Origin of the sequence: Colwellia sp. MB3u-45, from assembly GCF_014077005.1 — a bacterium.
Taxonomy (GTDB): Bacteria; Pseudomonadota; Gammaproteobacteria; order Enterobacterales; family Alteromonadaceae; genus Cognaticolwellia.
Genome location: NZ_JACGVC010000041.1, coordinates 1 through 112,620, shown reverse-complemented (window position 1 = coordinate 112,620; position 112,620 = coordinate 1). Strand labels below are relative to the sequence as shown.

Annotated in this window: 95 protein-coding genes and 1 pseudogene; 57 read left to right on the top strand and 39 right to left on the bottom strand. The window is 39.7% G+C overall.

Annotated features, from left to right (window positions below):
- On the bottom strand, nucleotides 1–163 hold a 163-nt coding region (locus H4J41_RS17805; protein WP_182182384.1), incomplete at its 3' end, for a helix-turn-helix domain-containing protein.
- A gap of 291 nt (nucleotides 164–454) precedes the next feature.
- Between H4J41_RS17805 and H4J41_RS04325 the strand changes: the two genes are divergently transcribed.
- From H4J41_RS04325 to H4J41_RS04315, 3 genes are all read left to right on the top strand, one after another.
- Nucleotides 455–1,348 carry a mechanosensitive ion channel family protein gene (locus tag H4J41_RS04325; RefSeq protein WP_182136073.1) on the top strand — a complete coding sequence of 298 codons (894 nt, stop codon included), beginning with the start codon at nucleotides 455–457 and terminating at the stop codon, nucleotides 1,346–1,348.
- Nucleotides 1,349–1,376: 28 nt separating this feature from the next.
- Nucleotides 1,377–2,087, top strand: a complete 711-nt coding sequence (locus H4J41_RS04320) for a pseudouridine synthase (RefSeq protein WP_182136072.1) — start codon at nucleotides 1,377–1,379, stop codon at nucleotides 2,085–2,087.
- Between the two features lie 106 nt (nucleotides 2,088–2,193).
- Complete coding sequence (locus tag H4J41_RS04315) at nucleotides 2,194–2,667, top strand: FKBP-type peptidyl-prolyl cis-trans isomerase (protein WP_182136071.1); 474 nt, start codon at nucleotides 2,194–2,196, stop codon at nucleotides 2,665–2,667.
- A gap of 288 nt (nucleotides 2,668–2,955) precedes the next feature.
- Here H4J41_RS04315 and H4J41_RS04310 read toward each other — a convergent pair whose 3' ends face one another.
- The 3 genes from H4J41_RS04310 to H4J41_RS17710 all read right to left on the bottom strand — a co-directional run bounded on the left by H4J41_RS04310 (nucleotide 2,956) and on the right by H4J41_RS17710 (nucleotide 6,513).
- Nucleotides 2,956–4,329, bottom strand: a complete 1,374-nt coding sequence (locus H4J41_RS04310; protein WP_182136070.1) for a sigma 54-interacting transcriptional regulator — start codon at nucleotides 4,327–4,329, stop codon at nucleotides 2,956–2,958.
- A gap of 103 nt (nucleotides 4,330–4,432) precedes the next feature.
- Complete coding sequence (locus H4J41_RS04305) at nucleotides 4,433–5,005, bottom strand: hypothetical protein (protein ID WP_182136069.1); 573 nt, start codon at nucleotides 5,003–5,005, stop codon at nucleotides 4,433–4,435.
- Nucleotides 5,005–6,513 carry a HAMP domain-containing sensor histidine kinase gene (locus H4J41_RS17710; RefSeq protein WP_182136068.1) on the bottom strand — a complete coding sequence of 503 codons (1,509 nt, stop codon included), beginning with the start codon at nucleotides 6,511–6,513 and terminating at the stop codon, nucleotides 5,005–5,007. The genes H4J41_RS04305 and H4J41_RS17710 overlap by 1 nt, the downstream gene beginning before the upstream one ends.
- 353 nt (nucleotides 6,514–6,866) lie before the next feature.
- On the opposite strand from H4J41_RS17710, the gene H4J41_RS04295 reads away from it, so the two are divergent.
- The 7 genes from H4J41_RS04295 to H4J41_RS04265 all read left to right on the top strand — a co-directional run bounded on the left by H4J41_RS04295 (nucleotide 6,867) and on the right by H4J41_RS04265 (nucleotide 13,914).
- The gene (locus tag H4J41_RS04295) at nucleotides 6,867–7,172 is read left to right on the top strand and encodes a hypothetical protein (protein WP_182136067.1); all 306 of its coding nucleotides are present in this window, start codon (nucleotides 6,867–6,869) and stop codon (nucleotides 7,170–7,172) included.
- 99 nt (nucleotides 7,173–7,271) lie between these two features.
- Nucleotides 7,272–7,622: a hypothetical protein gene (locus H4J41_RS04290; RefSeq protein WP_182136066.1), complete on the top strand. Its 351-nt coding sequence runs from the start codon at nucleotides 7,272–7,274 to the stop codon at nucleotides 7,620–7,622.
- Nucleotides 7,623–7,678: 56 nt separating this feature from the next.
- Complete coding sequence (locus tag H4J41_RS04285; RefSeq protein ID WP_182136065.1) at nucleotides 7,679–8,290, top strand: fumarylacetoacetate hydrolase family protein; 612 nt, start codon at nucleotides 7,679–7,681, stop codon at nucleotides 8,288–8,290.
- 91 nt (nucleotides 8,291–8,381) lie between these two features.
- The gene (locus H4J41_RS04280) at nucleotides 8,382–8,612 is read left to right on the top strand and encodes a glutaredoxin family protein (RefSeq protein ID WP_182136064.1); all 231 of its coding nucleotides are present in this window, start codon (nucleotides 8,382–8,384) and stop codon (nucleotides 8,610–8,612) included.
- 776 nt (nucleotides 8,613–9,388) lie between these two features.
- Nucleotides 9,389–10,492, top strand: coding sequence for a hypothetical protein (locus H4J41_RS04275; RefSeq protein WP_182136063.1), 1,104 nt, complete (start codon nucleotides 9,389–9,391; stop codon nucleotides 10,490–10,492).
- A gap of 55 nt (nucleotides 10,493–10,547) precedes the next feature.
- Nucleotides 10,548–12,656, top strand: coding sequence for a 5-histidylcysteine sulfoxide synthase (gene ovoA / locus H4J41_RS04270; RefSeq protein ID WP_182136062.1), 2,109 nt, complete (start codon nucleotides 10,548–10,550; stop codon nucleotides 12,654–12,656).
- A 58-nt stretch (nucleotides 12,657–12,714) separates the two neighbouring features.
- A complete protein-coding gene (locus H4J41_RS04265) occupies nucleotides 12,715–13,914 on the top strand; it encodes a pyridoxal phosphate-dependent aminotransferase (protein ID WP_182136061.1) in 1,200 nt (399 codons plus the stop codon).
- Nucleotides 13,915–13,970: 56 nt separating this feature from the next.
- On the opposite strand, the gene H4J41_RS04260 is transcribed toward H4J41_RS04265, so the two are convergent.
- Both H4J41_RS04260 and H4J41_RS04255 read right to left on the bottom strand, forming a co-directional pair.
- A complete protein-coding gene (locus H4J41_RS04260; RefSeq protein ID WP_220460951.1) occupies nucleotides 13,971–14,606 on the bottom strand; it encodes a hemolysin III family protein in 636 nt (211 codons plus the stop codon).
- A gap of 553 nt (nucleotides 14,607–15,159) precedes the next feature.
- Complete coding sequence (locus tag H4J41_RS04255) at nucleotides 15,160–15,378, bottom strand: EF-hand domain-containing protein (protein WP_182136059.1); 219 nt, start codon at nucleotides 15,376–15,378, stop codon at nucleotides 15,160–15,162.
- Nucleotides 15,379–15,775: 397 nt separating this feature from the next.
- Between H4J41_RS04255 and H4J41_RS04250 the strand changes: the two genes are divergently transcribed.
- The 11 genes from H4J41_RS04250 to ribBA all read left to right on the top strand — a co-directional run bounded on the left by H4J41_RS04250 (nucleotide 15,776) and on the right by ribBA (nucleotide 27,948).
- Nucleotides 15,776–17,275, top strand: a complete 1,500-nt coding sequence (locus tag H4J41_RS04250) for an alpha/beta fold hydrolase (protein WP_182136058.1) — start codon at nucleotides 15,776–15,778, stop codon at nucleotides 17,273–17,275.
- A gap of 3 nt (nucleotides 17,276–17,278) precedes the next feature.
- Nucleotides 17,279–18,025: an ATP-binding cassette domain-containing protein gene (locus H4J41_RS04245; RefSeq protein WP_182136057.1), complete on the top strand. Its 747-nt coding sequence runs from the start codon at nucleotides 17,279–17,281 to the stop codon at nucleotides 18,023–18,025.
- Nucleotides 18,022–19,185, top strand: coding sequence for an ABC transporter permease (locus H4J41_RS04240; protein WP_182136056.1), 1,164 nt, complete (start codon nucleotides 18,022–18,024; stop codon nucleotides 19,183–19,185). Before H4J41_RS04245 ends, H4J41_RS04240 begins: the two co-directional genes overlap by 4 nt.
- A 738-nt stretch (nucleotides 19,186–19,923) precedes the next feature.
- Nucleotides 19,924–20,709, top strand: coding sequence for a MerR family transcriptional regulator (locus tag H4J41_RS04235; protein WP_182136055.1), 786 nt, complete (start codon nucleotides 19,924–19,926; stop codon nucleotides 20,707–20,709).
- Nucleotides 20,710–20,961, top strand: coding sequence for a superinfection immunity protein (locus H4J41_RS17480; RefSeq protein WP_182136054.1), 252 nt, complete (start codon nucleotides 20,710–20,712; stop codon nucleotides 20,959–20,961).
- 404 nt (nucleotides 20,962–21,365) lie between these two features.
- Nucleotides 21,366–21,842, top strand: a complete 477-nt coding sequence (locus tag H4J41_RS04225; RefSeq protein WP_182136053.1) for a DUF4124 domain-containing protein — start codon at nucleotides 21,366–21,368, stop codon at nucleotides 21,840–21,842.
- Between the two features lie 1,131 nt (nucleotides 21,843–22,973).
- Entirely contained in the window at nucleotides 22,974–24,230 is a 1,257-nt protein-coding gene (gene glyA, locus H4J41_RS04220) for a serine hydroxymethyltransferase (RefSeq protein WP_182136052.1), read from the top strand.
- Between the two features lie 199 nt (nucleotides 24,231–24,429).
- Nucleotides 24,430–24,882 carry a transcriptional regulator NrdR gene (gene nrdR / locus H4J41_RS04215; protein ID WP_182136051.1) on the top strand — a complete coding sequence of 151 codons (453 nt, stop codon included), beginning with the start codon at nucleotides 24,430–24,432 and terminating at the stop codon, nucleotides 24,880–24,882.
- A gap of 60 nt (nucleotides 24,883–24,942) precedes the next feature.
- Nucleotides 24,943–26,070, top strand: coding sequence for a bifunctional diaminohydroxyphosphoribosylaminopyrimidine deaminase/5-amino-6-(5-phosphoribosylamino)uracil reductase RibD (ribD, locus tag H4J41_RS04210; protein ID WP_182136083.1), 1,128 nt, complete (start codon nucleotides 24,943–24,945; stop codon nucleotides 26,068–26,070).
- Nucleotides 26,071–26,168: 98 nt separating this feature from the next.
- Complete coding sequence (locus H4J41_RS04205) at nucleotides 26,169–26,828, top strand: riboflavin synthase (RefSeq protein ID WP_182136050.1); 660 nt, start codon at nucleotides 26,169–26,171, stop codon at nucleotides 26,826–26,828.
- A 10-nt stretch (nucleotides 26,829–26,838) separates the two neighbouring features.
- The gene (gene ribBA, locus H4J41_RS04200; protein ID WP_182136049.1) at nucleotides 26,839–27,948 is read left to right on the top strand and encodes a bifunctional 3,4-dihydroxy-2-butanone-4-phosphate synthase/GTP cyclohydrolase II; all 1,110 of its coding nucleotides are present in this window, start codon (nucleotides 26,839–26,841) and stop codon (nucleotides 27,946–27,948) included.
- A 136-nt stretch (nucleotides 27,949–28,084) separates the two neighbouring features.
- Here the strand turns inward: ribBA and H4J41_RS04195 are convergent, their stop codons facing one another.
- The 4 genes from H4J41_RS04195 to xseB all read right to left on the bottom strand — a co-directional run bounded on the left by H4J41_RS04195 (nucleotide 28,085) and on the right by xseB (nucleotide 32,897).
- Nucleotides 28,085–29,620, bottom strand: coding sequence for an amidase (locus tag H4J41_RS04195; protein ID WP_220460950.1), 1,536 nt, complete (start codon nucleotides 29,618–29,620; stop codon nucleotides 28,085–28,087).
- A gap of 230 nt (nucleotides 29,621–29,850) precedes the next feature.
- On the bottom strand, nucleotides 29,851–31,737 hold the full coding sequence (dxs, locus tag H4J41_RS04190) for a 1-deoxy-D-xylulose-5-phosphate synthase (protein ID WP_182136048.1): 1,887 nt from the start codon (nucleotides 31,735–31,737) through the stop codon (nucleotides 29,851–29,853).
- Between the two features lie 22 nt (nucleotides 31,738–31,759).
- Nucleotides 31,760–32,650 carry a (2E,6E)-farnesyl diphosphate synthase gene (gene ispA / locus H4J41_RS04185; RefSeq protein ID WP_182136047.1) on the bottom strand — a complete coding sequence of 297 codons (891 nt, stop codon included), beginning with the start codon at nucleotides 32,648–32,650 and terminating at the stop codon, nucleotides 31,760–31,762.
- Nucleotides 32,643–32,897 carry an exodeoxyribonuclease VII small subunit gene (gene xseB, locus H4J41_RS04180; protein WP_182136046.1) on the bottom strand — a complete coding sequence of 85 codons (255 nt, stop codon included), beginning with the start codon at nucleotides 32,895–32,897 and terminating at the stop codon, nucleotides 32,643–32,645. Before xseB ends, ispA begins: the two co-directional genes overlap by 8 nt.
- Nucleotides 32,898–33,133: 236 nt before the next feature.
- Here xseB and pomA point away from each other — a divergent pair, with 236 nt between their 5' ends.
- The 3 genes from pomA (at nucleotide 33,134) to thiI (ending at nucleotide 36,691) form a co-directional block, all read left to right on the top strand.
- Nucleotides 33,134–33,898, top strand: a complete 765-nt coding sequence (gene pomA / locus H4J41_RS04175; RefSeq protein ID WP_182136045.1) for a flagellar motor protein PomA — start codon at nucleotides 33,134–33,136, stop codon at nucleotides 33,896–33,898.
- An 11-nt stretch (nucleotides 33,899–33,909) separates the two neighbouring features.
- Nucleotides 33,910–34,845: a flagellar motor protein MotB gene (locus tag H4J41_RS04170; RefSeq protein WP_182136044.1), complete on the top strand. Its 936-nt coding sequence runs from the start codon at nucleotides 33,910–33,912 to the stop codon at nucleotides 34,843–34,845.
- A gap of 391 nt (nucleotides 34,846–35,236) precedes the next feature.
- The gene (gene thiI / locus H4J41_RS04165; RefSeq protein ID WP_182136043.1) at nucleotides 35,237–36,691 is read left to right on the top strand and encodes a tRNA uracil 4-sulfurtransferase ThiI; all 1,455 of its coding nucleotides are present in this window, start codon (nucleotides 35,237–35,239) and stop codon (nucleotides 36,689–36,691) included.
- Nucleotides 36,692–37,020: 329 nt separating this feature from the next.
- On the opposite strand, the gene H4J41_RS04160 is transcribed toward thiI, so the two are convergent.
- Both H4J41_RS04160 and H4J41_RS04155 read right to left on the bottom strand, forming a co-directional pair.
- Nucleotides 37,021–37,917, bottom strand: a complete 897-nt coding sequence (locus H4J41_RS04160; RefSeq protein ID WP_182136042.1) for a ketopantoate reductase family protein — start codon at nucleotides 37,915–37,917, stop codon at nucleotides 37,021–37,023.
- Entirely contained in the window at nucleotides 37,914–38,282 is a 369-nt protein-coding gene (locus tag H4J41_RS04155; protein WP_182136041.1) for a VanZ family protein, read from the bottom strand. Before H4J41_RS04155 ends, H4J41_RS04160 begins: the two co-directional genes overlap by 4 nt.
- A gap of 243 nt (nucleotides 38,283–38,525) precedes the next feature.
- Here H4J41_RS04155 and H4J41_RS04150 point away from each other — a divergent pair, with 243 nt between their 5' ends.
- Entirely contained in the window at nucleotides 38,526–39,008 is a 483-nt protein-coding gene (locus H4J41_RS04150; protein ID WP_182136040.1) for a YajQ family cyclic di-GMP-binding protein, read from the top strand.
- 264 nt (nucleotides 39,009–39,272) lie between these two features.
- A complete protein-coding gene (locus H4J41_RS04145; RefSeq protein WP_182136039.1) occupies nucleotides 39,273–40,619 on the top strand; it encodes a sodium-dependent transporter in 1,347 nt (448 codons plus the stop codon).
- A 93-nt stretch (nucleotides 40,620–40,712) separates the two neighbouring features.
- Here the strand turns inward: H4J41_RS04145 and H4J41_RS04140 are convergent, their stop codons facing one another.
- Together H4J41_RS04140 and H4J41_RS04135 are read right to left on the bottom strand one after the other, a co-directional pair.
- Nucleotides 40,713–41,417 carry a TIGR01621 family pseudouridine synthase gene (locus H4J41_RS04140; protein WP_182136038.1) on the bottom strand — a complete coding sequence of 235 codons (705 nt, stop codon included), beginning with the start codon at nucleotides 41,415–41,417 and terminating at the stop codon, nucleotides 40,713–40,715.
- Nucleotides 41,417–42,775: a Na+/H+ antiporter NhaC family protein gene (locus H4J41_RS04135; RefSeq protein WP_182136037.1), complete on the bottom strand. Its 1,359-nt coding sequence runs from the start codon at nucleotides 42,773–42,775 to the stop codon at nucleotides 41,417–41,419. Before H4J41_RS04135 ends, H4J41_RS04140 begins: the two co-directional genes overlap by 1 nt.
- 388 nt (nucleotides 42,776–43,163) lie before the next feature.
- Between H4J41_RS04135 and gshA the strand changes: the two genes are divergently transcribed.
- The gene (gshA, locus tag H4J41_RS04130; RefSeq protein ID WP_182136036.1) at nucleotides 43,164–44,759 is read left to right on the top strand and encodes a glutamate--cysteine ligase; all 1,596 of its coding nucleotides are present in this window, start codon (nucleotides 43,164–43,166) and stop codon (nucleotides 44,757–44,759) included.
- Between the two features lie 616 nt (nucleotides 44,760–45,375).
- On the top strand, nucleotides 45,376–45,999 hold the full coding sequence (locus H4J41_RS04125) for a hypothetical protein (RefSeq protein WP_182136035.1): 624 nt from the start codon (nucleotides 45,376–45,378) through the stop codon (nucleotides 45,997–45,999).
- Between the two features lie 657 nt (nucleotides 46,000–46,656).
- On the opposite strand, the gene H4J41_RS04120 is transcribed toward H4J41_RS04125, so the two are convergent.
- The 3 genes from H4J41_RS04120 to H4J41_RS04110 form a co-directional block, all read right to left on the bottom strand.
- On the bottom strand, nucleotides 46,657–47,934 hold the full coding sequence (locus H4J41_RS04120) for an HlyC/CorC family transporter (protein ID WP_182136034.1): 1,278 nt from the start codon (nucleotides 47,932–47,934) through the stop codon (nucleotides 46,657–46,659).
- A gap of 86 nt (nucleotides 47,935–48,020) precedes the next feature.
- Entirely contained in the window at nucleotides 48,021–48,821 is an 801-nt protein-coding gene (locus H4J41_RS04115; RefSeq protein ID WP_182136033.1) for a cytochrome c biogenesis protein CcsA, read from the bottom strand.
- 112 nt (nucleotides 48,822–48,933) lie between these two features.
- Nucleotides 48,934–50,088: an SO_0444 family Cu/Zn efflux transporter gene (locus H4J41_RS04110; RefSeq protein WP_310649795.1), complete on the bottom strand. Its 1,155-nt coding sequence runs from the start codon at nucleotides 50,086–50,088 to the stop codon at nucleotides 48,934–48,936.
- A 202-nt stretch (nucleotides 50,089–50,290) separates the two neighbouring features.
- Between H4J41_RS04110 and ffh the strand changes: the two genes are divergently transcribed.
- On the top strand, nucleotides 50,291–51,673 hold the full coding sequence (gene ffh / locus H4J41_RS04105; RefSeq protein ID WP_182136032.1) for a signal recognition particle protein: 1,383 nt from the start codon (nucleotides 50,291–50,293) through the stop codon (nucleotides 51,671–51,673).
- Nucleotides 51,674–51,846: 173 nt separating this feature from the next.
- Here the strand turns inward: ffh and H4J41_RS04100 are convergent, their stop codons facing one another.
- On the bottom strand, nucleotides 51,847–52,827 hold the full coding sequence (locus H4J41_RS04100; protein WP_182136031.1) for a DMT family transporter: 981 nt from the start codon (nucleotides 52,825–52,827) through the stop codon (nucleotides 51,847–51,849).
- A gap of 240 nt (nucleotides 52,828–53,067) precedes the next feature.
- Between H4J41_RS04100 and rpsP the strand changes: the two genes are divergently transcribed.
- The 9 genes from rpsP (at nucleotide 53,068) to H4J41_RS04055 (ending at nucleotide 60,624) form a co-directional block, all read left to right on the top strand.
- A complete protein-coding gene (rpsP, locus tag H4J41_RS04095; RefSeq protein WP_146879194.1) occupies nucleotides 53,068–53,316 on the top strand; it encodes a 30S ribosomal protein S16 in 249 nt (82 codons plus the stop codon).
- Nucleotides 53,317–53,344: 28 nt separating this feature from the next.
- A complete protein-coding gene (gene rimM / locus H4J41_RS04090) occupies nucleotides 53,345–53,875 on the top strand; it encodes a ribosome maturation factor RimM (protein WP_404842448.1) in 531 nt (176 codons plus the stop codon).
- Between the two features lie 43 nt (nucleotides 53,876–53,918).
- On the top strand, nucleotides 53,919–54,728 hold the full coding sequence (trmD, locus tag H4J41_RS04085; protein WP_182136079.1) for a tRNA (guanosine(37)-N1)-methyltransferase TrmD: 810 nt from the start codon (nucleotides 53,919–53,921) through the stop codon (nucleotides 54,726–54,728).
- A 12-nt stretch (nucleotides 54,729–54,740) separates the two neighbouring features.
- Entirely contained in the window at nucleotides 54,741–55,094 is a 354-nt protein-coding gene (gene rplS / locus H4J41_RS04080) for a 50S ribosomal protein L19 (RefSeq protein WP_182136030.1), read from the top strand.
- The gene (locus H4J41_RS17800; protein ID WP_404842449.1) at nucleotides 55,012–55,338 is read left to right on the top strand and encodes a PEP-CTERM sorting domain-containing protein; all 327 of its coding nucleotides are present in this window, start codon (nucleotides 55,012–55,014) and stop codon (nucleotides 55,336–55,338) included. The genes rplS and H4J41_RS17800 overlap by 83 nt, the downstream gene beginning before the upstream one ends.
- A gap of 275 nt (nucleotides 55,339–55,613) precedes the next feature.
- Nucleotides 55,614–57,557, top strand: coding sequence for an acetate--CoA ligase (acs, locus tag H4J41_RS04070; protein ID WP_182136028.1), 1,944 nt, complete (start codon nucleotides 55,614–55,616; stop codon nucleotides 57,555–57,557).
- Nucleotides 57,558–57,855: 298 nt separating this feature from the next.
- Nucleotides 57,856–58,980: a 3-deoxy-7-phosphoheptulonate synthase gene (locus tag H4J41_RS04065; protein ID WP_220460948.1), complete on the top strand. Its 1,125-nt coding sequence runs from the start codon at nucleotides 57,856–57,858 to the stop codon at nucleotides 58,978–58,980.
- A 15-nt stretch (nucleotides 58,981–58,995) separates the two neighbouring features.
- The gene (tyrA, locus tag H4J41_RS04060; RefSeq protein ID WP_182136027.1) at nucleotides 58,996–60,138 is read left to right on the top strand and encodes a bifunctional chorismate mutase/prephenate dehydrogenase; all 1,143 of its coding nucleotides are present in this window, start codon (nucleotides 58,996–58,998) and stop codon (nucleotides 60,136–60,138) included.
- A gap of 12 nt (nucleotides 60,139–60,150) precedes the next feature.
- A complete protein-coding gene (locus tag H4J41_RS04055; protein WP_182136026.1) occupies nucleotides 60,151–60,624 on the top strand; it encodes a thioredoxin family protein in 474 nt (157 codons plus the stop codon).
- A 455-nt stretch (nucleotides 60,625–61,079) separates the two neighbouring features.
- Here the strand turns inward: H4J41_RS04055 and H4J41_RS04050 are convergent, their stop codons facing one another.
- Nucleotides 61,080–61,676 carry a hypothetical protein gene (locus tag H4J41_RS04050; protein ID WP_182136025.1) on the bottom strand — a complete coding sequence of 199 codons (597 nt, stop codon included), beginning with the start codon at nucleotides 61,674–61,676 and terminating at the stop codon, nucleotides 61,080–61,082.
- Between the two features lie 122 nt (nucleotides 61,677–61,798).
- Nucleotides 61,799–62,545 (bottom strand): hypothetical protein, encoded by a 747-nt coding sequence (locus H4J41_RS04045; protein ID WP_182136024.1) that lies wholly within the window; start codon nucleotides 62,543–62,545, stop codon nucleotides 61,799–61,801.
- 221 nt (nucleotides 62,546–62,766) lie between these two features.
- Here H4J41_RS04045 and H4J41_RS04040 point away from each other — a divergent pair, with 221 nt between their 5' ends.
- The 3 genes from H4J41_RS04040 (at nucleotide 62,767) to H4J41_RS04030 (ending at nucleotide 67,764) form a co-directional block, all read left to right on the top strand.
- Nucleotides 62,767–63,825, top strand: coding sequence for an efflux RND transporter periplasmic adaptor subunit (locus H4J41_RS04040; RefSeq protein WP_182136023.1), 1,059 nt, complete (start codon nucleotides 62,767–62,769; stop codon nucleotides 63,823–63,825).
- Complete coding sequence (locus H4J41_RS04035; protein WP_182136022.1) at nucleotides 63,822–66,923, top strand: efflux RND transporter permease subunit; 3,102 nt, start codon at nucleotides 63,822–63,824, stop codon at nucleotides 66,921–66,923. The genes H4J41_RS04040 and H4J41_RS04035 overlap by 4 nt, the downstream gene beginning before the upstream one ends.
- Nucleotides 66,924–67,362: 439 nt before the next feature.
- Nucleotides 67,363–67,764, top strand: a complete 402-nt coding sequence (locus H4J41_RS04030) for a hypothetical protein (RefSeq protein ID WP_182136021.1) — start codon at nucleotides 67,363–67,365, stop codon at nucleotides 67,762–67,764.
- Nucleotides 67,765–67,924: 160 nt separating this feature from the next.
- On the opposite strand, the pseudogene pheA reads toward H4J41_RS04030, so the two are convergent.
- The 3 genes and pseudogenes from pheA to H4J41_RS04015 all read right to left on the bottom strand — a co-directional run.
- A pseudogene (gene pheA / locus H4J41_RS04025) lies at nucleotides 67,925–69,100 on the bottom strand (prephenate dehydratase); the annotation flags it as partial.
- A gap of 367 nt (nucleotides 69,101–69,467) precedes the next feature.
- Nucleotides 69,468–69,851, bottom strand: coding sequence for an MAPEG family protein (locus H4J41_RS04020; protein ID WP_182136019.1), 384 nt, complete (start codon nucleotides 69,849–69,851; stop codon nucleotides 69,468–69,470).
- A 53-nt stretch (nucleotides 69,852–69,904) separates the two neighbouring features.
- A complete protein-coding gene (locus H4J41_RS04015) occupies nucleotides 69,905–72,340 on the bottom strand; it encodes a penicillin acylase family protein (RefSeq protein ID WP_182136018.1) in 2,436 nt (811 codons plus the stop codon).
- A gap of 271 nt (nucleotides 72,341–72,611) precedes the next feature.
- On the opposite strand from H4J41_RS04015, the gene H4J41_RS04010 reads away from it, so the two are divergent.
- The 7 genes from H4J41_RS04010 (at nucleotide 72,612) to msrQ (ending at nucleotide 78,984) form a co-directional block, all read left to right on the top strand.
- Nucleotides 72,612–73,244 (top strand): NTP transferase domain-containing protein, encoded by a 633-nt coding sequence (locus H4J41_RS04010; protein WP_182136017.1) that lies wholly within the window; start codon nucleotides 72,612–72,614, stop codon nucleotides 73,242–73,244.
- Between the two features lie 78 nt (nucleotides 73,245–73,322).
- Nucleotides 73,323–73,799: a (2Fe-2S)-binding protein gene (locus H4J41_RS04005; protein WP_182136016.1), complete on the top strand. Its 477-nt coding sequence runs from the start codon at nucleotides 73,323–73,325 to the stop codon at nucleotides 73,797–73,799.
- Nucleotides 73,796–76,051, top strand: a complete 2,256-nt coding sequence (locus H4J41_RS04000) for a xanthine dehydrogenase family protein molybdopterin-binding subunit (RefSeq protein ID WP_182136015.1) — start codon at nucleotides 73,796–73,798, stop codon at nucleotides 76,049–76,051. Before H4J41_RS04005 ends, H4J41_RS04000 begins: the two co-directional genes overlap by 4 nt.
- A 182-nt stretch (nucleotides 76,052–76,233) precedes the next feature.
- Nucleotides 76,234–76,785, top strand: coding sequence for a DUF2058 domain-containing protein (locus H4J41_RS03995; RefSeq protein WP_182136014.1), 552 nt, complete (start codon nucleotides 76,234–76,236; stop codon nucleotides 76,783–76,785).
- 55 nt (nucleotides 76,786–76,840) lie between these two features.
- The gene (locus H4J41_RS03990) at nucleotides 76,841–77,203 is read left to right on the top strand and encodes a glutaredoxin (protein ID WP_182136013.1); all 363 of its coding nucleotides are present in this window, start codon (nucleotides 76,841–76,843) and stop codon (nucleotides 77,201–77,203) included.
- A 129-nt stretch (nucleotides 77,204–77,332) separates the two neighbouring features.
- Entirely contained in the window at nucleotides 77,333–78,340 is a 1,008-nt protein-coding gene (gene msrP / locus H4J41_RS03985; RefSeq protein ID WP_182136012.1) for a protein-methionine-sulfoxide reductase catalytic subunit MsrP, read from the top strand.
- Complete coding sequence (gene msrQ, locus H4J41_RS03980) at nucleotides 78,340–78,984, top strand: protein-methionine-sulfoxide reductase heme-binding subunit MsrQ (RefSeq protein WP_310649794.1); 645 nt, start codon at nucleotides 78,340–78,342, stop codon at nucleotides 78,982–78,984. The genes msrP and msrQ overlap by 1 nt, the downstream gene beginning before the upstream one ends.
- Before the next feature lie 87 nt (nucleotides 78,985–79,071).
- Here msrQ and H4J41_RS03975 read toward each other — a convergent pair whose 3' ends face one another.
- The 7 genes from H4J41_RS03975 to H4J41_RS03945 form a co-directional block, all read right to left on the bottom strand.
- Nucleotides 79,072–79,371, bottom strand: coding sequence for a peptidylprolyl isomerase (locus H4J41_RS03975; RefSeq protein WP_182136011.1), 300 nt, complete (start codon nucleotides 79,369–79,371; stop codon nucleotides 79,072–79,074).
- 436 nt (nucleotides 79,372–79,807) lie between these two features.
- Nucleotides 79,808–79,999, bottom strand: a complete 192-nt coding sequence (locus H4J41_RS03970; RefSeq protein ID WP_182136010.1) for a DUF2892 domain-containing protein — start codon at nucleotides 79,997–79,999, stop codon at nucleotides 79,808–79,810.
- A gap of 350 nt (nucleotides 80,000–80,349) precedes the next feature.
- Complete coding sequence (locus H4J41_RS03965; protein ID WP_182136009.1) at nucleotides 80,350–80,928, bottom strand: hypothetical protein; 579 nt, start codon at nucleotides 80,926–80,928, stop codon at nucleotides 80,350–80,352.
- Between the two features lie 383 nt (nucleotides 80,929–81,311).
- Entirely contained in the window at nucleotides 81,312–83,486 is a 2,175-nt protein-coding gene (locus H4J41_RS03960) for a malate synthase G (protein WP_182136008.1), read from the bottom strand.
- 582 nt (nucleotides 83,487–84,068) lie between these two features.
- Nucleotides 84,069–84,794 (bottom strand): LrgB family protein, encoded by a 726-nt coding sequence (locus H4J41_RS03955; RefSeq protein WP_182136007.1) that lies wholly within the window; start codon nucleotides 84,792–84,794, stop codon nucleotides 84,069–84,071.
- A gap of 5 nt (nucleotides 84,795–84,799) precedes the next feature.
- Nucleotides 84,800–85,168, bottom strand: coding sequence for a CidA/LrgA family protein (locus H4J41_RS03950; RefSeq protein ID WP_310649793.1), 369 nt, complete (start codon nucleotides 85,166–85,168; stop codon nucleotides 84,800–84,802).
- 23 nt (nucleotides 85,169–85,191) lie between these two features.
- Nucleotides 85,192–86,127, bottom strand: coding sequence for a LysR family transcriptional regulator (locus tag H4J41_RS03945; protein WP_182136006.1), 936 nt, complete (start codon nucleotides 86,125–86,127; stop codon nucleotides 85,192–85,194).
- A 343-nt stretch (nucleotides 86,128–86,470) separates the two neighbouring features.
- Here H4J41_RS03945 and H4J41_RS03940 point away from each other — a divergent pair, with 343 nt between their 5' ends.
- The gene (locus H4J41_RS03940; RefSeq protein ID WP_182136005.1) at nucleotides 86,471–88,054 is read left to right on the top strand and encodes an isocitrate lyase; all 1,584 of its coding nucleotides are present in this window, start codon (nucleotides 86,471–86,473) and stop codon (nucleotides 88,052–88,054) included.
- Nucleotides 88,055–88,821: 767 nt separating this feature from the next.
- Nucleotides 88,822–91,443: a TonB-dependent siderophore receptor gene (locus H4J41_RS03935; RefSeq protein ID WP_182136004.1), complete on the top strand. Its 2,622-nt coding sequence runs from the start codon at nucleotides 88,822–88,824 to the stop codon at nucleotides 91,441–91,443.
- A gap of 430 nt (nucleotides 91,444–91,873) precedes the next feature.
- Here the strand turns inward: H4J41_RS03935 and H4J41_RS03930 are convergent, their stop codons facing one another.
- On the bottom strand, nucleotides 91,874–92,725 hold the full coding sequence (locus tag H4J41_RS03930) for an AraC family transcriptional regulator (RefSeq protein WP_182136003.1): 852 nt from the start codon (nucleotides 92,723–92,725) through the stop codon (nucleotides 91,874–91,876).
- 193 nt (nucleotides 92,726–92,918) lie between these two features.
- Here H4J41_RS03930 and H4J41_RS03925 point away from each other — a divergent pair, with 193 nt between their 5' ends.
- From H4J41_RS03925 to H4J41_RS03910, 4 genes are all read left to right on the top strand, one after another.
- On the top strand, nucleotides 92,919–93,587 hold the full coding sequence (locus H4J41_RS03925) for a glutathione S-transferase family protein (RefSeq protein WP_182136002.1): 669 nt from the start codon (nucleotides 92,919–92,921) through the stop codon (nucleotides 93,585–93,587).
- 255 nt (nucleotides 93,588–93,842) lie between these two features.
- Nucleotides 93,843–94,337: a (2Fe-2S)-binding protein gene (locus tag H4J41_RS03920; RefSeq protein WP_182136001.1), complete on the top strand. Its 495-nt coding sequence runs from the start codon at nucleotides 93,843–93,845 to the stop codon at nucleotides 94,335–94,337.
- Between the two features lie 6 nt (nucleotides 94,338–94,343).
- Entirely contained in the window at nucleotides 94,344–96,629 is a 2,286-nt protein-coding gene (locus H4J41_RS03915; RefSeq protein WP_182136000.1) for a xanthine dehydrogenase family protein molybdopterin-binding subunit, read from the top strand.
- A 794-nt stretch (nucleotides 96,630–97,423) separates the two neighbouring features.
- Nucleotides 97,424–98,188: an ice-binding family protein gene (locus H4J41_RS03910; protein ID WP_259364513.1), complete on the top strand. Its 765-nt coding sequence runs from the start codon at nucleotides 97,424–97,426 to the stop codon at nucleotides 98,186–98,188.
- Between the two features lie 210 nt (nucleotides 98,189–98,398).
- Here H4J41_RS03910 and H4J41_RS03905 read toward each other — a convergent pair whose 3' ends face one another.
- From H4J41_RS03905 to cynS, 3 genes are all read right to left on the bottom strand, one after another.
- On the bottom strand, nucleotides 98,399–100,102 hold the full coding sequence (locus H4J41_RS03905) for a bifunctional protein-serine/threonine kinase/phosphatase (RefSeq protein WP_182135999.1): 1,704 nt from the start codon (nucleotides 100,100–100,102) through the stop codon (nucleotides 98,399–98,401).
- 328 nt (nucleotides 100,103–100,430) lie between these two features.
- Complete coding sequence (locus tag H4J41_RS03900) at nucleotides 100,431–101,243, bottom strand: formate/nitrite transporter family protein (RefSeq protein ID WP_182135998.1); 813 nt, start codon at nucleotides 101,241–101,243, stop codon at nucleotides 100,431–100,433.
- Nucleotides 101,244–101,421: 178 nt separating this feature from the next.
- Nucleotides 101,422–101,862: a cyanase gene (gene cynS / locus H4J41_RS03895; RefSeq protein WP_182135997.1), complete on the bottom strand. Its 441-nt coding sequence runs from the start codon at nucleotides 101,860–101,862 to the stop codon at nucleotides 101,422–101,424.
- A gap of 338 nt (nucleotides 101,863–102,200) precedes the next feature.
- Here cynS and H4J41_RS03890 point away from each other — a divergent pair, with 338 nt between their 5' ends.
- Nucleotides 102,201–104,072, top strand: coding sequence for a sigma-54-dependent Fis family transcriptional regulator (locus H4J41_RS03890; RefSeq protein WP_182135996.1), 1,872 nt, complete (start codon nucleotides 102,201–102,203; stop codon nucleotides 104,070–104,072).
- Between the two features lie 187 nt (nucleotides 104,073–104,259).
- On the opposite strand, the gene H4J41_RS03885 is transcribed toward H4J41_RS03890, so the two are convergent.
- Together H4J41_RS03885 and H4J41_RS03880 are read right to left on the bottom strand one after the other, a co-directional pair.
- Nucleotides 104,260–107,211, bottom strand: coding sequence for an EAL domain-containing protein (locus H4J41_RS03885; protein ID WP_182135995.1), 2,952 nt, complete (start codon nucleotides 107,209–107,211; stop codon nucleotides 104,260–104,262).
- Nucleotides 107,212–107,527: 316 nt separating this feature from the next.
- Nucleotides 107,528–107,968 carry a MarR family winged helix-turn-helix transcriptional regulator gene (locus H4J41_RS03880; protein WP_182135994.1) on the bottom strand — a complete coding sequence of 147 codons (441 nt, stop codon included), beginning with the start codon at nucleotides 107,966–107,968 and terminating at the stop codon, nucleotides 107,528–107,530.
- Between the two features lie 125 nt (nucleotides 107,969–108,093).
- On the opposite strand from H4J41_RS03880, the gene H4J41_RS03875 reads away from it, so the two are divergent.
- Entirely contained in the window at nucleotides 108,094–108,522 is a 429-nt protein-coding gene (locus H4J41_RS03875; protein ID WP_182135993.1) for an organic hydroperoxide resistance protein, read from the top strand.
- Between the two features lie 246 nt (nucleotides 108,523–108,768).
- On the opposite strand, the gene H4J41_RS03870 is transcribed toward H4J41_RS03875, so the two are convergent.
- The 3 genes from H4J41_RS03870 to H4J41_RS03860 are packed head-to-tail and all read right to left on the bottom strand — an operon-like array spanning nucleotide 108,769 to nucleotide 111,884.
- Nucleotides 108,769–110,298: an ABC transporter permease gene (locus H4J41_RS03870; RefSeq protein ID WP_182135992.1), complete on the bottom strand. Its 1,530-nt coding sequence runs from the start codon at nucleotides 110,296–110,298 to the stop codon at nucleotides 108,769–108,771.
- A 9-nt stretch (nucleotides 110,299–110,307) separates the two neighbouring features.
- Complete coding sequence (locus tag H4J41_RS03865) at nucleotides 110,308–111,018, bottom strand: ATP-binding cassette domain-containing protein (RefSeq protein ID WP_182135991.1); 711 nt, start codon at nucleotides 111,016–111,018, stop codon at nucleotides 110,308–110,310.
- A complete protein-coding gene (locus H4J41_RS03860; RefSeq protein WP_182135990.1) occupies nucleotides 111,018–111,884 on the bottom strand; it encodes a putative selenate ABC transporter substrate-binding protein in 867 nt (288 codons plus the stop codon). The genes H4J41_RS03865 and H4J41_RS03860 overlap by 1 nt, the downstream gene beginning before the upstream one ends.
- A 573-nt stretch (nucleotides 111,885–112,457) precedes the next feature.
- Between H4J41_RS03860 and H4J41_RS17795 the strand changes: the two genes are divergently transcribed.
- Nucleotides 112,458–112,620 (top strand): helix-turn-helix domain-containing protein (locus tag H4J41_RS17795; RefSeq protein ID WP_182135989.1); only part of this gene is annotated, 163 nt, incomplete at its 3' end.

The following is a 112,620-nucleotide window of genomic DNA, read 5'->3' as shown; positions in this document are numbered from 1 at the left end:
GTCGTCCAGAGCGAGGTTTTTCTTTTAAACCATCAAGACCTTGTTCATAAAACCTTTTAACCCAGTCATTAACAATACGACGGCTAATATGAAGGTTTCTTGCGGTTTGTGAATTATTAGCCCCTCCTTTTATATGAGAAAGCGCCATCAAACGAACCCGCATTCGCCCATTAGTTTCTTTTGCTATAAGGGATTAAAAATCAATGGATTCAAGTGTGATCATAACTACTGATATTAATGTATGAAAAATAAAACTAATTAGATCACAAATTTAATCAAAATGGTATAAGCAGTACGAAGGTTTGGGGTGGTGAGTACCGATTTAAATGTTCAGGTTAGCAAAAGTCAGTACAAGGTTTAAATTCACGGTTTAATTCCTAATAATAATGCAAATGTAGCGGTAAATTGTCGTAATATAGACAAACTGAGTAACGTAACTATATGGAATTAATTTATGGCTGAATCTAGCAGCTCAAGCGCAACAGAGCAGATAAGTAAAACCTTAGACCCCGTCAATTTACTTAAAGATGAAATTGATCAAGTGGGTCGTATTTACAATATCATTGTTGAGTTTTTCACCAATTACAGTTTTCAATTAATTGGTGCGTTTATCATCTTCATTATTGGTTACATTTTTGCAGGTAAAATAGCGACTGTCGTGCTGAAATTATGTGAGCGACATAAGCTTGATGTCACCCTGAGTCGCTTTTTAGCGAACACCAGTAAAATGTTAATTGTAGTGATGATAACCATCATTTCTTTAGGGAAATTAGGCATTAGTGTTACGCCATTTATTGCCGCTATAGGTGCTATTTCATTAGGTGCTGGTTTAGCTCTGCAAGGCTTGCTAGCTAACTATGCGGCCGGTTTTAATATTATTATTATTCGTCCTTTTGTGGTGGGTGATACGATTACGGTGCGTGGTGTTACTGGGCTAGTTAAAGAAGTTTTACTGGCATACACGATTTTGTCAGATGAAGACAATGTTGAAATTACCATTCCGAATAAACATATCGTGGGTGAAATATTACATAATTCAAGCCATGACTCTTTGTTAGAGTTAAGTGTTGGCATTGATTATAGCGAAAACCCGTTAGCGGTGGTGGCGTTGCTTGAAGAGGTGATTGGACAGTTAGATATTGTCAGTAAAGCCCGTAAGCCTTTGATTGGTATAGATGCTTTTGCTGATAGTGCTATTAACATCGCGGTGCGCTTGTGGACCCCAACGGAAAATTTATACAGTGCTAAATATGAAGCGAATAAAGAAATTTATTTAGCGTTAGATAAAGCCAATATTAAAATTCCATTCCCGCAACGCGATGTTCATCTTATTAAGGATGTAGTGTGATTATGATGCCGTTTATACCGGCTTTATTATGGCGTTAAATAAGGCTAGGCTGGATCGATTTTTGGCACAATATTGTCAGGTTAATCGCAAAAGTGTGCGACTAATATTGGCGCAAAAGAGAGTATTGGTCAATGATATAGTCGCTCATGATATTGATGAAATTATTGATACTTTTAGCCATATCACCTTGGACGGTAAAGTGATCCAAGCTAATTGCGCCTATTATATTATGCTGAATAAGCCTGTGGGGGTTGTCAGTGCAACCCGCGATACAAAGCATAAAACAGTGCTTGATTTACTTGACTATCCGTTTAAAAATGAACTGCATATTGTCGGCCGACTTGATCTTAATACTTCTGGTTTGCTGTTAATGACCAATGATAGCCGTTGGTCAGAACGCTTAACTTTGCCTGAGAAAAAAATAACTAAACGTTATATAGTAACCTTGCAAAATAAACTTACCGCCGAATATATAGCCGCTTTTGCCGAAGGTATGTATTTTGCGTTTGAGGACATTATGACTCAGCCTGCAAAATTAACTATTATATCCGACTATCGGGCACAAGTTGAGATTATTGAAGGACGTTACCATCAAATTAAGCGCATGTTTGGTCGTTTTCGTAACCCAGTGATGGCTTTGCACCGGTGCTCAATTGGCAATTTGCAACTTGATCAGCACTTAGCTGTTGGGCTAAGCAGAAAGCTAACCGCGCTCGAGGTTAATAATATTAATAAATAAAACGCTTTTTAATGCCTAAATATTAAGGCGGAAAATCACTACAACAATCACAACAATCACAACAAACAATGCAAAAAACCATAAAAAATAATAATAAGGAATAAGAATGTTTAAGTATATTATGCTAATTATTGTACTGGCCTTAATCGTCAGTTTCTTTGTACGCAATAATGCTAATCGTGAAGTGGCAAAAGTTAATGCTGTGCTAGCGGCAGAGTTTTTAGAAAATAATAAACAAGTCACCGGTGTGATTGAAACAGCTTCTGGCTTGCAGTATCAGGTATTAACCTCAGGACAGGGTGACCTTCATCCCATGGCAAGCACAAAAGTAAAAGTGCATTATCACGGCACTTTACTTGATGGCACAGTTTTCGACAGTTCAGTTGAAAGAAATGAACCGATTAGTTTTGGCTTAAATCAAGTGATTAAAGGCTGGACAGAAGGTTTACAGCTAATGGTAGTGGGTGAGAAAACCCGTTTATTTATACCGGCAGAGCTAGGTTATGGTAATAGTGCGGCAGGTAAAATTCCGCCTGGCTCATTATTGATTTTCGATGTTGAATTACTGGCTATTGAGTAGAACACTTAACTCCCGCCTGATTCAATGACTGATATTAAATAACAAAAACAGTTTTAACAGCTTGTTAAGACTGTTGCCAACGCGCTACTAAAATAATGGTTATTGGCTTGAGTTAGTCCTTGCTTAACGCTTAACTTGATAGCATACCTACCAGCCACGGCTTGTCATGGCGCTTTATTTTACCTCACTCTTGGTTTTGCTTTGGCTTAAGGTTTTATAGCAAACGCCTACATCTAGCTATCCAAACTACTTCATAGCAGCGAATGCTGTATTCTCAAATGGCTTACTCTATTCTTCCCTAAAGGCCTCTGCTGAAAGATGGTGGCGATTAAGCAATTTGTAAAATTCGGTGCGATTTCTTTGTGCTATTTTTGCTGCTTTTGAAACATTCCCGGCCGTAATTTTTAACAGCTTGGCAAGGTAATCGCGTTCAAATTTATCTCTGGCTTGGACAAATGACGGTAAAATCGTGGTGTTATCGCGCAGTGCATTCTTTACCAACATTTCGCTGATTAATGGTTCAGTAGACAACGCAAGTGTTTGCTCAACAACATTTTGTAATTGTCTGATATTGCCTGGCCATGTTGCGCTGATCAACACTTCCATGGCTTCTTGCGAAAAACCAGTAATATTAATGTGTGACTGGTCTGCAGACTGACTTAAAAAATATTGTGCAAGTAATGGGATATCTTCTCGACGTTCAGACAAAGGTGGCAACTCTAACTCAACGACATTGAGTCGGTAATACAAGTCTTCACGAAATGTTTTGTCAATAATGGCTTGCTGTAAATTTTTATGGGTTGCTGAAATAATCCTAACATCAACTTTAATCGCTTGTGTGCTACCCACGGGGCGTATTTCTCGTTCTTGCAAGGTACGTAGTAGTTTTACCTGAAAACTCATGGGCATATCACCAATTTCATCCAAAAAGAGTGTACCGCCATCTGCTGCTTGAAATAAGCCAATATGATTTTTTTCCGCGCCGGTAAATGCGCCTTTGATATGACCAAATAATTCAGATTCTAGCAGCTGCTCTGGAATAGCAGCGCAGTTAATAGCGGTAAATGTTTGTTGGTGTCGAGGGCTTGCCAAATGAATCGCTTTTGCCAACAGCTCTTTGCCTGTGCCACTTTGGCTTTGAATAAGTAAACTAAAATCACTTCTTGCCACTTGCTTACTTTGCTGTAGAAGCGACTCCATAATAGTACTACGACTAATAATTTTATCACGCCATTGGTTATCAGCCTGGTTGTGGTTGAGTTCTGCCGGTTGCAGACGAATGGCTTGTTGTACTATTTCCAGTAGTTCTTTACTTTCAAAAGGCTTGGTGAGAAAACTAAAAACCCCTTGTTTAGTGGCATTGATTGCATCAGGAATAGTGCCGTGGGCAGTCATGATAATAACCGGAATATGGGGGTGCTTAGCTCTTATTTGTTCAAATAGTGCCATGCCGTCCATGCCTTCCATTTTAAGATCGCTGATCACTAATTGTGGATGAAAACTCTCGAGACGGCCTAGGGCTATTTTGGCATTTTTTGCTGACTCAACTTCATAGCCTGCTGCAGCCAAACGTATAGCAAGTAGTCGCAGCAAGCTAGGATCGTCATCAACGATTAGAATTTTATTGTCTGTTTTAACGGCAGCTGAATTAAGATTGGTCATGGGTTATTCTCGGTGCTTATCTATGGCTAAAATATATGGCTAAAAATAGAACTTAAATTGATCAATAATCGCTAGTGCACTTAATAGTGCCTTTAACTAGCAATTATTGATCTCTTTTATCAATAGCTTGTTCAATATTTTTTAATTGTTTAATGGTTTGTTCTAATAACTTCACTTGTTCGATTAAGGTTTCTTGCTGTTTTATTGCCTGCTGTCGTTGTGCTTGTTGAAGCTCTTGTTGCTGGGCGAGCAAGCGACTTCTCATCAGTAAACATTGATTTAATTGATCGCGTAATAAGGAAATAAAAGCCTGATCGCTTGGGTTGATATTAGCGAGTGCGGCATTTTCATCCTCACTGTTCAATTCATTTAACAATACTTTAGCGTTGAAAACATTGTAAATAGGTGACGTAGGTAGACTATAAAGTAGCAGGAGTTTTATTTGTGCGTCATAGTGCATCTGGCTGTTTTTTTTTGTTGGTTTTTCAAGTGTTTTTTGTTGCTTACTAACCTCATTGGTTAGTTGTTGTTGGTTAAGTTGTTGTAATATTAGGTAATACTCACCATAACTTGTGCTGCTATTATCGTGTTTGGTCATGAGTTGACAACCAGATAACAACAGTAACCCTATGCTTAGTACTTTCATTGCGGATGAAAATCGCTGTAAATGAGCCATTAAACGGATTCCTCTTGGCGAAAAGCGCGTGGTAAGGTGATTTTTACTTTAGTCCCTTGTTGGTCACTTTTTGCAGCCAAAAATTCAATATCGCCATTAAGGCGCAGTATGAGTTCTTTAACTATGGTGAGGCCGAGACCACTACCTTTGATTAAATTTTGCTCAGGTGGCGGACCTTGATAAAAAGCATCAAATATTTTGTCTTTATTTCCCTCAGCAATCCCCATGCCTTGATCGCTAATAAAGAGCTGCAAGTGGCCATCTACTAGTGCCGACGAAATATCTATCACGCCTTCATCCGGTGAATATTTTATCGCGTTGGACAAAATATTGTCGATAATAACCGCTACTTGTTTACGGTTACTAAAAAGAGCGATATCACTCAGCTTATTATTAAGGATAAGTTTTTTACGTTTTATAGCTAATTTTTGCTCTGCAATCACTTGATAGACTACCTCATTAATTTGTATCAATTTGGAATCTTGTAAACTGGTTGAGTCGAGGACAATATTGAAATCGAGTAAGTCTTCAATATGCTTTTGTAAGCGAAAGACGCTGTCTTTAATAATGTGAGAAATTTCTTGTTGCTCGGCATTGAGTTCACCAACACTATTATCATATAACAGCTCTGTGCCTTCTCTAATGGCTGCTAGGGGGGTTTTTAATTCATGTGATATATGGCGAATAAAGCTCGATTTTTGTAACTCTAATGCTTGTAAACGTGTACGCATGCTTTCCAGGGCTAGTGCTATTTCTTGAATTTCTGGCGAGCCTGTTACTTTGATCTCATGATCAAAATGCCCTTGTTGTAATTGAAAAATACTCTGGGTAAGCACTTTAAGTGGGCTAGTGATTAAGAAAATAAATACAGCCGCAATAAGTAGGCTAATAGGAATAATAACTAAACTCTGGATCATAATATCGCGAACAGCTTGCGCGGCCTGTTTAATATTTGTGATATGCAAGGTGTTAAGTTCACCACTTCGCTGAGTAATTTGCTCATAGGTCATATTTAGGGCACTAAATTTGACCTGTATTGGCTTGATGATTGTGCTGTCAGTAGGCGATTTTTGTACAGCTTCTGGCATGGTCTGTTCAATCAGTGCCGTAACAGTTTGGGCATATTCAGCGACCAATAGTTGTAATTTTTGGTCTTGGCTTGCCGCAATTAATTGTTGAGCTAAGTGTAATATTTGCTTGCACTGCTCATTATAACTGTTTGCTAAAGCTGGATCTCGCAGTACTAAATATTGCGCAGCACTGCGCTCTAGTTTGATTTGACTACTTTTCAGTAATTGTTGCTGATCCAATATCTCCGTAATACCGGTAATTGCACTGGCACTTTTTTTAGCAAGCGTATTGACTTGTGAGGCACCAAAAATTAAAGCAATGACCAGAGGTAAAGCGACTAAACCAAAGCCTAATAAGGTTAATGACTTTATTGATAAGCTTTTTATCGACAAATTTCTATTATGCGCTTTACTGGCGAGTGTGGTTGAATTGCTCACAATGTGTGCTTGGGCCTTTTTTCCTTATAAACATTTATATAGTGTTAGCTAAAAACGCAAAAAAAACAATGCTGTCTCAATACGGAGACAATAGTACTGACAGCTTTTTATTTTTTTAAACTCTTGTTTTTTATGTGTATTTTATAATTTAGCCAGTGCCATTCACTATATATAAATTATGGTGCAGACAAGTTGTTGCTAATTGGAGACATTGACTAGTTAAGCAGGTTATTTAAATATATAAAAATCAATGACCTATGTTTTGGCATGAGATGTGCTAAGTATCTATTGTAAGTGGCACGGGCCATGGTCGGCATATTTCTTGATGTGCTATTAATTAAAAGGATTCAGATATGAATAATATGAGCTTAAAAAAACTGTCTATCACTGTTGTTGTCGCATCACTGGCATCAAACCTTGCTTTTGCTAACAATGATGTTACTAAAACAACGCTTAAAGTGGCAGAGCCTACAGCCACTTTTTCTCAATTAGTCACAGATTATGATGTCGATAATAGTAATAGCTTAAGTGCAAATGAATTAGCTAAAAATGAGACATTAACAAAAGTTTTTGTTCAGCTCGATATTAATGGTGATACAGAAATTAATGAAGAAGAATTTAACCAATACCTAGCTAAGATGAAAAAGCATTTATTATAAAAAATAATTTTTGTCTGTTAATAGCTTTTTTTTTCGACTGTTAGTGTTTTCTTTAACCAAACAGTCGATCATTTTTACTGACTTTAAGGATTTCCCCACATGAAAAACCAGTCTTCTGAAGATAGTTTGTCCCGTTATGTTAAAATTGATAAATGGATTTTTGAAGTGAAATCGGTACGCGCAATACGCGTTGAGGATTTTGGTAAACCTTACACTGCTGTTGCCAATATTGCCTTAAATGGTGACAGCGCATATATTGATGGTCTGCTGACTCGTGAAGATGATGACTTCACACGTGAAGACTATCAAACCTTTGGGAAAATGAGTCAGCAATTAGGACTTGAAACCGTAAGTTTTGACCGTTTTAAGCAACAACGAAAATCTTCAGATACAGTTAAAGTGCCACCAATAAATTGTGTTAAACCCGAGTTAAAATTAGTTATAGTATAGTTATTGGCACTGATTGCGCTTAGCATGGTGCGTTAACATATATTAAAGGCTGTCTAATGAATTCGGTTAAAGTTAATAATACTTATATTACACCATCTAAAATTATTTGTGTTGGTCGAAATTATGCTCTACATATTAGCGAACTAGGTAATGAAGTTCCTGATGATATGGTGTTATTTATGAAACCTAATGCGGCTATTGGTGAGCAACTTTGCTCTTACCATCAAGAAACCTTGCATTATGAAGCTGAGCTTTGTTTTTTATATCAACAAGGTAAATTTTCTGCCCTTGCTATAGGTTTAGATTTGACTAAAAGAGCCTTGCAAACTCAGTTAAAAGCTAAAGGTTTGCCATGGGAGCGCGCTAAAGCCTTTACAGGTTCTGCACTATTTAGCGATTTTGTGACGATAGATGTTATTGATGAATGCCTATCGTTAGCGCTTTTGATCAATGGTGAATGCCGACAATCTGCTTCAATAGCGATGATGTTACATTCACCGCAAGCCATATTGGATGAAATTCGTTCTTTTATTACCCTAGAAGACGGCGATATTGTGATGACAGGCACACCTGCCGGTGTCGGTGAAGTGGTATCGGGTGATGTTTTTGAAGGGCGAATACTGCATCAAGATAAGGTCTTAGTGACTAAACAATGGCAAGCAACTTAGCTTGTAACCAATAATAATATCTCACGGGAATGAGTGTTTTAGGCTCATTCTATGCGATAATTGAGTAAATTAACTGTTTAAAACTCACTTTATGCAACGTATCACGCTTTATACCATGACTAATTGCCCACATTGCCAGACGGCAAAACGTTACCTTGAAGAAAAAAATATTGCGTTTCGTTTGTGCAATGTAAAGACGCCAGCAGGCCAGAAAGAGTTTGCCAAATTAAACTTACGTGGTGTGCCGGTATTAAAAGTCGGCAATCAAGTTCTTAAAGGCTTTAACGTTAAAAGCTTCAATGAGCTCTATCAAGGTAATTAATCCCCAACAGACCCATACTGAAACCACAAAAAGTACCTTTATTATCGTATTCTTAATCGACATTCTTAATCGACATTGAAAATAATCAAAAACATATCATCACTATGGCTCGCCCATTAGTGATGATGTTATTGAGAAGTTTGGAAAATTTTTTTGAGCATTTCTTCGCCAAAGTGATATTTTTGCTAGTATTAGCGTAGCCGTGTCTCTGTGTGCTACCCAGAAAAAATATTGTTGCAAGTACGAGTTTAACGTCAAAAGTCAGAGTTAAACAAAATCACAGTCAAACAAGGTCACAGTCAAACATTGTTGAGCAACTTATGGTCAACTCCTCACTCAAAAAATAGATAAATAACATTAATACCAATCTCACTAATTATCTGATCATTTTTACTGGTTAAAACAACCAACTACTGCGTTATTTATTTAATAATTAGAACAACTAGTTATTAAAATAAATGCCTTATATTTGGTCATTTTCCCTGCGTATAAAGTAGACCACCTAATTAATGAAATTGGTATAAGCTATTGTGACTGCTAGTCTCAAGATTGCGACATTTTTTTGTCTTGTCGTCCCAACCTGAAAATACTGCTCAGTTTTACCTCAATACTGGCCAAGCTTTATATCGAGCAAAATACCAGAATAACAATCAAGTTAAAGTTTTTTAATCCTAAATCATCATTACTACGTATAACTAAATTATTAGTCACTTAGCTATAATTTTTCCTATTATCCAAGTATATTCAAAATATCAACGTTCAAGTATTTATCCATTATGAATAGTTTAAATAGGCTCGCAGAAGCCATAATTTCTGGTCTGCAAGAATACATCAATAAACGCGGCTTTCGCGCATTAATACACTTTGAACTGGAAGGGTGTTATCAAAAGCCAAAAGATAAGCATATAGATTATAGGCAGGTGAATAGAAATTTATTAGCACTGGGTATTGATGGTGAAGTGGTTGCTGAGTATTGGAGTAATCAATGGGAGTATGTGTCGATTTTTAATGGTCAAAGTCCATTAAAAGAAGCACAAAACCTTAGTCGCGCTATTGAAATATTGCCGAAACTGTTCGCTGTTCAAGGCGCGACAAAAACACTTATTAAGCCTGTTATTTGGGCGGGTGACCATGGCAAGTTGGCTGCTGGTTGTGAAAGTATTTTTAGTGGCGATAACCGTGCGGTACATATCCCTAATGCGGTACAAATTAATGTTAGCGTACAAGATGTAAGTGGAAGAAACTTGCTGGTTTCTGGTGATTTTGGTGAATGTTTACAGCAACATTTTTTGCGTACAAGTTTAGCCTGCTGCTTAATTTATTTGCCAGAAGAAGAAGCTTTTGAGCGATTAGTATTAAAATCGAAATATGGCTTAGCACAAGAGCTGTGCTCCCCTGTTGATATTTCTGGCGGGCATCAAGGCAGTATTGCCTTGTACAGAGACATTGGTAAACACAATCAAAAAATGGGTGTTGAGCCACTATTATATGATGATAAAAACAAGGTCATCGTGAGTCAGAATAATTGGCATAAAACCGCAAGGATTGAACACAGGCTAGGTGCATCGAGTGAGCAGTACAATCCCTATTTGAATGTGATTTTTGCTTTGTTAAATGTTATTGAAGCTATTGATGATATGAAAAATGGTTACCCAGTGCAGAGTGAAACGTATGGCCAATTACCAAGTTCGTTACATGATCAAGCCAACAGTGTTGGAGCTATTACCTTATTTGCCAATAATGATTGGTTTAACCAAAGCATAGACAAAGCGCTCAGCGGCACAGGCAGTTATGGCGAAAAAACAACAGAGTTAAGTATGGGGCAATTATTGCAACATGGTTATTTAAAACAATTTCAACCGCCAAGTATCATTATTTAAAGCATAAGCTTTGAAATACTACGTCGGACTACAAACATATTTAGCGAAGAATTAAATGATAAAACAATTAAATACCCCAACACTTGATGGCAACTCGACAGCAGAAAAGCGACAAGAGTTAACGGCATACTTTAAAAATACTTGGTCGACATATGAGTCATTATTCTCACTTATCAATCACGACCATGCCTATTTTTTAAGGCCAGAACGGTTACGCCACCCGTTAATTTTTTATTTTGGCCATACCGCAACTTTTTATGTCAATAAGCTGATACTGGGTAAATATATTAAACAGCGAGTCAATAGTCGTTTAGAAGCTATTTGCGCGGTCGGTGTTGATGAAATGAGTTGGGACGATCTTAATAGCGAACACTATGACTGGCCAAGTGTTGATGAAGTTCGAACTTATCGCCAGCAAGTTTACGATTTAGTACTCGATTTGATTGATAATATGGAGTTGAGTTTACCTATTACGCAAGACTCGTTAGCCTGGATGATATTGATGGGCTGCGAGCACGAACGTATTCATCTTGAAACGTCATCAGTGATTATGCGTATGTTGCCATTAAAGTGGTTAACAAGCCAAGAGCAATGGCAGCCGTGTTTACATTCATCAGTGGCACCTGAAAACCAATTAATACCGGTTAAGTCTCAACACTTGTCGTTAGGAAAAAAAGCAGATGACAAAACCTTTGGCTGGGATAATGAATATGGTCATCAAGACGTCGATGTTGAAAACTTCAGTGCCGCTAAATTTTTAGTATCCAATGATGAATTCATGGCCTTTGTTGTCGCCGGTGGCTATCGCTCAGAGCAGTTTTGGTGCGAAGAAGGACAAGCATGGCTGGAATTTACTCAAGCTGAAATGCCGAGGTTTTGGCGTTATAGCAATGGCGAATATGCTCAGCGTAACTTAACAAGTGAAATGCCTTTGCCATTAGATTGGCCAGTAGAAGTTAATTACTTAGAAGCAAAAGCGTTTTGCCAGTGGCGACAGAAAACGACCACAGGTTTTATTCGTTTACCTACGGAAGCCCAGTGGTATTGTCTTCGTGAGCATGTTGCTGGTGACCAACACCAGTGGCCCGAGGTGCCAGGTAATATTGATTTAGCTTATCAAGCCTCATCATGCCCAGTTAACCGACATCAGCAGGGTGAATTTTTTGATGTTATTGGTAATACTTGGCAGTGGACTGAATCAGCCATTGACGGCTTTGCTGGCTTTAATGTTCACCCTTTATACGACGACTTTTCGACACCGACTTTCGACGGCAAGCATAACTTAATTAAAGGCGGGTCTTGGATCTCTACGGGCAATGAAACTTTAGCCTCTTCACGCTATGCCTTTCGTCGACATTTTTATCAGCATGCAGGCTTTCGCTATGTGGTTAGTGAGCATGCAGAAAAACCACCGGCAGCGGTGAATAAATATGAAACAAGTAAAGATATTTGCCAGCAGCTTGAATGTTATTTCGGCGCTAATGTGCTTGGCCATGAAAATTATGGTCAACAAATAGCACAACAGGTAGAGCGTTTTATCGCCGCTGAAAATATTGCGACTGAGCGTTTACTTAACTTAGGCTGTAGTGTTGGGCGAGTAGCCTTTGAACTGAGTCGATCTTTTCAACATATTGATGCGGTAGACTTCTCTGCGCGCACCATTCAATATGGTGTGCAATTACAAACCGGTGCTAGTGTCCGTTATACCCATACGATTGAAGGAGATATCTGCGAGTATAATGAAATTACCCTAGCGGAAAAGGTCAAACAGGCTAATAATGATCGGATATTGTTCAGTCAGGCAGACGGTTGTAATCTCAAAGATAACTTTAAGCACTATGATGTTATTTTGATTCAAAATGCTTTGGAGCAGAGTTACGATCCTAAGCGTTTATTGGCTAATGCCGTAAGCCGTTTAAACCCTTCAGGGTTACTGATTATTATTTCGGATTACCATTATCAGTTACAGACAACAGATAAAGCTAAATGGCTAAGTGGCGTGAAAGTTAATGGTGAAAACTTATCAGGTATTGATGCCTTAACCAGTGAGCTCAATGATGAGTTTGACCTTGTAGCGACCAAAGAATTGCCGCGCGTTGTCGCAGACTCTGCGCGTAATTTCAATGTATCTCACTGTCAGCTCAGCGTTTGGCGAGCAAAATAGCTTGCTTATTTATAGCCGTATTTACATAAGCATTTACATAAAGAAGAATAGCTAACCTATGCCAACTTACTCACTGCCTAAACATATTGCTTATAGTCAAAGTCTTGCGGGTTATATACAGCATAATTTAAGTGATTCAACCGCACAGGCTTTGACATTAGCTCAGTTGTGTCAGCTTGGCACTGCAGGTTTAGGCGCTAGCAGTTTAGGTACTGATAATCTAACTATAAGCGCTGTTGAAACAGACCCTATTGGCGCAACACTTTTAAGCTACTCGCCTGTTCAAGGTGATGAGGTGTTGCGGCAAGAAATCGTTAAGTTTCACCAAGGTTTAAACTGCCATAGCCGATTAATAACGGCCGATAGCGCAGTGACATTTTGCGGCGCGCAGGAAGCCCTTTCAGCCATTTATCAAGCTGTGTTAAGTGCCGGTGATGAAATAGTTGTCATGACACCCAGTTATCCGTCTTTGGTCAGTATGGCCAAGTCGATGGGCGTTATCGTTAGAGAAATAGCACTTTGCGCTGACAACCATTGGCAAGCCAATATTGACGATTTTAAGCAAGTGATGAATAAAAAAACCCAGCTTATTGTGCTGAATTCACCACATAACCCAACGGGTAGTGTTATCGACAGTGAACTTGCTGAGCAAATACTGCAACTGGCGCAGCATTATCAGTGTTACTTGTTAAGTGATGATGTTTCACAAGCTAGCAATTACTATGATTTAGCTCTAGCTCATGGTTATTTAGACTACCCAAAAAGTATTGTGGTGGGTGTGATGTCTAAAAGCTTAGGATTGGCTGGCGTTCGTATTGGTTGGGCGGTAACGCCTGATAAGACATTACTGCAAAGTTTAATGGCAATTAAAGCTGTTCATTCTATTTGCTGCTCGAAAATTGATGAAAAATTAGCGCTGCTGGCATTGCAAAATAGCCAAGAAATTTTAACCCGCAATAATCAGCTTATTGCCGACAATATAGCGCTTTTTTCGGCACTTGTTGCCCGACACCCAGAAAAATTACATTGGCATCAGCCTCAGGCAGGTATCCTCACACTAGTTGAGGTTAAAAATATCGACTCAATAATATCCTGGTCACATAAACTTGCCAAGCAAAGCGGTATATTAGCGCTGCCAAGTGAGCTTTTTGGACTTTCAGGTAATTATTTTCGCTTAGGTTTAGGCCAAAAGAGCTTAGCTAACACACTAGAAATATTTGAAGATTATTTACTAACAACAAGTATCGATAGCGCTTAACAGCTAACAGCTAACAGCTAACAGCTTATAACTGTCAGCTGTTACTTTTTAGTTCGTTAAAGTACGTAAAAAAACATCATAAAAAAGTGGCACAAAGCGGCTAAAAATACAAAAACATGCCAAATAGCATGACTATATTGCTTGTCTTTTCTGACGTAAAAAATAGTACCCAAGCCATAAATAATACCACCCAAAGCCAGTAAAATCATACCTTCATAGGCAAGTTTAGCATTGAGTTTATGTATAAAGGTTAGGGAAATTAAACCCAAACCTAAATAGGTTGATAGCGATAACTTTTTATATTTGTTACCAAACTTAATTTTAAAAGCGATACCTAAAATGGCTAACCCCCAAATAATAGCCAACATTAGCGGGCCAATGTCATCAGCTAATGTAACTAGCATCAGCGGGGTATATGTGCCGGCAATCAATAAATAAATCGCACAATGATCGAGTAGCTTAAAAACTCTTTTTGCCTTTTCATGTAATAGCGCATGATAAAGTGTTGAGGCACTAAACAGTAAAACCAGACTAGCGCCATAAATACTAAAACTGAAGACTTTAACCATGTCAGTTTGTATCCAGGCTAAGGTGACTAAAAGTGTTAAGCCGGCCACACTAAGCAATGCTGCCAGTCCGTGACTAACTGCATTGACAATTTCTTCCACTAAGCCGTAATCTTGAGTTTGCACGTTATAATATATTCCCATTTCAGTGTACACGCGTACGCTGATTATAATAGCAAAGCACGGATCTAAATACTAGAGGTCTGACCTTTAAGCTTATGCACATGTACAAAAGCTCACATGGTTTCATCATTGTTGAGTAATACCACTTTCATTAAATTTGTGATCTTGTTGTGCGCAGAGAAAATGCATCTGGGCAAGACGTTTGATTGAGCAATAGCTGGCTATTGTGATTGAGAGCACCGTAGCCTTGGTGTATTTTAACCAGCACAAGTGGGCAATAACTTAATGAAATTGGTATAATAAAGGCGGAGAAAAGTGACTTGAAAAAGGTGGCTAAGAAAGCGCGTTTGAATAATTTTTTTTAGAAAAAAATTGTGTCAATAACAGCACAAGCACTATCCATAAACGGGTAGCAAAGGGTTGAAAATTCAGTACTATGTTTTAAAGATAAGTTATATTTTTTATTTATATCTTTAAAATCAATAGGTTAAAGGTTAGTCGTCAAGACGATAAAAGTGCGCTTATATAGCGAGCGATATACAAGCGCAAATAAGCACTATAGTGCTAGATCGATAACCATTTCACGTAACTCATCTTTGGAAATTGAGTTGTCATGATTTTTATCAAAGCGATTGAATATGGTTTCACACATACGAATGCCTTTATCTTGTAGCAAGCAGTCAATTAATTCGACAAACTCACTTCGATTGATAACACCGTCTTTATCTTCATCAAACAATTCAAATAATTCATCTACCCACTGATTTAATTCCATCAGTCATCCTCTTATCTGGCGAATAATACTTACAATAGACTTTATCGTTATTTTAGGACTATGTGAATGATTAATTCTGTTATTTCGTGCAATCGTGTGTTTTTGCCACATAAGGCTATTTTTATAGAGCAAAGGGCATTGCTGATATCGAATAGCATGATGATCGCTCTTTAGCATGATAAATATCACAGCAAGTCATGTTACTTTTCAATTAACTATTTTTACTTTATTTAGCGCTTAGCAACTTGGTTATGTGTTAACTTCTTAGCGGCTCTATCTCGCGGTAGTCGGTCGTGTTAGCCATTAAACATAGTTTGAATGAAATTTTTAAAAAAAAAGATGTAATAGAATCGCCAATGATAAGACTATGCAGTCAAGGTTTTAAAGGGAAGATAAAATGAAAATAAATTGGAAAGGTTTATTGAGTGCAAGTTTACTCATTGCAATAACCAACAGCAGTTGGGCTGAGAATAATGTAAAACAGCCATTAACATTAACAAGCTGTTATATAGAGGGTATTAGACAACAAGTACAGTGCGGCACTTTAGTTACACCAGAGAATTATGAAAAACCAGATGGCGTAAAAATTGATATAAATTTTGTGCTGTTACCGGCAATAGATAATAGTCAAGAAAAACACCCGCTAATGTTTCTGGCCGGTGGCCCGGGTCAAGCCGCAACTGAGCTGGCTAGCCATATTTTTCGCGGCTTTAACGAGATTAGAAAAACCCGCGATTTAATTCTTATTGACCAACGCGGCACAGGCCAGTCACACCCTCTGCAATGTACAGACTCACTAGAGCTTGATCCCTACACCAGTATACCTGAAGATTTTGCCCTTACTGATATTGAGCAATGTCTAGCGCAGCTTACGGGAGATTTAAGCCAATATAACTCAGAAAATTCGATTCGAGATTTTGAGGCGGTGCGAGCGGCGTTAGGTCATCAACAAGTACATATTTACGGTGGCTCTTATGGCACCCGTGCCGGTTTGGTTTATATGCGTATGTTCCCAAATTCGTTAAAAAGTGTGGTACTTGACAGTGTTGGCCCAATCGAAGTGCCTATTGGCTTATTTGGTAAAAGCGCAGAGCAGTCCTTTATTAAGCTGGTTGAAAACTGTCAGAACGAACTAAGTTGTGCGGCACAATACCCAGAATTGGCAAATGAGTTTGCCGCCATCACCAATAAATTATCGCAAGCACAGGTGACGGTAGAAATTGACCATCCAAGATTAGGTACTAATACCGCCTTTATCATTAGTAATGATAAATTCATTTCAACCATACAAATGCAACTTTACTCGATGGAAACACGCAGCCTAGTGCCGCTGTTAATTCATCAAGCCTATTTAGGTAACTATAAGCCATTGGCGGGTGTTATTGCTCAAAGTGAAGGTGGCATGGGTATTTATATAGCTTTGCATTTTAATATTGTTTGCAATGAAGACTATCCCAGAATATCTGCCGGTATGAAAGCTGACGATGCCGACAATAGTTTCGCTAAAGGCATGAGCTTAACTATGATTGGAAAAGTGTGTGCTGTTTGGCCAAGCTATCAACCGAGCGACGATTTTTATCAAACGGTTAGTGCGGATATTCCAACCCTGATCATGTCAGGTGCATTAGACCCGGTCACGCCGGCCAGTAATGGCGAAAAGTCTGACGCGCATTTACCCAATAGTCATCATATTATTGCCAAAAACAACGCGCATATCGTTGCCTCAACAGCTTGTGGTATTAAAATCGTTAATCAATTTTTAGAGCAACAAACGCCAAAGGAACTTGATGAGTCATGTCTTGAAGAAATTCCTGATGAGTCATTTATGGTCGGGCTAAACGGTGGTGGTGTACCTCAAGTAACCTCTAACGCTATGCCAACAAAAGCAAAGGAATAAATCATGATTGAAGTTAATAATTTACATAAAAGTTTTGTCAGCAAGAAAAATACCGTTAAAGCGCTAGACGGCCTATCATTTATCGCAAAAGATGGTGAAATTACCGGCATATTAGGCCCTAACGGAGCGGGCAAAACTACCTGTTTACGTACGCTTTATGGTTTACTTCGTGCCGATGAAGGTTATGCGACCATTGATGGTATTAAAGTAACAGAAGAGCCAATTAAAGCTAGAAAACTATTAGGCATATTTCCCGATAAATTTGGCTTGTATGAGCGCTTAACCGCTTATGAACAAATTGATTATTTTGCCAGTATTCATGGCATGCAAGGCGCAAAAAAGCATGCCGCCATTGAGCAAATTCTATCTGATTTAGAAATGAGTGAATTAGCGCATCGTAAAACGGTGGGGTTTTCACAAGGTCAGCGCATGAAAGTGACCTTGGCTCAGGCGTTAGTTCATCAACCAAAAAATTTTGTACTTGATGAACCCACCCGTGGTTTAGATGTGATGAGTACGCGCGTGTTGCGTAACCACTTAGCTAAATTCAAAGCCAAAGGTCACTGCATTTTATTCTCCTCACATGTTATGCAAGAAGTTGCTGCCTTATGCGATCGCGTGATCATTGTTTCAAACGGTAAGTTAGCGGCCCAAGGTACACCACAAGAGTTGTGTGATTTAGCCGGAGAAAGTTTATTGGAAGAAGCCTTCGTGAAACTCATAGGCTCTGATGAAGGAGTCGCCGCATGATGCAATTAAAAGCCTTAATGGTAAAAGAATTTAAAGAAGCTTTTCGCGACCGGCGCGCATTAATGGTCGCGATGAGCATGGCTTTATTGATGCCGGTCATGATCATGGTCATGTTAAAAGTCGCGATTAAAGAAGCGGTCGACAACCCGCCAGTTTATGTAAAATATAGTGGCGAGCAGCATGCACCAAAACTGATTAACGCCCTAAAAGACGAGAATATTTTATCTTTTGCTGATGTACCTGCAGATGAAGAGCGTAATTGGAATGAGCGTAATATTGAACTCAGCATTCCTGAGACATTCATTGCGGATATGGCAGCAGGTAAGCCGATTGAATTAACTTTGCGCGCTGATTATAACGAGAAATCGTTAACGTCACCTATTCGCCGAATTAAAGCCGTTATTAGCGAACACTCGTTAACTATTGGTTACAAACGGCTATTAGTGCGCGGTATAGACACTAAATTATTGCAACCCATTAAACTGCTTGAGCAAGACACCTCACTGCCGAGTAGCAATGCGGTGATGATCTCACTTATTTTAGGGGTTTATTTAATGATGGCGGCGTTTATGTCGGGTTTACCCGTGGCGATTGATTCGAGCGCAGGTGAACGAGAGCGTAATGTTTTAGAAATGCTGCTGTGTCAGCCGGTAAGTACCTTGAAAATAGTGCTGGCGAAGTTGAGTTGTGCCAGCTCTATTTCAATTATCTCCATTATATTAATGCTGGTGTTGACCTCAGTGGCGATGAACTTTGTTGACCTAACTAAAATAGGGGCAACCTTTAGTATTGACGCCAGTACCTTTGTTATATTGTTGTTGTTATTGGTACCTATTTGCTTTCTCGCCGCGGCACTACAGCTATTATTCGCCTTTCAGGCCAAGAGCTTTAAAGAAGCACAATCAACCGTGACCATGTTGATTATGGTGCCTAGTTTTATTCCTTTTGCTTTAATGATGATGGACGATAAGCCTGCTTGGATCGATTGGATGCCAATCTCTGGTCAGTCATTGTTGATGGAAGATGTGTTTAAAGGCTTAGCTATTGATTGGAGTGCCTTGCTATTTACCAGTGCAGCCACTATCGCGTTAACGGTAGTCTTGGTGTTAATTTTGGCGAAACGATTGACCTCTGAAAAAGTGGTGATGTCGTTAAGTTAGTCACAATAAGTTAGTAACAGATAGAGCCGTTCCATAACAAGATAAAGCTCGAAGTGGAACGGCTATGGTTAAGCGGGTATAAAAAGCATCAGGTAAGTGGCATTAGTTAGCAAATAAAAGCCAGTGTAAAGTGGCTAAATAAAAGGGCTGTCCACTTAGCCCGACCAACCACTACATGTTGTGGTTCCTTTCTTTTGTCCTTTAGGTTTTGTTTGTGCGCAAAGAAGAAGTTAGGATTTAGAATTGTGAGTGTTTGCATAGGTCAACATTACACTCGTTAGTTGACCTAAGCAGGTCGATAGCCAACCTAATAATAATTCGCATAGTGGACGTTACCAAAATCGGTTTGAGACTCACTTCATGATCAAAAAAGCAAAATACAGTTAGAGAATTAGAACAAAATCTATGACTGCTGCAAGCTCATTGCTGCCGGTGAGATTTCATATTTGAAAGCGAGCTATTACCACAAAAAGATCTTTGTTCTTTGGAATATCCAACTTACCACATGCTTGCTAAGATACAAATATTAGCATTTTAGACATTCAATATTAATGTAGTCTGGGCGGTTCAATTAATCTATTACTACCTCCGGCTTTTAAGGGCGTGTTATTGCCTTACGTTTGGATTGTTACATTTAATACAATAAATACTGGTTGACTCTCACCCTAGGTCATAGTTGAACATTGGCAATGTAGGACGAAGTTACAAAACATCACAACTTTAATGGGTAGAAATAATATGGTTGATGCCAAAATATATAGTGTAAGTCAGTTAAGCAAGTTGGCTGATGTTAGCGTAAAAACCTTACATTATTATGATCATAAGGGGTTGCTGGTACCAATGCGTCAACCTGATAACGGCTATCGAACATATGGTCAAAAGCACTTAGTTATTTTACAGCAAATTTTAATCTACCGTGCCTTGGACTTTAGTATTGAAGACATTAAGAATTTACTCAACGCTAAAGGTCAAGACTTACATCAAGTCCTATCTGAACAAAGAGTGATGTTAGTAGAACGTCAACAATCAATTTCTTTAATGATTAACAGTATTGAGGCGACTATGAATAATTTACAAGCGAAGAAAAATTTGGATATCTTTTTTCAAGACATCCCTAAAGATAAAGTAGAGCGATGGGATGCTATGACTCGCTCTCGGGTAGGGGAAGAAAAGGTTCAAGAAAGTGTACAAAATTTTGCTAAATTAAGTGAGGAGGATGCACAGGAACTACAAGAAGAGAGTCTTGAAATCACAAAAGCTTTTGCAAAGACAATCGGTCAACCGATAGATAGTAAAGAAGTGCAAGAGTTGACTGACAAACACTATAAAAGTATCAATCATATGTCGAGCCTTATAGTTGAAGATTTTACGGGCATTAGTTTTGACAGCTATATACAAATGGCCAACAGTGTGGATATGTCAGAAATGAACGAACTTTGTGAGCATTATGGGGAAGGTTATGCTGAACATGCCCGTGCAGCAATGATTTATTATGCGGAACGTAATTTAAAGGGAAATAAGTAGGTGGATATATTAAACAAAGTATTAATAAGTGAAAACTATGCCTTTATAGCGCTTGTGTTAGTCGGAGTATTTATTCTTTGGTTTCTCCCTGCGATGCTTGCATTAATCTTTAATCGGAAGCAATTTAAGCTGATAGTGTTGGCCTGTATTCCAGCAGGTTTATCTTTCATTGCTTGGGGAGGCGTTTTGGTATGGGCAATAAGTGGTAAAACCATTGCTAAATATACTTCCAAAGTGGAAGCTGAAAATTAAAAAATAGCGAAATGTCCCGCTGTGGATTGCAAGTATTAAAGCGTCAACTATCACCACAAAATTTTAATAAAGTTAAACTGCTCTTTTTTAGCTCTTGAAGTTAGGTTTATTCAACATACAGTGTGCTTATTTTCCTGATTGTGGATCAGCCTGATTATGGGGGGTGATAGCAAAAATATCTATTTATTGGATATGAGCAGAAGTATTGATTTTGTTAGTACTAAATGATGAACGACCGCTGTGGTGGCTCAGGAGCCAGTCAAAGTGGTTTGGTTGCTATGGCTCACAGCTCACAGCAGACGGTAGCCTGTGAGTTACTAACGGTGATTTTTCGCCTAAATGATTTGTGTTTAATATTGTAAGTGCTATCTTATTTAATATTAAAAATTGACAGGGATATAGTCATGATCAAGGTGGTTTTATTTATATTATCAATGATATTGGTTAATAAAACGTTAGCGGGAACAGTATATAAATGTACTGTTGATGGGGTAATTAAATATAGCCAAATGCCTTGCGGCGATGGCGAACCTGAGAAGGTAATAATATTAGATGTAATGTCTAATTCTATCAAGTCACCCCAAAAGCAACCTCAATCCACTACCAGTAATAATGACTACATTATCAAATCACATATTATCAGCAATAAGATAAAACGCTCTGAAGCTAATATTAAGAAATACCAAAAGAAAATGGTAAGAGAATTAAATGTGCTTAAGGCTCGCACTTACAGTGCTAACAATAACTTAGCTGGAGCTATTTACCAAGATGCCTTGAGTACTGAGATGCTTGCGGTAACAAATAAATATCAGTCATTAATAGATACTTCAACTACCAATATCAATAAATTAAAGTCAAAAATAAATGATTTAAAAAAATAATTATTATCTTATTTTAACATTTACTAGCGCTGTTATTGAGATTGAAAATACAACACCAAAAAATATATATGACCGCTATGGTGGCTTAGTTCGCATTCAGACTTAACGGGGTATTGGCAAAAAGTTATCATCAAGAAACGGATTTTTTCATCTATGGAGAACGTACGCTATCAGGAAGTTGCTAGCGTAATGGTTTTATTCATCCATGTCCGCTGCAGATCAAAACATACAAAAATTTTCAGTATAAATTCTCAAATGTGGCCAGCCTGTGTGAAAACTATTTCGAACTTGCGTAATTGGATAATATCAACGTAAAAAGGCTCCATAGATTAAATTTTGTAGTACGTTTGAGGTAAAGCCAGCTGTTAATTCATGTAGCATCGCATAAAAATCTTACTCTGAGAGTTTTCACACAGCCTGTGGCATAAGTGATCGACGAGGTTAAATCTAGTAAACACAATATGTAGTGGTCAGTTGGGCTAAGTGGATAACCCTTCTAAAGAGCCATTGAGTTATTTATTTAGTAAGCAAGCAAGGCATATTGATTCATTGTCTTGGTAGGGTTAACCAGCATTAAAGACGGCTACATCCTATGAGCAATAGCTTTGAAACCAACTCTGCGATTCAAAACAAGCCGCTTCAATAAATCGTGTTAACTATACGCGCGCATTACTCAGCTTTTGCGCCAACTCAAGGGGTAACGCTTTATTGGCCTTAAATGTTTGAGTCATGCTTGCGTTTATTATTCGAGTTTGGGCTTAGGTGGATAATAGCGCCTTGCCACCAGGGTAAGCGCAGGGTCGAGTTAACACAACTAAGTATTGTTAATGTCGAATAATTTACAAGTTATTTTTATTTATTTGTATTTAATTCGGGTATAGCCATGGATTAGTGAATTAAATTTATTGTTTTTGCACTTTTAAAGCAGTATATTAGTTTCAACTATTTGTTGATGTTAGTACTAAAAACTTTTACAGCTAACTGCAAAGTATATTCGATTGCAAAATGAACTAAGAGAGCACGGTTTTATCGTGTACAAGCTCAGCAAGTTCAGGCAAAATATGCCGCAATTAATTTAGAACTAAAGCCAACCCCCAGTATTGCCAATGGCAGACTATTTGAGGATATAACATGTTTACACGTGATATGAATATTGCTGATTTTGATCCAGAACTTTATCAAGCAATGAGTAACGAAGTTGTTCGTCAAGAAGAACACATTGAACTCATCGCTTCGGAAAACTACTGTAGTCCACGTGTACTCGAAGCTCAAGGTTCACAACTGACGAATAAATACGCCGAAGGTTACCCAGGTAAGCGTTATTACGGTGGTTGTGAGTATGTTGATATTGCCGAGCAACTGGCTATTGATCGCGCAAAAGAATTATTTGGCGCCACTTATGCTAACGTGCAGCCACATGCCGGTTCACAAGCAAACGCTGCTGTTTTCCAAGCCTTAGTTTCTCCAGGTGGCAAAGTATTAGGTATGAGTTTAGCGCATGGCGGTCACTTAACGCATGGTTCACACGTAAACTTTTCGGGTAAGTCATATGAAGCTTTTCAATACGGTTTGCACCCTGAAACCGGTGATATTGATTATGTTGAATTAGAACGTTTAGCACTAGAGCATAAACCAGAGATGATCATTGGTGGTTTCTCAGCCTTTTCTGGTGTGGTTGATTGGGCTCGTATGCGTGAAATCGCCGATAAAGTCGGTGCTTACTTTTTCGTTGATATGGCTCACGTTGCCGGTTTAGTTGCTGCGGGTTTATACCCTAACCCAGTGCCACATGCCCATGTTGTAACGACAACAACTCACAAAACATTAGCAGGCCCACGTGGCGGCTTAATTGTTTCGGGTTGTGATGACGAAGCAGTTTATAAAAAATTGAACAGCGCGGTATTTCCTGGTGGTCAAGGTGGACCATTAATGCATGTTATTGCCGCAAAAGCCGTAGCATTTAAAGAAGCATTAGCGCCAGAGTTTAAAGTCTATCAGCAAAACGTGTTAGATAATGCTAAAGCTATGGTGGCGGTATTACAAGAACGTGGTTATAAAGTTGTCTCTAATGGCACAGATAACCATTTATTATTGCTTGATTTAATTGATAAAGATATTACGGGTAAAGATGCTGATGCCGCATTAGGTCGTGCTCATATCACAGTGAATAAAAACTCTGTACCTAATGATCCACGTTCACCTTTTGTGACTTCTGGCCTACGTTTAGGTACACCAGCTATTACTCGTCGTGGTTTTGGCGTTGAAGAAACCAAAACAACTACAGGTTGGATTTGTGATATTTTAGATGATATCAACAACGAAGCCGTGATCGCTAAAGTTCAAGCCGGCGTTAGTGAGCTTTGTGCTCGCTTCCCGGTTTATAAGTAATTATATTTAGCTTTTAAATAATCGTGTTATTTCCTGATTACACTTAAAATGGCCACCTTAGTGGCCATTTTTTTTAACTGTTTTTTATTGGGCTAGTACTCGTTTGCCATTAATCGCAAACTATTTGGCTTAATGCAGTGTTTTCAATTAACATACCAAGATTAAATTGCTCATGACCTGTTAACTTTGGAACTCATCCATGTATTGCCCCTTTTGTTCAGCCAACGAGACTAAAGTTATCGATTCACGTTTAGTGTCAGATGGTCACCAAGTCCGTCGTCGTCGTGAATGTTTAGCGTGCCATGAAAGATATACCACCTTTGAAAGTGCTGAGTTAGTGATGCCACGCATTATTAAGCGTGATGGTTCTCGCGAACCTTTTAACGAAGATAAAATGCGTAACGGTTTATTACGTGCATTAGAAAAAAGGCCGGTCAGCACCGAACAAATAGAGTTGTCGATTAATAAACTCAAATCACAACTTAGAGCAACAGGCGAGCGCGAAGTGTCAAGTGAAATGCTGGGTACCATTATTATGGAACAGCTAAAGGTGTTAGATAAAGTTGCTTATATTCGCTTTGCTTCAGTGTATCGCTCGTTTGAAGATATTAAAGAGTTTGGTGAAGAAATTGCCCGTTTAGGTGATGAATAAATAATTAGTTCGATCGGCATATAGCTTAAGCGCCATCATAGTTTAATTTTGAGTCCAGTAATGAGCCATTTTTCGTTAAAAGATCATCAATTTATGCAGCGCGCCATTAGCTTGGCAAAGCGTGGCCATTTTACCACCTCGCCTAATCCTCGTGTGGGTTGTGTCATTGTGTTGAAGGGCGAAGTGGTTGGTGAAGGTTTTCATCAAAAAGCAGGGCAAGGGCATGCTGAAGTTTATGCACTAAAACAGGCGGGAAGCAAAGCCAAAGGTGCCACTGCTTATGTCACGCTAGAGCCGTGTAGTCATTTTGGTTTAACACCGCCTTGTGCACAAGCGCTGATTAAAGCACAAGTGAGCCATGTTATTGCCGCTATGGTGGACCCGGATCCAAGAGTTTCGGGTCGTGGCCTTGAGTTGTTAACTGAGGCAGGAATAACCACACAGTTTGGTTTGCTTGAACAAGATGCTCGGGCATTAAACCCTGGTTTTATTCACTTAATGACCACCCAATTACCTTATGTTCGTTGTAAATTAGCGGCAAGCTTGGACGGAAAAACGGCTATGGCCAGTGGTGAAAGCCAGTGGATAACCTCAAGTGAAGCCCGCACTGATGTCCAGCGACTCAGAGCACAAAGTTGTGGCATTATTTGTGGCGCCGATTCTGTTATTTTTGACAATGCTAAAATGAATGTCCGTTGGCATGCATTAGGTGAGCTAAAGCAGCGTTATGCAAAAGCAGATATTAGGCAGCCAGTTCGTATTATTATTGATGGTAAAAATCGCTTAACACCGGATCTTGCTGTTTTTAAAACCAGCAGTAAAATAATATTAATTCGACAAACTATTGAAAATAGCCATACTTGGCCACATTTTGTAGAACAAGTGATTATTTCTAAAGCGGTCGATAGTGAATATATCGATCTCAGTTTATTATTAGCTTACTTGGCTCAACAAGGCTTGAATGACATTTTAATTGAGTCAGGCGCTAAGCTAGCGGGCGCTTTTATTAGCGCAAACTTAGTTGATGAACTGGTACTTTACCAAGCACCAAAACTTATCGGTAGTGAGGGTAAAAGCCTACTTAATATGCCCGCAATATTGCAGCTATCAGCGGCTAAAAACCTTGATATAAATGATATTCGTATGGTGGGTAAAGATATTAGGATAACGGCAAAGTTTAGTCGTTAACGTGAAGGCTTTGATTGGCCAAACTAGGCTCAGGCCAAATAGGGTCAGCGGTAATAATAAATAATAAATAATAAGCTATACAGGCGACGAGACATAATATGTTTACAGGCATTATAGAAGCCGTAGGGCATTTAAAAGCAATTAATAGCTCAGGCGATGGCGCGCGCGTCACCATTAATACGGCAAAATTAGACTTATCAGATGTTAAATTAGGCGACTCAATTGCAACCAATGGTATTTGTTTAACCGTTGTTGCCTTGGATAGCACCAGCTTTAGCGCTGATGTATCTAGCGAGACCTTAACACGTACTGGTTTCGCACATTATAAAATGGGTGCTAGCGTTAATCTTGAAAAAGCTATGCTACCTACCACACGATTCGGTGGCCACATGGTGTCGGGTCACGTTGATGCGGTGAGTGAAATTAGCGCCATTGAACATAAGGGCAATAGCATAGATTATTGGTTAACTATGCCGGCAGAACTATCAGCCTATATTGCAGAAAAAGGCTCAGTGACTATTGATGGTACTAGCTTAACGGTCAATAGTTTAAGCGCCGATCAATTTCGCTTAACGATTGTTCCACATACCACAGGTCAAACAATTATCAGTACATACCAAGTGGGCACTAAAGTTAATCTAGAAGTTGATTTAATTGCCCGCTACCTAGAAAGATTACTTACCAAGCAAACAACTGGCAAGCAAGAGTCGTCAGGTGTTACGCATGCGTTATTAGCGCGTAATGGTTTTATTAAATAAAGAGGTTGTCATGAATTTACATACGCCACAAGAGATTATCGACGATATAGCTCAAGGTAAAATGGTCATCTTAATGGATGATGAAGATCGCGAAAATGAAGGTGACTTCATTATGGCGGCAGAAAAAGTAACGCCTGAAGCGATAAACTTTATGGCAACACATGGTCGTGGTCTTATTTGTATGCCAATGTCGGCAGCGCGTTGCGAGTTGTTAAAATTACCGTTAATGGTCGATAAAAACGACGCCCAGTTCACCACTAATTTCACTGTCTCTATTGAAGCGGCTGAAGGCGTAACTACCGGTATTTCTGCCGCTGATCGTGCCACAACCGTTTTAGCGGCGGTTGGTAAAGACGCTGATCATAACTCGATTGTGCAGCCCGGCCATATTTTTCCACTGATTGCCAAAGATGGTGGCGTGTTAAACCGTGCGGGTCATACCGAAGCCGGTGTTGATTTAGCGCGTTTAGCTGGCTTTGAAGCTGCAGCGGTTATTGTTGAAATATTAAATGAAGATGGCACCATGGCGCGTCGTCCAGACCTAGAAATTATTGCTGAAAAACATGGCATAAAAATGGGGACTATTGCCGATTTAATTGAATATCGTAATGCCAATGAAACTACGATTGAACGGATTTCAAAGTGTAAATTACCGACCGAATTTGGTGATTTTGATTTAACCGTATTTAAAGACACTATTGATGGTCAAGCACACTTTGCCTTAACCAAAGGTGAAATTAAGCCTGAAGAGCCAACATTAGTGCGTGTGCACTTAGAAAATACCTTTAAAGACTTATTATTGAGTCAACGTGAAAGTGTCGCTAAATGGCCAATGTCGAGTGCGCTGGAAAAAATTGGCAAAGAAGGTGGTGTATTAGTCTTATTAGGCAAGCACGAGTCACCTATGGAGCTTATTGCCCAAGTACAGAAATACGCTAAGCTTGACGCGGGTGAAACCGTGAAAGAAGTGCAACGTCATGTCGGTTCACGTAACGTTGGTGTTGGATCGCAAATTTTAGCTAATCTAGGTGTCAGTAAAATGCGCTTATTAAGTTCACAAACGAAATATCACTCGCTTTCAGGCTTTGGCTTAGAAGTCGTGGAATATATTGCTGAGTAAACAATTTTGTAGTGAATCGTGTTACTACTTCACTGCCAAGTGAGTGCGATGTCGCTAATGTGCGACAAGTAAAAAAGCGATTTGAAGTCATTCAAATCGCTTTTTTGATGCCATATGAAACTCAGGTCAACAATATTTAAAGCTCTGGCGATCTTCTATGTAACGTTGATTGCTCATAATCATAGGCAACTTCAATCAATTTACCTTCTTGTAATTTACCTGAAAACATTGATAAACCAACAGGTAAGCCATGAACATAGCCCATAGGCACTGTAATATGGGGATAACCAGAAATGGCCGCAGCAGAAGACGCTGCGCCTAAATAATGGTCACCGTTTATCCAATCAGTTTTCCAAGCCGGCCCTGTTGTTGGTGCAATTATCAGATCAAGCTGGTGTTCAGCCAAGAGGGCATCAATACCTTCATCTTGCGTTGATTTTTTTGCGAGCCGTAAGGCTGCACGGTAACGCTCATCAGTTAATGGTCCTTTAGCTTGTGCCATCTCAAATATTTCTTGTTTAAAATAAAGCATTTCTTTATCTTCGTGTGCAAGATTAAAGGCAATTAAGGCTGCAAGTGACTTAGGGATATTATCACCTGTGTCTGCAAGATAAGCATTTAAACCATGCTTAAACTCGTACAGCAGCACTTCAAACTCTGCGTCACCCCAAGCATCAGTATTGGTGAAATTAGTTGCATCAACAATAATTCCGCCTTGAGCTTGTAAGTCGGCAATAGCTTGTTCAAAGACCGCATCAAGTTGGCCATGATAACCCATAAGGTTTCGGGCAACCCCGATGCGTTTGCCTTTAATGCCGCCTATTTTTAAATGACTAATATAATCAGTGGTAGTCGATAGTGCACCATGGTCACTGTTGTCGACCGCAGTTAATGCGTCAAGCAAAAGCACAGCGTCAGTGACTGTGCGCGCCATTGGGCCAGCAGTATCTTGGCTATGGGCGATAGGGATAATGCCATCTCGACTTATGGTACCTAAAGTAGGCTTGATACCGACAATACCGTTTATTGCCGATGGACAGGTTACAGAGCCGTCTGTTTCTGTGCCTACAGCCAATAATGCCAGATCTGCTGCAATGGCTACACCAGAGCCTGCACTCGACCCACATGGGCTTGTAGTTAAGTCGTATGGGTTTTTACTTTGCCCCCATAGGCCACTCCAACCACTTGACGACGAGGTTGAACGAAAGTTTGCCCACTCACTTAAATTTGTTTTTCCTAAAATAATCGCACCAGCATTTTTAAGTTGCTGAACCAAAAAAGCATCATTTTTAGGATAGTGGTTTTGTAACGCCCAAGAGCCTGCAGTATTGGCCATACCGTCAATAGTATCGATATTATCTTTTAATAAAACAGGAATGCCGTGTAATGGTCCTACTTTGCCTGATTTTTTATAAATCGCATCAAGCTCTTTCGCTCTTTTAAGCGCATTTTTATTTAGCTGAACTACAGCGTTTAGTTGTGGCCCTTGGTCATCAATTTTGGTTATTCGGTCTAAGTAGTAGTTGACCAATTCTTCACTTGTGAGCTGTTTATTTTCCATCATGCGGTGAACTTTAGTCACCGTTAATTCGTGATGATTTATGTTTGTTTTTGAACAAGCTGATAAAGTGCAGAGCATGAGCGCGGCTATAATGCTAATAAAACTTCGCATAGTACTTCCTTTTATTATTATTTGTACGCTTATATAACGTTAAAAAAAGCCACTTGTCTAGCCTTAAAGGTAAGCGTGATTAAACGTGATAGTGAGGTTTAGCATGAGAGGTAAAAATTTTTGACGAAGTGTGTTTGTGCTGTATTTGTACTGTGTTTAGTGTCGAATAAGGAAGTACGCCATTTGCTTTGTCAAATGGCGTGTTTGTTACTAGCGGTGAATTAAGACTTTTATAGTTGCATAAATTGTCTGATCTTCTCGATTATCCCTTGGCTATCTAAGCCTAATTCTTGATGAATTTCAGCTTGTGTACCGTGCTTAATAAAACTATCGGGTAAGCCTATATTGAGAATTTTTTTCGCAATACCTTGGCTTAAAATAAATTCGTTAACACCAGAGCCGGCGCCACCAGCAATGGCATTGTCTTCGACGGTGACAATACAATCGTGACTGGCACATAGTGTTTTGATTAGCGCTTGATCTAAGGGTTTAACAAAGCGCATATCAACTAAGGTGGCGTTAAGAGTTTCTGCCGCAATTTTCGCTTGCGTTAATAGGGTACCGAAGTTAAGCACAGCCAATTTACTTTGCAGCTGGGTGTTATCGTCTATTGCACGAATAACATTAGCTTTGCCGATCTCAAGTGTTTCTGATATTGCCGGTAGTGTTGCACCATTGCCACTGCCACGAGGGTAGCGCACGGCGGCAGGGGTATTTAACTGATAACCGGTATTGAGCATTAGCTGACATTCGCGTTCATCAGAGGGTGTCATGATAGTGAGGTTTGGAATGCAACGCATAAAACTTAAATCAAATGCCCCTTGATGCGTCGCACCATCAGCGCCGACAATACCGGCTCTGTCAATGGCAAATAATACCGGTAAATTTTGAATCGCCACGTCATGAATAAATTGATCATAACCGCGTTGTAAAAAGCTCGAATAAATAGCTACCACAGGCTTTTGTCCGCCAATAGCTAGGCCGGCAGCAAAAGTGACCGCATGTTGTTCAGCAATAGCCACATCATAATACTGCTTGGGAAAACGTTGGCTAAACTCCACCATACCTGAGCCTTCACGCATGGCTGGCGTAATGGCGGCAAGCTGACTATCTTGCTCAGCCACTTTACATAACCAATCACCAAATATGGCTGAATAAGTGGGCAAGCTTGGTGCGCTTTTAGGTAGGCTTGTTTCTGTGTGATCAAATTTAGGTACGGCATGATACTTGATTGGATCTTGTTCTGCCTGTTGATAACCCTTACCTTTTTTAGTGGCAATATGCAGTAATTGTGGGCCTTTGAGGTTACGCATATTAGAAATAGTCGCCACTAAGCCATTAACGTCATGTCCATCAATCGGACCAATGTAGTTAAAACCCAGCTCTTCAAATAAGGAGCTTGGCACAACCATACCTTTTAAATGCTCTTCAGCACGACTGGCTAATTCTTTAATCGGTGGAATGTTTTCAAGTATGCGTTTACTCCCTTCACGGATACCGGTATATATGCTGCCAGAAAGTAATTTTGCTAGATGATTATTCAACGCACCGACATTTTCTGATATCGACATTTCGTTATCGTTTAAGATAACTAGCATGTTTTTATTGATATCACCGGCATGATTTAAAGCTTCAAAAGCCATGCCTGCTGTCATGGCGCCGTCACCAATGACCGAAACCACCTTACGATTTTTTGCTTCTTGCTCAGCCGCAACGGCTAAGCCTAATGCCGCAGAAATTGAGGTGCTTGAGTGACCGACACTAAGTACGTCATATTCACTTTCTTCACGCCATGGAAAGGGGTGCAAGCCGTCTTTTTGTCGAATAGTGTGGAGTTGATCACGTCGGCCAGTGAGTATTTTGTGTGGGTATGCTTGGTGTCCAACATCCCAAAGTAAATGGTCAAATGGCGTGTTATAAACATAATGTAAGGCAACGGTTAATTCAATGGTACCTAAGCCCGAGGCAAAGTGACCGCTACTTTTACTGACAGAATTTAAAAGATAACGTCTTAGCTCTTCACTGACTTTTGTTAATTGCTTTTGCTCTAATTTTCGCAAATCAGCCGGGAAATTGATCTTGGCCAATAAAGGATATTCAGTTAAGTTTATAGTCATATGATTCTATTAAATTTAAAAATTAATGTTTGCGGCTGACAATGAAAGTCGCAAAGTCGGACAAGCTCTGGGTATTGTAGGGCAAAGTGGCTAAAGCTTGAAGCGCTTGTTGATATAAGTTTTCGGCTTTTTCTTGTGCGCCCTGTAAACCTAACAATGCGGGATAGGTACTTTTATTGGCGGCAAGGTCAGAACCCGTGGGTTTGCCCAGCTCTTCTTCTGTTGATGTTATATCGATAATGTCATCACGTACTTGGTAAGCCAAGCCAACAAGCTTAGCATAAAGGGCTAATTGTTCTTTGTCATACAGGGTGGCTTTATTGCTGCATTCTGCGGCCATTTTTACCGAAGCTTCAAGTAAAGCGCCGGTTTTTAACGAGTGTAAATTTTCTAATGCGGCCAGTGAAATGGCTTTATCAGTGGCGGCTAAATCTAATGCTTGGCCACCACACATGCCTTGATAACCCGCGGCATTAACAAGGTGGCGTAATAAATTAATGCGCTTAGTGTCTACAGCCTCAGAAAATTCATGGTTGGCAATAATATCAAACGCTAGCGTTTGCAAGCTATCACCAGCGAGAATAGCGGTCGCTTCATCAAAGGCTTTATGACAAGTGGGTTGGCCGCGACGCAAATCGTCGTCGTCCATTGCCGGTAAATCGTCATGCAACAGTGAATAAGCATGAATGCACTCTATGGCAGCGGCTACACCGTCAATATCACTTTGCGTGGCGTCTAATGTTGCCCCGGTAATATAAGCTAAATATGGCCGCATACGCTTACCCCCAATGAGTAAGCCGTAGCGCATAGCGGCTAATAACTTTTCATCGTTAAGGGTTAAGCTTGCAAGCTTTTTGCTGAGATAATCATTAATGCGCGTTTGCACATCATCAATATGGGCGAGTTTAGTCACGGATGTTAGTCTCGTCGGTATTAAATTTTTCTAATGGCGCTTGGCCGTTTTTTTCCAGCAAAATATTAATTTGCTGTTCGGCACCTTTAAGTTTTTCTTGATTATGCTGGCTCAGGTGTAGGCCACGTTCAAATAAGGTCATTGAGTCTTCAAGATTAAGATCACCTTGTTCTAAATTTTTCACAATGGTTTCTAATTCAACTAATGATTCTTCAAAGCTTAAGTTTTCAATTTTTTTTCTGGCCATGGACTTTTTTTTTGCGTGATATGAACTCTAGGCGCAAACTTACCTTAGCTAGGGCGCGGGGTCAATTAATGATGAATTGATGTTGATAAAGATAATATTGATATTAGCTTGTTAAGTTATTGACAATATGGACGATAACAAAGGTATAACGAAAAATATAAGTATTCGCGTCAGACCTATTCATCAGGTATTATCAGCCTAATGAGTATATCTAAGAAAATTTATCGGAGGCATTTGTGGATTTAGCAACATTAATAGGCATAGTCGGTGCAATAGGCTTACTGATTATGGCGATGTTACTCGCTGGGGACATTAGCATGTTTTTAGATACTCAGTCGGTGATTATTGTCTTTGGTGGTTCGATTTTTGTTGTGTTAGCCAATTATAATTTAGGCCAGTTTTTTGGTATCGGAAAAATTATTGGTAAATCCTTCATGTTTAAATTGGAGACACCTGAAGAGTTAATTGAAAAATCAGTAGAAATGGCTGATGCAGCTCGTAAAGGCGGTTTTTTAGCCCTAGAGGAAGCTGAGATTTCTAATGCTTTTATGCAAAAAGGTGTTGATATGTTGGTTGATGGTCATGATGCTGATGTTGTGCGAACCACGATGCAAAAAGATATCGATCTCACGACCGAACGTCATGAAACTGGCTCAAACATGATGATGGCCCTAGCCGATATTGCACCCGCTATGGGCATGATAGGCACCTTGATTGGTTTGGTTGCTATGTTATCGAATATGGATGACCCAAAGGCAATTGGTCCGGCCATGGCGGTAGCATTGCTAACAACCTTATACGGTGCATTTTTGGCGAATGTTATTGCCATACCTATCGCGTCTAAATTAAAATTACGTTTAGCAGAAGAGAAAATGAATCAAGAACTCGTGCTTGATGCCGTTTTAGGTATTCAAGATGGTCAAAATCCACGTGTTATTGAAGGCCTGCTAAAGAGCTACCTTGCTGAAAGTAAGCGAGCTGTTGATACAACTGAAGAGTAGGGGAGTTAATTATGGCAGATAAATGTAAATGCCCACCCCCAGGATTACCACCATGGATGGGCACATTTGCCGACTTAATGGCGCTATTGATGTGTTTTTTCGTCTTACTTTTATCATTTTCTGAAATGGACGTATTAAAGTTTAAGCAAATTGCGGGCTCAATGAAGTTTGCCTTCGGTGTACAAAATAAAATAGAAGTAAAAGACATCCCTAAAGGCACCAGTATTATTGCTCAGGAATTTCGCCCCGGTAAACCTGAGCCAACCCCGATTGAAGTTATTCAGCAACAAACCATGGAAATGACCCAACAAATGTTGGAATTTCAAGCCGGAGATGAAACCTCCGCGGGTGGTCGACAAGAGCAACGCGGCACCCAACGCGGTGGTCAATCACAAAGCACTGCAGATACCGTCTCAACAGCGGCACCACAAAAAGCTAGAGATGAGCTAGAACAAGCGTCACAAGATCAAGTTAATGACCTAGTGAAAAAAATAGCCCAGCAATTAGAACAACAAATTCAAGACGGCGCTATTGAGTTAGAGTCATTGGGGCAGCAAGTTATTATTCGTATTCGTGAAAACGGCTCATTTCCATCAGGCTCAGCATTCTTACAACCTCAATTTAAACCTATAATGCGAGAAATTGGTTTGTTATTAAATACTGTGCCCGGTGAGATCATGATCTCTGGCAACACAGATAACCAAGGCATAAGTTCTGAATTGTTTACCTCTAATTGGGACTTATCAAGTAAACGCGCTGTGGCTATTGCGCATGAAATTATTAAAGTGCCTGATTTTGACCAATCTCGTTTACTGGTTGTTGGCCATGCCGACACACGGCCATTAGTGCCTAATACTAATCGCTTAAACCGTCGTCGAAATCGTCGGGTTGAAATTGCTATTAACCAAGGTAAAGCGAAAGAAACAGCGCCAATCTCCATTCAGTGATGATAAAAATTTATCTCACTTAAAGGCTAGTTATACAAGGAGTACAAATCAGGTACTCCTTTTTTATGGCTGAGCTTAAAGCTAGTCTATCGCCTCTGCTTTTAAATAGGCAGATTTTTGCACGTTAAGCACATGCCATTACCTTGATTATTTTGTTGTGCACACAGATATACGCCAACTATTGTGCAATAACAGGTGTTGAAGATAAATAACTTTCCTAATTTAACCGCGCTTTATCGCTAAAACGCTTTGGTATTATTTCACTGTTAATGTTTATAACCTAGCAGATAAGGCGTTATCAGTTTACCTTAGAGTGCTTAGCGCTGAAATTGCATATTAGAGGAGAACAGGTATATAATGCGCGCCATTCTAAATAAGGGCATTATTGTTGATGAGATTCATTGTTAAGTTACAGGCTGAAATAACCATTAAAAGCCGTCCAGTGCGTAAGCGTTTTACTAAGATTTTAGAATCAAGTATAAAAAATGTGCTGCGTCGTGTTGATGAACAAGTGACAACACAAATGCACTGGGACAACATTGAAGTTAATACGTCCAATAATAGCCCCGAAAACCGTTTAAAATTAATAGAGACCTTAAAATCCACGCCAGGCATTCCGACGTTTCTCGAAGTGCAACAAGCCAGCTTTACTGACCTTAATGATATTTGTGAAAAAACCTTAGCGGTTCATGCTAAGAATATCGAAAACAAAACATTTTCTGTCAGAGTAAAGCGTTCAGGTAAGCACGACTTTAATTCCATGGACGTCGAAAAATATGTCGGCAGTGGACTAAACTTGCACGTTGAATCTGCTAGCGTTAAATTGACAAAACCTGATGTTACTGTGTATTTAGAAATTAAAAATACACATTTATATATTGTTACCAAGCGTCACAAAGGTATGGGTGGTTTTCCCATTGCCACACAAGAAGATGTGCTATCGCTAATGTCGGGTGGTTTTGATTCAGGTGTTGCTAGTTATCAAATGATTAAAAAAGGTGCACGAACGCATTATTGTTTTTTTAATTTAGGCGGTGCGGCGCACGAAGTCGGTGTTAAGCAAGTCAGTTACTATTTATGGAATAAATACGGCGCGTCACATCGAGTGAAGTTTTTCGCGGTAGATTTTGAACCTGTAGTTGCAGAAATACTAGAAAACATTGAAAACGGTCTAATGGGTGTCGTGCTTAAGCGTATGATGATGCGAGCGGCAACCACAATAGCCGACAAAATGGGTATTCAAGCTTTAGTTACCGGTGAAGCAATAGGCCAGGTATCTAGTCAAACCTTAACTAACTTAAACGTTATTAATCGGGTGACAGACACCTTGATTTTACGACCATTAGCCACCTACGATAAACAAGATATTATTGATATTGCGCGTAAAATTGGTACAGAAGATTTTGCTAAAACCATTCCTGAATATTGTGGTGTTATTTCTAAAAAGCCAACGGTAAAAGCGGTATTGTCTAAAGTTGAGGCAGAAGAAGCAAACTTTGATTTCTCAATTCTTGACAAGGTGGTTGATGAAACGCGCATATTTGATATTCGTGATATTGGCAAAGAAAGTGAAGCAGAAATTCATGCGGTTGATACCTTAGATAACATTCCAGCCAATGCAGTCGTGCTCGACATTCGTAGTCCAGACGAAGAAGATGACAATCCATTAGCGTTAGAAGGTGTAGAGGTTATACATTTACCTTTTTACAAGCTAACCAGTCAATTTGGCGACTTAGATAAGTCTAAAGATTACTTACTTTATTGTGACCAAGGTGTGATGAGTAAATTACAGGCGCTCTATTTATTAGGCGCAGGCTTTACCAATGTGAAAGTGTATCGGCCATAAGTAACCACTCTGTTTCAGCACAATGTTGTTCGTTGATGGAGTCTAGCCTAAATGGAGCCTAGGGGATAATAGCGTGTTGGGCCATTTTTTCTAGGTCGAATTTCAGTCCGGCAAGCGTTAAATAGGCAATTAATCTGATGGGGAAAATATGCATAGGCTATTTATACATAGCCTAGTTATGAATAGCTCAGTTAATTTTATTTGAGACGACAAAAATCAACGACAACTGCAGCTAAATAACGCTATGGATGCAACGCCTTTATTTAACATTAAAAACCCTCAAATAATTCATTGTTTAAGGGTTTTTTAATGTTAGGTATTACAGAGTACTAAACTTCTAACGCTCTAACTTGCTGTATTATTTCTTCATTTTGGGGTACACCAAGACCTGCCTTTCTAGCCACATTGACAATGTAGCCATTGATATAATCAATCTCAGTTTTTCGTTGCTGTAGAATATCACTACGCATTGAAGAGCAATTTTTAGCGGTATTTGTTGCGACCTGCAGTATGGTTGCTTGCAGCTCGTTAAAGTCAAAGTTAATGTTTTCATAAGCCGCTACAGCGATGATTTCATGAATTAATTTAGTGATGAGTGACTTGAATTTATCATCAAGTAGCTGACCATTATCGATGTTTTCTATCGCGGTTATCGGGTTAATAACACAATTTATCGCTAATTTAAGCCACTGCTTGTCCTTAATAGCCTCTGTAAAGCTCAATGTTGGCAAAGCTTGGGCTAATGTGGCGGTGAGTTCATCACGTATTGTTGAGCTAATATCACCAGCGATCAGGCCTAAGTCATGGTGACCTAAACCCGTGTGCTGAGCATAAAAAGGGCGGGTTATTTTACAGCCATGGGTGGTTAATAACGCTAAACAAGGTTGCGGAAGTTTGGCTAAGTCCTGGTATGCGCCCATGCCGTTATGACAAAAAACAATGATGGCTTGAGTTGATATTTTATTGGTTAAAGCTGCTATGGCGGCTTTAACCTGATAAGACTTTACGCAGAGCAATATCAAGTCTGCATTGGCCAAGGTCGTGTTATTGGCGAGGGTTAATAAACCCTGTTCGCTGTGGTTGTTAAGGTCAGTAAAGTGGTAATGTTTAGGCACAGAGCTTGCGCTTGCTGAGCAGGATAAACTGACTGAGTTTTTCTGCGCTTTAGTTAAATGATGATACCAGAGCAGTCCGATAGCGCCTTGGCCAATAACCACAATATTCATGATATTGACTTATTACTCGAGCGATTACGGTAGATCAAAATTGCCCATCTAATAAGGCCAAATAATGCTATGCCGATTAAATCAGAAATAAAATCGCTTACTTGCGCACTGCGAAAGCCTAAATAATACTGTCCTAACTCGGTGAGTATGCCGTAAAAAGCGACGGTTAACATTGTATTAAATAACGGCAATTTTAATATGCTGTGTAGTACCCAAGTTAAGCAAAAAAAACTGATAATATGGCCAATAGAGTCGATTTCTGTGCTACGAAAAACCATGCGCCTCAAGTCTTCAGAACTAAAATAAAAGCAAAAAAATAGCATAACAATAATGGCGAGAATAGATAAGTGATAGCGACTTTTCATTGCGGTGTAGGTCATTGTGCTTAATAAAATCAGATGTTATTAATCATATCAGTGCTAAGCAACGAAAACTATCATTGTTGTTTTGAACTAAAGGCTTTATTGCCATTAACATAAATAATCGATCGCTGAGTTAATTCAACGGGTATTATTCCTAGTCAAAGCCATAATTTGTTATCTTGTGCATTGGTATTAATTGCATATATTGATAATATATGCCTAATTATTGTTAGATAGAGAATCATCATGCCTTCAATGGATATTGTTTCCGAAATTAATTTGGAAGAAGTTAGAAACGCAACTGAAAATGCTAACCGTGAGTTATCGACTCGATTCGACTTTCGAGGTGCAGACGCAAGCTTTACTTGGAAAACGCCAACAGTAACGATGAAAGGTGATGCTGACTTTCAACTTAAGCAAATGGCGGATGTACTAAGAAGCCAATTAGTCAAACGCAATATTGACGCCAAAGCGCTGACACTGAGTAACACAGAGCACACAGGGAAAAACTTTAGCCAAGAGGCGACTTTTAAAGAAGGCATCGAACAATTGGTGGCCAAGAAAGTGGTTAAATTGATCAAAGACAGCAAGTTAAAAGTGCAGGCTTCAATTCAAGGTGAACAAGTGCGGGTTACCGGTAAAAAGCGTGACGATTTACAAGCGGTAATGCAATTACTCAGAGAAAATGAGTTTGAACAATCATTTCAATATAATAACTTTAGAGATTAATGCGCTAGTCATAGCGTTATTTTCTATTGGTTAGTGTCTGATTTTTAAAAAGAGGCTTTGGCCTCTTTTTTTTGCTTTAATCTTTTTTAAAGCTATAGGTAGCAATAAAAACACGACTGACTGTAATTTAGCTAGTAATGAAATGTTTACGCGAAAAACAGCGATTAAAAGCACTTTCATGACCTTTTTTACCAATAAACGCTGTTTTTTTCTTAATATTTTAAGTAAATTAACTTATTCAAATAATAATAATGATGGTTTTAAATGGCTGCTTCTAGAGGTGCGTTCAGTTCTCGTTTTGGTTTTATCATGGCGGCGGCGGGTTCTGCGGTAGGGTTAGGTAATATATGGGGTTTTCCAACCCAAACGGCAAGTAATGGCGGCGCTGCATTTGTGCTAGTTTATTTAGTGCTTGCCTTTTGTTTAGCGTATCCCGCTTTTATGGCGGAGTTACTGATAGGGCGATATGGCCAAGCCAATGCGGTGACGTCACTACAAAAAATATCACGTAATATTTTTCACAAACGTTTTGCTTTTGTCGTTGGCTTTGGCGGTATTGTTTGTGCGGCATTAATTTTAAGCTTTTATGGCATTTTAGCGGGTTGGATGATGTCATTCGCGATTGAGCCGATGACGACTTTGTTAGGCTTTAATGAAGCGTCAAACTGGCTAACCTCACAATCTATAGCGCGTAATTTAATTTTCTCTGCGTTATTTATGATGCTGACTATCGCGATTATTCGCCGAGGTGTTGAGCAGGGTATTGAAAAATGGTCTAAGCGCTTAATGCCTATGCTAATAGGTTTGCTGATTTTATTGATCTTCTATGTCTTTACGTTAGAAGGGGCAAAAGAAGGCTTCGCGGCGTATTTAAATCCTGATATTTCTCGTTTATTTGAGCCCGACTTACTGATCAGCGCATTGGGGCAAGCTTTCTTTTCTTTGTCACTAGGGACTAGTGTGATGGTGATTTATGGCTCATATATATCTAAAAGTGAAAACTTAGTATCGCTTGGTGCGCAAGTGACCTTAATTGATGTCTCGATTGCCTTCTTGGCCGGTTTGCTTATTATTCCATCCATGTATGTTGCTCAGGCACAAGGTGTCGCCATCTTTAGTGCAGATGGTAGTTTAATTTCTGGTCCTAATTTGGTTTTTGATGTCTTACCGACGTTATTCGACGGTATGGGGGCTATTGGTTTATTTGTTGGCTTTGGTTTTTTTGTTTTAATGTCAATTGCCGCGTTAACATCGAGTATTTCAATGTTAGAAGGGCCGGTTTCTTTTGTGGTAGAACGCCATAATATTGAACGGAAAAAAGCCACTACCTTTATTGGCCTGGGTATATTTATGTTAAGTACCTTAATCGTCTTTAATTTTGATGTGCTTTTTGGTTTAGTTATTTCGATGTCTACCGTTTATGGTCAACCACTGATTGCTATGTTGTGCTGTGTGTTTGTTGGTTGGATTTGGTTTCGTAACGATATTTTAAATGAGCTTAAGCAAGGTAATGATATGGTTGAACATTCGTTGTTTTGGAAAATTTGGCCTTGGTACACTAAGTTTGTTTGTCCCACCGCAATCGGTATTGTTTTCTGGCATTCATTGTAATAAAGCCACTTTAAAATTTAGTGATTAAAAAGGGAGCTATTTTAGCTCCCTTTTCTTATGCTATTTTTTGCCATAATGGTGGTTAAGTATAGATTATAATGCCGGCCATGATTGTTGCCATGGTGGTGTCAGTTGCTTTATAACCGCAAGCGTTGAAGTGTGGTTGAAAACAGCCCCCGTGCTTGGCGGCAGGCAGTACTGATATTGTTTATTGTGCAAACTAAAGCTTAAGGCAAAGGCGTGTAGATAACCTCGGTCAGTATTGAGTTCACTGTTGTATAGCGGATCACCGAGTATGGGTACACCTATGCTATTTAGCGCCACTCTAATTTGATGCGTTTTACCCGAATGAGGCTTGATTAAATAGAGCCGTTGTTTGGGGGCGATAGTGAAAGACAAGAATTGGCTGATGGCCGGATTATCCATAGTGCGGAGCAACTTCCACATACCTCTGCGGCTTTTCTCCATATCACCTTTAATTAAGCCTTGTTTTTTTTTCGGCTTACCCTCCGCTATTGCCAAGTAATATTTTTGCACTTGGTGTTGCTCAAATTGTTGTTGAAACGCTCTTGCGGTCGCACTATTTTTAGCCACTATAATCAGCCCCGAGGTCATCTTATCTAATCGATGAACAGGATAAAGCCCAGTGAGGGAAAACTGGTTTTTTAGCTGCGCTTTTATTTGGGAAAATAAACCGCTGCCCAGGGTATCTTCATCATGAAAACTCAGCCCTTGGGGTTTATCAATGACGACAAAGTCAGCTTGGTGATCAATCACAGTTAATGTTTGCTCAGTCATTAAAAGCTCAGCCCTATGATGATATAAATAATCAGTGTGAGTACCGCGCCCACTAAGGCATAAGGTAATTGGGTTTTAACGTGCTCAAAGTGATCACAGCCACTGGCAATTGAGGCGACAATGGTGGTGTCGGAAATAGGTGATGCATGATCGCCAAATATACCGCCACCGAGCACGGCAGCCACCAAAAATTCAATAGGCAAACCGCTTTGTTGCGCGATAGGTACAGCAATGGGGATCAGTATTGCAAAGGTGCCCCATGATGTGCCGGTTGCAAAGGCCATTATAGCGGCGGCAATAAATAAAATGGGAGCCATTAAAAATAACGGCACTTCAACATTAATTAATTGGCTGACATAAACCCCGGTACCAAGCGCTTTAATAGCGTCGCCAAAAGCAAACGACAAGACTAAAATGGCGACAACAGGTGACATATATTTAATACCGGTAACAATGGTTTTAACGATAGTCGACCATGACATGAGCTTGTGGCCGATAATTAAGAGCACTAAGAATACTAGCGCAGCAACCACAGACCAAAACACAGAGAAAGCACCAGAGCCTCGACGTATATCACCGTCACCGGTAAACCAAAGCAGTATAAAAGTGCCCATTAATAGCGTTAGCATCGGGAACCACATAATATAGGCGGGGGCAACATCATCAACCGTGGTTTTTTGTTGTGCTTGAACTACTGATTCAGCACGCTTTAAGGGTCCAAAAACTCGGCCACTAAATGCGGTGTAATAAGCTAAAGCAACCGCAATAATGGCGTAAAAATTATAGCCAATGGTAGCAATTAAAATACCGACCGGATCCTTAAATGAATAACCATCAAGTAAGCCTAAAACATAAGCTCCCCAGCCATTAATCAAAAATAAAATACTGATGGGCGCACAGGTTGAATCAACCAAGTAAGCAAGCCTAGCTCGGCTAAGCTTGTGCTGATCGAATAGCTTTTGACTCGCCATGCCGGCAGTAAACATGCTGAGATTAGTATCAGTAAAAATGGTGGTACCGATCACTGTGGGTAACATGCTAGCTTGTCGGCTGTTTTTCACTAAGTTTAATGAGGCGAGGTGGTTAATAAAGCCGTTTACCGCGCCCGATTGATTCATCAAGGTGACTAACGCGCCAATTAATAAGCTGAAACTGACAATATATACGTTACCTAAAGAATAAAATACTTGCGCAATACCAAGTGTAGTGCCAGTTAAACCGTCAATAGGATTGCCATTTGCTATCATGACATAACAAAGCATTACACCACATAAAAGTGCAAAAAGTGCTTTTTTTCGCCATATGGCAATGATGATAGCAACAAGCGGGGGAAGTAAGCTAAAAACACTGTCTTGCATAGTAAACCTTTATTATTATTTTATGTTGGGGGGAACTTGTCGCTATAACTTAAAAATTTATAGCAGCTAACTTTACCGTAAGCTCATGCAATAAGAAACTGTATGCTTGCAGACCTGAGGATAAAAAATTTTAAAAAAAGAAACATACTTTCACTGAATTGCTGCAATATCTGAGTTAGATAAAGATAAGTTCAGCAATATAGCGTATATTTTACCAGAGTAAGGTGGTGATTTTAAAGTTAGAGAGCAAGTTTTTACCGTTTTGTTGGTGCTTTATTTACTTGACCTACTCATATTTAAAGAATAATAAATCATTGTAGCCATTGAAAAATTCACATTTCACCCTTAAATAACAGTCACTCACTGGCGTAACGCATCAGGAACTATTTTGACACTATCATTAAACGAATATATCACGGCTTTTACTCAAGAAAAGCATCAAACTTCTTTGAGCCAATTTGGTCGAGGTATAGAACGTGAAGCACTTCGGGTGCTACCACAAGGCGGGTTGTCTGAACGCCCGCACAGTGAACGATTAGGCTCGGCGTTAACCCATCCTAATATTACCACCGACTACTCAGAAACCTTGATGGAATTTATCACCCCGGTCAGTTATAAACCTGAAACGGTTATTGCCCAACTTGAAGATGTGCAAAAGTTTACTTTAAGCCAACTTGATGGTGAGCTATTATGGCCAATGAGTATGCCGTGCTTTGTTGATGATGACGATAAAATACCCTTGGCTCAGTTTGGTAAATCTAACATAGGTAGAATGAAAACTGTTTATCGCCAAGGCTTAAAAAATCGCTATGGCAGCATGATGCAGGTTATCTCTGGTATACACTTTAACTTTTCCTTTCCAAAAAGTTTTTTTCAATCGCTGCAGACCATCGAAAAAAATACTGATGACATTGATGATTATACTTCTGATAAATATTTTGCACTGTTAAGAAACTACAAACGTTTTTGCTGGCTGATCCCATATTTATATGGCAGTTCACCGGCTATTTGTGGCTCCTTTTTAAAAAATAAACCTACTGATTTACCGTTTAAAAAAACCGAAAAAGGTTATTTGTATCTTGAGTATGCCACGTCGTTACGTATGAGCGATTTAGGTTATACCAACAGTGAACAGTCATCACTGCAAATTTGCTATAACAACTTGTCAGGCTACTTAGACGGGGTGAAAAACGCGATTAACTTACCGTCGAAAAAATTTGAGAAAATTGGTATTAAAGTGGATGGTAAGTACCAACAGCTCAATAGCAATGTTTTGCAAATAGAAAACGAATTATACGCGCCAGTGCGACCAAAGTGTGTTGCTAAAGCCGGCGAAAAGCCATCAGAAGCTTTAAACAATAGGGGCGTTGAATATATTGAAGTTAGAGCACTTGATGTTAACCCCTTTTCTGCCACGGGCATTACGGTTGAACAAGTGCGATTTTTAGACATTTTCCTGACTTTTTGTATGCTGGAAACGAGTCCAATACTTGACTGCAAAGCACAGGCAACCAGTGAAGAAAATATGGATGCTGTGGTAGTAAGAGGTCGTGATCCAAGCTTATTATTACGAGATATTACAACAGGTAGTGCAGAAGAAAACAGCGCAGAAGAAAAGTCTGTACAGCAATGGGGTGGCGAAATTTTCGCTCAAATGGCCGGTGTCGCCACGTTATTAGATCAAGCTAATGACAGTAAGCTATACAGCCAAGTACTGGCGGCGGAAGCGGCTAAAATTAACGACGCGAGTTTAACGCCATCAGCACAAATTTTAGCGGCAGTGGTGGATGAAAATCAATCATTAACGAAAATGGCACTTACTAAGGCTGTTGATTATCGGCAAAAGCTTTTAGCTAATGATTATCAAGAGTTTAACGAAGAATATTTTATTGAAAGCGTCACCGATTCATTGCGAAAAAATGCCGCTATTGAAGCAAGTGATAAAGTAGATTTTGATTCGTTTTTACAGGATTACTTTTCCTGAGTAACCCTAAGCTAAATCGTTAGCAAAGCTTTCAGCAAAAAAAAGCGCGTTAAGGTAACGCGCTGTAAATAATAAGAAAGCAGTCCAGGAAGGTTTTACTTTCACGTATTATGACTGGCTATTGTTTTGGTGGTTCATTTTTTATACGGTTTATTTGTCCTTCCTCTTATTTCCTTCCTTAATGAGCACTCAGCAGAAGCTTGCTTGCATGACATTGACTTTTTTTCCCTGTTTTATAGTCTGCATGATTCACCAATAAGGCTATCAAAGTCAGATTAATAGTTAAAATAAGTTTAAAGTAAAAAAGCCCCCTAATAATTTAGCTTCAAACAATGAATGTGCTGCGAAATATATAAAGTTACTGACTAATACGCGCTTATTGGCGCAGCATAACGAACATTCCTAAAAAGATAATAAGTGCCTAAACCTAGGTGAATTTTATCTAGTATCTAGCGCCTATTTGAATATGAGGTTATTACGGTGTTTTTATTTTATGCATCAGAATAGAGCTTTCCAAGCGAGCACTAGAAAAAAGTGTCATATATGGCGACTTTAATCTGAAAATTCGACAATATTCTGGCATGATATTATCATTCAAAACTAAGTAACTGCATTCATGGCCTTTTTTAAAACACTTATTATTTCTGCGTTAGCTTGCTTAACGTTATCAAGTTGCGCGACTAGCCCACCCAAAAATCCTGAAAATTTATGCGAAATATTCCGTGAACATAGAGATTGGTACTTTATTGCAAAAGAAGTGCGCGAACGTTGGGGCGTACCTATTCATGTGCCGATGAGTATGATGTATCAAGAAAGCTCATTTAAAGCCGGTGCATTGCCTCCTAGGGACTACCTGCTAGGGTTCATTCCTTGGGGTAGAGTTAGCAGCGCTTATGGCTATTCACAAGCAAAAACTATGACTTGGGCAGACTACGTGAGAGAAACTGACAATTCGGGTGCTGATCGTGATGACTTTGAAGATGCTATCGATTTTATGGGGTGGTTTATTTTTAAAACTCAAAAAATTAATAGGGTCTCTAAATGGGATGGCTACAACCAGTATTTAAATTATCATGAAGGTTGGGGCGGCTTTAAACATAAAAGTTATAAGAAAAAACCTTGGTTAAGTAAGGTGGCCCGAAAAGTCGATCGTCGTGGTAAGCGTTATTCAAGTCAGCTTAAAAGCTGTGAAGAAGAACTTAATCATGGTTGGTTATGGCGTTTATTTTTTGGTGATTAATTCATTTATTATGACAGAGGTTAACAAGTCTTTAGCCTCTCGTTATTTTTGTCGCTTTATTACTAGTAACATTACTAGCAATAGTACTAGCCATTATTTAACCAAGGGCAAGCTTTTACCCCTCTTAAAATTACCCGTGTCTTACACTGTTTTACTGCACCGTTTTATTCGTTAGTTCCATAGCATAGTTCTTGCCAAAGTTGATAAAAATAGTATTATTTTTTAACAACTCAGTGTGAATCAGGGCTAGAAAATAAACGCAGTGATTTTTAAAAAAAACTTCATTTTATTTCGAAAAATCGATTGCAAAATTCAAAGGCTATTTGTTAGAGGGCTCGCATTTGTTATCCACAGAAATTGTGGAAAAATCGTCTTCAGATCTAGAGCTGTGCATAACCTTGTTAGTAAGTCTCGGTGGCGAACGTTCTATCCACAAAAATATCTAAAATGAGCCAGGAATATTTTGGGGTCAATGTCATTCACTGATCGGCATCATAAGATGAAATGAATAACTGAGGACGGTAGTTGGCTACTAAAGCTAACTTATTAAAGCTTAGTTACTAAAGCTTAGCTGTCGAAGAAGTCATAAGAAAAAGGCACCGTTGACTTAGGTTCAACGGTGCCTTTGCGCGAAAAGCTAGTTTAGCCTTTACAGCGCTAAGATTTAATACCATCATAAAAATCAGGTAAAATTCTAACTGTTTTGATCATATTGTCTTTTACTTCGATAATTTCCAGTGGGTAGCCTGATATTCTAACGCTTAAGTTTGCTTCTGGAATATCTTCAAGGTATTCCAAAATTAAGCCATTGATAGTTTTTGGGCCATCAGTAGGGAAATTCCAGGCCATTTCTTTATTCACGTCACGTACAGTGGCACTGCCATCGACTAAATAGCTACCGTCGGGTTGAATATTAACTTCATCGCTAGTGGTTGGCGTCATCGTTGTAGTGAAATCACCGACAATTTCTTCAAGAATATCTTCTAAGGTGACTAAACCTTGAATATCACCATATTCATCAACCACTAAGCCTATGCGCTCTTTTGCATGTTGAAACTTTAACAGTTGAACATTGAGGGGAGTACCTTCAGGAATAAAATAAATTTCTCGCACAGCACGTAACAAGGTTGCTTTGGTGAATTGTTCTTTTGAGACTAATCGCAAGGCATCACGCATGTGAACATAACCTACTACATCGTCAATATTGTCACGATATAATAATACCCGGGTATGGTTTGACTGGGTAAGTTGTTTTTGGATGCGTTTCCACTCGTTATTGATATCGATGCCAACCAGTTCATTACGCGGGATCATAATATCTTCAACGGTGACATTTTCTAAATCGAGGATACCCACCAGCATGTCTTGATCTTGAGATTTCAATAAGGCACCTGATTCATTTACCACGGTGCGTAATTCTTCAGAACTTAAACTGTGTTGTTCACGTTGTTCTGAACTAATGCCTAATATGGCTAATATACCATTGGTGATCCAATTGACTGCAATAACGAAAGGGTAGAGTAGCTTTAAAAGTAAAACTAGGATTAATGAACTCGGAAACGCGACTTTTTCTGGGTACAGTGCGGCTAAGGTTTTTGGCGTTATTTCAGCAAAAATCAAAATAACTAAGGTCAGCAACAAACCTGAATAAAACACGCCTGCGTCGCCGTACAATCGTTGCGCTATGATGCCGGTAATTAGGGTGGCAAAAATATTGACTAAGTTATTGCCAATCAGGATCAGGCCAATTAATTTATCTGGTTTTGCCAGTAATTTACTCACCCTTTTTGCGCCACTATGATTTTGTTTTTCTAAGTGTTTTAACCGATACCGGTTAATCGACATCATGCCCGTTTCAGAACCAGAGAAATAGGCTGATATAAATATGAGAATGCCAAGTACGACAAACAGCATATCGGTAGAGATGTTATCCAAAAGGGATCCTATTGATGCGTTATTTATAAGCAGTATTACCAGACCAAAGTGGAAAAGTAATACAAAGTTAACTTATACCCTAAAAATTATAATAAGAGAAATTCTTTCACAAATCGGCTACCAAAATAAGCCAAAGTCAGTATGAAGGTGGCAATTACGGTTAATATGAGTACCCGTTGGCCACGCCAACCTTGTTTAAAATGTCCCCATAACGTTAAGAAGTAAATGCTGCAGGCGATCAGCGATAAAATAGTTTTATGCGCATTTACTTTTGAGATCATGCCGTCAAGAAACAAAAAGCCTAATGCTTGGCTGAGTAATAGGCAGATGCTACCTAACAGTAAAATAATATATAACTGACGTTCAACTTGCATTAAAGGCGGTAAATGATGCACGGCTTGAATATTTTTACTTTTTAATTTTTTATTGATATAGGCAACTTGGAAGGCATACAAAGTGGCGATAACTAAAATACAATAGGCAATAAGGGCTAAAGTAATGTGGCTTAACATGGCAAGCTTATCGCTAACAATTTCCATATTACCTATCGGTGAAATGAAAATCATACTGAGTTGCCAAAGGCCAGCAAAACCATAAATCACGGGTAATAATAAATTCACCTTGAAGCGTAAAGCGACCGTAGAAATAACTAAGGTAATAATTAAACTGACCAGTGAAACCACATTAGGTAGCGAGAAATTAAGGTGGTTATGGGTAAATAAAAATTGTGAGCTACTTAAGACATGAAAAACAATCGCCAAACAGGCAAAAATCAAGGTAATGATTAAGTTTGGTCCTTTCGGATGAAATAAACGCGATAAAATTGATACCGTCGCCACGCTGTAGCATACAAACGCAGTAAATGAACTGATACTTGAAAATTCCACAAAGAGCTCCAAAAAAATTAAAAATTGTCCACAAGGTAAATAATACTGCTAGTTAATATTTACTATAGCGATTCTAGCAGAACCGCTAGCAGACTCCATACTATTGTTTATTTTATATCAAGAGTTTACGCAAAGGTTTAATGGCTAAGAATGTTAATACGCCAAGACAAGTTAAGCCAAACCAAAAAGGTATTAACTGATGACTGTGTTGCATTTGCTGACTAATATCAATGTTAAAATAAACTAGCCCCCAGTCCAATAATAAACCAAAACTAATGGCAGAAATGCTAATGCCTAAAAGGTACTTTATTAATACGCTACTACCCATTTCATTTTTGATCACGCCCAAGGTTGAAATGTTAGTGGCCGGCCCTGCCATCATAAAGACTAATGCAGTACCTGGAGAAATGCCTGCCATAATAAAGCCAGCGGCAATAGGTGTTGAGGCAGTCGCGCATATATACATAGGAATCGACAGTGCAATCATTACCAACATAGCGCCTAAGCCACTGCCATAGCTTAATAAAAATGATGTAGGTACAAATGTTCTTACCGCAGTGGCAAACAATAAGCCTAACAATAGCCAGCGCACTAAGTCATCAATTAATTGTGTTGCGCTATAGCGAATGCCGGCCAATGTTTTCGCTATTACTGAATGGCTAAGTACTGAATGGCTAAGTACTGAATGGCTAAGTACTGAATGGTTAAGTACCGAATGGCTAGGCTTTGTTGGCTTGCTTGCACAGCACGAATTGGATGGCTCGGCTGCTTCAGCTTCAGCTTTAGCAGCGGCTGTTGTTTTTGCACAACAAGTTGTTAATTCACTATGCGTGTTGTGGCTTTTTACTCGGGTAAAGCTCTCTTTGGATGTTGCAACTATCATACCGGTAAAAATTGCTGATAATATTGCCGTTACGGGGCGATAAATGGCGAGAACAGGCCCTAACAAAGCATAGGAAACCGACACCGAATCTACGCCGGTTTCAGGTGTTGCGACTAAAAACGCTGCAGTGGCAGGAGCTGAAGCGCCTGAGCGTCGTAGTTCAGTCGCCACAGGGATCACGCCACATGAACATAGCGGTAATGGTGCACCAATAAATGCCGCTTTAATAATGGCTTTATTACCATGACCTAAATGCTGGCTTAAAATTTTGGTGGGTACCCAAGCTTTCATCAGACCGGCAATAAGTAAACCGAGCAATAGCCATGGGCTAGCTTCTAGGCTGAGCTGTAATAAATTGTCAAAAAATAAAATAAAGGTATTCACACTTGGTCCAAAAGTGAGGTAATTAATGAGAGTTTATCATAAATTTTTTCACTGTTATTGATCTATAACTAGGCTTTTTTGTCTACATATCGTGAGATTAAATCTCATCATTAGCTTAAAAACATAACTTCTACTTTCGCTAATTAATTGTACGGGTATAATAGAGGTAATTTTTTGCGCAAAGTTAATATTTGAGTCATTTATGTTTGAAAATCTTTCCGATCGTTTAACGAAAACACTAAAAAATATCAGTGGCCGTGGTCGCTTAACAGAAGACAATATAAAAGACACTTTACGTGAAGTACGGATGGCCTTATTAGAAGCTGATGTCGCTTTACCGGTTATTCGCGATTTTATTGCCAAAGTAAAAGAAAGTGCTGTTGGGCAAGATGTTTCTAAAAGCTTAACGCCAGGTCAGGTTTTTGTAAAAATTGTTCGCACTGAACTTGAAATGGCGATGGGTGAAGTTAATGAAGCCCTTAACCTAAAAACAGCGCCGCCAGCTGTTGTGTTAATGGCCGGCTTACAAGGTGCCGGTAAAACGACCTCTGTTGCTAAGTTAGCTAAATTTTTAACTGAGCGTGAAAAGAAAAAAGTGCTTGTGGTGAGTGCTGATGTTTATCGCCCCGCAGCGATTAAACAACTGGAAATGTTAGCCACTGAAATTAATGTTGGCTTTTTCCCAAGTGACATTAACCAAAAGCCTATTGATATTGCCAACGGTGCGATTGACCACGCGAAGAAAAACTTTTTTGATGTCGTTATTGTGGATACCGCCGGGCGTTTGCATATCGACGGCGAAATGATGGCTGAGATCCAACAGTTACACGCCGCCATTAACCCCATTGAAACCTTGTTCACGGTTGACGCCATGACAGGTCAAGATGCGGCTAATACCGCTAAAGCCTTTAATGATGCTTTACCATTAACCGGTATTATCTTAACCAAAACTGACGGTGATGCCCGTGGTGGTGCGGCGTTATCTATTCGCCATATTACCGGTAAACCCATCAAGTTTATGGGGGTTGGCGAAAAAATTGAAGCCTTAGAGCCTTTTCATCCAGACAGAATTGCTTCTCGTATACTGGGTATGGGCGATGTACTTTCTTTAATTGAAGAAGTAGAGCAAAAGGTTGATCGCAAACAAGCTGAAAAATTAGCGAAAAAAGTAAAAAGTGGCAAAGGTTTTGATTTAGAAGACTTTCGTGACCAACTTGTGCAAATGAAAAGCATGGGTGGCATGATGGGCATGATGGATAAATTACCCGGTATGGGTAATATGTCGGAACAAGTTAAAGGCCAAATGGATGACAAAGTGACCATTCGCATGGAAGCTATGATTAACTCGATGACCAAAGCCGAACGACAACGCCCTGACGTTATTAAAGGTTCACGCAAGCGTCGTATTGCTGCCGGTTCGGGTACGCAAATACAAGACGTCAATAAATTGCTTAAACAATTTACTCAAATGCAAAAAATGATGAAAAAAATGTCGGGTAAAGGCGGCATGCAAAAAATGATGCGCTCAATGAAAGGCATGATGCCTCCAGGTGGTGGCATGGGCGGCGGTATGCCGGGTCGCTAACCTGTTAAGCTAAATCATATTTTGAAACCAAAAAAGGTAGCATATTGCTACCTTTTTTGGTTTCTACACTTTTCTTTTCTATTCTATTCTAGAATTGCATGACAGGAATTTGTTATAAACCACTGCTCTAATCTATGATTTTTCTTTACTCAATGTGGGTCATAGCGGCTAAATCAAGCGCTTTTATTTTTAAATCTTAAGTACGCTTTAACCGCATTGATATTTTTTCTATTAAGTATTCTATTACCGAGGGCCGTTAGCATTGAGCCTAACACCACAATGCTGGCTCCGATATAAGCGAGTGCATTCAACTGTTGTGCTTGGAATGTTGTTGGCCAAATTTGCTCAGCGATAGTGGCAAACAACACGGTAAGTAAGGGTGTTATCGCCAAGGTTGCACTCACTTTGGCGGTTGACAAATATTCTAATGACTTGGCAAAAGTGCCATAGGCAATGAGGGTGTTAGCGCAGCAAAAAAGTAACAAAAGTAATGCGCTATCATCTAAAGACTTTATTTTTTCCGGGCTTGCCAAGGGTAAGAAAAACAGGGCACTTAATAAGTAAATACACCACATTATTTGGTTTGAGCTGTAATAACGTAACATTTGTTTTTGCATGATCGCATAGGCCGCCCAAGTTATTGCCGCCCCAAACATAATGATAAAGCCAAGTAAAAAATCATGGCTATCAATGCCACTGCTATTAATAAATTGTTGATTAAAAAACAATAACAAACCTGAGATAAGTACCAAAGAGCCGACCATTTGACCACGACTAAAGTGTTCCTTCATTACAACAACACTGCCAACTAACATGAAAAAGGGCGCCATTTGAATAAGCATTTGTGCAGTTTCTACTGGTATATAGTGCAATGAAACCAGATACAGTATGTAGTTAAAACTCAACAGAATAGCAGCAAGCAATAGTCGTTTCATGACGCTAGTTTGCTGCAGTGCTGAGTTAGGTATTTTTCTGGTTGCTGATAAAAATAGGGTCACAAAAAATGCAGCGAACACGAAGCGATACCAAGTAATAGTATAAGCGTCCATTAGTACTAAAACAGATTTTAGCGCTAATGGCAGTAATCCCCACATAATAGCCGTGGTCATCGCTAGCATTAATCCTTTTATACTGGTGTTTGCGAGCTGAGTCATAGTTTTCGCCGGCTAGAAAGAGTGAATTAAAGCGCGGGTATATGGCGCTTGGTTTTGCAGACGTGGATTATATCGTTATATTGCTAACACGGGTAACTAATTTGCGAAATAATTCATCCAAGGCTAGCTTTAGGTTGCTTTGTCAACAGAAAAGCGTAATATACGCGAGCTTTTCTGTTGCTTAGTCGACGGAAATGTCTGGGAAATTCGTTTTAACACTTAAATTATATAGAGGACGATATGGTTACCATTCGTTTAGCTCGTGCCGGCGCAAAGAAGCGTCCATTCTATCAGGTTGTTGTTGCAGATAGCCGTAACTCTCGCGATGGTCGTTTCATCGAGAAAGTTGGTTTTTTCAACCCTACAGCGCAAGGTCAAGCGGAAAAATTACGTTTAGACTTAGACCGTGTCAACCATTGGGTTGGTCAAGGTGCAACTGTATCTGATCGTGTGGCCAAATTAATTAAAGATGCTAACAAAGCAGCTTAATTTAATTGGTAGGTTTTAGGAGTTTGTTGTGGAAGTTATTGGTAAAGATGTCACTTTAGGTAAAGTAGGCGCAGTCTACGGTATCAAGGGTTGGTTGAAAATTCATTCATTCACAGATGACCAAGAAGCCATTCTAGACTATTTTCCTTGGTCTTTAAAATTAGGGGATAAGATTCAATCAGTAGATATTACCGATTGGCGCAAACATAACAATGGTCTTGTGGTTAAAGTTGCAGGTATTGATGATCGCGATGTAGCACAAAAGCTCGTGGGTTCAGAGATATTTGTCAGCGAAGAGGCGTTATCAGACTTACCTGAAGGTGAGTTTTATTGGCGTGATCTAATCGGCATGGCAGTAGTTACTGACAAAGGTTACGACCTAGGTCGGGTTTCCGACATAATGGAAACGGGCGCTAACGACGTACTGGTTGTTAAAGCTAATCTGAAAGATGGCTTTGGTAAAAAAGAAAGGTTAATACCTTACTTAATGGACCAAGTTATACTTTCGATAAGCGCTGAAGATAAACAAATTTGTGTTGACTGGGACCCAGGTTTCTAACTTGAGTAAGAGTGTATTAACAAACATGCTTAGTGATAAGAAAATGTGGATTGGGGTGATAAGCCTTTTTCCCGAAATGTTTGACGCAATTACTGAGTATGGGGTGACAGGCCGAGCGATACGTAATGGTCTAATTGAGTTTCATAAGTGGAACCCAAGAGATTTTACTCATGATAAACATCGCACTGTGGACGACCGACCTTACGGTGGCGGCCCAGGGATGCTTATGATGGTTCAACCATTACGTGATGCTATACAAGCTGCAAGAAAAGCTGCAGATGAAGATAGCAGCCCTGATCTTATTAAAGAAAAGGGTAGAGCGAAGGTTATTTATTTGTCGCCGCAAGGACGGAAATTGGACCAAGCTGGTGTACGTGAATTAGCACAACATGACCGACTGATATTTATAGCAGGACGTTATGAAGGTATAGACGAGCGACTAATAGAGTCTGAAATTGACGAAGAATGGTCGGTCGGCGATTATGTATTAAGTGGTGGGGAATTACCTGCTATGAACATAATCGATGCCGTAGCACGCTTTGTGCCTGGAGTATTAGGACATCAACAATCAGCTGAGCAGGATTCATTTTCTGACGGTTTATTGGATTGTCCACATTACACTCGGCCAGAGGTTATGGACGTTTCGGTAAACGAAGCAAAGTCTGTTCCTAAAGTGCTATTAAGTGGTAATCACGAGCATATAAGGCAATGGCGCCAATATCAGTCGTTAGAAAGAACTTGGACTAGAAGACCGGAACTTTTAACTAACCTAGCTCTGACAGCAGAGCAGCAAAAAATGTTAATTGCCATTAAGGCTGATAATAAAAATGCTGCTGATGACTGTGAAACCTAGGAAGAAGGTATTATGAGTAATATTATTAAGCAGCTCGAAGCCGAGCAAATGAGAACAGATGCACCAGACTACCGCCCAGGCGATACAGTTGTGGTACAAGTAAAAGTTACAGAAGGTGAAAAATCACGTCTTCAAGCATTTGAAGGTGTTGTAATTGCTATTAAAAACCGCGGCATCAATTCTGCATTCACTGTTCGTAAAACTTCGAACGGTGTTGGTGTAGAGCGTGTATTCCAGACACATAGCCCAATCGTTGACTCAATTGCAGTCAAACGTCGCGGCGATGTACGTCAAGCTAAGCTATACTATTTACGCGAGCTATCTGGTCGTAAAGCACGTATTAAAGAGAAATTGGGAAAAAGATAATTCCCCTTTAATACGCGTATTGTTAGTTAGTTTGAGAAAAGCCTGTTTGGGAAACCAAATAGGCTTTTTTGTGTGTTTTTTTTACTTATCGAGCAGCTGTAACGTTAGCAAAAGCTACAATAAAAGCAGGGAATACCTAGCCATAGCCGTGCCTGAGCCAGCGACTCTAGGTTTATTTTCGTTGTTATTGTGTTTTATGTGCTTAGGCAAGTACAGAAAACAGTCAACACTGGTTTTATTTTAACGCCTCAACACTTTCTAGGCTTTATTCTATCTTCTTGATTTAAATGTCTTGTTTATTTTTAAAACGTTATTATGCCGTATTTTAAACCTTCCTATTAGACTTATTCCATCTCAAACTTATATAAATAATTCATGAATATTCGACTTAAGTGGTGTGTCCCATCGCGAAAAGTTAGGCTATTATGTTGGTAAGTTAAAAAGTTGATCGATAGTTGAATGAGGTTTTGCTTCGACGTCTCAACAAGCCATTAAATAACAAGATTTCAAGGATTAAGCATGCAAAAACTAAAAAGCCATTTTCCCGTATTAGCGCAAGCAAAAGCCCACACCTATATTGATGCAGCGAAATACGACGCAATGTACAAGCAGTCGATTGAACAACCTGATGTTTTCTGGGCTGAGCAAGCTGAACAGTTCCTTGATTGGTATAAGCCTTGGGACAGTGTTTCAGATGTTGACCTTAAATCTGCTGATATCAAATGGTTTTCTGGTGGTAAATTAAATGTTAGTTACAACTGTATCGATCGTCATCTAGTCAGCAAAGCTGATGATATCGCTATTATTTGGGAAGGTGATGACCCTAGCGAAGATAAAAAAATAACCTATCAAGAGCTGCATGATCATGTCTGTCGTTTTGCTAACTTACTAAAAGCACGTGGCGTGAAAAAAGGCGATCGTGTCTGTATTTATATGCCAATGATCCCAGAAATTGGCTATGCCATGTTAGCTTGTGCCCGCATAGGTGCCGTGCATTCAGTGGTATTTGGTGGTTTCTCTACTGAAGCTATTCGTTCACGTATCGCTGATGCTGACTGTAAAGTCGTTGTGACCTCGGATGAAAGTCTTCGAGGTGGTCGCGTCATTCCATTGAAAGTCAATGTTGATGCAGCCGTTGCTGAATGTCCAAATGTTCACTCAGTTATTGTTGTGCAACGCACAGGTGGTGATGTGGCGTGGAATGATAAAATTGATGTGAATTACCAAGAAGAAGTCGCTAAACTTCCTGCAGTTTGTGATCCGGAAGTGATGGACGCTGAAGACCCACTCTTTATTTTATATACCTCTGGTTCAACAGGCACACCTAAAGGTGTGTTACATACTTGTGGTGGCTATCTACTTTACGCCGCTATGACCCATAAATATGTTTTTGATTACAAAGACGGTGAAATTTATTGGTGTACGGCAGACGCAGGCTGGATCACTGGCCATTCGTATATCTTTTACGGACCGTTAGCCAATGGCGCAACCACACTGGTTTTTGAAGGTGTGCCGACTTATCCTGATGCGAGTCGTTTTTGGCAGGTGTGCGATAAGCACCAAGTCAATATTTTTTATACCGCACCAACCGCTATTCGCGCCTTGATGAGTGTTGGTGATAGCTTTGTTGAAAAAGCGGATTTATCATCGTTACGCCTTTTAGGTACGGTAGGTGAACCGATTAACCCAGAAGCATGGCATTGGTATTATGAGGTTGTGGGTAAAAGTAATTGTCCTATTGTTGATACATGGTGGCAAACAGAAACGGGTGGCATTTTAATTACCTCTTTGCCAGGAGCGGTTGATATGAAACCAGGGGCAGCAGGTAAACCGTTTTTTGGTGTTAAACCCGCACTTTTTGACAAAGATGGAAATACCCTTGAAGGCGCAAACCAAGGCTTATTAATGATGACAGGCAGTTGGCCTGGTCAATTACGCAGTGTTTATGGCGATCATGATCGCTTCTATCAAACCTACTTTAGCCAATATCCAGGTAATTACTTTACCGGTGATGGTGCTAAGCGTGATGAAGACGGTTTTTATTGGATCACCGGTCGTGTTGATGATGTGTTGAATGTTTCTGGTCACCGACTAGGTACGGCTGAAATTGAGAGTGCTTTGGTATTGCACCCTGCAGTTGCTGAAGCCGCTGTTGTGGGTTATCCACATGAAATTAAAGGTCAAGGTGTTTATGCTTATGTCACTTTAATGAGTAATGCGACAGAGTCAGATGAGTTATTGCGTGAGTTAACCGAGTTTGTGGCGAAAGAATTAGGCCGTTTTGCGAAACCTGACTACATTCAATACGCGCCAGGACTGCCTAAAACCCGTTCAGGTAAAATTATGCGTCGTATTTTACGCAAAATTGCTGAGAATGATGTAGATACCTTAGGTGATACCTCTACCTTGGCTGATCCCGCGGTTGTCGAGAACCTAGTTAAAAATCGTATTGTGCATAAATAAAATTGTCTATATAAAAAATTAAGAAAAAAGCGCCATTTGGCGCTTTTTTTATGTCATATATTTGATAATAGGGCTGTACGTGAGTAAATTATAGTGTAATATAAATGATACAAAAAAAGTAAACTTTATTTTACAGCAAGAAGGGCGTAAAGAATGTACAATCTGCAGTATCGATATTATTACCTCCCATACTTTAACTAGTTGCTCTTCTCGTCGCATTACTATTGGTAGAAATAGTGGTTAGCCAAAATACTTTACTTAACACTCACAATTATTGTTCCATATTTAGGAAAGAATCATGTCAAAAAATACCTTAACGGCGTCAGACGCCAACCAAATACCTAAAAGCAGGTTGAACGATATTCACGTCAATGCGGAAGATGTCTTAATTACCCCTAATGCTTTACGAGAAGAGTTACCGCTGCCAGAAGCCGGACGTGTTTTTGTTAAAAATGCTCGCCAAATTATTGCTAATATTATTCACAAAAAAGATCATCGCTTATTAGTCATTGCCGGCCCCTGTTCTGTACATGATCTTGAAGGTGCTAAAGCTTATGCAAGACAACTGAAAGAATTACACGATAAATATCAAGACAGTTTATACATTGTTATGCGAGTTTACTTTGAAAAACCGCGCACTACGGTCGGCTGGAAAGGTCTGATTAATGATCCGCATATGGATGGTTCATTTGATGTGGAAACTGGCCTTCGCAAGGCTCGTGCATTATTGATTTACTTAACCGAGTTAGGTTTGCCGTTGGCGACTGAAGCACTAGATCCAATTAGCCCACAATATTTAGCTGAGCTATTTAGTTGGTCGGCTATTGGTGCACGCACCACAGAGTCACAAACGCACCGTGAAATGGCCAGTGGCTTGTCGATGCCGATTGGCTTTAAAAATGGTACCAGTGGTGGTCTTGGTGTTGCTATTAATGCTTTGCAGTCAGCAGCCTCTTCACATCGTTTCATGGGTATCAATCGCTTAGGGCAAGTGGCACTGATTAAAACTTCTGGCAATCCTGACGGTCATGTCATTTTGCGTGGCGGCAAAAAGCCTAACTACGATGCGGTTAATGTCGCTTTATGTGAAGAAGAACTGGCCAAACAAAATTTAGAGCCGGGTATCGTGATCGATTGTTCGCACGGGAATTCTAATAAAGACTACCGTCGTCAACCTTTAGTGGCTGATAATGTTTTTGATCAAATCTGTGCCGGCAATAAGACTATTATTGGTATTATGTTAGAGAGTAATATAAATGCGGGTAATCAAAGTTCAGAGTTACCCATTGACCAGCTGAAATATGGCGTTTCTGTGACAGATGCTTGTATCGATTTTGAAACTACAGAGCAGCTTATTTCAGCGGCGAGTGCTAAACTTGAAGTGGTTTTAAAACAGCGGATTAATTCAACCGTTAGTGAATAGGAATAAGCAGCTACAATGAACAACGAACTTACATTTGAGCAAAGTTTAGGTGTGTTACGCGATGAAATTGACGATATTGACGGTCAATTAGTGGCATTATTGGCAAAGCGTCGCCTTGTTACCACCAAAGTGGGTTTATTAAAAAGCGCCGCGGGTATGCCAATTTTTGCCCCTGAGCGTGAAGCAAGCTTATTAAAGGTGCGTCGACAGCAAGCCATAGATGCTGGTTTGTCGCCAGAATTAATTGAAGATATTCTGCACCGCTTGATGCAAGATTCATATGTCAGCCAAGATGCTAGTGGCTATCGTTGTGTCAATCCTGATTGCAAAAAAGTCATTGTCATTGGTGGTAAGGGGCAATTGGGACGCATTTTTGTTGATTTATTTACTCGTTCTGGCTATCAAGTACAGGCTTTAGAGCAAGCTGACTGGCCAAATAGTGCTGATATTTTAGCCGAGGCGAGTTTGGTCATTGTTGCTGTGCCGATTCGATTAACGACTTTGGTTATCCAAAAATTAGGCTCTTTGCCTGAAGACTGTATTTTGGCAGACGTTACCAGTATTAAAGAAGCGCCAATATATGAAATGATGAAAGTACATGCTGGCCCCGTGGTTGGATTACATCCGATGTTTGGTCCTGATGTCACCGGTTTAGTTAAGCAAACTATTATTGCTTGCGAAGGACGCTTTCCACAACAGTATCATTGGCTACTAGAGCAATTTAATGTTTGGGGGGCAAAAATCCATCCGGTTGAAGCACACACACATGATCAAGCCATGTCTATGGTGCAAGTCATGCGACATTTCTCAACCATAGCTTATGGTTACCACTTAATGACTGAAGGCGCTGATATAGCGCAATTGGTGGAGATGAGTTCACCTATTTATCGTTTGGAGTTGATCATGGTCGGGCGTTTGTTTGCTCAAAACCCTGAACTTTATACTGATATTATTTTCGCTAATCAAGACAATATTGCTATGATGAAGCGCTTTGCCTATCGATTTTTAGCATTACTTGAAGATGTGCAATCAAATGATAAAGCCGCTTTTACTGAGACGTTTTCACAGGTCGCTGATTACTTTGGTGATTATGCTGATATTTTTATGCAGGAAAGTAAAGTGATGTTGGCAAAAGCAGACCAACTAAAAAAATACTAATCAAGGAATGAGATGAGAAAATTTGTGGTAACGCTATCCAGTATTATGCTTGTTGTTGTTTCTGGCTGCGCCAATAGTCAGGCAGAAAAAGCGCCGATGACCCTTGGTGAAATTAGCCAACAGCAACTGATGGCGAATCATAAATTTTTCCAGCAAGGTTATCAGGCATCGCAACTGTCTGCGCTTGAAATTACTGAAATTAACCGTTGGCCAAAAAATTTACACGTAGACGTTTACTTTGGCTCTTGGTGCCATGACAGCGTGCGTGAAGTGCCTAGGTTTTTAAAAATAGTGGCTCAAAGCCCAACGCTTTCAAATCGCTTAATTGCCCTCGATTATGCAAAGTCAGAGCCAAGCGGCTCAGCTAAAAACCAGGATATAAAATATACTCCCACTTTTATTGTTTATCAAAACGATAAAGAAATTGGTCGTATTATTGAACGTCCGAAAGTGTCATTAACCGCTGATATCTCAGCGATGTTATAGCTTAGTTTACAATGTAAGTATGAGTATATAGAGAAAAAATCGCCGATGAATTATATTCTCTGCGATTTTTTTGATCATGGCTTACTTTTTTGATAATAGCTTAATTGGTCATAGCTTAATTGGTCATAGTTTAATTGGTCATAGTTTAAGTAGTAATAGCTGAATGGATAAGTAGGCTTTATAGCTTGTCGTTTGATTATCCCCGTTTACTCATTAAAGCAAAAAATACCGTTATGATTACACGACTATAAGGTATAGCTGTGCCGGCTTAGCAGAGGGTGAGTTAAAATATTACAATAGGTATGGATCCATTGCATGGCAATGAAAGTAAGTGATTGAAATTTTAGATGTTTTTGACGAAGCTGTTGCTTTTTACACTGTTATATATTGCGAAGAGTAACAGCTTCAAGTTAAGAACAGGCGCATGTTGGCCAGTGACTTAAGGGTTTATCAAGCTAAAATTTGATGGCGATTCCGACCGCAATTGAACTATCTATCCAGAGCGAATCGCTAAAGTTTGCGCTACAAATATCCTGCTGGCAAAACATGGCGTCATCCTCATCAATTAAGGTGGCATAGGCGCGTAGTTCGGTCACTAAGGCCACTTGCTGAGAGACTTCATAGCGAGTACCAACGGCGACACTGGCAGAAGGATACAGTTCTTCACTACCCTGTTCGGCATCGAAATAAGCACCACCTAGCCCTAAACTCAAAGTCGTTACATAGTTTTGCTGACGGTACAAAGCGATGCCATTAAAATGTGCATAAGTGATATCTAGCTCATTATTAGCTTGATTTTCGCCAATAAAATCATGACTAACACGGTTCAAAAGTATCTGGCCTTGGCCATTAACATTTGCTTGCCACGCTATACCAACAGCCATGTTATTGCCAGAGTCAATATTGATATCGCTATTGTCACTGGTAACCAAGTCAGGACCGTATATTTTACCGAACATAACGCTGAGCTCTAATGGCTTTGCTATAGCGGCATGTGATGACAACAAAATGCAAAGCATTGCTAGTAGGGTTAATCGGCTATTTACTTTCATTACAAGGTGTCCTGTGATTTGTTGTTTTTTGTAAACTCAGCCAAATGTAGTGGCTAATTCTGACTAATTTTGGCTAGTTTTGACCAATTTTGGCTGAGTTTTAAGACCACTAAAAATTAAGACTAACCAAATAAGTCAGTCAGTTTTTTCTTAGCTTTTTCTTCCAGCTTCTCTTTCAATTTCTCTTTAGCACTGTCGGTTAACTTTTTCTTTTGCGTGGCTTTTGCTTGTTGCCAAATTTGAGATAATGCTTGTTTAACAATCTCGGCACCGAGTTGGCTTGCAGGCAAACCAGTTTCACCACCGACATTATTTAATGTGATATCTGGTAACGTGGCACTATGTGCTTTATTACCAAAAGCACTTAAATCAAGTGTTAGCGCCGTGCCAGCAAGGATAATTTTACTGACTTTTATTTTAGGCTCTTCACCCGTATTAGTGTCGGCAGCACTTGCCTCAGCTTCAGGGGTATTACGCTTGATAGCATCGAGAATATCTTTAATATTAGAGCCACCGGTTTGGGTGAACTGGACAAATGCTTGCGGTGATTTGATGATGATCGCATCAATAATAATAGGTGATGAGGCTAAACTTTCTAAATTAATATCAAGCGTTACTTCCTCTAAAGCGAAAGCGTTTGGTTGGCTATAAGTTTTAGGGTTGGCTAAATTAATACCTAAAATACTACCTGCGCCGCTAGCAAGCTTAATATCTACGGTTTTTACGGTAACCGTTTGTTCAGTGACTTTGCTGCCCACCGTTTCAATTTGACCTTTAATGTAGCCATTAAGTGAGCTTCCTGCTAAAAACCAAAGAGCACCACCACTAAGTAATAACAAAACAATAATAATTGAGGCTATAATTTTCACGAGTTCAATCCTTAAAATGTAAAAATGAAGCATCGCGCATACTCGCTATACTTCATTTGGTTTATGTCTTATTAAATTATATCTTAATAAGTACAAAGTTAAATATTTTTTCTAATTTGCGACCAAAGCCTTAAATCCTAGGCTAAGTTGTCTCCAGTGCTGTCAGTATCTAAGTTATAATAATGTTACTGTAATTTACTCAATTTTAGAGAGTTTTGTTTATGTCTACTGCCATTGGTCGTCGCTTACCTTTGTTATTACTGGTTGGAATGTTAATTGCCTTAGTTGTTTATTTACAATGGCCTGAAAAGACCTCCAACAACGAAAAGTATCAACGTGTTGTCGCAGTAAAAACGGCTAAAATCGATCTCGTTGATTTTAATGATTCCGTCGAGGCCATTGGTACGACACGAGCGAATGAGCAGGTGTACATTACCAGTAAATATTCAGATGTTGTTGCTGAAGTTCTATTTCAAGATGGCGAAACGGTTAAAAAAGATGACATTTTAGTACGGCTAAATAGCGAAGAGGAAGCGGCTAAAGTCGAAGAACTTCAGGCTAATCTTGCCGAGTCTGTCGCGCAACTCAATCGTTTTCAAGATTTGTACAAACAAAAAGCCACCGCTAAGTCGCTGGTTGATCAACAAGAAGCAAAAACTAAGGCCATTTCAGCACAACTACTCAGTGCCAGAATAAAGCTAGCGGAACTTACTATTACAGCGCCATTTTCAGGCATCTTAGGCTTTCGCGAAATTAGTCTCGGTGCGTTAATTAATGTTGGCGATGTGATCACCAGTTTAGATGATCTGAGTATTATTAAAGTTGATTTTTCAATTCCAGAGCGTTACTTAACTACCGTAGCGATTGGTCAGCGCATAGAAGCGAACAATATAGCTTATAAAGACAAAGTATTTGTTGGCAAAGTCACCTCGATAGACTCTCGCATCGACAGTGTCACACGAACCTTAAAAGTACGTGCAAAAATTAACAATGCTGATAATCAGTTACGTGCGGGCATGTTGTTAAATTTGCATGTGGTACGCAAAGTTGAGCAAATATTACAGATACCCGAAAGTGCCATTATTCCGATTGAAGACCAGCATTTTGTTTTTGTTGTTGAAGCGGGTAAAGCCATTAAGAAATCGTTAGATATTGGTCGTCGCTACCGTGGTTTTGTTGAGGTTATTGGTGGTCTAGAAGTGGGCACAGAAGTGGTTGTCGAAGGCGCCTTAAAATTACGTGATGGTACTAGTGTCAATACCATAGGGAATAAATCGTGATTTTATCTGACCTGTCAGTTAAGCGCCCTGTCTTTGCCACAGTAATTAATTTACTCTTGATCACTTTTGGTATTGTCGCTTTTTTAACCCTACCCCTTCGAGAGTATCCTGATATCGACCCACCGGTAGTGAGTATTAATACCTCTTATCCTGGCGCGTCTGCAGCCATTGTCGAAAGTAAAATCACGCAAATACTGGAAGATCGAATTAGCGGTATTGAAGGGGTTAAATCCATCAACTCTTCTAGCCGAGTGGGCCGTTCTAATATTTCAATTGAATTTGAACTAGACCGTGATATTGACGCCGCGACAAATGATGTGCGTGACAGAATTTCGCGCGCGTTAAACAACCTACCAGAACAAGCTGAACCGCCTGAAGTTTCTAAGGCAAATGATGATGAAAGTGCCATTGTTTGGTTTGTTTTACAAAGCGAGGTAATGAGCACATTACAGCTAACTGATTACGCCGAACGTTATATTGTTGACAGGTTTTCTGTGGTTGATGGTGTAGCACGCGTGCAAGTTGGTGGCGGTAGAACCTATGCGATGAATGTGGTGTTAAACCGAAAGGCAATGGCCGCTAGAGGTATCACTGTTAATGATATAGAACAAACCCTACGTGCTGAAAATGTTGAATTACCGGCGGGAGAAGTGGAATCAATCGACCGAGATTTTTCGATTCGTGTTGAACGTAGTTATCTAACCGAAGATGACTTTGCCACTATGGTGGTCGCGCGTAATGATGATAAATCATTGGTCTATCTGGGTGATGTGGCTAAAATTGATTTAGCGGCGGAAGATGAAGAAAACATGTTTCGTGGTAATGGCAAAAATATGGTGGGTTTGGGCATCATTAAACAGTCAAAAGCCAATACCCTCGAAGTAGTTAAAGCGGCGCGAAAAGAGATGATGTCGATTCGTGGTGGCTTGCCAATAGGTACCACGATCACTAATAGCTATGACTCATCAGTGTTTATTCAAGGCTCAATTGACGAAGTGTATAGCACACTAGCTATTGCCATGATCATGGTGGTATTAGTTATATTTTTATTTTTGGGTAACGTTAGAGCAACACTTATTCCAGCCGTTACCGTACCTGTGGCGCTAATTGGTTCCATGATGGTGCTATCGTGGTTTGGTTTTTCAATAAACTTATTGACCCTACTGGCCATGGTGCTAGCCATTGGCTTGGTTGTTGATGATGCCATTGTGGTACTGGAAAATATTTACCGCCGTATTGAGCGCGGGCAAACCCCGTTGCTCGCGGCATACGAAGGCGGGCGAGAAGTAGCGTTTGCGGTTATTGCGACCACCTTAGTGCTAGTTGCGGTGTTTGTGCCGTTAATCTTTTTATCAGGTAATGTCGGACGATTATTCACCGAGTTTGCTATTGCGATTGCGGCAGCGGTTATTTTTTCTAGCTTAACGGCATTATCGTTAACACCAATGATGTGTTCAAAAATGTTAAAACATAAGGAACGTAGCTCATCGTTTGGTCAAAAGTTGGATCGAGGTTTTGCTAAGTTTGAAGCGGCTTATGGGCGTTCGTTAAAAGCCAGTATCCATCAACCCCTGATGATATGTATTGTGATTATTTTGTCGCTATTTGCGGTCTACAGTTTATTTAATCAATTACCTTCAGAGTACACACCAAAAGAAGATCGCGGAAACTTCTTCGTCATGATGAGTGGTGCAGAAGGGGCAAGTTATGAAAATAACGTTAAAAATATGCAGCAAATAGAAGAAGCATTACTCGTGCACCAACAAAGTGGCGAGCTTGACCGAGTGCTTGTACGTGTGCCAGGTTTTGGTGGTTCGGGTGGCATTGCTATTGTGGGTATGCCCGCTTGGAAAGATCGCATTACAGATACCTTTGAATTTATTAATAAAATAAATGGTGAACTCGCTAAAGTAACCGATGTTAGAGCGTTTGCTATGATGCGCCGAGGCTTAAGTGGCGGCGGGTCTTCATCACCGGTTGAATTTGTCTTGCAAGGTAACACCTATGAAGAGTTAGCAAAGTGGCGTGATATTATTATTGCTAAAGCGCAAGAAAACCCCAATCTGCACAGTATTGATAGTGACTACAAAGAAACCTATCCACAATTACTGGTTAATATTAATCACAACAGAGCCTTCGACTTAGGCGTGTCGGTGGGCGATATTGGCCGCACCCTTGAAACTATGTTGGGTCAACGCCGCGTGACTAACTTCGTTGAGCGCGGTGAAGAGTATTATGTGGTGGTTAAAGGCGAGAAAAATGATTTTTCAAACCCTAAAGACATTGATAATATTTTTGTTCGCTCCACGGTCAGTAATAAATTGGTGCCCTTATCAAACTTGATCACGATAGAAGAGAGTGCCACATCGTCGCAACTCAATCGTTTCAATCGCCTGCGCAGTGTCACTATTAGTGCTAACTTAGCCACAGGCTATGCCTTGGGTGATGCCTTAGCGTTTTTAAATACCGCGGTTGCTGAACATTTGCCTGAACAAGCGCAAGTGGCCTACAAAGGCCAGTCGCAATTATTACAAGAATCAGGTAACTCTATCGCCTTTATTTTTGTTTTGGCCTTAGTGATAACCTACCTAGTATTGTCAGCCCAATTTGAGAGCTTCATTCATCCTTTTGTGATTATGTTAACTGTGCCATTAGCTTTAGTTGGCGCTTTAGCCGGCCTGAAACTGATGGGAATGAGTCTGAATATATACAGTCAAATTGGTATTGTGATGTTAATTGGTTTGGCGGCAAAAAATGGTATTTTAATTGTTGAATTTGCCAATCAGTTACGTGATAAAGGCATCGCCTTTGAAGAAGCATTGATCACTGCCGCCACGCAACGCTTAAGACCTATTGTGATGACCACATTCACCACAGTCACCAGTGCTATCCCATTAGTGCTTGCGGTGGGGCCTGGCGCTGAAAGTAGAATGGTGATCGGCGTGGTGATCTTCGCGGGTGTATCATTGGCCAGTATTTTTACTTTATTTGTTGTACCTGGGGCTTATTATTGGCTGTGCCGCAATACCGGCTCACCACAAGTGATCACTAAAGAAATTGAGCACCAGCAAGCTCAAGCTGCTATAGAGAAAATGTAGTTATATCAGTTGAATTAAAGCAGTGAGCCATGATAAGTAAAGACAAATAGTTAAGAGTCAGGCGCTTGATTAAGCAATCACTGGCTATTGTGATGGTAAGCAAGATAGTGCTTGCCTGTTTAGGCTATCTTAAACGATCGATTATTTATTTCAATTGCTACTCAATAGCGCCAGTCTCAAAAAGTCCCTATAGCAGTAATGTTATAGGGACTTTTCTACATTTAAAGCAGAGTAAACTTAATCATACCAATCTCACTAATTATCTGATCATTTTTACTGCGTATAAAGTAGACCACCTAATTAATGAAATTGGTATAACCCAAACACTGAGGCTAAATTGCTGCTGACTATTTTTTGTATAAAAACCAGACGTCTTGATTAAAAACTATACTTGGGATATAAGTAGGGAAAATAATAATAATAAATTTGGGAAATATTGATGTTTAAGGTTAATAAAAAACTTTGGTCTTTTAATTTTGGTTGCCTAATTGCGGGTTCATTAATTTGGTTGGTTCAAATCGGTAATTGGGCGCCAGTACCCAGCATACTTCACCCTCATACTGATTTTATGCTTGATTATTACCCTGGTGCAGTGACGGCTATTACCGCAAGTATCGTCAGTATATTGTTACTGTTTTTTATGCATAAAGGTTTTAAATTATGTGCCAGTGAACACACTTTTTGGCTATTATTACCAACAATGTGCTTTATTAGCTTAACCTTGTTAATGGGGCAGTTTATGTTTTCAGCCCTTATGTTCGCCGCTATGCCAATATTATTTATCTTAGTGTTTAGTGCTATTATTTTTCGACTAAAAAATCGCAAACTACTAGTTATCTAAACTGAACTGAGATTAAGCGGTAGAGTGTGATAAGCATTGAGAGGCAAGCATTTAGAACTAGGCATTTAGAACTAAGTATTGAGAACTAGGCATTTATAAAGTAGATGTATTAATCAAGGGCAGTTTATCTGCCCTTGATTATGTTAAGCATTAGCGCTTATATGAGTGCGCTACTTGGGACACTGGTTGGGCTAATGTGTTCGATAGGGTAACAACCTAGAATTTTAATGAAATTTGTTTGTTCAGTGATTTGACTAATCGCCTCTTGTAAAGCTAAGTGCTTCAAATTGGCTTCTACATCGACATAAAACATTTCTTCCCAAGGTCGCCCTTGAATTGGGCGAGACTCAAGTTTGCACATGTTAATGCCTTTGTTTTTCAGTACCAGTAGGCACTCGACTAATGCACCAGGCTTTTGGCCAGTGGCAATAATTAAGGTGGTTTTTGCTGGAATTTGCTCTGCAACCTCAATAGGTTTACGCGCCACTAAAATGAAGCGACTGTGGTTTTCAATTTGGTTGGCTATCTGTTTTTCCAACGCCTGAAGTTGGTATAAGTTACCGCCTTCTTCGCTACCAATAACCGCAACACTCTCGTCTTGCAATTGATAGACTTTAGCCATGGCGTCAGCCGTACTCTCACAGTATTCAATGCGAATATCACTTTGTTTATCTAAAAAGTTACTACATTGCGCAAATGGCTGACCATGGGCATAAATGGTTTTGATTTTATTAAGTTTGGTATTTACGGCGGTCAGTAGGCAGTGCTCAATAGGTTGAGTTATTTCGCCAACAATCGACAAGTTGGTATGTTGCAGTACGTCATAAACTTCATTAATGCTGCCTGAACTGGTGTTTTCTATTGGCAACATGCCATAGTCAACCGAGCCAGATTCAACTTGCTGCATAATCTCAGCAAAACTCTGGCAACCGCTTTCAATAATTTTTGCTGCACGGCGAGAAAAATAACGATGGCTTGCTAAGTAACTGTAAGAACCTTTATCACCAAGAAAAGCGACACTAACTGACGGCTCTTGTATATTTGGATTGGCTAAGGTTTGCAGGTAAGCCTGCTGATTAAGCACGGAATCTTCAATAATGGTTTGAAACACACTGGTCACGTAATGCGCATCTAAGCCTAGTTTTTTACCTTGGGTGATCAAGCGGATCAGTAACTCTTGTTCGCGCTGTTGGTCTCTTACTGGACGAATGAGATGAGCTTTGCTTTTCGCAACATTTAAAGTAAGGGCGCGGCGTTCAGCAAATAATGCCAGTAGTTGCTGATCGAGTTGGGTAATTTTTTCACGTATTTTATTTAAATCTAATGCTTCGTTCACCGCGTTTTCCTAATAGGTAGTTATGAGTTTATTCGCTTTTATTATCATATTCTGCGAGTTATTTATTACTGTTACTTGTTGCGACCACTAAAACTAAAAAACCTCCATTAGGAGGTTTTTAGTGAATGCCAAAACCTAAAGCGCGCTCAGAGAACTGAGAGAAAGAAAGTGTTAAAGAAAAAGGCTAGTTTTGTCATTTGCATAGCTTTACTTTAGCCACCATCACACCAGAGTACAACCGTTTCTTTATGCCAATTTTTATCTAAAGGGATAAAAAAGGCTTATCAGCAAGAATTTTGACCAAGACACCGCGAATAACTGATGTCTAATAACTTAAACGTGATAGCTAATCACTGTTATCTGTCAGTTAAATACATTGATAGATAATAGTGAAAGAACTCACGATGCCAACCCCCCATATTAATGAACGTATGACGCCGATATTCATTAAATAGGCAATATTGTAAAGCACTCTGGCAACAATATGGGTAATAGCGAGTTGCTGGATAACAACGCCAGTGTTTTGTGTCGCTATGGCTAACAAGACGGCAGGGGCGAAGATAAGCAGCGATTCAAAGGCATTTTGATGTGCGGCAAAAGCTCTAGCGCCAAAGCCGGTTAGGTTAGCTTGTTGAGCACGAGGGTGATTGTTGTTGTAACCGCCCATCTTATGCATGGCAATTGCCACCGGAATTTTGGCAATAAAAGGTAATAGGGCGGCGATAAATAAACAAATAATTAAGGTGGTCATTATTGTTCCTTGGTATGTTGATAGTTTGGGTTACTTTGCTTGGCTTCACTTCACTAATAACTGAGTAAAGTCAGTGTGTACTTGCTTGGGCCGGGTAAAAAGCTAGAGGCTTGACCTTTTATCCAACGCTCATGTCCTAAACCATAATATGGACTCCAAGGATGACCTGATTGACTGGTGGGCATATGAAAAATGCCACTTTCTTCGTGTCCAGGAGAAACCACCATGCGCTGCGAGGCACCAAATGATTGTCCTTGTACTCTTGGCATGTAGCTATCACCGGGTAATTCTACTTCAGGCATATCAAGCCATTGGCCAATAAATGGCACAGCACGACTTAATGGGTGCTGAATTTTGCTGATATTTTGTTTACCCCAAGTGGCGTTCGCCAGTGTACTTGATTCGGTCATTTGACTGAGTGTTGTCTCAAGGCTAGCTTCAAATAAGGCCGGCCAAGTTTCATGACTACGCCAGAGAAAGTTCTCGGGTTGCTGATTGATTAACTGCCATAATGGCGTTTCTATTTGGTGACGTATACTATGAAAACTGTAACTTTTATCAAGCTTGGTCATATTTTCATTGAAAATTGTAAACACTTGCTCTCTGACGGCTAAGCGAAAATTTCTGATCAGGCGATAGGCAACAGAATCTGTGCTTGCTGACAAATGTTCAACGTCGATAATTTTCTTCACTTTATACCAGTCATGATGCTTAGCCAACATGGCGTCAGTAAGTACATCAGACAAGATAAATCTTTGCCAACGTAATAAAAATTTAGCGTGGTTATCAAGGGCAATATCGAGTAAAGCTTTTTCATCAAACGATGCTTTAGCCTCAAGATTTTGTTTTATTTGTGAAGACCGCGCACCGATGGCATAGCCGCCATTACCGACTTTGTTCAACATATCGCCACCAATAACCCGTGAATTTGCTGTCCATAAGCGCGAATTATCTGGGTTGATGACTTTGGGATACGCTTCAGCTGGCAAAAGTCCTAACCATTTATTTTCGCCATTGGCCCAAGATGTCGGTGTTTCACCAAAATTTGCGCTGCGTTGTGGGATCGGCCCCATTATGGTCCAGCCAATATTACCTTGCTTATCGCCCACCATTAAGTTTTGTGCTGGTAAGCCGGCACGAGCCGCAATAGCAAAGGCCTGCTCTACATTGGTAGCGGTTTCAAATTCAACAATAGCCATGTTAACCGCGGCTTTGTCGTGAGCAATCCAACGATAGGCAAGTAAATCGCCTTGAGCATTTTCACCGATCACAGGTCCCCAAATGGTATCAGTTACCGTTATGTCGACCGCTTCTTGATCTTTTACCGCGATAATTTGTTTACGTTTGATAAAGTTCTGGTAGCCATCAGGCGTTAAGTATTGGCTTTTATCGGCATTGGTTTCAAGAATGATGACATCGCTCCAGTCGCCATAACTGTTGGTAAAGCCCCAAGCAATATGACCGTTGCTGCCAATAATAATGTTGGGTGTGCCAGGCAATGTTGCGCCAGTGACTTTTACGGCCGTATTATCGACACTTTGATATTCAAAAGAGGCTCTAAACCAAGTGTTTGGGACCCGAATGCCCAAATGCATATCGTTGGCAACCATAGCGCTGCCAGTTGAACTGATATTACCGGCAATAGCCCAATTATTTGAACCTGGGAACTCTTCATTTAAAGCTGCTTTTTCTCTGGCCAGTGGTGAGGAAAACCCGTCAGCTATCAGCGGGTCTAGCGCTTGATGCTTTAGCAAAGCCGCCATACCTTCACTCGAAGCAGAAGGCCACGCTGCTTTTGGTAATGGCGATGCAGGAAACTCAGTGCCATCTATAGCCGCATCCCAACGACTGCCTTTAGGGTTAAGAAAAGCATACACTTCAGTGCTTAAGAGCGAATGCATTAAGCCTAGGGTTCGTTCGCGCTTTCCGTCTTGATACTGTAAGTCGATATACATACTGAGTACGGTTAAAATGGTATCTTCTTCTTGCCATTCGACGGGTGCTTGGCGTAGTAGTAAATATTCAAATGGTGGCGCTTTAAGGTATTTTAAGCCCTGATTTACCCCGCGGGTGTAGGCTTTTAGTAGGTCTAAATCTGCGGTTGATAATTGTGACACTATGTTAGTAGCGCGTTCACGAAAACGATGGCGGCGAATGTCACTGTCATAGGCTATTGCGGCGTCACCAAATAGGCTGGCAAGTTCGCCAGCTGAATTTCGGCGTAATAAATCCATTTGAAAAAAGCGTTCTTGAGCATGAACAAAGCCTGTGGCGATGGCGATGTCTAAGCGATTATCTGCTTTGATGGTGACAATACCTTGCGAGTCTCGCTCTACAATAGTACTGGCAGATAAGCCATAAAGTGTTTGCTTACCGTCTAATTGTGGTAAGGCACTGTCGATTTGACTGTATATCCAAGTACTCAAAGTCGCGATAACTAAGAAGAGAATAAATAGTATGCCGATCAGCGTATTTTTTAAATGTTTCATTAGGCTTAGCAAAGTAAACAATTTCGATAGCGTAGAGTACCTTAAAACAAATGAAGTTTGAATCTTGATGATTCGCTAAATTCATCCTAACCATAGATTACAGTTACATAAAGAGATACACATATATACATTTGGTAAAATCCGATGCTTGGCTGAAATTGCCTTGCTGATTTTATTTGATGTTACACTCATGCTATTGGTATTCAGATGTATGGGTATTCAGATGGTTTACCAACAAAAGGGTTAGGATGATGGTAGAGATGAAATTAAAATGACGAGTTGCGCAAATAATAATTTTGCCATCATAGTGTTGGCAGCAGGGCAGTCGTCTCGTTTAGGTCAGATGAAGCAATTAATTAATATCCACGAACAAAGCTTAGTTGAATGGCAATTAGCGCAAGCTTTAAAGGTGACAAGTCAGGTCTATTGCGTTTTAGGTTTTAATGCCAGGCAAGTTCAAGCGCGTATTGACCATCTCCCCATCAAGACTATTATTAATAGCAAGTTCTCAGACGGCATGGCGTCATCGATTGCTGTTGGTGTTGCAGGACTAGCTGCTGATATAAAAGCGGTTATGATCGTATTAGTTGACCAATGGCAGTTAACTTCAGCTGATTTGATTCGTCATCAAGGTTATTGGCAAGCTAATCCTCATGCTATTGTTGTTGCACAAGACTTAAGGGCAGTTGCGTCAAACGAAAAAGAAAACATTGGCCCGCCGGTGATATTTTCTCAAGACTATTTTACTGAATTAACCCAGTTAACAGGTCAGCAAGGGGCAAAGCCGCTGCTAGCGCAATACCAAAATAAATTATTAAAAGTACCACTCGCGCATGCGTTTATTGATATAGATACACCAGAGCAATTAAAATACATGGTTAAAAAGCTTGGTATTAATACATAACATCACTAGCTAACGCTAGGCTTAATCAAAGCAAGATTAACCAAAACAAGGTTCAACAAACTTAAAGGAAATGATTGTATGATCACCTTAACGGTCAATGGTAAAGAACATCAATTTAATGATGATGGCGATATGCCCTTGTTGTGGGCATTAAGAGATATTTTAAAATATACCGGCACCAAGTATGGTTGTGGTAAAGGCTTATGTGGCGCTTGTACGGTCCATGTTGATGGCCAACCTGTTCGCTCATGTGTTATGCCAGTGTCGGCTATTGCGCAGCAAAAAATCACCACTATTGAAGGACTTTCTGAGCATGGAGAACACCCGGTTCAACAAGCGTGGCAAGCATTAAATGTGGCACAGTGCGGTTATTGTCAGTCAGGACAGATGATGTCAGCGGTGGCATTGTTAGACCGTAAACCTACACCAAACGATGAAGATATTGAACTCGCCATGAGTGGTAATATTTGTCGCTGTGGTACTTATCAACGCATCAAACAAGCGATTCACCTTGCCGCTGACCTGGGCACTGAAGTAAAAGGAAGCGGATCATGAAACATATTGAAAATGTTAGCCGTCGCAGCTTCTTAAAAAAACTCGGTATCAGTTCTACGGCTTTGGTGCTTGGGGTGCAATTACCGTCCATGCTGACTATGCCAAAAGCCTTGGCAGGTGTTATAGCCGCTGATAAATTTTCACCCAATGTTTATGTCCAAATAGGTAGCGACAATATAGTCAGTATTGTGGTGCATAGGTCAGAAATGGGTCAAGGGATCAGAACCAGCATTCCGATGATTGTCGCCGACGAACTCGGCGCTGATTGGCAACAAATAACCGTTGTACAAGGTTTAGGTGATAAAAAATATGGTAGCCAAAATACTGATGGCTCACGCTCGGTAAGACGTTTTTATCAACCCCTGCGAGAAGCTGGCGCAGCGGCACGTATGATGCTGCAACAGGCGGCAGCCAAGCAATGGCAAGTTGATGTGAGTGAAACCGCAGCGCTAAATAGCACTATTGTCCATAAAGAAACGGGTCGAACATTATCTTTTGGCAGCTTAGTTGCCATAGCAAGCACGCTAGCCTTGCCTGCACAATCGGCCTTGATATTAAAAGATAAGAAAGATTTTAATCTTATTGGCAAATCGGATGTGGCTTTAGTTGACGGTGAAAAAATCGCAACAGGTGCTACTACTTACGGTTTTGATGTTGAATTAGACCAGATGCAATATGCTGTTATTGCTCGACCACCGGTACTTGGGGCAAAGGTTAAATCATTTAATAGCGCGGCGGCAAAGGCCATTGTGGGTGTTATTGATGTAGTGCAACTACCTGATTTAGAAGAGCCCGCGGTATTTAAACCTTTAGGGGGCGTTGCTGTTATTGCTAAAAATACTTGGGCGGCAATGAAAGGTCGGGAAGCATTAGCAATGCAATGGCATGAAAGTGCACATCAAAGTTACAACAGCGATGACTATAAACAAGCATTAGCAAACAGTTGTGATAACCCAAGCAAAGTGTTGCGCAGTAAAGGTGATGTAGGCAAAGCATTAATTGCAGCTAAACAAGTGATAACAGCATCTTATTATGTGCCGGAATTAATTCATGTCCCTATGGAGCCACCAGCCGCTGCAGCACATTTTCATGACGGTATTTTTGATATTTGGGCTTGTACTCAAACACCGCAGTCAGCGCAAAGTACCGTGGCACAAATTACCGGTGTTGCGCCAGAAAACGTCAATATTAATGTCACTTTGTTAGGGGGTGGCTTTGGTCGAAAATCTAAGCCCGACTTTATTGTGGAAGCCGCGATACTCTCTAAACAGTTAAATGTGCCCATTAAAGTGATGTGGACTCGTGAAGATGAAATTCAAAATGGTTATTATCATGCGGTTAGTTATCAAAAACTTGCGGCCGGTATTGATGAAAATGGCACGGTGACTGCGTGGCAACATCATGTGGCAGAGCCGCCTATTGGCTCAACGTTCAGCCAAGGTGAAGACTTAATTGGCTCAGAAGCTGATTTAGGCTTAATTGATATGCCCTATGATATTGCTAATGTCAGTTGTGCTGCCGGCAAAGCGCCAGCCCACACTCGTATCGGCTGGATGCGTTCAGTCACTAATATCAACCATGTTTTTGCAGTAAGTTCATTTGTGGATGAGCTGGCCCAAGCAAAAGGTTTGGACAGCAAAGACAACTTAATCGCTATGTTGGGCGCAGATCGTAAAATTGACTTCTCTAAAGAGCAGGCTAAATACGGAAATTATGGTGAAACACTAGAGAAATTCCCTGTTGACACTGCACGTATGAAAGCCGTAATAGAAAAAGCCAGTACCATGGCAAAGTGGGGCAGAAAGCTACCTAAAGGCCATGGCCTAGGTATTGCCATGCATCGAAGCTTCGTCAGTTATGTGGCTTGTATTGTTGAAGTATCAGAAAACAGTGACGGGAAAATTAAAGTTAATGACGTTTGGATGGCGGTAGATTGTGGTTTAGCGGTAAACCCTGAACGCATTCGCTCGCAAATGGAAGGCGCGGCTATTTTTGCTTTATCATTAACCTTTTTTAGTGAACTAACCGCGAAAGATGGGGCCATTGAGCAAAATAATTTTGACAGTTATCAAGTAGCTCGAATTGCAGATACCCCAACCACACATGTAGAAATAATTGACAGTGACGCGCCTCCAGGCGGTGTCGGTGAACCGGGTGTTCCGCCTATTGCCCCTGCTATTTGTAATGCTATTTTTAATGCCACAGGTAAGCGTTATCGAGAATTGCCATTAAAAAAACATGGTATAGTGTAAATACGCATGGTTAGCTAGCTGCAGCGGTTTTAGGCTGTGCTAGCGGCCAATCTAATTTGGTAAATTAACCAGAAAAAAGCAGCAAATTATGCTGCTTTTTTATTGAATGCTGTAAAATGGTAAACGAACTGATAAAATAGTAAAAATCGATATTCAATTGGTATTCTACCATAGGAAAATAGATGGCCTCATTACAAGACCAGTTGCTTAAAGCAGGTTTAACCACCAAGCAAAAAGCACGACAAGCAAATAGTGATAAACGCAAAACAGGCAAACAAAAGCGCAGTGGCGTCAAGGTTGATACCAGCTTACAAGAGCAAGTTAAACAAGAGCTTGAGCTGGCGAAAAAAGACAAGCTAGCCCATGATATCGCCTTGAATAATGAAAGAAAACAAACCTTAGCAGCAAAAGAGCAACAGCAGAGAATTTTACAAATTTTGCAACATCATCAAGTGAGCAATGTTAAAGGCGAAGCAGAATATAATTACACTTTTAATAGTAAAATTAAGAAGTTATTTGTTGATGCTGTCACCCATAAAGCCTTAGTTAATGGCCGTTTAGCCTTATGTGGTGTCAATGATACAACTTATATCGTTACCACCGAAACGGCAGAAAAAGTAGCGAGTTTAGATAAAACAGTTATTTTGGTGCAAAACACCAAGGTGGCTGATGAAGTTATTGCTGAAGATGACCCTTACGCAGAATTTCAAATTCCTGATGATATGATGTGGTAATAAAATCATGTCATTCTTTTAGTTTATTTACTTAACAGTGAGCACAAACCCTACTATGTTTTTAATTCGTTGGCCGATTGGCCGTTTAATTTTGTTATTAAATTTTATATTTTCTCCCAGTGCGCCAAAACGCTCGCCACAACTACAAAAAGAAGTGGATGCTAGTACGGCACATTTAAGCTTGTATCAATTACCGGCTTGTCCATTTTGTGTGAAAACCCGTCGCGCTATGAAGCGATTAGGCTTAAATATTGAATTACGTAATATAAACCAGCATGAGCAATACCGTGAAGAGTTGATCCGAGAAGGTGGTAAAAGAACCGTACCTTGTTTAAAAATTATCAATGCAGATCAATCAATTACTTGGATGTATGAATCAGGTGAGATTATTAACTATTTAGAGAAGTTTTCTCGTTAAGCACTATATTTAATTAAACATGACTTTTAATTAAATATTGAGCTTTTATTAAGAATTTTTTCACCTCTTTATGGGTCTGTATATTGCAAGTTAATCAGATGGCTATAACTAGATCGATCAGAGGTGAAAATGTTAATTAACACGAAAAAAAACCATCAACTGTCCGAGCAGCAAGTAACAGACGAGTCAGTTTATTATGGTCGACGTGAGCTGTTAAAGAAGCTTGGTTACCTAGGTGCGGGTAGTTTATTAGCACAATCTGCCAGTACGAATGCTGGCGCACTAGACTTTTTCAGTAGTAAAGAAGCCGAGGTGTTTAAGCGTCAAGCCTTAAAGTTTGCGCCAGCAGGCGAGTCTTTACAAATACTCACCCCTGAAGCTAAAATTTCCAGCCATAATAATTTTTATGAATTTGGTACGGGTAAGAGCGATCCCGTTGAAAATGCGCAAGGATTTAAGGTTAACCCTTGGCAACTAAGCATTTCTGGTGAAGTCGATAAACCTTATACCTTAGGTTACGATGATTTATTTAAACACTTTCCCTTAGAAGAACGTATCTATCGTTTACGCTGTGTTGAAGCATGGTCAATGGTTATTCCATGGGTAGGTTTTGGCTTAGCAGAGTTAATTAAAAAAGCAGCACCTAATTCACGAGCAAAATATGTCGCCTTTGAAACTTTATATGATCCAGAGCAGATGCCAGGACAAAAAAGTCGAATGGGCGGTGGTGTACAATACCCCTACGTAGAAGGTTTACGTATTGATGAAGCCATGAATCCGCTAACGTTTATGAGCGTAGGTTTATACGGTAAAACCCTACCCGCGCAAAATGGTGCGCCTATTCGACTAGTTGTGCCGTGGAAGTATGGTTTTAAAAGTATTAAATCCATTGTCGGTATAAAATTAGTTGAGCATAAACCACCCACAACCTGGAATATACTCGCTGACAGGGAATACGGCTTTTATGCCAATGTTAATCCAGCTGTAGATCATCCGCGTTGGAGTCAGGCAAGTGAGAGACGTATAACCACTGGCGGCTTATTTGCCCGTAATCGTATTGCGACCTTACCATTCAATGGCTATGGTGAGGAGGTTGCTCACTTGTATAAAAATATGGATTTAAGGAAGCACTATTAGTGCAAACTAGGGCAACTGGGGTGAGTAAAGAGGCTTTAAAAGCCGTACTTTTACGCAATAGAGTGATGTTACTTAAAATTGCGATTCACTTGCTGGCTTTTTTACCCTTATTTGTCCTGTATTTTTTAGCCTTTACCGAGCAGCTTGGTGCAGACCCTGTAGAAGAGGTTATTCACTTTACCGGTATGGGCGCCTTTAATTTATTACTGATTTCTCTGCTGGTAACACCGGTTGCGAAAAAATATCGCCAAGGCTATTTATTACAAATAAGACGATTAGTTGGCTTGTATAGCTTCACCTATGCGATGTTTCATTTATTGAATTTTTTAGCTTTTGAAGTGCAATTTGATCTTACGCTATTTTTTGACGAGATTATTGACAGACCTTACATTACTGTCGGTATGGCAGCGTTAATGATACTTTTTTCTTTAGCAATCACTTCAATAACCGCACTAAGGCGCAAAATGGGTACAAAGTGGCAAAAGTTACACAACGGGGTTTATCTCGCGGTATTACTGATTGCACTACACTTTTTTTGGTCAGTAAAATCTGACATTGTTGAACCCATGATATATTTTACTATGGCCGTATTGCTATTAATTTTACGCAAAGACAAAATTAAGCGCTGGTTTAAGTCATCGTGATTGGTTTTTTAGTCAAAAAAAAACGAAGGTATTAGCCTTCGTTTTCTATTTTAGATGCGATAGCTAAGGGTATTAAATCCTTTGGTCTTAGTCGTCTCGAGCAGTAACTTCAAGCAAGTGATAACCAAATTGAGTCTTAACAGGCCCTTGTACTTCATTCAATGGCGCTGTAAATACAACTTCATCAAACTCTGGCACCATTTGGCCGCGACCGAAAGAGCCTAATGCTCCACCTTGCGCTTTAGAAGGACAGTTTGAATGCGCTTGTGCGATGGCCGTAAAATCTTCACCGGCGACTATTTGTTGCTTTAATGTTAGACATTGCTCTTCAGTATCTACCAATATATGACGTGCTGATGCTTTTGACATTGTGTCTCTCTTATTCATTACTTTAAAATTTATCGGTGGACTTTAACGTATTTTTTTTGAGAATAGAATAGCCAAAAAGATAAATTATATTACTTAAGGTAAAGGGGGGTATAACCGACAAACTAAATAACCTGATAAATTGAGCGTATATCTCTTGATAATGTAATTGATTATCAACTTCATAGATTTTGTTACAGGGGAAATTATCTGGGTATTGGGTTAAATAGCTAGTGATTGTTTCTGCATTTGAGCTAGTTATGACTATATTTATTTCAAATTATGCTTAATAAAACCTGAGTTAAAAATAGTATTGATGGTGCTTATTGCATCTAGGATGATATTTCATATAATAATTTATGTCATCCTAGTTATTATAGTAACTCAAGTCATAGATCATAATAGTGACTGGATTAAAGCTTGCTGCATATGACACTCTTTGGTGTTGCTCACCTTATTAAGTATCTTTTAAGCCAATTTTTTTTAAAAAAGTCATCATTAAACACCACTTTGTGAATGATGATTGTAATAAATTAAGGCCAATAAAAGCGGTAAACCATAACCAATTTTGTGAATAGGTTACGGCTAAATAAAGTGAAATTAAAATCATAATACCTGCAACTAGACGAAGTGCTTCATTAAGTGTCATGAGGATATCCTTTTAAGTTAAGTTTAAGTTAAAGTCAAAATATGTACTTTATTAGATACATTAGTAAAGTCTAATGTAATTATATTAGGTTTTGCTAATGTAAAAAGCAAGGGTGATGAAAATTAATTTTGATCCGTAAGTTGCATCAAGAGCCAAATTAATGAGCGCTAAAGCTAGGTGATTAAGTTGAGCGACTCTTTTTAGTGACTATGTTCAGTGGTTATGCACAGTGGCTATGGTTTGGTAGGATTTTTTAGTGATTAGGTTTAAGTGAAACACCGGCATTAAAAAACCGCTAAAGGGCGGTTTTTTTACTATCATCAATCAGATTAAGTGCCCTTAACTAGTACTCAGTATAAATTGCTCTGAACTTTACTGACCCTAGCATTGGCCTGTAATGCTTTCTTGCTATTTTTAGCAATCAAGCTAGATTTTTTCTTGGAATCTTTTTCGCTAATATTTTTGTTTTTACTGTCGGTGCTGGTGGATGAAAAGTCAAAATAGGCGAGTACTTGTTGCAGCTTGTCATTAAATTTAGCCGCAAACTCAAAGAGAGAATTTTTTTTAGCAAACTTATGTGGTGCTAAGTTTGCAAAATCAGTGACTTTAATCCCCAACGATGGTTGTTGAGATATTTGAGAAGTTGACTGTATAGTGATTTGACTGTATTGATTGAATACTTCGCTGGTAATACTGGGGTAAGCGTAGTTATTAACAAGCTTATTTGTTGGTGATTTTACCTCGCTAACAACCTTGTTTATGATTAAAACAACTTTAGCTTGGTTTTTCACTTTAGGTGCTGCTTGAGGTGCTGCTTGAGTTGCTGAGCAGTATAAGCCTAATAAACCAATCATAAGCAATATAGCGCCACTTAAGTTAGGTTTCTTTGGTGCTGTCTTTTTAGGTCCTGTCTTTTTAATTATTCTCATTAAATTGTTACCCCGTATCCTTCCTTGGTGTAACGATTGTACCATTGTGTTACAAATTAATATAGATAGGGCTTGTGTTTACGCGATAACAATATGTTGATCTGGGTGTTTTGTCAGGCCAATAACCTGATTTAGTTTATAATTGGCTTATTATAATTTGCCTAATTTACTGATAGAGCCATTAGTCCAGTAAGCTAGTCCAGTAAATCAGTCCAGTAAATCAGCTCAGTAAATTTTGGCTCTATGCAGACTGCGATGTTGAATAAATCACACCAGATCAGCTGTTTTTTAACCATAAAAAAAGGCCGGTGCTGATAAATACTATGATTTATTAGCACCGGCCTTTATTTAGTACCAAGCTTTAGGTGGTTTCAGCTATAGTCTTATTTGGCTTGAGCTTTAAATAACAGTCTATTGTTATGTAATAAAGGCTCAGTATAACCGTTAGGTTGTTTGTCGCCTTGAAGCACTAATGCTAGTGCCGTTTGAAAAGCTATGCTGTTGTCAAAGTCATTCGACATAGCGTGATATTGACTATCACCTTGGTTTTGTTGATCAACAATGGTGGCCATTTTTTTCAAGCTGGCTAGCACTTGTTCTGGTGTGCAAATGTTATGTTGTAACCAATTAGCCATATGCTGACTTGATATTCTTAAAGTCGCGCGATCTTCCATTAAGCCAACATTATTAATGTCAGGCACTTTTGAACAACCAACGCCTTGATCAATCCAGCGTACAACATAGCCTAAAATTCCTTGTGAATTGTTGTCTAACTCATCTGAAATCTCTTGTGCTGACCACTGGGTATTTTCTGCTAAAGGTATAGTTAAAATATCATCGACGTTTGCCGGTACACGGTTCTTCAGTTGCTGCTGCAATTGCAATACATTCACTTTATGGTAATGCAAAGCGTGCAAGGTTGCTGCGGTTGGCGAGGGTACCCATGCGGTATTGGCGCCCGCTTTCACATGATTAATTTTTGTGGCTAACATATTGGCCATTTGATCAGGTATTGGCCACATGCCTTTGCCTATTTGTGCCTTGCCACTAAAACCACAAGCTAAGCCAACATCGACATTATTATCTTCATAAGCAGAAATCCATTTAGTTAATTTGATATCTGCTTTTCTGGCCATAACGCCGGCAGCCATTGAGGTATGAATTTCATCACCGGTTCGGTCAAGAAAGCCAGTATTGATAAATACCACGCGCTCTTTTGCCTGATAAATACAGGCTTTTAAGTTAACACTAGTGCGGCGTTCTTCATCCATAATACCCATTTTTACCGTATGACGAGGTAGAACTAATAGGTCTTCAACTCGGTCAAATAATTCATTGGCAAAAGCAACTTCTTCAGGACCATGCATTTTAGGTTTAACAATATAAACTGAACCTGCGTCACTGTTGCGTAAAGTGTTTTTTTGATTAACGTCGTATGTCGATATTAATGAGGTAATAACAGCATCCATGATGCCCTCAGGTACTTCATTGTTGTGCTGGTCAATAATGGCATTGTTGGTCATCAAGTGGCCAACGTTACGGACAAACATTAAGCTGCGAGCTTTTAGTTTGCCTTCTGTACCATCAAGCTTTTGAAAACATTTATCAGGATGCATCAAACGGGTTTGTTGTTTACCTGATTTTTCAAAAGTTTCAGATAAAGTGCCTTGATTTAAACCAAGCCAATTTTTATAGGCAATCACTTTATCTTCAGCGTCAACTGCGGCAACCGAATCTTCACAATCCATGATAGTGGTTAATGCTGACTCCATTGAAATATCACTAACACCCGCTGTATCGCTTTTTGCAATCGTGCTGTTTTGATCAAATTCAACGATAAAGTGTAAATCGTGGTGTTTAAAAACCAACTCATTGGGCGACGTTTGCTCACCGGTAAAACCAATAAATAATGCAGGCTCAGCTAAGTAGGTGCTTTCATCATTACTGAGTGTAACAACAAGGCCATGGTTAATTATTTGATAACTTTTAACATCTGTGTGAGAGCCATTAACCAAAGGAATAGTTTGGTCTAAAAAGTCGCGAGCAAAGGCGACAACTTTAGCCCCACGTGCAGGGTTATAAGCTTTGGTTTTTTCAGCGCCATCTGCTTCAGAGATCACATCTGAGCCATATAAGGCGTCGTATAAGCTCCCCCAGCGAGCATTGACCGCATTTAAGGCAAAGCGAGCATTCATTACCGGCACAACCAGTTGTGGTCCTGCGATAGTGGCTAATTCAGCATCGACATTTTTTGTTGATATGGTGAAGTCAGCCACAGGGGGAACGAGGTAGCCAATAGCGGTTAAAAAGCTTTTATATGCTTTAAAATTAAATTTTTCAGCTTGATGTGCATGATGATAAGCCGTTATTTGCGCTTGCAATGACGTGCGTTTTACCAATAGGGCTTTATTTTTTGGTGCTAAATCGGCGATGAGTTTTGCAAAGCCAGACCAGAAAGTATCTGAAGCTAGTGTTGTACCTGGCAGCACTTGCTGGTTAACAAAATTATATAATTCTTCTGCTACCTGCAAATTTGCGATTGAAATTCTTTTTGTCATAGGGCACCTATTTTGAATAGTTTGAAAGTTTGGAAGAAAGTTTTATTATTTAATACATTGACGAAAAACTACTATCAGCAATCTAGAAATATTGTCTATCTGATGCCATAGCTGCTGGTTAACAATAGGTCTTACTTTAGCCCAGTGTTTTGTTTTTAAACATGCTCATAAAGTTAATTTATTATTAATTATGATCAGCAGCAGGTCGCTTTCATTTTAGTATACCTGTATTGGCATTATTGTTTGTGGTTATCCTTGTTATCCTTAATATTCATGCGGCGAATGAATCATCAATAAAAACGTTGAATAAATTTTTAGTTAGGCAAGTGAAAATCTTAAGATAAATCAGACTGTTTTATTTTTTTAGCCTATATGACAAAGTATTAAAGGCAAAGTTTTGCCATGAAAAATTAGACCAAGCTCACTGACGTTGTGAGTATTTTAGCGCGTTAAAATAATCTGTTATTGGGTTATTTAATCATTGCACCAGGAGTGATTAAAATAGTGGCCTTATATTTGGCCACTATTGGTGTCTATAAACTAGCTCAGCTAACCAATAAAACGAGTATGAGGTTAATCAGGCTAAAAAAGCGTTGCCAAAAAAGTGATAATAAATGGGCTAGTGAGGGCAGTAATAACAGCAGAAACAATTAAAGCCAATGAGCTATAAGCCGCGTGTTGGTAACTAATATTACTGACCGTTGCGGTGCCAATAGCATGACTGGCAGCGCCAATAGCTAAGCCTTGTGCTTTAGGTGATTTAACTTTAATAAACCGTAACCAAGGCGGGCCAACTAAAGCGCCAAAAAAGCCGGCGAGAATAATGGCAAAGGCGGTAATAGCGGTATTACCGTCTAATGGACCGGCAATGGCAATAGCAATAGGTGTAGTCACTGACTTGAGTGAAAGTGCCACGGCAATGGTGTAATCCCCGATTAACAGCATGGTAATAATAAAACTGCTAACAATGGCAATGAAGGCGCCAAGCAATAACACTAAAACAATACTCTTCCACTCTTTAGTAATGGTTTCTAAGTGCTGATACAGTGGAAAGCCTAAAGCTACAACGGCGGGTTCAAGCAAAGCATTAAGTAGCCAAGCATTTGAAAAATAACTCTCAAAGCTAATATCTTGCCAAAGTAAGATAGCAATAATGGCTAAAATACACATCAGCATAGGTTGCATCCAAATAGCGTTGAGTTTACGTTGAAAAACCGCAGTAAACTGAAACAGTGCAATTGTGCCAGCGACAGTAAAAATCGAAGACAGTAAATGGTTGTGTAATAACTCAGTGATCATTGTCATCATCAAGGTTACTCAGCATCGACAGCGTAGCGCTGATAATGTAAACCGACAACCGTCAGTAATAGAAAGGTCGTTAGAAAGGTAATAGCGACTATGGCGATGCCAAATTGTTGGATCAATTCAAAGTGGTTCATAATACCAACACCGGCAGGCACAAAACACACCGCCATATGCTTTAAACACCACACGACAGTGCTTTTAATATAATCAGCATTAAAGAGACGAAAATGTAGTGTCAGGGTGAAAATAATCAAGCCATATAAACTACTCGGTAATATCGGCGCAAAATACCCACATAACTTACCTAGGGCAAGGCAACTAAAAATAGCAAAGATGCTATACAAAGCATTGAATGTTTTTTGCTTAAACGTGATCACACTGACTAAACCTTATTGCTGTACTAGCCTTCATTGGCGGCTTCAATAACCAACTGTCTAAACCATATATGACTAGCGTCATGGTGCAACAGTGGGCTCCAAATCATTTTAAGTTCAATATCAGGAATATCGAATGGTGGCTTAAGTACCGTATAGTTAGCATCGTTTTTATGAATTAATGCGGCCCGTGTTGGTAAGGTGGCGACTAATTCATCTTCTAGTGCAAGCTGCATTGCCACGTGGTAATTTCGCGTAAAGACTTTAATATTACGTTGTTTACCTAAGCGCGCTAGGGCTTCGTCAACCCAGCCTAATTTTTGCACATCTTTTGGATCCATACCAACACCGACTCCAAAGCCGGTTTTAGATACCCAAACATGTTTAGCACTGAGGTAAGTGTTGAGGTTAAACTTTGACACTATCGGATTATTCGCACTTAACAGGCACGAAAAAGAATCTCGCCAAATAGTTTTTTGATGAAAAGATTGTGGTAACTCATCAAAACGGTTAATGGCCATATCAATTTTACCTGCCTCCACATCATGAAAATTAACATCACTGGGTGTCATGATGTCAATGGTCACGTTAGGCGCTATTTGATTGATCCGCTTCAATAATTTGGGTAGTAATGTCGAAGCCGCATAGTCACTGGCCATCAGACGAAAAACCCGCTGACTACTAAGTTCGTTAAATTCTTCTTCACCTTGCAGTGCTTCTTCTAGCTCTAATAAAATTTTACGAATAGCAGGGGCTAAAGCCCGAGCACGTTCGGTCGGCACCATACCATCGGATGTTCTGACTAAAATAGGATCGTTAAAAAGTGTACGTAATCTTTTTAAACCATTGCTCATTGCCGGTTGGGTAATATTTAATTGACCCGCTGCGCGTGTAACATTTTTCTCTCTAAGTAAAACATCAAGATAAATTAGCAGGTTTAAATCAATTTTTGAGATATTCATAACATTAATAATCTAGAACAAAAGTATAACTTAGATATATGTCATGGCTTATAGTGATAATCAAGTTAATTCAATGGAAAACATAAATTAAACTTATCCTTATTATCGGGTGTTTTTCATTGGCTGGGTGGCTTAGTATTTGAATTTATTGAGTTATTGACTTGTATTATTTAGAGTTAATACACCATTATTTACTTTGTGAATGGTAAGGATGCTAATTATATATTTTGTTTATTAACAGCGACTGGTTTAGTATTTGTGTTGTCCGGTGTGACAACTTACATGAGAAGTTACACCATCAATAATTATAAATACTGTCAGTTAAAATTTTGGAGCAAGTCATATGTCTAATTATCAAAGTGCAATCGAAGCAGTTCAAGCAATTAAAGAAAAAGCTGGCAGTTCATGGAATGCCATTAATCCTGAATCAGTAGCCCGTATGCGAGCGCAGAACAAATTTAAAACAGGTTTAGACATTGCTCAGTATACTGCAAACATTATGCGTGCTGATATGGCAGCTTACGACGCTGATAGTTCTAAGTACACCCAATCTTTAGGTTGTTGGCATGGTTTTATTGGCCAACAGAAAATGATTTCTATCAAGAAACATTTTGCGGGTAAAACAGACCGTCGTTACTTATATCTTTCGGGTTGGATGGTTGCTGCACTTCGCAGTGAATTTGGTCCTCTTCCTGATCAATCTATGCACGAAAAAACTTCAGTAGCTGCTTTAGTTGCAGAGCTTTACACTTTTTTACGTCAAGCTGATGCCCGTGAACTAGGCGGTCTTTTCCGTGACCTAGACGCAGCAAGCGAAGGCGACAAAGCGGCTATCCAAGACCAAATTGATAACCACGTAACACATGTTGTGCCAATTATTGCTGATATCGATGCAGGTTTTGGTAACGCTGAAGCGACTTACATCATGGCTAAGCAAATGATCGAAGCTGGTGCATGTGCACTTCAAATTGAAAACCAAGTGGCTGATGAAAAGCAATGTGGACATCAAGACGGTAAAGTAACGGTTCCTCATGCAGATTTTCATTCTAAAATTCGTGCATTACGTCATGCTTTCCTAGAACTAGGTATAGACAACGGTATTATCGTTTCACGTACAGACTCTGAAGGTGCTGGCCTGACTAAAGAAATCGCCGTTGTTAAAGAGCCTGGCGATCAAGGTGACATATATAACTCTTTCCTAGACGTTGAAGAAATTGACGTAAGCGATATGGCTGAAGGTGATGTATGTTTCAACCGTAACGGTAAGCTAGTTCGTCCTAAGCGTTTACCTTCTGGTTTATACCAGTTTCGTCAAGGTACCGGTGAAGAGCGTTGTGTATTTGACAGCATCGAAGCGATTAAAGCGGGCGCTGACTTACTTTGGATTGAAACGGCAACACCAAACGTTGCTGACATCACGGCAATGATGAACGAAGTACGCAAAGAAATTCCAAATGCTAAGCTGGTTTACAACAACAGCCCATCATTTAACTGGACATTAAACTTCCGTCAGCAAGCCTTTGACGCCATGGTAGCGGCTGGTGAAGACGTATCTAACTATGTTCGTGCTGATTTAATGCATGTTGATTATGATACCACTGAGTTAGCGGTTGCTGCCGATGACAAAATCCGTAGTTTCCAAGCGGAGACTTCACGTGAAGCGGGTATTTTCCATCATTTAATTACACTACCTACTTACCATACCGCGGCGTTATCTACCGATAACCTTGCGAAAGAATACTTCGGTGATGCAGGTATGCTGGGTTATGTTGAAGGTGTTCAGCGTAAAGAAATTCGTCAAGGTATCGCCTGTGTTAAACATCAAAACATGTCAGGTTCTGATATGGGCGATGATCACAAAGAATACTTCGCAGGTGAAAATGCGCTTAAAGCCGGTGGCGCTAATAACACTTCTAACCAGTTTTAATTGCAGATTAGCATAATAGTTGGCTGGTAAAAACACAGCCAACTGCAGTGAAAAAAACACTGCCTTTAAGCAGTAATGCCAACAATTGAAGCAGATTTAGCTTGAACGTTGGCAAGAAAACCAAAATCCGATGAATAGCTTTCATCGGATTTTTTTATGTTCATTTTTTATGTTCATTTTTAGGTTGATTTTTAGGTAGTAAAGATTTTTAAGCATTTAAAAGCTAAGCTAGTTGTAACAGTGATGAAATAACTACCAGCCGACTCAACCCATAAAATTTATCTGTTCACGAATATGATTAACCGTTAAGTGCCGCTATTTATCTTGGGATCTACGGTTGAGTTATTAGCTAATATGGCTATTTAAAACGATACGACCAAGGTGGTGAGTTGTCATTAACTTGATGTTTTTTAATGTAAAGAAAAGCCTTTAGTATGAATGAAATAATAATGTATTGGCAAGATAGCCATGCTGTTTTACTGGTAAGAGCTTAAATTAGTTTATAAAACCTTACGGTTAAACTGCAGATAAATTAAATCTTATTATCGATTGCTATTCATTATTAGGTAAAGGTCCGACATTTCTCGTAGTTAAATGACCATTGGTAACATAACTTTACATTTAAGTTAAGTTTCATGTGGACTTACCTGTTAAAACCAAGTTTTATTTGTGCCAAAAAGCTGCTAATTTGTCTTAGTTAAATAGTATTTTAATGAAAAAATATAATAAAACACCAACAATTATAAAAGCACAAAAAGGAAGGAAACATGACAGTCTTAAATAATCGTAAACACGTACTTGCTCTCAGTATTACCGCCGCATTATTTGCTTCACAAAGTTATCTTGCCGTTGCGGCAGAAAAAGACAGTGTAGAAAGAATACAAGTTACCGGTTCTCACATTCAGAGAACGGACATGGAAGGACCATCTCCATTAACATCACTCAGTGCTGAAGATATTGCCAATAGTGGTGTGACTGACCTTATTGGCCTTTTTACCAAATTACCTATGGCAGGACAAGGCACTTTTTCAACACAAGGAAACAGCAGTGACAATACCAGCAATGGTGGTTCAAGTGTTTCATTACGTGGTTTGGGTGCTGACTCAACATTAATATTAGTGAACGGCAGACGCGTTTCTGTGTCACCATTTGCTAATAATATTGATACCGCCTTTGTTGATATCAATAATATTCCATTAGCGGCTATTAAACGCGTTGATATTCTAAAAGATGGTGCCTCAGCCACTTATGGCTCTGATGCTGTCGCCGGCGTTATCAATATTATCTTAAGAGATGATGTTGAAGGTGCTGAGATTTCAGCCAAACTTGGTGACACCGCTGATGGCGGTGGTAAAGAAAAAAACCTTAGTATTGTTTGGGGCAGCTCAACAGAAAAAAGCAGCCACACTTTTGCTTTAGATTACTTTGACCGCGAAGAAATTCTTTATGCTGATCGAGATTATTCAAAATCAGCTAACCAAAAAGCTTTAAGACCTAACGACCCGTTCGCCACTGACTTTAGAAGTTCATCAGGGTTCCCAGGCACTATTGCTTTAGCGAGTGACTCAACTAATCGTTTGCCTGATACCTTTGGTAATGATGTTTGTGCTGAAGCAGATATTGTGGGTAATCTTTGTCGTTATGACTACGCGCCAGTAATGACCTCAGTTCCTGCTACTGAACGTGCTAGCTTTATTTATTTAGGTAAGTACGAAATTAATGACAATTTACGTGGCTTTGCTGAATTAAACGGTCAACATTCAAAAACCACTATTCGTGGTGCTGGTAGCCCAAGCTTTAACGAGTTATTTATGGCGGGAGACAACGTTAACCACCCTTTTGCCAACCTACCGACTCATGAGTTTTATCAGCAAGATTTAACCATGCGTCGACGTATGCTCGATATTGGCAATCGTGAAAAACGTGTTACCTCAAATTATTATCGCTCAATTATTGGTCTACAAGGCGAGATTAAAGATTGGAGCTGGGAAGTTGCTTATAACTACATTAAAAGTGAATCGACAGAGCGTGGCGTAAATGGCTTCCCTAATTCTCGTCGTACGCAAGAAGCGATTGACAGTGGTTTATGGAACCCGTTTGAACCCTCAAGTAACAGTCAAGAATCATTAGACTTTATTGAAACTACTACCACACGTATTGGTAAATCAACCAGTAAGTCATTTGATGGTAAAATCAGTGGTTCATTAATGGAAATGGCACATGGCGATCTTGGTTTAGCGGTAGGTGTTGAATACAGAGAAGAGAGCATTAGCGACAACCCTGATGATCAATTCTTGCGTGGTGAAGTTTTCGGTACGGAAGCAACCCAAGCTAACGGTTCTCGTGACAATACCTCTATTTTTGCTGAGTTAGCTATTCCAGTACTTGATAATTTAGAAGTACAGGTGGCGGTACGTCATGAAGATTACAGCGATTTTGGTACCACTACCGATCCCAAAGTAGCCTTTATTTGGCAAACAACTGATTCATTATCACTACGTGGTTCATACGGTACGGCGTTTAGAGCACCGTCATTGCATCAAATTGGTTTAGGCAACACAGATGAATCGCCTAACTTAGTTGATTCGGTACGTTGTGCTGCTGTTGGTAATGTTAATAAAGCTTGTGAGCCACAAGAATATACCGCAGTACTGTCAGGTAATGATGATTTAGGCCCTGAAGAGTCTAAAAGCTATAACTTAGGTTTAATCTATGAACTAGCTGATAACATGGATTTTTCAGTAGATTATTATGATTATGATATCGAAAATGTTATCACGAAAGATACGCAGTTTAAATTTAGTACCTTGGGTAACGATCCCTCTGTAGTTGAGCGTTTACCGTCAAGTGTTGCTGGCGATCCGGGTGAAGTAGTACGTATTTTTGATCAATATGAAAATATTGGTAATATCACCACATCAGGCTTAGACGTTGAAGCTAATTACGGCTTAGAAACTGATATGGGTGATTTCAGATTTACCTATGCGCTAAATTACGTTTTATCTTATGAAGATGCTCGCCCGAATGCTGATGGCTCTATGCGCATTGATACTCAAGAAGGTGACTTTGAACAACCTGAAGTACGTTGGTCATTCAATACGGTTTGGGTACAAGGTGACTGGAACGCAAGTATGGCGGTTAACTATGTTGGCGAATTCAAACAAGATGCTGCAGTAGCTGCTGAAGGTATGAATGATATAGATTCATTGACAACGGTTGACACCACAGTGAATTATATCGGCATTAAAGATACCACTTTAAGTATTGGTGCCACCAACTTGTTTAATGAAGAACCTCCGTTTTCTTATCATGATTTTACGGGCTTCGTCAGTGGTACACACAATAGCCAAGGCCGTTTTGTCTACGTTAAAGCAAGCTACAAATTTTAAATAACACTTAGTATGTAACCATATATAAAAGTATTTAAAATTGTTAAAAAGCTCTTACTTAGGTAAGAGCTTTTTTTATGCAACTTTTAGGCTTTTTTTCGCAAGATTGTTGCTAGGCTATAAAGTAAAATATTTAAAGGATTACAAAGCAAATGAGTATGTTAGCCACAATTTCTTTTATAGGAGAGCATGTAGCGCAGAGTAAGTTTTTTGTAGGTCGCACTTTAGTCCGTCATCCATTAAGCGGGCCATTCATATAACGTTGGGTTATTTTTTGTAGGTCAGACTTTAGTCTGTCAACCGTTAAGCGGGCCATTCATACGATGGGCCAAAAAAATATCAGCAGCAGAATATTTTTGTCGCTAATTTTTTGTACCTATGGCAGCTAAATTGCCTTAAGGCTGAGCAGGTATTAGTTACTAAATTTAGTTTACACTTTTCGCATTTCTTCATTGGGTGGCGTTGTTAGTGTGGCTCCTTGATTTTTAATCATCTGCCGAAAAGCGCCAGGAGTTATGCCATAGCGGCGTTTAAAGTGTCGGTATAAATGGCTTAAATTACTAAAGCCTGTAGCGAATGCTACTGCGGTTATATCTGTGTCTGAGCTTGCAAGTAATTTAGCCACTGCATCGCAGCGCACCTTGAGGAGATATTCAATGACACTGAATCCTGTGTGCTGACGAAATTGACGCGCAAAATGACTTCTCGATATGTTAACTTGATTTGCCACCATTTCCAGCGTGATATCCATGGCATAGTTGTCATGAATCCAATTCTGCGCTTTAGTCATTCGCAGCGATGATTGCGCACTTGTTTTTTGTTCATAACCGGCACTACTCATATGAATAAGCAATAACCGCAAGTATAAATTCTCTTTTAAACTGGCATGCAGTAGCGAGCTGGAATCAGGGGATGCTTCGATTTCATGGGCAATCTTTTGCATTTCCTCAGTGCTGTCATCAGTGTTAACTTGGTTATTGTTTATTAAAAATCCACCTTCAGATAACGTATTTAAAAACAGGCGATTAGTAGGGTTTGACAAAGTATCAAATGACGGTGGATTAATGCAGACAAAGAGTAACTTGGTAGCGTTTTGCTTATCAATAGCAATGGTATGTGGATATTTAGCGGGGATAAAAATAGAGTGTCCAGCTGAAAAGTGATGCACCTCGTCATTAATGCTAATGTTTACACTGCCTTGTAAACAGACAACAAACTCATGCAGGTTATGGTGGTGTTGCTCGATATCATGCTGTAATACAACACTGGAAGCCCAAAGCATAAAATAGTCCAATAGTATAGTTATAGGGTTCAATCCTATGCGACAGCAAGCAATAAAGATACTAAAATAACACATACTTGCACTATTGTGCCCTAAGTTGTGGCCATCAAAAATGGCTTGCCAAGGTAAATACTTAACTCTGGCAATCGAATGGCAATAGCTTAGTTGATATTTTATCTTATTGGAGAAAACTATGGTTGTTGTACATCACTTAAATAATTCTCGGTCTCAACGGGTTCTTTGGGCTTTGGAAGAGCTTGGCGTACCTTATGAAGTAAAACAATATCAACGTGATCTCAAGACTAATCTAGCGCCTGCTAGTCTTAAAAAAATACATCCTTTGGGTAAGTCTCCAGTCATTACCGATGGTGACATTACTGTGGCAGAATCTGGAGCGATTATTGAATATCTTGCTCAAACTTATGGTGAAGGTAACTTCATTCCTGAGACTAAAACTGAAGCACATCGCCAGTATCTATACTGGTTACATTTTGCTGAAGGTACTATGATGCAGCAATTATTGTTGAAACTCATTTTAGAAAAGGCAGTGCAAAGGTCGAAACCATTTTTTGTTAAATACATAGCTAAAGCCATTATGCAAAAAGTCATGGCGGGCTATGTTGGGCCCAATATCACGGCTAATTTAGCGTTAATCGAGCACCATTTAACTGATAATGAATGGTTTGCTGGCGATCAGCTATCAGGCGCTGACATTCAAATGAGTTTTCCTTTAGAAGCATGGGCAGCAAGGAAGACAGTTGACCAAGATTATCCAAAAATTATTGCCTACGTTAAACGTTTTCAGGCTCGAGCAGGGTATCAAAAAGCCTTAAAATCGGGTGGCACCTACGATTATGCCTAGCTTTGGCAGTTTAATAAAAAGCCATCAATAGAAAGTGTTAAACTTAGCGTTATACAGTAGATGATAAAACGGCGTTGTCAGTGCCATGTTAATCGCTGGCTTTGTTTTGGGAGATCAGTTCCTTGAAAACATCGCTTTATTAATCTCAGTCAGTGCCAAGCACGTTTAGATAAATAATTAGCCACTGCCATAAGTGGCGTACTTAATAAATTGATGAGTTGTTAATGTTTCAACTCAATTTTGGGAGAGAAAGCTATGATTGTATTCAAGTTAAATGGGAACAAGGTTTCCTCTGCTGCTGATGTAAACACACCATTATTATGGGTTATCCGTGATGAATTTGGTTTTAAAGGCACAAAGTTTGGTTGTGGTATTGGTCTGTGTGGTGCTTGTACCGTACATATTGACGGTGCACCAGTCAGAACATGCTCTTTTCCATTAATAGCCGCAGAAAATAAAAATATCACCACGATTGAAGGTTTAGAAAACAAACATCCATTACAACAAACATGGATTGATGAACAGGTGCCGCAATGTGGCTACTGCCAGTCGGGACAAATTATGCAAGCCGCTACTTTATTAGCCAGTAATTCGTCACCGAGTGACCAAGAAATTGTCGATCACATGAGCGGAAATTTATGTCGCTGTATGGCTTACGTACGCATTAAAAGTGCGATTAAAAATGCGGCCGGTGTGATGTCAGCCGATGTGCAAACTTTTGATCCTAGCTCTTCAACGCAACAATCATAAAGGCGTATGGCAATGAAAAATATTAAAGATGCAAAAAATAATGTCAGCTTATCTCGACGTCGATTTTTAGTAGGTTCGGTCAGTGGTTCGCTGTTAATGGCTTTTGCCCCCTTAGTTGGCGCAGTAGGCTTAGGTGACAGTCCTCAAGAAACCCTGAAAAATAAATTATTTTCCCCAACGGTTTGGTTTGAAATTAACCCATTAGGTGAAGTGAACATTAATATTGCTAAGGCAGAAATGGGCCAACATATTGGCACTGCACTAGCACGCGTTGTTGCTGATGAACTAGGGGCTGATTGGTCTAAAGTCTCCATCACGCATGTCGACACCGATCCTAAATGGGGTTATATGGTCACGGGTGGTTCATGGTCAGTTTTTCAAACATTTAAGCCCATGTCTCAAGCGGGTGCTGCAGGGCGTATAGCCTTAATAGAAGCGGCAGCGAAAATCTTAAATTGCCCTGCAGAGCAATGTAGCGTAGAAAATGGCGCGGTACTTTATCAAGATCGCTCAATTAGTTTTGGTGACATTGTTGCCAAAGGCCATTTTAATCGTGCCTTTACACCAGAAGAGATTAGCGCTTTACCGTTAAAACCTGCAAGTAAAAGAAGCTTAGTAGGAAAACCGGCCTTAGCGCTTGATATTCCCGCTAAAACTAATGGCTCAGCCGTTTATGGTATTGATATAGAGTTGGCCGGTATGGTCTATGCTCGCCCGATTATTCCACCGACCCGATATGGCAGTAAAGTCACGAATGTTGACGACAGTGCCGCCCAGAAAATCAAAGGTTATTTGGGTTATTATCTCTTGCAAGACCCGAGTGACCACCTTCAAGGTTGGGTTAGTGTCGCGGCTGATAGTTATTATGGCGCAATTCAAGCGGCTGATGCCTTAAAGGTTAGCTATCAAGTGGGTAAAACAGCTAAGGTCAGTGAGCAAGATATTCTCCAAGAAGGAGAGCGTTTAGTTACTGATAAGAGCGAAGGCGGATTGTTTATTGATCAGGGCGATTTCTCAGCGGCAAGCACTAAAGCCGATAAATCGATTGATGCGGTTTATCGCACGCATACCGTTTTACACTTCGCTTTAGAGCCGGTTAACGCCACCGTAGAAGAAAAAGATGGTCTTTGGCATGTTTATACCGGTAATCAATGGCAGTCATTAACCTTGCCAGCGATCGCCAAAGCGCTGCAAGTAACGGATGACAAAGTTGTTATGCATCAGCAATATCTTGGTGGTGGTTTTGGTCGTCGTTTATTCGGCGATTATGCGATACCTGCGGTATTAACCGCTAAAGCAATTGGCAAGCCAGTAAAAATGGTATTTACTCGTGAAGATGACTCTCGATTTGATCAACCCAGATCGCCGTCTGTCGTCTCGTTTCGAGCGGTGTTTGATCAGGAAAATAAATTTACCGGTATGGAGCATGCACTGGCTGCCGGTTGGCCAACCTTAGCCATGGCACCAGGATTTATGCCAGAAAGCTTAGATAAAAAAACGCGTGTTGATATGTTTTCTACCAGTGGTGCCGATCATTGGTACAGCATGGACAATCATCGTGTGCGTGTGGTCAATAATAGCCTAGCACAAGAAACCATACTGCCTGGTTGGTTAAGATCTGTTGGGCAGGGTTGGATTGTTTGGGGATTAGAATCATTTATTGATGAAATTGCCCATCAAAGTAAAACTGATCCGATTGATTTTCGCTTATCCATGCTTGATGGTTTAGGTAAACAAGCCGGTAAAGCACCAGAAAGTGTCGGTGGTGCCAAGCGATTAGCGAATGTACTCAACATTCTTAAGCAAAAAACCAAAGATGTTAAACTCGCTAAGAATGAAGGCATGGGTGTTGCGATAAGTTCGGGCCAAGAACGTACCATGCCGGCTTGGATGGCTTGTGCTGCTCAGGTTCATGTAGAACCTAGCTCAGGAAAAATAACCGTTAAAAAGCTCACCATGATTGTTGATGCTGGTGTTATTGTTCACCCTGATGGTGCATTAGCGCAAGTTCAAGGCTCTATGCTTTGGGGAACAAGTTTAGCCTTACACGAACAAAGCCCGATAGAAAATGGTCAGGTGAGTAATCTCAACTTAAACACCTACTCACCATTACGTATGAGTGACGTACCTGAGCTCGATATTGAATTTGTTGAAAGCGATGAGTTTCCTGTCGGCTTGGGCGAACCTGGCGTAGTATCGATAGCACCGGCGATAGCCAATGCTATTTTTCAAATAACGGGTGTTAGAGTGCGAGATTTACCTATTACCGCCGCAGCAATCAAAAATGCTTAAGCAATAAGTTTTGTCACTTTTAAGTGAGTTATAGTGAGTATATAAAGACTATAACTAACTCGTTTATTAAAGCCCTTAGTTGTCTTCATCGCGACTAAGGGCTTTTTATTTTCAGCTTCCATGCTAAATGTGCCTGCACATTCTAGACTCAATATTTTTATGCTGCATACAATACTTAGCTAAACAGCTAAACTCAGCATATACAATGTAGGCTGTGGATTAGCCGTTGTTGAGCAGAGAAAAAACCGCCTAACTGACAATCGCTCAAAGGTTGTTCATCTTGAAATAATCAAGGCATCGCTGGCAAAGTTTTAGCTTAAGGGTAAGTGTTGACCTGCTACTAAACCTTCACTGTATTCAACACTATGGCCGTTAAACTGTATGAAGCCATAAGAGGAAAATTTTTACCCTAGGTGCTTGTGGATTGAGTACCAATATTGTTTAACCTAGTGGTGGATAAATACTGATTGTCGGTAGCTTTATGGTTGCGTTTATTAAATTTTTTAAGCTAAAATCGGGACTTCAATGTTCTTTTTATTGTTATTATTTTCTGGCGACGTTCATCAAGCGGTAAGTGATATAAATAGCGATAACAGTGCCTGAAGGTGTTTTTCAATGGTTAATTCACCCTAGTGATTTAATGAAAAATTCCTTAAAATATATCAGTTGTTATTATAAGTTATCTTGCTAATAGCAACATATGCTTTTGTTTTTATGTTTAAATAGCCAAAATGGAATCCTATTAGTAACAACTTTGTTACTTGAAGTTAACAGTTCCATATGGAGAAATATTTTTGAAAATATTAATAAGTAATGCAAAAAAATCACTATTACCACTGATTATCGCTAGTTTATTTGCTGGAAATGCTATGGCTAAAGGAAGTGGTGCTGCTAGTGCTTATGCCGTTGAACTTGGCGCCGCAGGTACTTTCACTATTTTAAGTAAATCTGGCATTACCGATGTGAAGACTTCCGCTATTACAGGTGATGTAGGTACTAGTCCAATTACCGGTGCAGCGCTGCTAATTAGCTGCCCTGAAGTAACAGGCACCATTTTCACGGTTGACGCCAATGGCCCACTTTGTGCGATAAATTCAGCATACGATCTCGGTGTTGCCGTGGGTGATATGGAAACTGCCTATAATGACGCTGCAAGACGTCCAGCAGATAGCACAGAACTTGGCGCAGGAGAAATTGGCGGTTTAACGCTGGTACCTGGCGTTTATAAATGGTCTACGAACGTCAATATCAGCACAGATGTTACCTTTAAGGGGTCGTCGAATGATGTTTGGATAATGCAGGTATCAGGTAATTTGAATCAGGCGAATAGCACTAGGGTTACTTTAGCCGGTGGTGCATTAGCCAAGAACATTTTCTGGCAAGTTGCAGGTCAAACTGCACTTGGAACGGATGCCTTTTTTAAAGGTATTGTTCTGAGTAAAACATTGATTTCTTTGAATACACACACCGAAGTCAAAGGCAGACTCTTCTCTGGAACCGCGGTTACATTGCAAAAAAATACCGTTACAGCACCAGTTGAATTTCCTGTAAGGCCATAATTAAAATCAAGGTCTGCTGGCTAGTGTAAAGTATCGACACGCCGAATTCTAAAGAGGCTTAGAGATTAAATTCTCTAAGCCTCTTTTTTATGTCATTGTTCAAAACTGTCAAAATTCATTTATTGCAAAAACTCATTCATTGCAAAAAATAATTTTGTTAATTTCAAGCTAAGTCATGAACGTATAAGTTAACACACTGGAAAATATTTTTTAAAGTGCCTGTACAATCAAAAGCAGCAATAGAATAAGACTAACCCATTGCCAAAACATGACAGGATCACGCTGCATTAACGGCGGCTTAGTTTTTGCTAAAAATAACTTATTCGGCTGTCGTAAGTCATGAACAAACTCTGATAACACAGAGTAGCGTTTTAAGGGATCAATTTTTAAAGCGCGTTCAAGTGTATCGTCAATCCAAAGGGGTAATTCAGTATTATCATTGATCATCGGTTTATAGTTGAGCTTACGTTGCGCTGATACGCTGTTCGCTTGTGCTATTTCACGACCATATGGAAATTTACCTGATAACATTTGATAAGTGATCACGCCCAACGAATAAAGGTCAGATGCCTGTGTACCTAATTGTCCTAAAAAATATTCAGGGGCTGAATAACGAATGGTACCGCGCATAATTTCTTCGGTGTTAGCATCGGTAACACCGGCGATAAAGGTTGAACCAAAGTCTATTATTTTTACCGTCTTAGTATTGTCGATCATGATATTAGCTGGGCGTAAGTCTTGATGTATCATGTCTTGGCGGTGAAAAGCCTGTAAGCCTTTTGCGGTTTGCTCAATAATATTTCTAACTTGTTCTAAGCTTGGTTTTGGATGGTCTATCATCCATTGACTTAACGAAATACCATCAATAAATTCTGTCACTAAATATAAATAATGACGTTTTCTTTTCGGAATGATCGCATTAACAACATGTGGATTGTTAATGCGTTTAGCTATCCATTCTTCTAGCATAAAACGCTCAAGGTATTGCGTGTCGGTTCTTAATTCAGTGGATGGCGTTTTTATCACTAAGGTTTGCTGTGTGTCGTTGTCGCGCGCTAAAAAAACATGGCTTCGGCTACTAATATATATTTCGCGGATAATTTCATAACCATCAAACTGCATTCTTGGTGAAAGTCTTGGCGGCAATGGCAACAAGGTCAGTTGATGCACTTCATCAAGCTGATAGCTGGGCACGTTATCAATACGGACAATTTGAACACTGAGGTTGTCATCACTCCCTAAGGCAAGTGCTTGTGCAATGATGGTATCAGCAGCATTATCTAAGCTCTGGGCATTGTTAATGCTATTGGCGATTTGAGCATTACTTAAAAAATCATAAACGCCGTCAGTGGCAATAATATAGATATCGCCTTGCTCAAGTAGCTGGCTTTGATAATCAATGTCAAATGTTTGGTTAATCCCTAAAGCGCGGGTTAAATAGCTAACATCGGCGGAAACAACTCGGCGGTGATCTTCGGTTAATTGCTCTAATTGTTGACCTGATAAACGATAAATTCGCGTATCACCAGAATGAAAAAGGTGCGCCGTATTTGACTTTAATATCAGCGCAGTGAAGGTGCAGACGTAGCCTTTGTCTTTATCAAAGCGATAAGGGCTATTACGTGTTTGCGAATAAAGCCATGAATTAATCGATTTAATGACTTTTTGTGCAGAATTTTTAACAGACCACGAATCAGAGGTACAGTAGTAATCCTCTAAAAAACTCGATATTGCTGTTTCACTGGCAATTTGGCTGACGTTACTTGAGCTAATACCATCAGCCATGGCAAGTACAATCCCTTTGCTGCTAAGCATGGGTTCTTTAGGAATGATGCTGCCGAGAAAGTCTTGATTGATTTTTTTTCGACCTTTATTGGTCGCGCCGCCAATACTCACAGTTAATGCTTGACTCATTACTTGTTTCCAATGGTATTAAAATTAGCTTAAATCGGTAAAGTTTGAAGCAATAAAAAGACTTAGTAACCTAAATTACGAAGTCTTTTATCTGCATTGATATTATTCCAAGTTGATTAATGACCTGCTCATTTTTAATGGTTACAATGAAAAATACGGCGTTATAAAATTTATAAGTAGCATAACTACAGACTAAATTTTATGGCTTGTATTTAGCCACTTTTCCCCATTAAAAAGTAGAGTACTTATTTAATCAAATTTGTATTAGTTATTTATTCATTGACTTATACAAGCTTATTCTTTGAATAAGCCATTGATAAAGCGTGAGTTAAGCAAGTTTTCTGCTTGGCGATGTTTTAACATGGGTAAAGTATAATGGTAAACCTACTAATAATAAGCCACCGGCAAGGTTACCTAGTACCGTTGGAATTTCGTTCCATACCAAATAATCATAAACAGTAAAGTCACCCCCCATGATCATTGAGAATGGGAATAAGAACATGTTAACAATTGAATGTTCAAAACCCATAAAGAAGAACAACATTACGGGCATCCACATGGCGGCCATTTTAGCACCAGCAGAAGTCGAGATCATCGCACCAACCACACCCATTGATACCATCCAATTACATAACATGCCACGGAAGAATATAGTGATCCAGCCACTTAAGCCATGTTCTTGGTAACCTACGGTTCTTGCTTCACCAATACTTGCTACTTTAGCTGCAATAGCACCGCCGTCAGCCGAATAACCATAGGTTAAAATAAAGGACATTAAAAAGGCTGTGGTCATTGCTCCGCCAAAGTTACCTAGAAAGACCAAGCCCCAGTTACGCATTACACCGCCAAAGGTAACACCAGGACGCTTGTCTAATAAGGCTAATGGTACCAGTGTAAATACACCAGTGAGTAGATCAAACTTCATCAAATAAAGCATGATAAAACCAACAGGGAAAAGACAGGCGCCTAAAATAGGGCTACCTGTTTTAGTTGCCACCGTAATCGCAAATATCGCAGCTAGGCCTAAAATAGCGCCGGCCATAAAAGCACGTATAAGAGTATCTTTGGTAGACATGTAAACTTTCTGTTCACCTGCGTCCACCATCTTGGTTACAAATTCACTGGGTTCTATATAAGCCATTGTTATATCTCTATTTAATAGTAAGGTTAATTCATTTTACTGTTTACCTAACAAAGCAAGTTGAATGCCAGTCATGTAACATATTGATTTTTAATGAATATGAAGTTTTTAACTTGGTTTGTTTGGCTTTATTTGCCAGCGTTGCACAACTTTAATTAGCTTGGCGCACCAAATAAGATCACCATGATTTATAGGGTAAAAATTTACCATTCAAGGTTAAAATGACTCTATCGCCTTTTGGATTTTCTTCTTTTTCTACTTCCATAGAAAAGTCGATAGCACTCATGATGCCGTCACCAAACTTTTCTTGAATAACCTCTTTAAGGGTATCGCCATAGACGCCTACAACTTCGTATATACGATAAATTAATGGATCTTGTGGTACTGACTTATCCCACTCTTTGGTTGGGTAGGCCATTAGGGCTTGCTTTGTTTCTTTAGGTAAGGCTAAAAATTCAATGATTTTATCAGCTTCAACTTCAGGCCAACTGTTCATGCCTAAACAGGCGGAGGTTGTCCAAACGATAGACATACCCACAGCGTCTGCAATATTCTGCCAACTAAGTTCTTTTTCATTTTTGATTGCAAATATTGCTTCAGTTACATCGAGCTTATTCATGTGACTTCCTTAAGATATAAAAATATTATTTGATTAAGTTAGCTGTTTAATCTTGGTGCGTTATTTTCAACACAGTGCAAGCATTTTAAATTACGCGTTGATTTAACCATCAAACGACTAACCTTGTTATCTACTGACATTAACAATTGCGAAAACTATGCCAATAGCTAAAATTTAATTAAACTACTGATTTTTATTGATATTAATTATTTTACTGGTCTGTGCAAGGCAACGGTTTTTCGTGATAAACGATATTTCGTGCTGTTTGTCACGAAATATCGTTGCTTGGCTTAGAAATTGAATGGTGGGGTTAGTTGATAAGTCATCAGGAATTTTTTATGCAAGCGAACTTATTTTTAAATGCACCTAACGCACTGTTATATATTGATCCTTTTAATAATAAAATTTTGCAGTTAAACCACAAAGCTGCAGTATTATTTGCTATCGAAAGCGACGTTGAGTTAGAAAATAATACGTTAACAAAGGTTAGCGTAACGCAGATTTTTACTGGCTGTTTAGATAAGTTAATTCATTTTACTCAACAAATATTAGCGCAGGGCGAAGCGTGGACAAACGATCTGTTTCTCACCATCAATAATGAAAAAATATATTTAGATATTACGGCTAGCGCTTTAGACAACAAGCTTTTGTTTTCTTGTCAAAGTGCCAAAGTGACTTATGCCCGTTACTACCAAGCAACAGCGCAAGCTAAATATAAAGCGGGTATTGTCCATTGGAATGCTAACGAAAGTGTATTTGAAGAAATTGAGCGACAAAATCAATTGTTACTCAGTGCGGTAGGTGATGGCATATATGGCGTAGATGTTGACGGGAATACCACCTTTGTAAATGCAGCGGCCGAGCAAATATTAGGCTGGGGAAAAGCAGAACTTGTCGGGAAAAGTATTCATGACGTGATTCATCACTCGCATGCCAATGGCGAGCATTACCACGCTTACAAATGCCCGATTTATGCTGCTTTTAAAGATGGAGAAGTACACAGTGTTGATGACGAAGTGTTCTGGTCAAAAAGTGGTATGCCAGTGGCGGTAGAATATAAAAGTACCCCAGTAACTGAAAATGGTTTATTAATCGGCGCCGTAGTTATTTTTCGAGACATAACACAAAGAAAGTCTATTCAAGCTAAATTGTTAAACGCTTTAAAAGAGGTAGATACACTAAAAGAGCGCCTTGAAATGGATAATGCGTATTTGCTTGAAGAATTAAATGCAGATTTTAATCATCATCAGATCATTGGTCAGAGTATGCAGGTGCAGCATATGGTTAATCAAATAGAATTAGTGGCAGCTACTAATGCGAATGTCATCATTACTGGTGAATCAGGTACAGGTAAAGAGTTAATTGCTAGAGCGATTCATGAAGTCAGTGAACGAAAAGCCCGGCCATTAATTAGAGTTAATTGCGCGGCAATACCGGCAGACTTATTTGAAAGTGAATTTTTTGGTCATGTAAAAGGCGCTTTTTCAGGCGCAATATCAGACCGAGTTGGACGCTTTGAACTGGCAGATGGCGCGACTATTTTTTTAGATGAAGTCGGTGAAATTCCTTTACAACTGCAAGGGAAATTATTGCGGGTATTACAAGAGCAGCAGTTTGAGCGGGTAGGAGAGTCGAAAACCAGACATGTTGATGTCAGAGTTATTTCAGCCACTAATCAAAAATTAAAGACCTTAGTTCAGCAGAATAAATTTAGAGAAGACTTATATTTTAGGCTCAATGTATTTCCTATTCATTCACCGGCATTACGAGAGCGTAGCGATGATATTCCGCTTTTAGTAACACATTTTATTGATAAAGTGTGTTTAAACTTTAATCGACCTAAACCACAAGTGTCAGTTTCGCAAATGCAGTATTTAACTCGATACCCTTGGCCCGGCAATATTAGAGAACTGGAAAATATTATTGAACGTCAGATAATCTTAGCCAAAAGTAATAAAATAAACTTCGAGTTTTTGGCTAATGAATCGGTATTTAATCATGAATCATTTAACCCTAAAGTTGCTCCGCAGTTGATGAGAGTAGAGGAGCAAAAATCACTTGAAAAAACCAATTTGGCTAATGCGTTAAAACATTGCCAAGGTAAAATTTATGGTGAGAAGGGTGCTGCTCAGGTATTAGGCTTAAAACCGACAACATTGGCGTCAAAGTTAAAAAAATATGGCTTAAATCGTCAGGAATTTACGCCTTAATCAGGTGATAGCTAGTGGCTGTTGGATGTTATAAAAATACTATGGACTAGACAGTTACCACATTTTATTATCTTGACGATTGAGAACAATATTATGATTATTTTGCGTTAAATTAATCCTATGTAGACCTGAGATGATTTACCACCTTGTGGCTGCCAGAGTACTTATAATACTTGCATCATATTATTTAAGGTAGCCAAGCTGGATAAGGCTGCCAACTGCTCAGCCAGGTTGGAATATCACTGGCGGGCATAGGCCTTGCGATGCCGTAACCTTGGGCTTTATTACAACCCAGTTGTAATAAAGCCGTGCCATGCTCAACAGTTTCTACTCCTTCAGCGATCACCTCAAGCTGGAAGGCTTTCGCCAAACTTACCACAGCCAAAACAATGGCTAAGTCATCTGCGTCAGTGAGCATGTCGCGTATAAAAGTCTGGTCTATTTTAATCAGGTTGGCGGGTAGGCGTCTGAGGTAGGTTAGGGAGGAATATCCGGTACCAAAATCATCTAGGGCAAACTGCACACCCAGGCCAATACAAGATTTCATGGTCGCTATAATGTAGTTGATGTCACTAAAGGCACTGGTTTCTAATATCTCTAATTCTAACAAATGAGCTGACACATCAGAGTGTGCCGCTAATAATGTCGCCAAGCGCTCAACAAAATCAGTTTGCTGGAGTTGATAAGCACTAATGTTGACGCTAATCGGTAAAGTAATGCCTATACTTTGCCATTGGCTTATTTGGCTCAGCGCCGTATCGATAACCCATTCACCTATATCGAGACTCATGGTGTGGTTTTCTATTAGCGGTAAAAAATCTAATGGCGGCACTAAACCGCGGACAGGATGTTGCCAGCGGATTAATGCTTCTACGCCTACTACTTCACCGGTAGACATATTCACTTTCGGTTGATAGTACAAAACAAACTCATGTTTATTCAGTGCTGAACTGATATGACTGATGTTTTCCTGTTTGAGATTAACGGCGTTATCGAGGGCGCTATCAAACAAGTGATAACAATTTTTACCCGCCTTTTTCGCCATATACATGGCTTGGTCGGCATGACGGATAAGTATGTCGGCATCGGCATCATCTTGAGGGTAGAGCGTAACACCTATGCTAACTGACACATTTAACACCACATCACCAACAGTGATAGGCTCTGACGCTGCACGTAATAAGCGCTCTAATGCCATTTTGTAATCTTCAGCGTTAACTAAATCACTTAATACGGCAACAAATTCATCACCACCGATACGGGCAAGTGTATCCACCTCACGTAAGGCATCACTCATACGTCCAGAGACGATAATAAGTAGTTCATCCCCGATAGCGTGGCCATAGATATCATTAACCTCTTTAAAGCCATCTAAATCCATAAAGATAACCGCGAGTGAATGATGATGACGCTGGCATTGCAACATGGTTTGATTTAGTCGGTCGGCAAGTAATGCACGGTTAGGTAGCTTAGTTAAAGTATCGTAATGGGCCATCTGCTCTAATTGATATTGATGATATCTTTGCAGCGTAATATCACTAAAGAGGGCAACATAATGGCTGACTTTGCCAACGGCATCTTTTACGGCACTGATGGTGATGCCGGCAACATATTTTTCACCATTTTTGCGACGACTCAATATTTCACCAGCCCACTGGCCAGAAGATTTAATAACTTGCCACAGCGCACTATAAAACTCAGGTGGATGACGGTCTGTTTGAAAGAAAATTGGGGCTTGGCCAACGACCTCCTCACGGGAGTAACCGGTAATGGCAGTAAATTTTTTGTTAACATCAATAACCCTATTTTCCGCATCGGTAATCACAATACCTTCTAGGGCGTGGGTGAATACACTCGCGGCAAGGGTTAGTTCATTGGCGCGTTTATCTATCTCTTGGTTGGCACGTATTAATTGAGCGGTGCGCTTATCTTTTTCTTGATTTTGAAAAGCCAGTTTTTCGTTGGCAATAATGAGTGCTTTTTCGGCTTGTTTACGTTGGCTGATATTTCGAACAAGCGCATTAAACTCAAAACCATCGGCTAGCTTAATAAAAGAAATCGTTAACTCAATAGGAAGATTATGTCCGTCTTGATGTAATGCTTCAACCTCAATTATTTTATTTAGAATAGGCCCTTCACCCGTGGCCATAAAATGCTCCAAGCCCTTTTTATGTGCAGCACGCAATGGTATTGGAATAATCAGGTTTGCCAGTTCCTGTCCTACAGTTTGCTTACTTGTCCAACCAAAGACATCTTGTGCTTGAGCGCTCCAGCCAACAATATCGCCTTTGGCATTCATCTGAATTAATGCATCCTGTGATGTATCCATCATGGCATTGAGACGTTCTGCATCTTGGTTCACTGTATTAATTAGCTGCTTGTATTTTAGTAAATACGGAATGATAATCGCAGGGAGCATTAGTAGCAATATCATCACAGTGACCACTAAGGCTAATGTGTTTGGAGCAACATCATCAATAATTTTATCGGGAGTTTGTGGAATAAACTGCAGCGCTGTCATCGCGCTATAGTGCATAGCAGAGAAAGCTAAGCCCATCACTACCGCACTCACTATGTGCTTTTTAGTTATAAATTTGTATTGGCTTTGGTGAATAGCTTGATACTGTATTTTCAGTGCCACTATGGCCAATACCACAGCAATAAAGCTGGCAAGATAAACTAAACCAGCGTCATGAAACATCAGGGTGTTTGAGCTGATGGTGGCTAGGTTTATATAGTGCATCAGGCTGATAGCTGAAGCCAACAACAAACCAGCGACTAATAGTCGGAAATAGTTAAAGGCTTGCTGTGTTATCAACCACAGAACAATGCTACAAGCACAAATTAAAGGCAGCACAGACAAAATTATTGTGGGTACATCATAGCTAACGGGCATTGTGGGCTTTAACGCTAACATGCTAATAAAACTCATGGCCCAAATGCCTATGGTCATCACGGAAGCCGCGAATAAATTCCAAGCTATTTTTTGACTGCTTTGGCGGGTGGAAGTATTTCGCTCGACCATGCCAAAAGCACTGAATGATGACAAGATAGCAATGAGGATGGATAGACAAACTAATATAGGATCATAAGCTGTAATCAGTGCTTCAACAGTTACAACATTATAGTCGGGATTCATTGCTATCAAGCCTCAAAAACTTAATGAAAATTAGACGTATTGCATTTTAATATAGCCTATCCACACTAAGTTTCAAGCAGCATTGAAAGCTTGACCTCTAGGCTTTTTCTATTATGAACATAGGCATTTTTTCAGTTAACTCTCATCTTGTATTGTCTGTATCAATTAATAATGAGCAGATTTATTGATGACAGCATTAAGCTTAACTTTTTAGTGAGGCTGACTTTTGAGCCGATTATATTAACGTTATGACCAATCTAGTTTTGCTAATTTAGTGTTAGTTTACGTTAAACACTTATACGCTAAAGATCTTGGTTTAGGACTTTTCGGCTAGATCATTCACCACCAAATCGAGTAATTGCATTAGCTGATTTGCTTGCATGCTGTCGATACTATTGAACTTACAGCTTATTTCATTAGGAATGTTTACCGCCTTTATTTTCAAGGCCTGGCCATCTTGCGTTAGCTCAACAAGACGCTTGCGTTTGTCGTGCTGATCTTTAATTATTTCTAACAAGCCTTTGTCAGCCATTTTCTTTAAAATTTGTGTCATCGCACCACCATCAATCACGGTTTTTTCTACTAGCGCTGCTATGGTTATTTTGTCTTGTTCCCACAATGCCATCATAACCACATATTGTGGGTAGGTAATATTAAGCTTCATTAGAGGCTCACGATAAGCTCGAACAATGCTGTTTGATGCCATATATAAACGATGACACAGCTGATTTTTGAGCGTTAATTGTTCAAATGACATAAGTTGCTCCTTGAAGTGATATTTTAAGTGATATTTTAATTTGCACACAAAGTATTTGCAATGAGTATTTGTTTGATATATATTATTTTGCATGCAAACTAAATTATTGTCACTTGGAGTTAACTATGAACGTATTAGAAAATATTGCTTACACAGCAAAAGCAACGGCAACCGGTGGTCGTGAAGGTATAGCAAAATCTGACGATGGCCGTTTAGAGCTTGCATTATCTACGCCTAAAGGTTTAGGTGGTGATGACGGGCAAGGTACAAACCCTGAGCAATTATTTGCTGCAGGCTATGCAGCTTGTTTTATTGGCGCACTTAAATTTGTCGCGGGTGAAGAAAAAACCAGTTTACCAAACGAAACTTATATTAATTCAGAAGTGTCTATTGGTGCTATTGACGGTGGTTTTGGTATCGCGGTTAAGCTAGCAATATCATTAGGCGATATGGATAAAGCACAAGCACAAATCATGGTAGATAAAGCGCATCAAGTATGTCCTTATTCAAATGCGACTCGTGGCAATATTGCAGTGGAACTTTCAATTATTTAATATGCCACATAAGTTGATATAAAAGCGCGCATTGCCAACAGCAAGAGCGTGCTTTTTTGTGCCTGTAATAGAATAGCTTAATCAAGCTATATTTTATTTTAAACTAACCAGCGCTCATGTAGCCGTCTTATGCAAAGAAATGCTGTTATGGGATGTTTAAGTTTAAGCCACCATTTTTATTTGTTGCTTGCTCACCGACAAATATAAGAAATGTTTTGCCAAAGTTGGCGAGCAAAGCAGCCATACTTAGCAGCTTGCTTGGCTGGTTTGCTCAAATTTGAGTAGTCGTCTTGAGATAATATCAATGGCGACATTAAGCAGGGCTGTACAGATGATAAGAATGAGTGCATTACTATAGCGTATTTCGCTGAAATTACTGTCGATATAAAACCCCAAAGTCATAATGCCTAAAATACCAAACACGGCGGTTTCTCGCACTATGATCTCAAAGCGATAAAACATCAAAGCCATCATACTGGGATAGATAGTTGGCATGATGTGGTAGTTAAATTGATTTAGCCTACTGATCTGCATTTCTTGGGGCGCAATAGCGTTACTTTGTTTTACCACCAAGTAAGCGATAACACAGCCATTATGTATCGCTAAAGCAATAATAGCAGGTAACATTGATGGGCCAAGCAGCATTAAAAAGATAAAGGCTAAGATATATTCAGGCACTGAACGACCGATTAATAAGCTGAATCGGCCGAGCCAAGTTAGCGGGGCAGGCCATAGGTGCTTACTTGCCATCATATGGGCGCTTAAGCTAATAAAGTGAGTAGCTGCCAAGGCCAGTAGCGCCAAGGTAATGGTGGCTATTGCACCAGGCACCGCTTGCTCTAAAAAAAGAGCGCTAAACCAAGCGGTGAGTGATGACCATTGTACCTCAGCCAATGTCGCCGCGTTTGCTATGGCGGGAGGTAAAATATCATGGGTTATAAAACGCACCAGTAAGCTGCTATCGATGTGAGGAATATCTATCAGTGTCACACAGGCAATCACCAGATAAACCCCGAGTAACTTAGGTGGGCACCAGTAACGAATGGTGCCAATAAGAGCAATAAATATCATTAATAACGCGGCCCCCTCGCTATAGTTTCCCTGTCTAAAAGCCGTTTCCATGTAAAAACCTAGCGTGGGCATACCGATAAAGCCGAGTACGGCGCTACTGCGCAGGGCACATTCAAAACGGTAGCGCGTGTAGCTCATCAGTTGCGGCATAACTTGGGCGATTTTACCATATGTGAAACGGCTAATCATATCGGCACGGCTATCAATACTTTCTAAAGGGCTATCTGACGATTGATTGATGATATCGTGAAATACGCGGGCAAAAGTGGCGGCAAATGGGATGCTAATGGCCAAAATTCCGGTCAGGGGAGACAGCCCAAAAACTTGTAAAAATAACAGAGCCCAAAAAATCTCATGAATGGCCCGCAAAAAAGCACAGCAGCTAGATATTAACGGGTGTTGGTATATTAGTGCGAGAGGAGCACCCAGTACTAAGCCTAAGCAGACACCGATAATGGCAAAGTTAACGGTTTGCATAATGGCTTGCCATAAGTATTCAGTGGCGAAAAAATCAGGGGTGACTAACCCATTTGCCATACGAGTTAACTCGAGGAAAGGGTCAAAATTAACAATTTCTATATCAGCAAAAGGCAGAATAATCAGTGCAATAAGCCAAATTGATAACGTGACTTTCTGCCAATAACCTAAAGCATACTGGGGGTTTTTCAATGATGGTATTGGTTGCAGCTGCTTGGGTTGCGACATAAAAGCAGCTTACGCGATTGCGCTAGTTTGATAGAGCGCCGTGATTTGCTCTTGGTCGATACTCTGCTGTTGGCTATCGAGTATCAAGCGACCTTTATCTAACGCGATAACACGGTCAAAAGCGCTCATGGCTAAGGCTCTGTCATGAATCACCATAATGACACTGTTGTGCTGCGCTAATACGGTGTTGAGTAGTCTTGATGTCATTAAGGGATCTAGCGCTGAAAAAGGTTCATCGCCGATAAAAATATCTTGTTGTTGATACAAAGCTCTGGCTAAGGCGACTCGTTGTCTTTGCCCACCCGAGAGTTGATCCACTTTTTTTGTTAAGGGTTGGTCTAATTCTAACTGCTGACAAAGTACTGCAATATCGTGTAAATTTTGCTTGAAAGGTCTCATTAAATTGACCAAGTTGAATAACCAGTGGTGTCGAGCTAAAGCACCCATAAATATATTGTGATAAATGCTGAGATTATCCACTAAACCCTGGCGCTGTGAACACAGGGCCGCACGAGTTGTTAATTCTTGATAAATATGGTGTAGCAGACTAGATTTCCCCGCACCAGAGGGACCGATAATCGCAACTTTTTCACCTTCATTGATGGTCAGGCTCAGATCAAAAATTACCTGAGTAGAGCGCTTTTTTTTACCGGTTTTTTTACGGGTATTAGCGCCAGCAGTTTTGTCATAATGAAGGTTTAGGTTGGCAAGGGTGAGCATTAATCGATAAGCCCTATTTGTTTAGCCACGTCTTCCACAGGTTGAAAATCTTTGTTTTGAGCTTTAACAAAAGCAGAACGTGGAAAACTTTTTAACAGCTCAGGACTATTCATATTGAGCAATGCAGCTTGCACTTTGTCAGTAAAGCCGGCGCCAAAATTGGCTTCTACATCAGCGCGTATTGTCCATTGGTAATCAGGGTAGGTGGGGCTCTGCCAAATAACCTTAACTTTATTAGTGTCTATTTTACCGGCGGCGAGGGCACTTTCCCACACTTTATAATTTACCGCACCCACTTGGTAAGTACCTGATTGAACTTGCACAATAGTACGGTTATGGTCGCCCGAAAATCCCACCCGTTTAAAGGCTTGTTGTGGTTTTTGCTTTAAGTGCTGCTCAATATAATATTGCGGCATCAAGCGACCTGAGGTTGAACCTTTTGAGCCAAAGGTAAAGGTTTTGTCGGTGATATCAGGAAAACGCTCACTCAGTGCTAAGCCTGTGCTGTAGTGGGCAATAAAGTAGCTTTTAAAAAACTGATCTTCATAACCTTGTGCAATCGCTTGTGAGCCTGGCACTAATCGTCTGGCTTGTACCCCAGATAAACCACCAAACCAAGCAAGCTGCACCTGATTATTTCTAAAGGCGGTTACCGCGGCTGAGTAAGACTTAACGGGCACATATTTTACCTCAACGCCAAGTTGCTTGGATAAATAGAGGGCAACCTGCTCAAAGCGGGTTCTCAGCTGAGACTCATCTGCATCGGGAATAGCGGTAAAAGTAAAGGTGGCCGCACTCGCGTTGGCACCTACAAAAAGGCTTAGGGTTAAGGCACACAGTGCGAATAATTTGGTCAGTGTTTTCATAATATCTCTGTTAATTAGGGTCTCATTAATATTTTTATGTCATAACGTTGGGCGTGTTAAGTCGCGCATTATCTCTTAAAAATAATAATTAACACACTATTTAGCGATAATAATGCCTGTTAATGATAAGGCGAAGGGTTTCATTACACTTAGATTAAAATAATAAGTACATAATTTGAATAAGTTAAAAAGGGGGGGGGGGGAACTGGAGATATACCCATCATTTTTCTGGCACAAATTCATTAATGAAAGAATTAACACAGACACCCTCCTTTAATTACCCCTCACCCTGGCGATGCTAATTATATGCAACCAATAGGTTACTGTTTAGGCTCTGGTCATAGTAACACTGAATTTGATTATATTGGGTTGGTGTTACTGAGAGTGTTGCTAAAAATATTGGTTTTTATAAGTTCTTATTAATGGTCAATAATCGCTAACTGGCTAGTTATACCATTTTGATTAAATTTTTGATCTAATTGGTTTTATTTTTCATACCTTAATATCAGTAGTTATGATCACACTTGAATCCATTGATTTTAAATCCCTTATAGCAAAAGAAACAATGGGCGAATGCGGGTTCGTTTGATGGCGCTTTCTCATATAAAAGAAGGGGCTAATAATTCACAAACCGCAAGAAACCTTCATATTAGCCGTCGTATTGTTAATGACTGGGTTAAAAGGTTTTATGAACAAGGTCTTGATGGTTTAAAAGAAAAACCTCGCTCTGGACGAC

Bases quoted from the DNA above. Each gene is read 5' to 3' on its own strand.
- H4J41_RS04325 (WP_182136073.1), top strand. From the start codon at position 455: ATGGCTGAATCTAGCAGCTCAAGCGCAACAGAGCAGATAAGTAAAACC.
- H4J41_RS04320 (WP_182136072.1), top strand. From the start codon at position 1,377: ATGGCGTTAAATAAGGCTAGGCTGGATCGATTTTTGGCACAATATTGT.
- H4J41_RS04315 (WP_182136071.1), top strand. From the start codon at position 2,194: ATGTTTAAGTATATTATGCTAATTATTGTACTGGCCTTAATCGTCAGT.
- H4J41_RS04310 (WP_182136070.1), bottom strand. From the start codon at position 4,329: ATGACCAATCTTAATTCAGCTGCCGTTAAAACAGACAATAAAATTCTA.
- H4J41_RS04305 (WP_182136069.1), bottom strand. From the start codon at position 5,005: ATGGCTCATTTACAGCGATTTTCATCCGCAATGAAAGTACTAAGCATA.
- H4J41_RS04295 (WP_182136067.1), top strand. From the start codon at position 6,867: ATGAATAATATGAGCTTAAAAAAACTGTCTATCACTGTTGTTGTCGCA.
- H4J41_RS04290 (WP_182136066.1), top strand. From the start codon at position 7,272: ATGAAAAACCAGTCTTCTGAAGATAGTTTGTCCCGTTATGTTAAAATT.
- H4J41_RS04285 (WP_182136065.1), top strand. From the start codon at position 7,679: ATGAATTCGGTTAAAGTTAATAATACTTATATTACACCATCTAAAATT.
- H4J41_RS04280 (WP_182136064.1), top strand. From the start codon at position 8,382: ATGCAACGTATCACGCTTTATACCATGACTAATTGCCCACATTGCCAG.
- H4J41_RS04275 (WP_182136063.1), top strand. From the start codon at position 9,389: ATGAATAGTTTAAATAGGCTCGCAGAAGCCATAATTTCTGGTCTGCAA.
- ovoA (WP_182136062.1), top strand. From the start codon at position 10,548: ATGATAAAACAATTAAATACCCCAACACTTGATGGCAACTCGACAGCA.
- H4J41_RS04265 (WP_182136061.1), top strand. From the start codon at position 12,715: ATGCCAACTTACTCACTGCCTAAACATATTGCTTATAGTCAAAGTCTT.
- H4J41_RS04255 (WP_182136059.1), bottom strand. From the start codon at position 15,378: ATGGAATTAAATCAGTGGGTAGATGAATTATTTGAATTGTTTGATGAA.
- H4J41_RS04250 (WP_182136058.1), top strand. From the start codon at position 15,776: ATGAAAATAAATTGGAAAGGTTTATTGAGTGCAAGTTTACTCATTGCA.
- H4J41_RS04245 (WP_182136057.1), top strand. From the start codon at position 17,279: ATGATTGAAGTTAATAATTTACATAAAAGTTTTGTCAGCAAGAAAAAT.
- H4J41_RS04240 (WP_182136056.1), top strand. From the start codon at position 18,022: ATGATGCAATTAAAAGCCTTAATGGTAAAAGAATTTAAAGAAGCTTTT.
- H4J41_RS04235 (WP_182136055.1), top strand. From the start codon at position 19,924: ATGGTTGATGCCAAAATATATAGTGTAAGTCAGTTAAGCAAGTTGGCT.
- H4J41_RS04225 (WP_182136053.1), top strand. From the start codon at position 21,366: ATGATCAAGGTGGTTTTATTTATATTATCAATGATATTGGTTAATAAA.
- glyA (WP_182136052.1), top strand. From the start codon at position 22,974: ATGTTTACACGTGATATGAATATTGCTGATTTTGATCCAGAACTTTAT.
- nrdR (WP_182136051.1), top strand. From the start codon at position 24,430: ATGTATTGCCCCTTTTGTTCAGCCAACGAGACTAAAGTTATCGATTCA.
- ribD (WP_182136083.1), top strand. From the start codon at position 24,943: ATGAGCCATTTTTCGTTAAAAGATCATCAATTTATGCAGCGCGCCATT.
- H4J41_RS04205 (WP_182136050.1), top strand. From the start codon at position 26,169: ATGTTTACAGGCATTATAGAAGCCGTAGGGCATTTAAAAGCAATTAAT.
- ribBA (WP_182136049.1), top strand. From the start codon at position 26,839: ATGAATTTACATACGCCACAAGAGATTATCGACGATATAGCTCAAGGT.
- H4J41_RS04195 (WP_220460950.1), bottom strand. From the start codon at position 29,620: ATGCGAAGTTTTATTAGCATTATAGCCGCGCTCATGCTCTGCACTTTA.
- dxs (WP_182136048.1), bottom strand. From the start codon at position 31,737: ATGACTATAAACTTAACTGAATATCCTTTATTGGCCAAGATCAATTTC.
- xseB (WP_182136046.1), bottom strand. From the start codon at position 32,897: ATGGCCAGAAAAAAAATTGAAAACTTAAGCTTTGAAGAATCATTAGTT.
- H4J41_RS04170 (WP_182136044.1), top strand. From the start codon at position 33,910: ATGGCAGATAAATGTAAATGCCCACCCCCAGGATTACCACCATGGATG.
- thiI (WP_182136043.1), top strand. From the start codon at position 35,237: ATGAGATTCATTGTTAAGTTACAGGCTGAAATAACCATTAAAAGCCGT.
- H4J41_RS04160 (WP_182136042.1), bottom strand. From the start codon at position 37,917: ATGAATATTGTGGTTATTGGCCAAGGCGCTATCGGACTGCTCTGGTAT.
- H4J41_RS04155 (WP_182136041.1), bottom strand. From the start codon at position 38,282: ATGAAAAGTCGCTATCACTTATCTATTCTCGCCATTATTGTTATGCTA.
- H4J41_RS04150 (WP_182136040.1), top strand. From the start codon at position 38,526: ATGCCTTCAATGGATATTGTTTCCGAAATTAATTTGGAAGAAGTTAGA.
- H4J41_RS04145 (WP_182136039.1), top strand. From the start codon at position 39,273: ATGGCTGCTTCTAGAGGTGCGTTCAGTTCTCGTTTTGGTTTTATCATG.
- H4J41_RS04140 (WP_182136038.1), bottom strand. From the start codon at position 41,417: ATGACTGAGCAAACATTAACTGTGATTGATCACCAAGCTGACTTTGTC.
- H4J41_RS04135 (WP_182136037.1), bottom strand. From the start codon at position 42,775: ATGCAAGACAGTGTTTTTAGCTTACTTCCCCCGCTTGTTGCTATCATC.
- H4J41_RS04125 (WP_182136035.1), top strand. From the start codon at position 45,376: ATGGCCTTTTTTAAAACACTTATTATTTCTGCGTTAGCTTGCTTAACG.
- ffh (WP_182136032.1), top strand. From the start codon at position 50,291: ATGTTTGAAAATCTTTCCGATCGTTTAACGAAAACACTAAAAAATATC.
- H4J41_RS04100 (WP_182136031.1), bottom strand. From the start codon at position 52,827: ATGACTCAGCTCGCAAACACCAGTATAAAAGGATTAATGCTAGCGATG.
- rpsP (WP_146879194.1), top strand. From the start codon at position 53,068: ATGGTTACCATTCGTTTAGCTCGTGCCGGCGCAAAGAAGCGTCCATTC.
- trmD (WP_182136079.1), top strand. From the start codon at position 53,919: ATGTGGATTGGGGTGATAAGCCTTTTTCCCGAAATGTTTGACGCAATT.
- rplS (WP_182136030.1), top strand. From the start codon at position 54,741: ATGAGTAATATTATTAAGCAGCTCGAAGCCGAGCAAATGAGAACAGAT.
- H4J41_RS17800 (WP_404842449.1), top strand. From the start codon at position 55,012: ATGTACGTCAAGCTAAGCTATACTATTTACGCGAGCTATCTGGTCGTA.
- acs (WP_182136028.1), top strand. From the start codon at position 55,614: ATGCAAAAACTAAAAAGCCATTTTCCCGTATTAGCGCAAGCAAAAGCC.
- H4J41_RS04065 (WP_220460948.1), top strand. From the start codon at position 57,856: ATGTCAAAAAATACCTTAACGGCGTCAGACGCCAACCAAATACCTAAA.
- tyrA (WP_182136027.1), top strand. From the start codon at position 58,996: ATGAACAACGAACTTACATTTGAGCAAAGTTTAGGTGTGTTACGCGAT.
- H4J41_RS04055 (WP_182136026.1), top strand. From the start codon at position 60,151: ATGAGAAAATTTGTGGTAACGCTATCCAGTATTATGCTTGTTGTTGTT.
- H4J41_RS04050 (WP_182136025.1), bottom strand. From the start codon at position 61,676: ATGAAAGTAAATAGCCGATTAACCCTACTAGCAATGCTTTGCATTTTG.
- H4J41_RS04040 (WP_182136023.1), top strand. From the start codon at position 62,767: ATGTCTACTGCCATTGGTCGTCGCTTACCTTTGTTATTACTGGTTGGA.
- H4J41_RS04030 (WP_182136021.1), top strand. From the start codon at position 67,363: ATGTTTAAGGTTAATAAAAAACTTTGGTCTTTTAATTTTGGTTGCCTA.
- H4J41_RS04020 (WP_182136019.1), bottom strand. From the start codon at position 69,851: ATGACCACCTTAATTATTTGTTTATTTATCGCCGCCCTATTACCTTTT.
- H4J41_RS04015 (WP_182136018.1), bottom strand. From the start codon at position 72,340: ATGAAACATTTAAAAAATACGCTGATCGGCATACTATTTATTCTCTTC.
- H4J41_RS04010 (WP_182136017.1), top strand. From the start codon at position 72,612: ATGACGAGTTGCGCAAATAATAATTTTGCCATCATAGTGTTGGCAGCA.
- H4J41_RS04005 (WP_182136016.1), top strand. From the start codon at position 73,323: ATGATCACCTTAACGGTCAATGGTAAAGAACATCAATTTAATGATGAT.
- H4J41_RS04000 (WP_182136015.1), top strand. From the start codon at position 73,796: ATGAAACATATTGAAAATGTTAGCCGTCGCAGCTTCTTAAAAAAACTC.
- H4J41_RS03995 (WP_182136014.1), top strand. From the start codon at position 76,234: ATGGCCTCATTACAAGACCAGTTGCTTAAAGCAGGTTTAACCACCAAG.
- H4J41_RS03990 (WP_182136013.1), top strand. From the start codon at position 76,841: ATGTTTTTAATTCGTTGGCCGATTGGCCGTTTAATTTTGTTATTAAAT.
- msrP (WP_182136012.1), top strand. From the start codon at position 77,333: ATGTTAATTAACACGAAAAAAAACCATCAACTGTCCGAGCAGCAAGTA.
- H4J41_RS03975 (WP_182136011.1), bottom strand. From the start codon at position 79,371: ATGAATAAGAGAGACACAATGTCAAAAGCATCAGCACGTCATATATTG.
- H4J41_RS03970 (WP_182136010.1), bottom strand. From the start codon at position 79,999: ATGACACTTAATGAAGCACTTCGTCTAGTTGCAGGTATTATGATTTTA.
- H4J41_RS03965 (WP_182136009.1), bottom strand. From the start codon at position 80,928: ATGAGAATAATTAAAAAGACAGGACCTAAAAAGACAGCACCAAAGAAA.
- H4J41_RS03960 (WP_182136008.1), bottom strand. From the start codon at position 83,486: ATGACAAAAAGAATTTCAATCGCAAATTTGCAGGTAGCAGAAGAATTA.
- H4J41_RS03955 (WP_182136007.1), bottom strand. From the start codon at position 84,794: ATGATGACAATGATCACTGAGTTATTACACAACCATTTACTGTCTTCG.
- H4J41_RS03945 (WP_182136006.1), bottom strand. From the start codon at position 86,127: ATGAATATCTCAAAAATTGATTTAAACCTGCTAATTTATCTTGATGTT.
- H4J41_RS03940 (WP_182136005.1), top strand. From the start codon at position 86,471: ATGTCTAATTATCAAAGTGCAATCGAAGCAGTTCAAGCAATTAAAGAA.
- H4J41_RS03935 (WP_182136004.1), top strand. From the start codon at position 88,822: ATGACAGTCTTAAATAATCGTAAACACGTACTTGCTCTCAGTATTACC.
- H4J41_RS03930 (WP_182136003.1), bottom strand. From the start codon at position 92,725: ATGCTTTGGGCTTCCAGTGTTGTATTACAGCATGATATCGAGCAACAC.
- H4J41_RS03925 (WP_182136002.1), top strand. From the start codon at position 92,919: ATGGTTGTTGTACATCACTTAAATAATTCTCGGTCTCAACGGGTTCTT.
- H4J41_RS03920 (WP_182136001.1), top strand. From the start codon at position 93,843: ATGATTGTATTCAAGTTAAATGGGAACAAGGTTTCCTCTGCTGCTGAT.
- H4J41_RS03915 (WP_182136000.1), top strand. From the start codon at position 94,344: ATGGCAATGAAAAATATTAAAGATGCAAAAAATAATGTCAGCTTATCT.
- H4J41_RS03905 (WP_182135999.1), bottom strand. From the start codon at position 100,102: ATGAGTCAAGCATTAACTGTGAGTATTGGCGGCGCGACCAATAAAGGT.
- H4J41_RS03900 (WP_182135998.1), bottom strand. From the start codon at position 101,243: ATGGCTTATATAGAACCCAGTGAATTTGTAACCAAGATGGTGGACGCA.
- cynS (WP_182135997.1), bottom strand. From the start codon at position 101,862: ATGAATAAGCTCGATGTAACTGAAGCAATATTTGCAATCAAAAATGAA.
- H4J41_RS03890 (WP_182135996.1), top strand. From the start codon at position 102,201: ATGCAAGCGAACTTATTTTTAAATGCACCTAACGCACTGTTATATATT.
- H4J41_RS03885 (WP_182135995.1), bottom strand. From the start codon at position 107,211: ATGAATCCCGACTATAATGTTGTAACTGTTGAAGCACTGATTACAGCT.
- H4J41_RS03880 (WP_182135994.1), bottom strand. From the start codon at position 107,968: ATGTCATTTGAACAATTAACGCTCAAAAATCAGCTGTGTCATCGTTTA.
- H4J41_RS03875 (WP_182135993.1), top strand. From the start codon at position 108,094: ATGAACGTATTAGAAAATATTGCTTACACAGCAAAAGCAACGGCAACC.
- H4J41_RS03870 (WP_182135992.1), bottom strand. From the start codon at position 110,298: ATGTCGCAACCCAAGCAGCTGCAACCAATACCATCATTGAAAAACCCC.
- H4J41_RS03865 (WP_182135991.1), bottom strand. From the start codon at position 111,018: ATGCTCACCCTTGCCAACCTAAACCTTCATTATGACAAAACTGCTGGC.
- H4J41_RS03860 (WP_182135990.1), bottom strand. From the start codon at position 111,884: ATGAAAACACTGACCAAATTATTCGCACTGTGTGCCTTAACCCTAAGC.